Annotated in this window: 106 protein-coding genes, 1 pseudogene and 2 riboswitches (1 of these 109 only partly in view); of the genes and pseudogenes, 42 read left to right on the forward strand and 65 right to left on the reverse strand. The window is 43.2% G+C overall.

All coding sequences use genetic code 11. The annotated features are described in order from the left end of the window. Positions 1-34: 34 nt before the first annotated feature. Positions 35-1,285: an ROK family protein gene (locus K7A41_RS03610; RefSeq protein ID WP_265712646.1), complete on the forward strand. Its 1,251-nt coding sequence runs from the start codon at positions 35-37 to the stop codon at positions 1,283-1,285. On the opposite strand, the gene K7A41_RS03615 is transcribed toward K7A41_RS03610, so the two are convergent. From K7A41_RS03615 to K7A41_RS03650, 8 genes are all read right to left on the reverse strand, one after another. Beyond that, a complete protein-coding gene (locus tag K7A41_RS03615) occupies positions 1,282-1,641 on the reverse strand; it encodes a CoA-binding protein (RefSeq protein ID WP_028070658.1) in 360 nt (119 codons plus the stop codon). The two genes, K7A41_RS03610 and K7A41_RS03615, sit on opposite strands and share 4 nt — an antisense overlap. A gap of 21 nt (positions 1,642-1,662) precedes the next feature. Further along, the gene (locus K7A41_RS03620; RefSeq protein ID WP_028070659.1) at positions 1,663-2,853 is read right to left on the reverse strand and encodes a serine hydrolase domain-containing protein; all 1,191 of its coding nucleotides are present in this window, start codon (positions 2,851-2,853) and stop codon (positions 1,663-1,665) included. 263 nt (positions 2,854-3,116) lie between these two features. Further along, positions 3,117-4,760, reverse strand: coding sequence for a pyruvate dehydrogenase complex dihydrolipoamide acetyltransferase (locus tag K7A41_RS03625; RefSeq protein WP_265712647.1), 1,644 nt, complete (start codon positions 4,758-4,760; stop codon positions 3,117-3,119). A 29-nt stretch (positions 4,761-4,789) separates the two neighbouring features. Next, positions 4,790-5,785, reverse strand: coding sequence for a pyruvate dehydrogenase (acetyl-transferring) E1 component subunit alpha (gene pdhA, locus K7A41_RS03630; RefSeq protein WP_028070661.1), 996 nt, complete (start codon positions 5,783-5,785; stop codon positions 4,790-4,792). 243 nt (positions 5,786-6,028) lie between these two features. Then, positions 6,029-7,411 carry a histidine--tRNA ligase gene (gene hisS, locus K7A41_RS03635; RefSeq protein WP_265712648.1) on the reverse strand — a complete coding sequence of 461 codons (1,383 nt, stop codon included), beginning with the start codon at positions 7,409-7,411 and terminating at the stop codon, positions 6,029-6,031. 24 nt (positions 7,412-7,435) lie between these two features. Continuing rightward, positions 7,436-8,176: a ribonuclease III gene (gene rnc, locus K7A41_RS03640; protein WP_028070663.1), complete on the reverse strand. Its 741-nt coding sequence runs from the start codon at positions 8,174-8,176 to the stop codon at positions 7,436-7,438. A gap of 84 nt (positions 8,177-8,260) precedes the next feature. Beyond that, positions 8,261-9,514 (reverse strand): beta-ketoacyl-ACP synthase II, encoded by a 1,254-nt coding sequence (fabF, locus tag K7A41_RS03645; protein ID WP_265712649.1) that lies wholly within the window; start codon positions 9,512-9,514, stop codon positions 8,261-8,263. 27 nt (positions 9,515-9,541) lie between these two features. Next, positions 9,542-9,778 (reverse strand): acyl carrier protein, encoded by a 237-nt coding sequence (locus tag K7A41_RS03650; RefSeq protein WP_028070665.1) that lies wholly within the window; start codon positions 9,776-9,778, stop codon positions 9,542-9,544. A gap of 288 nt (positions 9,779-10,066) precedes the next feature. Here K7A41_RS03650 and K7A41_RS03655 point away from each other — a divergent pair, with 288 nt between their 5' ends. Continuing rightward, on the forward strand, positions 10,067-10,561 hold the full coding sequence (locus tag K7A41_RS03655) for an IPExxxVDY family protein (RefSeq protein WP_232048638.1): 495 nt from the start codon (positions 10,067-10,069) through the stop codon (positions 10,559-10,561). 135 nt (positions 10,562-10,696) lie between these two features. Further along, positions 10,697-12,124 carry a pyruvate kinase gene (gene pyk / locus K7A41_RS03660; RefSeq protein ID WP_028070667.1) on the forward strand — a complete coding sequence of 476 codons (1,428 nt, stop codon included), beginning with the start codon at positions 10,697-10,699 and terminating at the stop codon, positions 12,122-12,124. Between the two features lie 54 nt (positions 12,125-12,178). Here the strand turns inward: pyk and K7A41_RS03665 are convergent, their stop codons facing one another. Next, a complete protein-coding gene (locus tag K7A41_RS03665) occupies positions 12,179-12,499 on the reverse strand; it encodes a hypothetical protein (protein ID WP_265712650.1) in 321 nt (106 codons plus the stop codon). Positions 12,500-12,649: 150 nt separating this feature from the next. On the opposite strand from K7A41_RS03665, the gene K7A41_RS03670 reads away from it, so the two are divergent. The 3 genes from K7A41_RS03670 (at position 12,650) to metE (ending at position 17,868) form a co-directional block, all read left to right on the forward strand. After that, on the forward strand, positions 12,650-14,482 hold the full coding sequence (locus K7A41_RS03670) for a sensor histidine kinase (RefSeq protein ID WP_265712651.1): 1,833 nt from the start codon (positions 12,650-12,652) through the stop codon (positions 14,480-14,482). 54 nt (positions 14,483-14,536) lie between these two features. Next, positions 14,537-15,226: a response regulator transcription factor gene (locus tag K7A41_RS03675; protein WP_265712653.1), complete on the forward strand. Its 690-nt coding sequence runs from the start codon at positions 14,537-14,539 to the stop codon at positions 15,224-15,226. 151 nt (positions 15,227-15,377) lie between these two features. Next, positions 15,378-15,481, forward strand: a riboswitch (SAM riboswitch). Positions 15,482-15,555: 74 nt separating this feature from the next. Further along, on the forward strand, positions 15,556-17,868 hold the full coding sequence (metE, locus tag K7A41_RS03680; protein ID WP_322784008.1) for a 5-methyltetrahydropteroyltriglutamate--homocysteine S-methyltransferase: 2,313 nt from the start codon (positions 15,556-15,558) through the stop codon (positions 17,866-17,868). A gap of 70 nt (positions 17,869-17,938) precedes the next feature. Here metE and K7A41_RS03685 read toward each other — a convergent pair whose 3' ends face one another. After that, positions 17,939-18,079 carry a hypothetical protein gene (locus tag K7A41_RS03685; RefSeq protein WP_265712654.1) on the reverse strand — a complete coding sequence of 47 codons (141 nt, stop codon included), beginning with the start codon at positions 18,077-18,079 and terminating at the stop codon, positions 17,939-17,941. 372 nt (positions 18,080-18,451) lie between these two features. Here K7A41_RS03685 and K7A41_RS03690 point away from each other — a divergent pair, with 372 nt between their 5' ends. Next, complete coding sequence (locus K7A41_RS03690; protein WP_265712655.1) at positions 18,452-19,045, forward strand: helix-turn-helix domain-containing protein; 594 nt, start codon at positions 18,452-18,454, stop codon at positions 19,043-19,045. Between the two features lie 21 nt (positions 19,046-19,066). Here the strand turns inward: K7A41_RS03690 and K7A41_RS03695 are convergent, their stop codons facing one another. Continuing rightward, positions 19,067-19,423, reverse strand: coding sequence for a hypothetical protein (locus K7A41_RS03695; RefSeq protein WP_037533781.1), 357 nt, complete (start codon positions 19,421-19,423; stop codon positions 19,067-19,069). Between the two features lie 185 nt (positions 19,424-19,608). Between K7A41_RS03695 and K7A41_RS03700 the strand changes: the two genes are divergently transcribed. Next, positions 19,609-20,004 carry a single-stranded DNA-binding protein gene (locus K7A41_RS03700; RefSeq protein WP_028070673.1) on the forward strand — a complete coding sequence of 132 codons (396 nt, stop codon included), beginning with the start codon at positions 19,609-19,611 and terminating at the stop codon, positions 20,002-20,004. Positions 20,005-20,184: 180 nt separating this feature from the next. On the opposite strand, the gene K7A41_RS03705 is transcribed toward K7A41_RS03700, so the two are convergent. Next, positions 20,185-20,844, reverse strand: a complete 660-nt coding sequence (locus K7A41_RS03705; RefSeq protein ID WP_265712656.1) for a helix-turn-helix domain-containing protein — start codon at positions 20,842-20,844, stop codon at positions 20,185-20,187. 91 nt (positions 20,845-20,935) lie between these two features. Between K7A41_RS03705 and K7A41_RS03710 the strand changes: the two genes are divergently transcribed. The 8 genes from K7A41_RS03710 to K7A41_RS03745 all read left to right on the forward strand — a co-directional run bounded on the left by K7A41_RS03710 (position 20,936) and on the right by K7A41_RS03745 (position 32,089). After that, positions 20,936-21,325: a YbjN domain-containing protein gene (locus K7A41_RS03710; protein WP_028070675.1), complete on the forward strand. Its 390-nt coding sequence runs from the start codon at positions 20,936-20,938 to the stop codon at positions 21,323-21,325. Between the two features lie 4 nt (positions 21,326-21,329). Continuing rightward, positions 21,330-22,037 (forward strand): PspA/IM30 family protein, encoded by a 708-nt coding sequence (locus K7A41_RS03715; RefSeq protein ID WP_265712657.1) that lies wholly within the window; start codon positions 21,330-21,332, stop codon positions 22,035-22,037. Then, on the forward strand, positions 22,024-22,218 hold the full coding sequence (locus K7A41_RS03720; protein WP_028070677.1) for a DUF4177 domain-containing protein: 195 nt from the start codon (positions 22,024-22,026) through the stop codon (positions 22,216-22,218). Before K7A41_RS03715 ends, K7A41_RS03720 begins: the two co-directional genes overlap by 14 nt. Positions 22,219-22,230: 12 nt before the next feature. Next, a complete protein-coding gene (locus K7A41_RS03725; protein ID WP_265712658.1) occupies positions 22,231-22,950 on the forward strand; it encodes an OB-fold-containig protein in 720 nt (239 codons plus the stop codon). 55 nt (positions 22,951-23,005) lie between these two features. Continuing rightward, a complete protein-coding gene (locus K7A41_RS03730; protein WP_037533750.1) occupies positions 23,006-25,126 on the forward strand; it encodes a flotillin family protein in 2,121 nt (706 codons plus the stop codon). Positions 25,127-25,200: 74 nt separating this feature from the next. Next, positions 25,201-26,634: a serine hydrolase domain-containing protein gene (locus tag K7A41_RS03735; RefSeq protein WP_265712659.1), complete on the forward strand. Its 1,434-nt coding sequence runs from the start codon at positions 25,201-25,203 to the stop codon at positions 26,632-26,634. Positions 26,635-26,648: 14 nt separating this feature from the next. Further along, positions 26,649-31,493 (forward strand): DNA repair ATPase, encoded by a 4,845-nt coding sequence (locus tag K7A41_RS03740; RefSeq protein WP_265712660.1) that lies wholly within the window; start codon positions 26,649-26,651, stop codon positions 31,491-31,493. A 461-nt stretch (positions 31,494-31,954) separates the two neighbouring features. Beyond that, entirely contained in the window at positions 31,955-32,089 is a 135-nt protein-coding gene (locus tag K7A41_RS03745; protein WP_265712661.1) for a hypothetical protein, read from the forward strand. A gap of 482 nt (positions 32,090-32,571) precedes the next feature. Here K7A41_RS03745 and K7A41_RS03750 read toward each other — a convergent pair whose 3' ends face one another. From K7A41_RS03750 to K7A41_RS03795, 10 genes are all read right to left on the reverse strand, one after another. Then, a complete protein-coding gene (locus tag K7A41_RS03750; protein ID WP_265712662.1) occupies positions 32,572-32,805 on the reverse strand; it encodes a hypothetical protein in 234 nt (77 codons plus the stop codon). A gap of 616 nt (positions 32,806-33,421) precedes the next feature. Then, positions 33,422-35,128, reverse strand: a complete 1,707-nt coding sequence (locus K7A41_RS03755) for a bifunctional alpha/beta hydrolase/class I SAM-dependent methyltransferase (RefSeq protein WP_265712663.1) — start codon at positions 35,126-35,128, stop codon at positions 33,422-33,424. Between the two features lie 98 nt (positions 35,129-35,226). Next, positions 35,227-36,678, reverse strand: coding sequence for a phosphatase PAP2 family protein (locus tag K7A41_RS03760; protein WP_265712664.1), 1,452 nt, complete (start codon positions 36,676-36,678; stop codon positions 35,227-35,229). Next, complete coding sequence (locus K7A41_RS03765; protein ID WP_265712665.1) at positions 36,660-37,415, reverse strand: SDR family NAD(P)-dependent oxidoreductase; 756 nt, start codon at positions 37,413-37,415, stop codon at positions 36,660-36,662. Before K7A41_RS03765 ends, K7A41_RS03760 begins: the two co-directional genes overlap by 19 nt. A gap of 210 nt (positions 37,416-37,625) precedes the next feature. Continuing rightward, positions 37,626-38,657, reverse strand: coding sequence for a patatin-like phospholipase family protein (locus tag K7A41_RS03770; RefSeq protein ID WP_265712666.1), 1,032 nt, complete (start codon positions 38,655-38,657; stop codon positions 37,626-37,628). Between the two features lie 181 nt (positions 38,658-38,838). Next, complete coding sequence (locus K7A41_RS03775; RefSeq protein ID WP_265712667.1) at positions 38,839-39,684, reverse strand: phosphatidate cytidylyltransferase; 846 nt, start codon at positions 39,682-39,684, stop codon at positions 38,839-38,841. Beyond that, positions 39,677-40,282, reverse strand: coding sequence for a CDP-alcohol phosphatidyltransferase family protein (locus K7A41_RS03780; RefSeq protein WP_265712668.1), 606 nt, complete (start codon positions 40,280-40,282; stop codon positions 39,677-39,679). Before K7A41_RS03780 ends, K7A41_RS03775 begins: the two co-directional genes overlap by 8 nt. Before the next feature lie 157 nt (positions 40,283-40,439). Next, a complete protein-coding gene (locus tag K7A41_RS03785) occupies positions 40,440-41,927 on the reverse strand; it encodes a TPM domain-containing protein (RefSeq protein ID WP_265712669.1) in 1,488 nt (495 codons plus the stop codon). Positions 41,928-42,094: 167 nt separating this feature from the next. Then, positions 42,095-43,417, reverse strand: coding sequence for a gluconate:H+ symporter (locus K7A41_RS03790; protein ID WP_265712670.1), 1,323 nt, complete (start codon positions 43,415-43,417; stop codon positions 42,095-42,097). Between the two features lie 15 nt (positions 43,418-43,432). After that, positions 43,433-44,944 (reverse strand): gluconokinase, encoded by a 1,512-nt coding sequence (locus tag K7A41_RS03795; protein ID WP_265712671.1) that lies wholly within the window; start codon positions 44,942-44,944, stop codon positions 43,433-43,435. A gap of 183 nt (positions 44,945-45,127) precedes the next feature. On the opposite strand from K7A41_RS03795, the gene gndA reads away from it, so the two are divergent. After that, entirely contained in the window at positions 45,128-46,543 is a 1,416-nt protein-coding gene (gndA, locus tag K7A41_RS03800; protein WP_265712672.1) for an NADP-dependent phosphogluconate dehydrogenase, read from the forward strand. Positions 46,544-46,822: 279 nt separating this feature from the next. Here the strand turns inward: gndA and K7A41_RS03805 are convergent, their stop codons facing one another. Continuing rightward, positions 46,823-48,454, reverse strand: a complete 1,632-nt coding sequence (locus K7A41_RS03805; RefSeq protein WP_028070694.1) for an ABC-F family ATP-binding cassette domain-containing protein — start codon at positions 48,452-48,454, stop codon at positions 46,823-46,825. Positions 48,455-48,537: 83 nt separating this feature from the next. Here K7A41_RS03805 and trmD point away from each other — a divergent pair, with 83 nt between their 5' ends. From trmD to dusB, 6 genes are all read left to right on the forward strand, one after another. Then, positions 48,538-49,215, forward strand: coding sequence for a tRNA (guanosine(37)-N1)-methyltransferase TrmD (gene trmD, locus K7A41_RS03810; protein ID WP_265712673.1), 678 nt, complete (start codon positions 48,538-48,540; stop codon positions 49,213-49,215). A gap of 255 nt (positions 49,216-49,470) precedes the next feature. Further along, entirely contained in the window at positions 49,471-50,874 is a 1,404-nt protein-coding gene (locus tag K7A41_RS03815) for an anthranilate synthase component I family protein (protein ID WP_265712674.1), read from the forward strand. Further along, the gene (locus K7A41_RS03820) at positions 50,871-51,164 is read left to right on the forward strand and encodes an isochorismate pyruvate-lyase (RefSeq protein ID WP_265712675.1); all 294 of its coding nucleotides are present in this window, start codon (positions 50,871-50,873) and stop codon (positions 51,162-51,164) included. Before K7A41_RS03815 ends, K7A41_RS03820 begins: the two co-directional genes overlap by 4 nt. Next, positions 51,151-51,723, forward strand: coding sequence for an anthranilate synthase component II (locus K7A41_RS03825; protein WP_265712676.1), 573 nt, complete (start codon positions 51,151-51,153; stop codon positions 51,721-51,723). Before K7A41_RS03820 ends, K7A41_RS03825 begins: the two co-directional genes overlap by 14 nt. Positions 51,724-51,767: 44 nt before the next feature. Further along, complete coding sequence (gene trpC / locus K7A41_RS03830; protein WP_265712677.1) at positions 51,768-52,550, forward strand: indole-3-glycerol phosphate synthase TrpC; 783 nt, start codon at positions 51,768-51,770, stop codon at positions 52,548-52,550. Between the two features lie 128 nt (positions 52,551-52,678). Next, positions 52,679-53,674, forward strand: coding sequence for a tRNA dihydrouridine synthase DusB (dusB, locus tag K7A41_RS03835; RefSeq protein WP_265712678.1), 996 nt, complete (start codon positions 52,679-52,681; stop codon positions 53,672-53,674). Between the two features lie 58 nt (positions 53,675-53,732). Here dusB and K7A41_RS03840 read toward each other — a convergent pair whose 3' ends face one another. From K7A41_RS03840 to K7A41_RS03850, 3 genes are all read right to left on the reverse strand, one after another. Further along, the gene (locus K7A41_RS03840; RefSeq protein ID WP_265712679.1) at positions 53,733-55,235 is read right to left on the reverse strand and encodes a lipopolysaccharide biosynthesis protein; all 1,503 of its coding nucleotides are present in this window, start codon (positions 55,233-55,235) and stop codon (positions 53,733-53,735) included. A gap of 4 nt (positions 55,236-55,239) precedes the next feature. Next, positions 55,240-55,521 carry an acylphosphatase gene (locus K7A41_RS03845; protein ID WP_265712680.1) on the reverse strand — a complete coding sequence of 94 codons (282 nt, stop codon included), beginning with the start codon at positions 55,519-55,521 and terminating at the stop codon, positions 55,240-55,242. Positions 55,522-55,653: 132 nt separating this feature from the next. Continuing rightward, a complete protein-coding gene (locus tag K7A41_RS03850) occupies positions 55,654-56,829 on the reverse strand; it encodes an amidohydrolase family protein (protein WP_265712681.1) in 1,176 nt (391 codons plus the stop codon). Positions 56,830-57,071: 242 nt separating this feature from the next. Further along, positions 57,072-57,197: riboswitch (TPP riboswitch) on the forward strand. Positions 57,198-57,251: 54 nt separating this feature from the next. Between K7A41_RS03850 and K7A41_RS03855 the strand changes: the two genes are divergently transcribed. The 5 genes from K7A41_RS03855 (at position 57,252) to K7A41_RS03875 (ending at position 62,864) form a co-directional block, all read left to right on the forward strand. Then, complete coding sequence (locus tag K7A41_RS03855; protein WP_265712682.1) at positions 57,252-59,687, forward strand: TonB-dependent receptor; 2,436 nt, start codon at positions 57,252-57,254, stop codon at positions 59,685-59,687. Between the two features lie 134 nt (positions 59,688-59,821). Then, positions 59,822-60,280, forward strand: a complete 459-nt coding sequence (dtd, locus tag K7A41_RS03860) for a D-aminoacyl-tRNA deacylase (RefSeq protein WP_265712683.1) — start codon at positions 59,822-59,824, stop codon at positions 60,278-60,280. Positions 60,281-60,298: 18 nt separating this feature from the next. Continuing rightward, on the forward strand, positions 60,299-60,625 hold the full coding sequence (locus K7A41_RS03865; RefSeq protein WP_028070706.1) for a nucleotide pyrophosphohydrolase: 327 nt from the start codon (positions 60,299-60,301) through the stop codon (positions 60,623-60,625). After that, positions 60,622-62,325, forward strand: coding sequence for a gamma-glutamyltransferase (gene ggt / locus K7A41_RS03870; RefSeq protein ID WP_265712684.1), 1,704 nt, complete (start codon positions 60,622-60,624; stop codon positions 62,323-62,325). The genes K7A41_RS03865 and ggt overlap by 4 nt, the downstream gene beginning before the upstream one ends. Before the next feature lie 194 nt (positions 62,326-62,519). Next, positions 62,520-62,864, forward strand: coding sequence for a hypothetical protein (locus tag K7A41_RS03875; RefSeq protein ID WP_265712686.1), 345 nt, complete (start codon positions 62,520-62,522; stop codon positions 62,862-62,864). Positions 62,865-62,924: 60 nt separating this feature from the next. On the opposite strand, the gene groL is transcribed toward K7A41_RS03875, so the two are convergent. The 27 genes and pseudogenes from groL to K7A41_RS04010 all read right to left on the reverse strand — a co-directional run bounded on the left by groL (position 62,925) and on the right by K7A41_RS04010 (position 87,017). Next, complete coding sequence (gene groL / locus K7A41_RS03880; RefSeq protein ID WP_028070709.1) at positions 62,925-64,562, reverse strand: chaperonin GroEL; 1,638 nt, start codon at positions 64,560-64,562, stop codon at positions 62,925-62,927. A gap of 100 nt (positions 64,563-64,662) precedes the next feature. After that, positions 64,663-64,938 (reverse strand): co-chaperone GroES, encoded by a 276-nt coding sequence (locus K7A41_RS03885; protein ID WP_028070710.1) that lies wholly within the window; start codon positions 64,936-64,938, stop codon positions 64,663-64,665. Between the two features lie 259 nt (positions 64,939-65,197). Next, on the reverse strand, positions 65,198-65,608 hold the full coding sequence (gene secG, locus K7A41_RS03890) for a preprotein translocase subunit SecG (protein WP_028070711.1): 411 nt from the start codon (positions 65,606-65,608) through the stop codon (positions 65,198-65,200). Between the two features lie 12 nt (positions 65,609-65,620). Further along, positions 65,621-66,763, reverse strand: a complete 1,143-nt coding sequence (locus K7A41_RS03895) for a hypothetical protein (protein WP_265712687.1) — start codon at positions 66,761-66,763, stop codon at positions 65,621-65,623. A 22-nt stretch (positions 66,764-66,785) separates the two neighbouring features. Next, positions 66,786-67,301 carry an LptE family protein gene (locus K7A41_RS03900; protein WP_028070713.1) on the reverse strand — a complete coding sequence of 172 codons (516 nt, stop codon included), beginning with the start codon at positions 67,299-67,301 and terminating at the stop codon, positions 66,786-66,788. Positions 67,302-67,311: 10 nt separating this feature from the next. Beyond that, positions 67,312-68,589, reverse strand: a complete 1,278-nt coding sequence (locus K7A41_RS03905) for a sigma-54 interaction domain-containing protein (protein ID WP_028070714.1) — start codon at positions 68,587-68,589, stop codon at positions 67,312-67,314. Positions 68,590-68,624: 35 nt separating this feature from the next. Then, positions 68,625-70,061 carry a tRNA (N6-isopentenyl adenosine(37)-C2)-methylthiotransferase MiaB gene (gene miaB, locus K7A41_RS03910; protein WP_265712688.1) on the reverse strand — a complete coding sequence of 479 codons (1,437 nt, stop codon included), beginning with the start codon at positions 70,059-70,061 and terminating at the stop codon, positions 68,625-68,627. A 184-nt stretch (positions 70,062-70,245) separates the two neighbouring features. Continuing rightward, positions 70,246-70,935 (reverse strand): OmpA family protein, encoded by a 690-nt coding sequence (locus tag K7A41_RS03915; protein WP_028070716.1) that lies wholly within the window; start codon positions 70,933-70,935, stop codon positions 70,246-70,248. Between the two features lie 200 nt (positions 70,936-71,135). Beyond that, positions 71,136-71,897, reverse strand: coding sequence for a hypothetical protein (locus K7A41_RS03920; RefSeq protein ID WP_265712689.1), 762 nt, complete (start codon positions 71,895-71,897; stop codon positions 71,136-71,138). Positions 71,898-72,064: 167 nt separating this feature from the next. Next, positions 72,065-72,463, reverse strand: a complete 399-nt coding sequence (locus tag K7A41_RS03925; RefSeq protein ID WP_265712690.1) for a hypothetical protein — start codon at positions 72,461-72,463, stop codon at positions 72,065-72,067. Positions 72,464-72,467: 4 nt separating this feature from the next. Next, positions 72,468-73,877, reverse strand: coding sequence for a 23S rRNA (uracil(1939)-C(5))-methyltransferase RlmD (rlmD, locus tag K7A41_RS03930; protein WP_265712691.1), 1,410 nt, complete (start codon positions 73,875-73,877; stop codon positions 72,468-72,470). 107 nt (positions 73,878-73,984) lie between these two features. Continuing rightward, positions 73,985-74,560 carry a TetR/AcrR family transcriptional regulator gene (locus tag K7A41_RS03935; protein WP_028070719.1) on the reverse strand — a complete coding sequence of 192 codons (576 nt, stop codon included), beginning with the start codon at positions 74,558-74,560 and terminating at the stop codon, positions 73,985-73,987. Positions 74,561-74,565: 5 nt separating this feature from the next. Next, the gene (locus tag K7A41_RS03940; RefSeq protein ID WP_265712692.1) at positions 74,566-74,694 is read right to left on the reverse strand and encodes a hypothetical protein; all 129 of its coding nucleotides are present in this window, start codon (positions 74,692-74,694) and stop codon (positions 74,566-74,568) included. Between the two features lie 7 nt (positions 74,695-74,701). Further along, positions 74,702-75,742: a phenylalanine--tRNA ligase subunit alpha gene (gene pheS, locus K7A41_RS03945; protein ID WP_037533789.1), complete on the reverse strand. Its 1,041-nt coding sequence runs from the start codon at positions 75,740-75,742 to the stop codon at positions 74,702-74,704. Between the two features lie 330 nt (positions 75,743-76,072). Beyond that, positions 76,073-76,531, reverse strand: a complete 459-nt coding sequence (locus K7A41_RS03950; protein ID WP_265712693.1) for a single-stranded DNA-binding protein — start codon at positions 76,529-76,531, stop codon at positions 76,073-76,075. 19 nt (positions 76,532-76,550) lie between these two features. Beyond that, on the reverse strand, positions 76,551-77,600 hold the full coding sequence (gene mutY, locus K7A41_RS03955) for an A/G-specific adenine glycosylase (protein ID WP_265712694.1): 1,050 nt from the start codon (positions 77,598-77,600) through the stop codon (positions 76,551-76,553). A 105-nt stretch (positions 77,601-77,705) separates the two neighbouring features. After that, a complete protein-coding gene (locus K7A41_RS03960) occupies positions 77,706-78,185 on the reverse strand; it encodes a hypothetical protein (protein WP_051607049.1) in 480 nt (159 codons plus the stop codon). Continuing rightward, positions 78,178-79,113, reverse strand: a complete 936-nt coding sequence (locus K7A41_RS03965) for an urease accessory protein UreD (protein WP_265712695.1) — start codon at positions 79,111-79,113, stop codon at positions 78,178-78,180. Before K7A41_RS03965 ends, K7A41_RS03960 begins: the two co-directional genes overlap by 8 nt. A 12-nt stretch (positions 79,114-79,125) precedes the next feature. After that, positions 79,126-79,746 (reverse strand): urease accessory protein UreG, encoded by a 621-nt coding sequence (ureG, locus tag K7A41_RS03970; RefSeq protein WP_028070724.1) that lies wholly within the window; start codon positions 79,744-79,746, stop codon positions 79,126-79,128. Positions 79,747-79,762: 16 nt separating this feature from the next. Then, positions 79,763-80,467, reverse strand: a complete 705-nt coding sequence (locus K7A41_RS03975; protein ID WP_232048640.1) for an urease accessory protein UreF — start codon at positions 80,465-80,467, stop codon at positions 79,763-79,765. Next, positions 80,457-81,026, reverse strand: coding sequence for an urease accessory protein UreE (locus K7A41_RS03980; protein WP_265712696.1), 570 nt, complete (start codon positions 81,024-81,026; stop codon positions 80,457-80,459). Before K7A41_RS03980 ends, K7A41_RS03975 begins: the two co-directional genes overlap by 11 nt. Before the next feature lie 10 nt (positions 81,027-81,036). After that, positions 81,037-82,887: an urease subunit alpha gene (gene ureC / locus K7A41_RS03985; protein ID WP_081817916.1), complete on the reverse strand. Its 1,851-nt coding sequence runs from the start codon at positions 82,885-82,887 to the stop codon at positions 81,037-81,039. A gap of 81 nt (positions 82,888-82,968) precedes the next feature. Continuing rightward, positions 82,969-83,265: pseudogene (gene ureB / locus K7A41_RS03990) on the reverse strand (urease subunit beta); the annotation flags it as partial. Positions 83,266-83,280: 15 nt separating this feature from the next. Next, complete coding sequence (ureA, locus tag K7A41_RS03995) at positions 83,281-83,583, reverse strand: urease subunit gamma (RefSeq protein ID WP_028070728.1); 303 nt, start codon at positions 83,581-83,583, stop codon at positions 83,281-83,283. Between the two features lie 36 nt (positions 83,584-83,619). Continuing rightward, positions 83,620-84,810, reverse strand: coding sequence for a porin (locus tag K7A41_RS04000; protein WP_265712697.1), 1,191 nt, complete (start codon positions 84,808-84,810; stop codon positions 83,620-83,622). A 154-nt stretch (positions 84,811-84,964) separates the two neighbouring features. Continuing rightward, positions 84,965-86,347 carry a sensor histidine kinase gene (locus K7A41_RS04005; protein ID WP_265712698.1) on the reverse strand — a complete coding sequence of 461 codons (1,383 nt, stop codon included), beginning with the start codon at positions 86,345-86,347 and terminating at the stop codon, positions 84,965-84,967. Beyond that, positions 86,337-87,017 carry a response regulator transcription factor gene (locus K7A41_RS04010; protein ID WP_265712699.1) on the reverse strand — a complete coding sequence of 227 codons (681 nt, stop codon included), beginning with the start codon at positions 87,015-87,017 and terminating at the stop codon, positions 86,337-86,339. The genes K7A41_RS04005 and K7A41_RS04010 overlap by 11 nt, the downstream gene beginning before the upstream one ends. 291 nt (positions 87,018-87,308) lie before the next feature. On the opposite strand from K7A41_RS04010, the gene K7A41_RS04015 reads away from it, so the two are divergent. From K7A41_RS04015 to K7A41_RS04040, 6 genes are all read left to right on the forward strand, one after another. After that, on the forward strand, positions 87,309-88,706 hold the full coding sequence (locus K7A41_RS04015) for a WG repeat-containing protein (protein ID WP_265712700.1): 1,398 nt from the start codon (positions 87,309-87,311) through the stop codon (positions 88,704-88,706). 85 nt (positions 88,707-88,791) lie between these two features. Next, positions 88,792-89,136 carry a hypothetical protein gene (locus tag K7A41_RS04020; RefSeq protein WP_265712701.1) on the forward strand — a complete coding sequence of 115 codons (345 nt, stop codon included), beginning with the start codon at positions 88,792-88,794 and terminating at the stop codon, positions 89,134-89,136. A gap of 89 nt (positions 89,137-89,225) precedes the next feature. Beyond that, the gene (locus K7A41_RS04025; RefSeq protein WP_028070734.1) at positions 89,226-89,786 is read left to right on the forward strand and encodes a YeeE/YedE family protein; all 561 of its coding nucleotides are present in this window, start codon (positions 89,226-89,228) and stop codon (positions 89,784-89,786) included. A gap of 1 nt (position 89,787) precedes the next feature. Beyond that, complete coding sequence (locus K7A41_RS04030; protein WP_265712702.1) at positions 89,788-90,201, forward strand: DUF6691 family protein; 414 nt, start codon at positions 89,788-89,790, stop codon at positions 90,199-90,201. Positions 90,202-90,248: 47 nt separating this feature from the next. After that, entirely contained in the window at positions 90,249-91,064 is an 816-nt protein-coding gene (locus K7A41_RS04035; RefSeq protein WP_265712703.1) for a sulfite exporter TauE/SafE family protein, read from the forward strand. A 10-nt stretch (positions 91,065-91,074) separates the two neighbouring features. Continuing rightward, positions 91,075-92,472: an MBL fold metallo-hydrolase gene (locus tag K7A41_RS04040; RefSeq protein ID WP_265712704.1), complete on the forward strand. Its 1,398-nt coding sequence runs from the start codon at positions 91,075-91,077 to the stop codon at positions 92,470-92,472. A 72-nt stretch (positions 92,473-92,544) separates the two neighbouring features. Here the strand turns inward: K7A41_RS04040 and K7A41_RS04045 are convergent, their stop codons facing one another. Then, positions 92,545-93,402, reverse strand: a complete 858-nt coding sequence (locus K7A41_RS04045; RefSeq protein ID WP_265712705.1) for a hypothetical protein — start codon at positions 93,400-93,402, stop codon at positions 92,545-92,547. Positions 93,403-93,560: 158 nt separating this feature from the next. On the opposite strand from K7A41_RS04045, the gene K7A41_RS04050 reads away from it, so the two are divergent. After that, complete coding sequence (locus tag K7A41_RS04050; protein ID WP_265712706.1) at positions 93,561-95,438, forward strand: M1 family metallopeptidase; 1,878 nt, start codon at positions 93,561-93,563, stop codon at positions 95,436-95,438. A gap of 107 nt (positions 95,439-95,545) precedes the next feature. On the opposite strand, the gene K7A41_RS04055 is transcribed toward K7A41_RS04050, so the two are convergent. Beyond that, entirely contained in the window at positions 95,546-96,784 is a 1,239-nt protein-coding gene (locus tag K7A41_RS04055) for a glycoside hydrolase family protein (protein ID WP_265712707.1), read from the reverse strand. Between K7A41_RS04055 and hemW the strand changes: the two genes are divergently transcribed. Further along, positions 96,783-97,910: a radical SAM family heme chaperone HemW gene (hemW, locus tag K7A41_RS04060; RefSeq protein ID WP_265712708.1), complete on the forward strand. Its 1,128-nt coding sequence runs from the start codon at positions 96,783-96,785 to the stop codon at positions 97,908-97,910. The two genes, K7A41_RS04055 and hemW, sit on opposite strands and share 2 nt — an antisense overlap. Before the next feature lie 134 nt (positions 97,911-98,044). Next, positions 98,045-99,493 (forward strand): glyceraldehyde-3-phosphate dehydrogenase, encoded by a 1,449-nt coding sequence (locus tag K7A41_RS04065; RefSeq protein ID WP_265712709.1) that lies wholly within the window; start codon positions 98,045-98,047, stop codon positions 99,491-99,493. 89 nt (positions 99,494-99,582) lie between these two features. Here K7A41_RS04065 and K7A41_RS04070 read toward each other — a convergent pair whose 3' ends face one another. Further along, positions 99,583-100,827 (reverse strand): 3-deoxy-D-manno-octulosonic acid transferase, encoded by a 1,245-nt coding sequence (locus K7A41_RS04070; protein ID WP_265712710.1) that lies wholly within the window; start codon positions 100,825-100,827, stop codon positions 99,583-99,585. Between the two features lie 65 nt (positions 100,828-100,892). Between K7A41_RS04070 and K7A41_RS04075 the strand changes: the two genes are divergently transcribed. Further along, entirely contained in the window at positions 100,893-101,885 is a 993-nt protein-coding gene (locus K7A41_RS04075; protein ID WP_265712711.1) for a UDP-glucuronic acid decarboxylase family protein, read from the forward strand. After that, positions 101,885-102,916, forward strand: coding sequence for a UDP-glucose 4-epimerase GalE (gene galE, locus K7A41_RS04080; protein WP_265712712.1), 1,032 nt, complete (start codon positions 101,885-101,887; stop codon positions 102,914-102,916). Before K7A41_RS04075 ends, galE begins: the two co-directional genes overlap by 1 nt. 261 nt (positions 102,917-103,177) lie before the next feature. Here the strand turns inward: galE and K7A41_RS04085 are convergent, their stop codons facing one another. From K7A41_RS04085 to K7A41_RS04120, 8 genes are all read right to left on the reverse strand, one after another. Then, positions 103,178-104,857, reverse strand: coding sequence for a transcriptional regulator (locus tag K7A41_RS04085; protein WP_265712713.1), 1,680 nt, complete (start codon positions 104,855-104,857; stop codon positions 103,178-103,180). A 193-nt stretch (positions 104,858-105,050) separates the two neighbouring features. Continuing rightward, complete coding sequence (locus K7A41_RS04090) at positions 105,051-105,626, reverse strand: 5-formyltetrahydrofolate cyclo-ligase (protein WP_265712714.1); 576 nt, start codon at positions 105,624-105,626, stop codon at positions 105,051-105,053. Between the two features lie 133 nt (positions 105,627-105,759). Beyond that, positions 105,760-106,320, reverse strand: coding sequence for an elongation factor P (efp, locus tag K7A41_RS04095; RefSeq protein WP_265712715.1), 561 nt, complete (start codon positions 106,318-106,320; stop codon positions 105,760-105,762). Between the two features lie 85 nt (positions 106,321-106,405). Then, positions 106,406-107,029 carry an ABC transporter ATP-binding protein gene (locus K7A41_RS04100; protein WP_265712716.1) on the reverse strand — a complete coding sequence of 208 codons (624 nt, stop codon included), beginning with the start codon at positions 107,027-107,029 and terminating at the stop codon, positions 106,406-106,408. Positions 107,030-107,051: 22 nt separating this feature from the next. After that, positions 107,052-107,840: an acyl-ACP--UDP-N-acetylglucosamine O-acyltransferase gene (lpxA, locus tag K7A41_RS04105; protein ID WP_265712717.1), complete on the reverse strand. Its 789-nt coding sequence runs from the start codon at positions 107,838-107,840 to the stop codon at positions 107,052-107,054. 10 nt (positions 107,841-107,850) lie between these two features. After that, positions 107,851-109,251: a bifunctional UDP-3-O-[3-hydroxymyristoyl] N-acetylglucosamine deacetylase/3-hydroxyacyl-ACP dehydratase gene (locus tag K7A41_RS04110; RefSeq protein ID WP_265712718.1), complete on the reverse strand. Its 1,401-nt coding sequence runs from the start codon at positions 109,249-109,251 to the stop codon at positions 107,851-107,853. A gap of 137 nt (positions 109,252-109,388) precedes the next feature. Continuing rightward, on the reverse strand, positions 109,389-110,429 hold the full coding sequence (gene lpxD / locus K7A41_RS04115) for a UDP-3-O-(3-hydroxymyristoyl)glucosamine N-acyltransferase (protein WP_265712719.1): 1,041 nt from the start codon (positions 110,427-110,429) through the stop codon (positions 109,389-109,391). A gap of 33 nt (positions 110,430-110,462) precedes the next feature. Next, positions 110,463-111,713: an HD domain-containing protein gene (locus tag K7A41_RS04120; RefSeq protein ID WP_265712720.1), complete on the reverse strand. Its 1,251-nt coding sequence runs from the start codon at positions 111,711-111,713 to the stop codon at positions 110,463-110,465. 258 nt (positions 111,714-111,971) lie between these two features. Between K7A41_RS04120 and K7A41_RS04125 the strand changes: the two genes are divergently transcribed. Genes K7A41_RS04125 through K7A41_RS04135 form a run of 3 tightly spaced genes read left to right on the forward strand, consistent with a single transcriptional unit; the run spans position 111,972 to position 115,005 of the window. Continuing rightward, complete coding sequence (locus K7A41_RS04125) at positions 111,972-113,525, forward strand: PglZ domain-containing protein (RefSeq protein WP_265712721.1); 1,554 nt, start codon at positions 111,972-111,974, stop codon at positions 113,523-113,525. Positions 113,526-113,537: 12 nt separating this feature from the next. Then, the gene (gene tsaE, locus K7A41_RS04130; protein WP_265712722.1) at positions 113,538-113,948 is read left to right on the forward strand and encodes a tRNA (adenosine(37)-N6)-threonylcarbamoyltransferase complex ATPase subunit type 1 TsaE; all 411 of its coding nucleotides are present in this window, start codon (positions 113,538-113,540) and stop codon (positions 113,946-113,948) included. A gap of 16 nt (positions 113,949-113,964) precedes the next feature. Beyond that, on the forward strand, positions 113,965-115,005 hold the full coding sequence (locus K7A41_RS04135) for an ABC transporter ATP-binding protein (protein ID WP_265712723.1): 1,041 nt from the start codon (positions 113,965-113,967) through the stop codon (positions 115,003-115,005). Positions 115,006-115,036: 31 nt separating this feature from the next. Here K7A41_RS04135 and K7A41_RS04140 read toward each other — a convergent pair whose 3' ends face one another. Further along, positions 115,037-115,343: the final stretch of an alpha/beta hydrolase gene (locus tag K7A41_RS04140; protein WP_265712724.1), read on the reverse strand. The gene runs 542 nt beyond the window's last position; only the last 307 of its 849 coding nucleotides appear in the window; its start codon lies off the right edge, out of view; the stop codon is at positions 115,037-115,039.

The following is a 115,343-nucleotide window of genomic DNA, read 5'->3' on the forward strand; positions in this document are numbered from 1 at the left end:
ACGACCTGGGATTCTAATTCAAAATATATGTTTTATGACAAAAGCCGTAAACCTACTGATTAACAAGAAATTGGAAAGCAAACCCGAGAAGAAGAATTTGCTCAATAAAATTTCTATTATAAAATTAATAGCCGAATTAGGATCTGTATCAGTAAACGACATTGTAAAAAATCTTTTTTTAAGCCTTCCGACAGTCAATAGCCTCATTGCTGAACTATTGGATGATAACATTATCCGCCAATTCGATAAAGGGGAATCCATTGGCGGCCGCAAGCCCAATCTCTACCGCTTGTGCGACGGACTGTTTCAGGTGTTGTGCATTGAGCTACAGCGCTTTTCTATCACCCTGAGTGTCATGGACAACAATCAAAACAGCATTGCCGAAACGGTTGAACTGGACAACGAACTTTCCCGTAATGCCGACAACCTTAATGACATCAGGCAGATTATTGACCAATATATTGTGGACAGATCGATAGATATGGACAACCTGACGGGCATTATTATTAGTATGCCCGGCTTGATCAATGCGGAATTGGGCACCAATGAGACATTTTTACATGACGATAATCAATCCATTACGGCCTATTTTGAAGAAAAGTATAAAAAACCAGTATATATACTAAACGACGTGAAAGGGGCAGCCTATGCTGAACTAAAATTTGGATTAGCGAAGAACACCCGAAATAGCCTGATCATACTGATGGACTGGGGTATTGGTCTGGGGATAGTCTCTAATGGAGAGGTGTACCTGGGCAGAGACGGTTACTCCGGCGAAGTAGGCCACATGCCTTTTATCGATAATGGCGAACTCTGCTATTGTGGAAAAAGAGGGTGTCTTGAAACTGTAGCTTCAGGGATAGCACTGGTCAATAATGCCAAACAGGAAATTCAGCATGGTGAACTCACCAAGTTAAATGAACTTAAAAAAGAAGAGCTGGATCATTTAACACCCTCGCATATCATTGAGGCCGCTCACAAAGGAGATCAATTTGCCATTAACCAAATTTCAAAGTTAGGCACAAATTTGGGAAAAGCATTTGCTTCACTCATTCAGCTACTCAATCCTGAATTGATCGTCCTGGGTGGCAAGATAGCCAAAGCAAATGAATTGATTACCATACCTATACAACAAGCCATCAATTCCTACACCATGGCGATACTAAAAGAGCATTGTGAGATCAAGGTCTCCAGCTTGAATCTAGACAGCAACACCGTCGGATTGACGAACTATTTTATCACAAAATACCTGTCTGACGAACTGCTGCAGAAATCGAAAAATTAAAATTGCCCTGTACTCAATAAAACCAGAGTACAGGCTCTTTCCGTTTTAATACCATTCTCCATCGCCAATTGCTCCAGCTCCGGGTTTTCAGCTCCGGGATTAAAGATAATACGCCTCGGCTTGGTCGCCAAAATATAGTCGTAGTACTCTTCCTGATTTCGCTCGCTTAGATACATGGTCACCGTATCAATGTCCGTATACACTCTATTTTTCTTCTCAATGGGGACACCTGCTGCCTCCCCGCCGCTCAGGCCGATGTTAACGATATCATGTCCATGTCTGCGCAGCATATTCGCAGCTTTATAGGAATACCTAGAAGGGTTTGTACTTGCACCTAAAATCAATGTCTTTTTCATCCGCCTAACTATATGTTTAATTTATTCGTCTATTATGAAATCACCATGGGAGCTATATGCATTCTTCCGTAAAACGGGCATGCCCAATATTTTGTATAGCTCGTCCAATTTCACCAAACTGCCGTTTGTCATATTCGAAAGCAGGACTATAACAATATTTCGTTTCAGATCCCGTACATAAATATGGCGAAAACCGTGCCACCATCCCGTATGATAGACGATATGATCGCTTCCATGTTCAAAAGTACGCCATCCGTATCCGTAGCTAAAAATACCTTTTTTGGCATCTGGGTATCCTCTATATGCCGAGTCCAAAGTCGACTGTTTCAACAAGCGTCCATCCCGGAGCGCCAGGTCAAAACGATAAAGATCACGTACTGAACTATATATCCCCTTATCGCCTAGTGGCCCATCCTGAAAATTCTGTACTACCGACCTTCTCCAGACCTTGTCGTGCCCAATCACATTGGTAGGGATCTTGTCATAAACAGCTTTAGATAATGCAGCGGTGTTTGTCATTCCCGCAACATTGAAGACACTATCCTTCATATAGGTGGCATAATCCTGCTTCATCACTTTTTCAATAATCGCTCCTAACACCATAAAATTGGAATTATTATAGAAAAAACGGCCGCCGGGAGCACCATACCTATTGGGTTTAAATTCGGTGAGCATCTTCATCACATCTTGATTAGTCATGCCTTTCTTTCTATCGGGCCAATGTTTCTCCGAAAAGTATACATAGTTAGGCAGCCCCGAACGATGTGTCAACAACATTTTAACGGTAATGCCCGGATAGGGAAAGTCGGGATAAAAATCATTGATCGTCTGATCGAGACGCAGCTTTCCTGCCTCTACCAATTTCAGAACACCGACGGCGGTAAGCGGTTTGGAGACAGAAGCCAGTTCAAACTTGTCATCGATTTTTAAACTATCTCTCTTTAAATAGTTGGCCCAGCCGAAAGTATTCTGATAGAGAATTTTGCCATCTTTGGCAATAAGCACGTTTCCATTAAATGCAGATCGTGTATGCAGGTTTTTCATGAAAGCGTCGATCCTCTGATCCGCTTCCTGTGGATTGTAAACAAGTCTTGTACTGTCTATCTTTGCTTGCGCTATTGCGGCTTCTTTTTGCTTTTTCTCTTTTGAACTACAGGCGATTGTAGACGCCAACAAAAGAGCTACCATTCCCTTTAAAAAAAATAATTTCACGTAAGTATCTCCCGGATTTTCTATTTTCTGTTATATCTGCGCTCCCTCACTACTGCAGGAATGCTGTGTTTTATATCGACATTTAGTCGACCGCTACTGTCTTTGCTGATCAGAACGATCAGTTTTTTATCCCGATTCTCAACAAAGAATCCAGTCTCAGGATAATAATGCTAAAATGAAGAATTTAGTATAAAAAAACGAATTTTAGGGCAAAAAAAAGCCACTTTATTGCTAAAGTGGCCAATATTTGCTTGCCTGAGGAATTACGCCAATAATCTCACTGGATTTTCCACCAAAGCTTTTAAAGTCTGTAAAAACGCAGCACCTGTTGCACCATCCACTACACGGTGGTCACAACCTAGTGTTACTTTCATCACATTACCAGGTACCACAGCACCATTTTTTACAACAGGAACAGCTTGAATAGCTCCTACTGATAAGATGGCTCCATCCGGAGAGTTGATAATCGACGTAAATTCGTCAATACCAAACATACCTAAATTGGAAACAGTGAATGTAGATCCTTCCCAATCCGAAGGTTGCAATTTCTTCGCTTTCGCTTTCTGTGCGAAATCTTTCACCTCAGCAGAGATGTGAGATAAAGATTTGCCATCAGCAAAGCGAACGACAGGCACCAACAAACCATCTTCAACAGCCATTGCTACACCGATGTTAGTATGTTCGTTAAAGCGGATTTTATCTCCCTGCCAAGATGAGTTAACGGCAGGATGCTTTTTCAGGGCCACCGCCACTGCTTTCACAACGATATCATTAAATGAAACTTTTACCGGCGCTACCTCATTGATCTGAGCACGTGCAGCCATGGCATTGTCCATATCGATGGATACGGTCAGATAGAAATGTGGTGCTGTAAACAATGATTCAGACAAACGGCGTGCGATTGTTTTACGCATTTGGTTTACAGGTTTCTCCGTGTAACGTTCTTCGCCAACATAAGTAGGCAATGTGATCGCTTTGGTCTCACTAGCCGGAGCCTCAGCCGCTTTCGTTTCCGCCGGTTTAGCTGCAGCCGGAACGAAGGATTCGACATCTTTCTTAACGATGCGGCCACCATCTGCCGAGCCTTTGATATCACTCAAGTTGATGCCTTTTTCTTTTGCTATTTTACGCGCCAAAGGTGATGCTTTAACACGGGCGTCGTCATTTTGATCCGAAGAGGTAGATGCCGAAACAGAAGATTCTGCCACTGCTGCCTCTGCCTTCGGAGCTGCTGCTGTTTCTGCTTTTGCAGGAGCAGACTTTTGATTTAACAATGGAGTAATGTCAGTTCCAGCAGGGCCAACAATGGCGATAATGTCATTTACCTTCGCCGCCTGACCCGCTTCAACCCCAATATACAACAAGGTACCGTCTGCATAAGCAGTCACTTCCATTGTCGCTTTATCCGTTTCTACATCAGCAATAGCATCATCCGATTTGATGGTATCGCCAACTTTAAAATTCCATTGTGCGATCACACCTTCTTTCATGGTATCACTCAACAACGGCATTGTAATGACTGTACAGCCCAAGTCTTCCGGACTAACATTACTTGCTGACGCAGCATCTGCCCCCGCGACTTCCGCTGTTTTCTCTTCTGCAGCACTTTCCGGAGCCTTTTCTGCTGCTGCAGGAGCGCTATCATTCAGTAACGACTGGAAATCCTCACCTGGTTCTCCTAAAACAGCGATAACAGCATCAATTGCAACCGCCTCGCCTTCTTTAGGACCTATATATAAAAGAGTACCTTCTTGGTAAGACTCAAAGTCCATGGTGGCTTTATCTGTTTCGATTTCAGCTACCAAGTCACCAGAATTTACTTTATCACCGACTTTTTTGTGCCATTTAGCGATGACCCCTTCGGTCATTGTGTCGCTCATTTTCGGCATTCTTACTACTTCAGCCATTCTTTGTTATATTATCAAGTTAAAGAGTATTAATCTAAAATAAATGGATAGTCTTGTTGCACATATACATCTTTGTACAATTCGTCTGCTTCCGGATAAGGAGATTCTTCTGCAAATTTAACCGACTCCTCAACAACCTTTTTCACACCAGCTTCCACCTCAGCAAACCAAGCTTCATCGGCATAGTTGTTTTCCAAAATAGCATGTTTTGTCGACAATAAAGGATCGCGGTCTTTGTAGGCTTCCAGTTCTTCTTTGGTACGATACTTTGCAGGATCTGACATCGAGTGACCTTTATAACGATAAGTACGGATCTCAAGGAACGTCGGACCTTCTCCCGCACGTGCACGCTGTACGGCCTCATCCATCGCGTTGTGTACAGCAACCACATCCATACCGTCTACCGGAGCAGAAGGCATGTCAAAACCCAATCCCATTTTGTAGATGTCCTGCATGTTGGTCGTACGTTGTACAGAAGTACCCATAGCATAGCCGTTATTTTCACATACAAAAATTACCGGCAGCTTCCACAACATCGCCATATTAAGCGTTTCATTGAAGGCACCCTGACGTACAGCTCCATCTCCCATATAACAGATATTTACGTTATCTGTGCCCAAATATTTCTCGGCAAATGCAATCCCTGCACCCAATGGAATCTGACCACCGACAATACCGTGTCCACCCATGAATTTATGCTCTTTGGAAAAGAAGTGCATAGAACCTCCTTTGCCTTTTGAACAGCCTGTAATCTTTCCGAATAGCTCGGCCATACATGCATTTGCAGAAACGCCTTTTGCCAAAGCATGAGCGTGATCACGATAAGCAGTGATTAAAGAATCTTCAGGCCTGATCACAGACATCGTACCAGCGACCACAGCCTCCTGTCCTATGTACAAGTGACAGAAACCACGAATCTTTTGCTGTCCATAAAGTTGACCTGCTTTTTCTTCAAACTTACGCATAAGTAACATAGACTTATACCACTCCAAATATGTCTCTTTTGTTATAGGTGTTGAACTCATTTCAAAGTTTTGATTTTCTTACTATTCTAGACGACAAATCTAATAATTTTGGACGAATTTCCTTTGCCAAAAATCAATTTTATTTATACTTTAAGACACTTCTAAGACATTTGATTTAAAGTATATAGCAATTTGTAGCAAATAAATGAACGGCACAATCAAACAAATCAAAAACTTATGAAAATAAAAAAGCCAAAGGACATCATAATCATTTGGCTTAAACATTTTTATACAAACACTTTGCTATTGCAATTTTTGAATCAGCTCGCTTTCGGTCACTTGGATCTGCTCCCCACTTTCCATGTCTTTGAGCGACAGTTGCCCTGACTTAACTTCTTCATCTCCCACCAGTAATACATAGGGGATTCCCTTGGCATCCGCATAACCCATCTGCTTTTTCAGTTTTACCGGCGCAGCATAGAGCTCCGCAGCAATACCTTCTTGACGGAGCTTGTTCAGTAACGGCAATGTATGTACTTCCAGCCCTTTATCAAAATTGATAATCAATAGCTTGGTCGAGTCTGCCCGATTTTCTGGAAACAACTGCAGCTCTTCCAGCACATCATAAATACGATCGGCACCGAATGAAATCCCAGCTCCCGTGAGACCTTTCAAACCGAACATCCCCGTGAGATCATCATACCTTCCACCTCCGCCGATACTGCCCATGGCAACCTCGTTGGTCTTGACCTCAAAAATACAGCCGGTATAGTAGTTAAGCCCTCTGGCTAAGGTAATATCCAAATCAATGATACGGCTCAACAGTTCGGCATCTCCGCCCAATTTGGCAACATAGTCAAAGACCTCCTCAATTTCAGCCACCCCTTTTAATCCCGTAGAAGAATCTGCCAGTATTGATCTTAGTGCATCCAGCTTTTCTGTATTTGAACCTTCCAATAAAATGATCGGCTTTAGCACTTCCAGATCAGCTGCTGTAAATCCTCTTTCCAGCAATTCCTTATTCACGCCGTCCAATCCGATCTTATCCAGCTTATCAATCGCAACGGTCATATCTACGATAAGCTCAGGCCTCCCTATAATCTCTGCTATTCCCGACAGGATTTTCCGGTTATTGATTTTGATGTTGAAATCTTTTAATCCAAAGCGTTCGAATGCTTCCCTATAGATTAGGATAAACTCGGCTTCGTTCAATAAGCTTTCCGATCCTACCACATCGACATCACATTGATAAAATTCACGGTACCTTCCACGTTGTGGGCGGTCCGCACGCCATACCGGCTGTACCTGAAAACGCTTAAAGGGTAATGCGATATCATTTTGATGCATCACGACAAAACGCGCGAAGGGCACCGTAAGATCGTACCGCAATGCTTTTTCCGACAGGTGTGAAATGAGTTTATTGGAGTTTTTCTCCTGAAGAAGAGCGTCCGGAGCCTTTGCCAGATAGTCCCCCGAATTCAGAATTTTAAAGATTAGCTTATCCCCCTCATCGCCATATTTACCGGTTAGCGTGGTTAAGTTTTCAAATGAAGGAGTTTGTATTTCGTTGTAGCCATATTTTTTAAACACACGTTTCAGCGTGTCAAAAATATAGTTACGCCTGATCATTTCGGAAGGCGAAAAATCACGGGTTCCTTTCGCCAAAGAAGGTTTTACTGTTGCCATATCCGGCAAAGTTAATAAAAACCTTTATTCCACTTCCAGTATTTTTAGAAATTCGCAAGCTTTTTCAGCCGCGAGTTTTTCCGCAGACTTTTTATTGAAATCACGTCCCAGACCACATACCACACCATCCACCACAGCTTCGACGCTGAACATCTTGGATGATTCTCCCTCCGGATTATCCGTCTGCTGGAATACGATTTCCTTGCCGGTGTGCTGGCACCATTCAATTAAACGACTTTTGAAATTTGTCTCTGTCTGTTCCAGAAGCTGGATATCAACATGGGGTTTGATAATGCGGTTCAGCAAAAAGTTCTTGGTAAACGTATAGCCTTTATCCAGGTATACTGCACCGATAAGGGCTTCGAATGCATCCCCAAGTAACGACCCCTGTTTATTTGGGAAACTGATCATTCGCGCATCGAACTGGATCAGCTCGTTAAATCCCAATTTTCTCGAGAGCTGATTCAGATTGGCCCGGCTGACAATTTTGGAACGCATCTCAGTCAGAAAGCCTTCATCCTTATATGGATATTTTTTAAACAGCAATTCCGCGACAACAGATCCCAGAACGGCGTCACCCAGAAATTCCAGGCGCTCATTGCTATTCTTGGCTCCCTCCTTGATTGTCACAGCGACAGACTTGTGCCTGAACGCCATCTTATACAGATGTACATTCCCAGGAACAAATCCAAGCAGGTTTTTCAGTTTTCTAACGTATTCCCGGTCGGTTGAAATATATAACTTATATATCCTTGAAAAAGGCATCTTATCTAAAAATAAGGCGACAAGTCCTACTCAAAGAACCTGTCGCTAACTCATATGATCAAACCATGTTTGAAGGATCAAACATTAAGCTTTATATTTTTTTACAATGACGGTAGCATTGTGACCACCAAACCCAAATGTGTTGCTCAATGCCGCATTTACGGTACGTTTTTGCGCTTGGTTGAATGTAAAGTTCAATTTATTATCTATTTCCGGATCGTCCGTAAAATGGTTTATTGTCGGTGGCACAATATCATTCTGTACCGCCAAAATAGAGGCGATTGCTTCAATAGCACCCGCAGCTCCCAAAAGGTGTCCGGTCATTGATTTCGTCGAACTGATATTCAATTTGTAAGCATGCTCACCAAACAGATCGACAATAGCTTTAGTTTCGCTAATATCGCCTACTGGCGTAGAAGTACCATGCACATTGATATAGTCAATATCTGAGAAATTCAGACTTGCATCATTGACAGCCATTGTCATGGCCAGTTTGGCACCCAAACCTTCCGGATGCGAAGCTGTAATATGATGTGCATCAGCACTCATGCCGCCCCCGGCGATTTCAGCATAGATCTTCGCTCCTCTGGCCAAGGCGTGTTCTAAACTTTCTAGAATCAAAGCGCCAGAACCTTCTCCCGAAACGAAGCCATCTCTGTCCTTATCAAAAGGGCGAGACGCTGTTTTAGGATCATCATTTCTTGTTGACAAGGCATGCATGGCATTGAAGCCGCCAATACCCGCCTCATTTACCGTTGCTTCCGAACCCCCTGTAACAATTACGTCAGCTTTTCCCAATCGGATATAGTTAAAAGCATCAATCATGGCGTTGGTTGCAGATGCGCAGGCAGACACTGCCGAAAAGTTGGGGCCACGAAGACCATGGCGCATAGAAATATGTCCAGGAGCAATATCAACAAGCATCTTGGGAATAAAAAAAGGATTGAAACGCGGTGTTCCATCCCCTTTGGCAAAGTTGGCAACCTCTTCCGTAAAAGTGGTCAGCCCCCCAATTCCCGAGCCCCAGATTACTCCAATACGATTGGTATCTAATTTTTCAAAATCTAAGCCAGCATCTTTGATTGCCTCATCAGTAGAAGCAATCGCATACTGTACAAAAGGATCGACTTTACGAGCTTCCTTACGATCCATAAAATCATGTGGATCAAACCCCTTTACCTCACACGCAAACTGAGTTTTAAATTTTGACGCATCAAAATGCGTAATAGGAGCAGCTCCGCTTACACCATTTATTAATGCCTCCCAGTAAGCCGGGACAGTATTACCAATTGGTGTAAGGGCGCCTAATCCTGTTACTACTACTCTTTTAAGCTCCATTTATTACGATTAGCCTAATTAAATTAGTTAGTTAACGTTTTTTTCTAAATAAGCGATTGCTTGACCAACAGTACCAATAGTCTCTGCTTGATCATCAGGAATAGCAACGTTGAATTCTTTTTCAAACTCCATGATCAACTCAACAGTGTCAAGTGAATCAGCACCTAAATCATTAGTGAATGAAGCTTCTGGTGTTACTTCGTTTTCGTCAACACCTAATTTTTCAACGATAATTGCTTTTACTCTTGAAGCGATATCTGACATGATTTTATAGTTTAATTGTTTAATAAATCTGTGCAAAGAAAAATAAATTTCATCAAAATTCAAACCTAAATTGATATTTAGATGAAAGTCACCATGTTAGGCAACGGAACTTATTCGCATCTTATACTAGCTAACCCACTCTATATTAACTTAGTTCAAGTATAACAAAAATTATTTTGTATTCCAAACACTCAGCTAATTAACTCAATTTTTACACAAAAAGTATATTCCGGCCTTAAAATAATTAGTACCTTCGTTAGCACAGAAACGAATAAAATTAACAATAAAGTGGTCAATAAGTTAGTAGCACGGTTAGATATGGATATGGACGAAGAACTGGATTTTATCCTGCTTGCCATCACTTGCCCGCTTAAAGATTACCGCCTCTGCCACTTCATAAATAAAGAGACGACCCTCAACTTTTCAAGAGGAAAAGAAAGCAAGTACGATCACGACGGCCGTCCTAAAAATAAATCCGAAGAGGAGCTGGAATACCATATCATCTTTGATGCCAAGAAAAAAATAAGCTACCATTTTACAGCCTTTCATTATCTTAGTCCCGACTCGGATACAGAATATTTTCTGATCAACAACAAAAGCATCGAGGGGACCTTTTTAATTCCTGAAAATCCCAATTTTGATTTCTTCATCATTATCAAGAATTATATCTGCGAAGAGGATGTGGAACATATAATCAAAAGGATCAGCAAATTACCGGAAGTCGTCATTGCAAAAGAAATATCGCCAAAAATATTGAAATCTAAAGAAAATCTCATATTTTAGCCGACCGTAGGTTAGTGTAGCAAATACACCCACCTTAAATCTAAATGAATTCGATTTAGTTTATGACAAGACACAACAATACAGCCTGCTGTTTGTTGTGATAAATGAAGAACATTAAAAAATACAAGATAACAGATGGAAAAAGTTCAAAAAAGGACTAAAATTGTCGCAACATTAGGCCCTGCTTCGGCAGACAAACAAGTTTTGACCAACATGATTGCTAAAGGGGTTGATGTGTGCCGGTTGAATTTCTCTCATGGCAGCCAGGAAGATCACCTTAAGGTAATCGAAACTATAAATGCAATTAACAGCGAAACCGGATTCAATGTGGCCATCTTAGCCGATTTACAAGGTCCCAAGATCAGAATCGGAAAAATGAAAGAAGGAGGCGCAATCCTCGTTAACGGTGCAAAAGTCGAAATTACGACCCATGAACTCATCGGAGACGAAAATAGGATCTACATTACATATGAGAACTTTCCAAACGATGTTGAAGCCAACGAAATCATATTACTTGATGACGGAAAACTTCAACTTCGTGTTTTAGAGACCAACCATAAAGATGCCGTGACCTGCGAAGTTGTGCACGGCGGCGTGTTAACATCCCGTAAAGGCGTAAATCTACCAAATACCAAAGTATCTATCCCCTCATTGACAGAAGAAGATTTAGACAATTTAAATTTTGCTCTGGACCATGGCGCTGACTGGATCGCAATGTCGTTTGTACGTTCGGCCGATGATATCGCCCAATGTAAAAAAATCATCGAAGCGAAAGGAAGCCATGCCCGCGTAATCGCCAAAATCGAAAAACCTGAAGCCATCGAAAATATTGATGCCATTATTGAAGCTACCGACGCGGTGATGGTGGCACGTGGAGATTTAGGGGTTGAACTTCCAATGGAAGAAGTGCCGGGACTGCAAAAAATCATCGTTCAAAAATGTAGAGATCTGTCTAAACCTGTTATCATCGCAACCCAGATGCTTGAAAGCATGATCACAACGCCACGTCCTACACGTGCCGAAGTGAATGATGTGGCCAATTCTGTATTGGACGGAGCAGATGCTGTCATGTTGAGTGGCGAGACTTCCGTTGGCGAATTCCCTGAAATTGTCATCGAAACCATGAGCAAAATCATTATTCACGTGGAACAAACATCTTATCCATATTATAATGAGAAAGTTAGTGAGATCCACGACGGTACCCTGATTCCTGATGCAATTTGCGCTTCATCGGTATACCTGGCACAGAAAACTGACGCTTCTGCAATCGCGGTACTGACTTCTTCTGGTGCGACGGCATTTGAGATCGCCAGCTACAGACCCAATGTGGATATCCTGGTATTCACAGGCACACAGAAATTACTGAAACAACTCAGCTTATTATGGGGTGTCAAGACATTTATCTACGATAAATTCGAAAGCACTGACGGTTCCATCCATGACGTGAATAAGTTTATCGTAAAAAACAACTATGTCAAACCGGGCTCTATTATTATCAATACAGCCTCTACACCACTGATCGAAAAAGGCAAAACAAACACCATCCGTGTTTCCCAGCTGTAATGAAACAGCAATTGAAATAAAAAACGGGGTTCTTGAATTCAAGAACCCCGTTTTTTATTTCTTCGGATAAAGGGAATCTATCTTTAATTTAAAATCCTTGACTTTTACAGAATCTCCCAGCATCCTGTACCGGAGGGTATCTACCCTATTCTTCCTTCTGGGTATCCTGCCCGTTCCCGGCATCGGAGCGAGACTATCCACATTTTTGAACTTTTTTACCGGCATCTTATATTTTGCCGAACTGGTATCCAGGCCGAGAACCGGCATTTTTGACGGTCTATCCTGCAGCAACGGGCGCTGCTCTTTCAATTTCACCTGACCGAAGGCTATTCCGGCTATAAAAGATAATGCCAATGACAATACATAACTTTTCATAACACAACCTATTTTTAATCACTAATTTACAACAATCAGAACCCAAAAATAAACTTATTGCTGTTAAACATTGTTAAAACCGCGTTAAAACAAGTAAGCATCTTTATATTTGTAACAAAGCTCTCATCAGCCGGAAAAAGAAAAATTTAAATGAAAAAAAATAGTATTGTATTGATCATTGGACTGATGTCGCTAGCCCTCGTCGGAGTGCTGGCTATGCAATTCTATTTTCTGCGGGACTCCTACCGTCAAAAGTCCCAGCTTTTTGACGAATCCGTCAATGCGGCCTTAACCGCTGTTGCCGGCAAACTCGAAAGACGGGAAGTCGTGGACTTTGCAAAAGTGCAGCAAGAGCGTAATATCGAAAAATCCAAACGGGAACAGGCGAAACAGCAACTTTTGGCCGAACAGGTAGAAATACAATATAAGATTGAACGTCTGAAAAGCAAGCAACATGCGATATATGCCAAGTATAAAGAACAGGAGGATCAACTACGTGCCTTATATCCCAATGTGATCGAAATCAAAAATTCGTTTTACGAAACCTATATCAAAAGACCCGAATATCAGAAATATATCAAATTCTCGGTCTCTAATGAGCTAACCGATGATAATCTTGTACAAGCTTTTATTGTACTGAATGCTTCAAAGGTTGACAATCCGGTCGAAGGAAAAGATGACAGCACCCGTTTTGTGATTCCATTGATTGATCCAATGGCTAATCTACAGACAAAATTCAGGGTGGCCACATTACCGCCCAAAGAAGATTCGAAACTTTCAAAAACCATCTCTGACCTAGAGAAAAGACTGGATTTTCTGAACAGACAAAACTCTTGGCAGGTTTTCAATGTCTATGACTCCGTGGCCATGCTGGGAGGCAAAAAGGCAGACTATATCGAGGACGTCGCCATCGGAATGGAGCTGGCAAACAGACCACTGAAAGACAGGATCAACATCATTACTGTCCAGGACCTTTTGAAGGATGAATTGGCGCAGCGTGACATCAAAGTCCCCTTTAATATTGAGATTTGGAGCACAACCAATATTTTACTGACCAACATTCTGAACGAAGCTACGTTAAACAACTCGAAGAATACCACCAAATACTCGACCCCTTTATTTAAAGGGGATATCGGTGCAGCACCGGGCAAACTTACAATCTATTTTCCCAACAAAAAGGCCATTATCGCAGACAACATGGGCTATCTGCTGCTGCCAATGCTTGCATTATTGTTCTTGTTAGTCGGCTGTTTTGCCTATACGCTCATTATCATTTTTAGGCAGAAGAAAGTATCCGAAATGAAAACGGACTTCATCAACAACATGACTCACGAGTTTAAAACACCTGTAGCTACGATCATGATTGCAAGTGAATCGCTCAAAGATCCGGATATTAATGCGGATCACAACCGCGTGCAAAAACTGGCCAATATCATTTACGACGAAAACGTACGTCTGGGCAACCATATCGAGCGGGTACTTGATCTGGCGAGGCTGGAAAAGGAGACCCTGAAACTTAACCGCGAAGATGTACATATCAATGATCTTGTCTCCGCGGTCACGGATAGCATGCAATTGCGGATGCAGAATATCGGCGGAAAATTCAGCATCGACCTGGCCGCCACAAAAGATCTCGTCGTAGGGGACGAGCTGCATTTTTCGAATGTATTCTACAACCTTTTGGACAATGCGATTAAATACAGCAAAGGCAACCTGCACGTCCAGATTAATTCCAAAAATACAGGGGACAGCATTGTTGTCACGATCACGGATAACGGGATCGGCATGAGCCGCGACCATCTGCAAAAGATTTTTGACCAGTTTTACCGCATCCCCACAGGGAATGTTCATAACGTTAAAGGTTTTGGTTTGGGACTGAGCTATGTTCAGGATATTTTAAGAAGACTCAACGGCAGGATTACCGTAAAAAGTGAGAAAGACAAAGGCACGACCTTTGAAGTAATTTTGCCCTTAAAAAAATAACACGTTCCTTTTTTGTATATTCAAGGAACATTAGTGAAAATTAATAGATTCATTATGCAAAAGATATTATTAGCAGAAGATGATCCCAATTTGGGGGATCTTTTAAAGGATTATCTCGAATTAAAGGGAAAGTTTGATGTTACGCTCTGCACTGATGGAGATGAAGCTGTTTCCCAGTTCAAAAAGAACGATTATGACTTATGCATTTTTGATGTCATGATGCCCAAAAAGGATGGCTTTACCGTCGGGCGTGAAATCCGTAAAATAAACAGTACCGTACCGATCATCTTCGCCACTGCCAAAGGCATGATGGAAGATAAAACCGAAGCCTTTGAACTGGGCGGCGATGACTATATTACCAAACCATTCCGTGTGGAGGAACTCTTGCTGCGTATTAATGCCCTGCTGAAACGTAGCGTAAGAGACAAAGAAGAAGAGATCGTCGCTGACAAATTTGAAATAGGAGACTACTACTTTGATTATACCAGCCAGCAGATTTCTTACAAAGGTCAGACACAGAAGCTATCTACAAAAGAGGCCGAATTGCTACGCTTGCTTTGCCTGAAGAAGAATGATGTATTGACCCGTGAAGAGGCACTGTTAAAAATATGGCACGACGACAACTATTTTACCGGAAGAAGCATGGATGTATTTCTCAGCAAATTACGCAAATATCTGAAGGAAGATAGTAAAGTAGAAATTGTCAATGTGCATGGAAAGGGCTATAAGCTGCTGGTCAGCTAAAACAAGGGCAGATGGAGACAGTAATAGGTCTCCATCCGCTGTTTTAATGAAAAGAAGAAAATAAAACATTTTTATCTTTAGCAGATTATAAAAAATAAATGCGCTTTTATAAAAAATTTGCATATCAGAAATAAATGTTCTAACTTAGCCTCGCTTATAGAGAAAGGCAGAGGGAATAGACCCGATGAAGCCTTAGCAACCTGTCTCTTGACAAGGTGCTAAATTCTACCCTACTTAACATGGGAATGATAAGCCGAAGTCACCGAATTCTAGTGTGTCCTTCTCTCTAGCAAGAAATATAGTTGAAAAGAAACATTAAAAACATCATTATGTTATTGACTAACAATTTAGGTTACCCGCGTGTGGGCGCATTCCGCGAATTGAAAAAAGCCAATGAAGCCTATTGGGCTAAAAAATCTTCTGTTGAGGAATTATTGGAGGCAGCAAAAAAAATTCGTGAGGGCAATTGGAAAACGCAAAAAGATGCTGGAATAGATTTAATTCCTTCTAACGACTTTTCTTTTTATGATCAGGTCCTGGACTTAAGCCTTACGGTAGGTGCAATTCCAGCCCGATACCACTCACTATTGAGCAAGGTAGATAATAATTACAGCTTAGATTTATATTTTGCTATGGCTCGTGGTTTCCAGCAAGATGGAATCGACGTGACTGCCATGGAAATGACTAAGTGGTTGGATACCAACTACCACTACATGGTGCCTGAATTCACCAAGGACCAACAATTCAAGTTGACTTCTGAAAAATTCCTGAATGAATATAACGAAGCCAGGTCGTTGGGCATCGAAACGAAACCAGTTTTATTGGGCCCGATCACTTACCTATTGATCGGTAAAGAGAAAGAAGCTGGATTCGACCGCATCGACCTATTGGACAGATTAATTCCTGTATACGAACAGATCTTAGCTAAATTGGCTGAGGCCGGTGCGCAATACGTTCAGATTGATGAGCCATTCCTTGCATTGGATTTGGATGCAAAAGTAAAAGCACTGTATCAGCCTACTTTTGAGAAGCTGGCAGCTGCAGCCAAAAACATTAAATTGATCGCGACAACTTATTTCGAAGCCTTAAAAGACAATGAGGATATCGCTGTCAATTTGCCAGTTCATGCCTTGCATTTGGATCTGGTACGCGGCGAAAATCAGCTGGATACCGTATTACCAAAAGTACCTGCCTCTCTAACCCTATCTTTGGGTATTGTAGAAGGGCGTAACATCTGGAAAAACGACTATGAAAAATCGTTGGTTAAAATCAAACAGGCCGTAGATGCTCTGGGCAAAGACCGCATCTGGATCGCGCCATCATCGTCACTACTGCATGTTCCGTTCGACCTGGACAACGAACACAACGAGCAGTCATTACCGGCTGAGGTGAAAAACTGGCTGGCTTTCGCAAAACAAAAATTAGCCGAAGTAAAAGACCTTGCTGTATTGGCAGATGGTGAAGTAGACGCTGCGACCGCAGAACGCTTTGAAGCAAACAAAGCTGCTGCCGAAAGCCGCCGTACTTCCCCATTGATCCATAGACCCGAAGTAAAAGAACGCACCAACAATATCACCGATGACGATGCAAAACGTACATCACCATTCGCTGTACGTAAAGCTGCACAACAGGCTAAATTTAACTTACCTGCATTTCCAACGACGACAATCGGTTCTTTCCCACAGACAAAAGATGTGCGCAAATGGAGAGCAGACTTGAAAAAAGGCGTTATAACGCAAGAAGAATACGATAAAGCAATCGCAGAGGAAACAGAAAATACAATCCGTCTGCAGGAGCAATTGGACATCGATGTATTGGTGCACGGCGAATTCGAACGTAACGACATGGTCGAGTACTTCGGCGAACAGCTGGCTGGATATGCGTTCACGCAAAATGGCTGGGTGCAGTCATACGGCTCGCGTTGTGTAAAACCACCGATTATCTACGGAGATGTGTACCGTCCAAAAGATATGACCGTACGTTGGTCATCCTATGCACAGTCCTTGACAAACCGCCCTGTAAAGGGAATGTTGACCGGTCCTGTAACGATTCTACAATGGTCTTTTGTACGTAACGATCAACCTCGTTCAACGACGACTTACCAAATCGCGCTGGCCATTCTGGACGAAGTACAAGCATTGGAAAAAGCAGGTATCAAGATTATTCAGATTGACGAGCCTGCAATCCGTGAAGGGTTGCCATTGCGCAAAGCTGACCAAAAAGACTACCTCAACTGGGCAGTACGTGCGTTTCGTGTATCTTCATCCAACGTTGCCGATGATACACAGATCCATACACACATGTGCTATTCAGAGTTCAATAATGTGATTGAAGACATCGCTGCTATGGATGCCGACGTCATCACAATTGAAACTTCACGTTCACAGATGAAACTATTGAATGCTTTCGCCGGAGATTTCAAATATCCAAATGATATTGGCCCAGGCGTTTACGACATCCACTCTCCACGTGTACCGAGCAAAGACGAGATGGTAGACCTATTGCGTAAAGCAAAAGCGGTCGTTCCAGCTGAACAACTTTGGGTCAATCCTGACTGTGGACTGAAAACTCGCGCATGGCCAGAAACCAAAGCAGCTTTAGAGTCTATGGTTGAAGCAGCAAAAACTTTAAGAGCCGAATAATTCTTAAACTATATCGTAAGAGCCCAAGGTGAGATCCATCTTGGGCTTTTTATTGCAACCTATTTGACATCTACTTCTGCATACCCTGTTTACCTTTAATGCGTTCTTCTATGGACATCGAACTTGAAGGCAAATTGAGATCGACATTTTCGAGTTTTGCCATCGTTAACGCTTTCAGCACTTCTTTATACTTCTTCAATTTTTCAAACATCAACACTTTCTTGGTCCAGGCCTACGTCAAAGAAGTTCCCGGAAGCTTCAAAGCAAATTTGATCGTTTTCCTTGCGGCCTCCTATCTCCCCTATCAATCAATGTCTGAATGAATTAAGGGTATACTTCCACGGCCTGTACATTATGCCCACTCCAACACTCTTCTTTGAGGACGAAATTGGATTTCAATTAGCGCAAACCTATTGTTCCGATTGTTAAGTTAATACAACAGCTTGTTGAATTGCAAATATTTGATCTTTGCAATTCAACAAAAATACTGATTACTAATCAGTTACAGCAACCTCTTATTATTGGCGTATTATTGTCATATCGTTTTTTTTTAAATTATGAAGCTTTTAACCATTTTCGCCATATGGAAAGTCAAACAATAAATCAGCTCATCAAACAATCAAGAAAGAACAAAGGACTGACACAACAAGAACTTGCAGATCAAGCGGGTTTATCATTAAGAACTGTACAGCGAATCGAAAAAGGAACAGAAGAGATCAGCGGTTTCAGTTTAAGACAAGTCAGTCAGGTATTAGATATTCCTTTAGAACAACTCATTATGCCAAATGTAAATCAAATCAGTATCGACAAAAACCAAAGAGGGAGTATAAAAGCGCTTTATTTAGCTTCTCTAACTTTTTTAATCAACCCATTGCTAGGATTACTCGTCCCAGCAATTCTTGGTTATACCAAACAAAATAAAGACGCACTATATAGTAAGCATCTACGCAAAATAATTACTATACATGCTTCGGGTCTTTTACTTCTTGGAAGTTTCCTGGGTTATATCCTCATTTCAGATTTTCTTGGAATTAAGTTACCCGCTTCTATCACTTATATCTTCGACAGCTGGATTTTTCTCTTAATACCAGTTCTATACTATGCAGTTATCCTCGTATTTACCATCATAAGTTATTTCCGAGTCAAATCGACTGTCCCTAAAACAATTCCGGAGTAGCCATTTTCAAAAAATGGCAGCTTACATCGGCTTTTTCCGGACGAGCAGAATCCAGTTGTTTTCCAATATCAGATAGCCCATTTCATATATAAAATTGTATACCTGTCCTTTGGAATTGACATAGGTATGGGTATGAAACTTAAAATCAAACCCCTTGCGTTTTAACTTTTCCTGCTGAACCTTTACCATCCCCTCCCCGTTCAGCGTCTCCAAAAGAATTCGGCGGTTTTTACGCAGTATATTATTGACATTACGGACTAGGTTAGTCTGGTCACTATTCAGCTTATTGTTATACGCGTTGCGGCAGGAATCATCGCAAAAGCGTTTATCGGATCTCCCTCGTACAGTTTGCCCGCATTCCAAACAAGTTCTTTCCATCGGATTCATTATAAAAATAAACGACAACAAACGGTTACAATCGACTACAGTCGAATACAAATGGTAAATAGACGGCTATTGTTTCATTCGCTTTTCATCTTTGTTCAGGGTCTTTTCACATGTAGAGAAGACAATGACTTTTAACTAAAATTAAGAATTATCGCAAACATTTAAAAATCAAAGCTATGAGTACATTAAGAAACAAAGTACAGTTAATTGGTCATTTAGGAAATGATCCTGTCATCAAAACCACGACTACGGGGACAAGTTATTCGATTCTGCGTCTTGCCACCAACGACCTTTTCAAGAACAAAGCCGGTGAGTGGGTGGAAGAAGTACAGTGGCACACACTCGTCGTCTGGGGCAACCAGAATAATACCATCGAAAAAAAATGTAGCCGTGGGACTAAATTAATGGTCGAAGGCAAACTTACCTATCGGCAATATGAGAACGCTGACGGCCTTAAACAATATGTAACAGAAATAAAGGTAGACAGTTTCCTGATCTTGTCCGAGCGAAATTCTCCAAAAGACGATCTGCCTGCGCCAGAAGAACAAGAAGAGGATCCATTACCCTTCTAGCTTACGTGTTCAAACAAGAAGCAGGAATGTATCTTATTCCTGCTTCTTCGTCATCGCAGTGATTTTAGCCCAATTGGCCACCATCCGGTTTCTCTTGCCAGTACGTCGCCCCCAGATTTAAGCAGACCTGCATCACCAATGAATACGGCACAAGAAGGACGCTCCCATATAGCGTGCTGATTAGACACGTTCAAATTTTCCGTATAGCTTCCAGAAGTAAGCCTTCTCTGCCAACACAAAGTCTACTTTTTTCCAGGCATTCAATACCAAACTGATCTCCTTCTCTTCAAGAAGGTACTTCCCTATAAAAAATTCACTAGACGAAAAATAAAGACCGAAACCGTCATGAAGCGTATGCAGAAGTTCAATATCAACTTCCTCAAAAAACAAAACAGATTGTGCATTCGCTTTAAAATCACCCGGAGCAGGAATGGTATCGACAAACTCCACGGCCATGAAGCGACTTCTGCTTTGTAATGGAAATTCAATGACCGGTAGTTCACTCAGCCTGGTGAGGTAACTGTATACATCCAGTAGATTTTCCCGTTGCAACAACGGAACGTGCACCAGCCGCTTTGTACTTGCCATAGAAATTTCCGGCTGAAAATAATCGTTAAAATTCAGAATCTCGTTGACCGATAAATTTTTCTCAATGAGATGCTGCACAGGAATGCCAAAATAATTTGCAATCTTCAAAACAATTTCAATCTTCGGTTCAGCACGCATCTCTTCGTAAGATGAAATATTCCCCCTAGTAAGGTTAAAAATATCCCCAAAGGCCTGCTGACTCAATCCCTTCACTTTTCTCAGCTTCTTAATATTGTTCCCGACGTTACTCATTTTAAAAAAAAATTAATTTTTTCTTGCAAAATATTTTTGCAATTCACTATCTTTATGCAAAGAATATGTGCAATATATAAAAAACTTGATTATGTACTTCTCAAAAATTGAAAATTATATCGCCAATATAGGTTATCACATTACCCATAAGGACGAAAAAGAAGGTGTATTTGTTATCGAAAATGAAGATGACGGCATCCGCAATCTTATTGTCGGGATTGCACAACCCATCATCATATTTGAGCAGTATCTTTTTACCATAACCAACGAAAATATTGACATGTTCAAATCCCTGCTGATTAAGAATAGAGATATTATCCACGGCGGATTTGCGTTAACAGAGGATGGCCGGAAAGTGATATTCCGGTACACTTTACAAATACACAATCTAGATCAGAATGAATTCGATGCGGCCATTAATTCGCTAAGTCTTTTGATCAGCGAATATTACAATCAATTAATAAGTTTTTCAAAATTATAGAATAATGAATATTTTTAAGAGAATTTTCAGAATCGGTCAGGCCGAAATCCACGCTGTAGTGGACAAAATGGAAGACCCCATCAAGATGACGGAACAGGGTATCCGTGAAATGAAAGAAGACCTGGAACAATCACTGGAGGCTTATGCAAAAGTAAAAGCCTTGGCGATACGTACCCAGAACAATGGTGAAAAGAAAAAAGAAGAAGCGAATGCGTTCGAAGATAAAGCCATATTGTTGTTGAAGAAAGCCCAGAATGGAGAGCTTACAGCCGATAAAGCAGAAGGCTTAGCAAAGGAGGCTCTATTACTGAAAAAACAATTATTGATCGAAGCAGCTGAATTGGAAAAACAGGCAGCCATACACCAGAGCTCTGCAGAAGAACTGCACAAAAATGTAGATATCCTCAAATTCAACATCACCAAGTGGGAAAATGAGTTATCGACGTTAAAGGCTAGAGTGAAAGTTTCCAACGCGGCCAAAATGGTCAATCGTCAACTGGCCAATATCGATTCTAATAGCACCATCTCTATGCTCGAACGCATGAAAGAGAAGGTGGAAGAAGACGAAGCACTGGCCAAAGCCTACGGAGAGATCGCGGCAGGCAACAAAAGCAAAATCGATGAAATTAATGAGACTATCGGCGGCTCGGATACCGTCAATAATGAGCTTGAAGAGTTAAAGAAAAAATTAGATAACGATGAAAAAATTTGAATATAAAACTGTCAAGATAGAGCCAACAGGTTTTTGGGGAACCAAGCTGGAGCCAGAAATGATAGATAAGATCTTGAATGACCTGGGCAACCAAGGCTGGGAATTAATTGCCATGCAAGACCTCGAGGTCAATGGCAACTCATGGTCCTTCCACTACACATTCAAAAGAGAGAAAATCTAATAAAATAATACTATGGCAGAACTAATCAATATCTTATTCAACCCATTGTCAAATGGAATTATGACTGTCCTTACCGGGCTGTCCGTAGTGTATTGGTTATTTATGTTCTTAATGGGCGATGGTGTGCATCTATTTGACGCGGATGCGGATATAGATGTACACCCTACTCCGGATGTTGCGGACGTTGACGGTTCCCATGAGGCGGACGGACCGGATCAGGCTCATCAGCAGCACGGTCATGCTGACAGCCACAGCGAGCCCGGCTTTTTCGCCAAAGCAATGGATTACATCAATGTAGGAAAAGTACCCATCATGCTGATCGTCACCCTCTTTAAGTTTGTAGGATGGGTGATCACAATCTTGTCATCATTATTTATCGATGTCGCCTCCTGGGGCATAAAGTCCGTTCTGATCCTGATACCTGTATTTATCATCACTTTTATCCTGATGCATTTTCTTACCAAACCGCTAGCAAGAATGTTTAAAAATATCGGGTACAATGGCGAAGAAAGCCATGACTTTCTCGGCCGCATGGGTAAAATGCGTGCCAGTATTGAAGGTAAAAAAATTGGCTCAGCCGAATTTATCATCCAGCAAGATCCGATCCGCCTGAATGTCGTCAGTCACAATGGAGATAAAATCAGCTATGGAGACGATGTCATCATCGTTGATGAATCCAAAGACAAGAAGTATTATTATGTTACCAAAGAAATCACTATAGAAAATATTTGATGCTTGTGCATTTGTTCCTTCGCAATAATCTTAAATCTAAATAAATACTAATCATATGCTATATCAACCTCTTTTATTTTTGAGCGGCCTGAACGGAATAATCCTTCTGATCGTCGGGCTTGCTGTCTTTTTGATTTTTGCATTCTTCGTCGTACTGAGTGCATTTTATAAAAAAATACCGCAGGGCAAGGCAATCGTACGGACCGGGGTCGGCGGCACTAAAGTCGCCTTCAACAAAGGAATGTATGTGGTGCCTGTCTTCCACAAGATGGAAATCATGGATATCTCGATCAAAAAAATCGAGATCGCCCGTATGCAGGGTGAAGGCTTGATCTGCAAAGACAATATCCGTGCGGATATTAAGGTAGCTTTCTTTGTCCGAGTCAATAAGAACGTGGATGATGTGGTCAATGTCGCGCAAAATCTCGGATGTGACCGCGCCAGCGAGCCCGAAACCCTAAAGAATATTTTTGAATCCAAATTTTCTGAAGCACTGAAAACCGTCGGTAAAAAGTTTGATTTTATCGAACTATATGAAGCCCGTCGAGAGTTCCGCGACGAAATCCTGGACATCATCGGCACTGACCTCAATGGTTATATATTGGACGACTGTGCCATTGATTACCTCGAACAGACAGATATTGAACACCTCAACCCAAACAATATTTTGGATAGTGAAGGTATCAAAAAAATCACCGAACTGACAGCAAAGCAAAATATCAATGCCAATTTTATCCGCCGTGATGAGGAAAAACTGATCAAGAAACAGAATGTTGAAGCCCGCGAAGCTATTTTGGAACTGGACCGCCAGCTTGCTGAGAAAGAGGAAAAGCAAAAGCGAGAAATTGACAACATTCGAGCACGCGAAGAAGCGGAAATCGCCAAGGTCCGCGAAGAAGAACGCTTAAAATATGAAAGTGTGCGTATCGCGACAGAAGAACAGCTCGCCGTGCAGGAAGAAAACAAATTGCGACAGATCATTATTGCTGAGAAAAATAAACAGCGAACCGCCGCTGTCGAAACAGAACGCGTGGAAAAAGACCGTGCTTTGGAACAGACAGAACGGGAACGGATTGTTACCTTGGCACAGATCGACAAAGAGCGTTCGATTGAAACGGAGAAAAAAAGTATCCAGAACGTGATCAAAGAACGTGTGCAACTGGAGAAAGGTGTTATCGAAGAACAACAAGGTGTCAGAGATATTGAGGTGTTCCGCGAGGTAGAACGTAAGAAACAAGCCGGCGTGATTGCAGCATCGCAAGAAGCCGAAGAAAAATTAATCTCTACTGTAAAAGCAGCCGAAGCCGCGAAGATTGCTGCTGAACAAGAAGCTGAGAAGAAAGTAATTGACGCTGAAGCTGCGCGTAAAATTGCCGAAAAGCGGGCTCAGGAACTATTGATTGATGCCGAGGCGAAAAAAGAAGCTTCACTCAAAGAAGCCGAAAGCCGAAAAATTATAGCCGAAGCTCAAGCGAAAGAAGAAGCAGCCTTAGGTCTATCAGAAGCCGAAGTAATGGTTGCAAAAGCGGAAGCCGAAGAGAAACAAGGCACCGTCGAAGCGGCTATCATCGAGAAAAAAGCGGAAGCTATGCGCAAAGAAGGCTTAGCTCAGGCAGAAGTTGTCCGTGAAAAGGCACTAGCAGAAGCAAAAGGAATAGAAGAAAAAGCCGAAGCCATGAAAAAACTCGATGGTGTGGGTAAAGATCACGAAGAGTTCAAACTGCAATTACAGAAAGAACGCGATATCGATCTTGCACAGATCAATATCCAGAAAGATATTGCCGCCGCACAGGCTGGCGTGCTGTCGGAAGCGCTCAAATCCGCCAAAATCGACATCGTCGGTGGCGAAACCCTGTTCTTCGAGAATATCGTCCGTCAAGTGTCCAACGCTAAGGGCTTCGATCAGCTGATCGACAACTCCAGACATGCGAGCGATATCAAGGCCGCACTGCTGGGGCCGGATGGAAAGGGCGACCTTGCCGACAAAGTCCGGGGGCTCGCTGATAAATATGGTATCTCTTCCAATGATATCAAAAACCTGACCGTCTCTGCTGCGCTGATTAAACTACAGCAGGCAGCTTCTGCGGCTGACAACAGCGAAGACACTGGATTTATCAATTCGCTATTCGGACTAGCGAAAAATCTGGGAATATCGAACAAAAAAATAGGTTCATAACCACCATGCATCAGTCATCCTGAGCCGGCGTATTCTTCAGAGCTCAGGATGACTTACAAAAATTCAGTTCCACCATGATTCGAATTTCGATTCTTTATGTCCTGCTAGTTATGCAGGTTTGCGTTACTCACGCACAGACTGTGCAGCAGCGGTTAGATTCATTGTTTCAGTCGCTCGACAAGGATGGCGAATTAAGCGGCGCATTTCTCGTAGTAGACAGCGGTAAAATTGTGTACGAACATTATACTGGCTTCGAAAACCCAGCAAAAACGGAAAAGATAACTAGCCATAGCCGCTTTGAACTGGCTTCGGTAAGCAAACAGTTTACAGCCATGGCCATTATGCAGCTGGAAGAGCTGGGCAAACTTTCGTATGAAGATGATATCACCCGGTACTTCCCGCAATTGAAATTTAAAAATGTACGGATTAAAAACCTATTGCGCCATACTGCTGGAATACCCGAGTTTCTGGGCTGGGATCCAAAGTGGATCGATACAAAGAAAATAAATACAAACCAGGATATTCTTAAGGTCATTGAGGCCAAAATTGACAGCACCGCGTTTAAACCGGGCGATCAATATGCTTATTCAAACACAAATTATGTCCTCCTGTCTCTGATCGTCGAAAAAGTCTCGGGACAGCCCTTTGCAGACTATATGCACCAGCATATATTTAAACCGGCAGGAATGAAAAGCACGTCCGTATTCTCTGCACGTTCGCACAAAGCAGACCTGAAAAACTATGCAAAAGGAATGGCCTACGACGCTAAAACTAAAAGTTTTAAATTGGTTGACAACATGGCCGGCTTCGGATATGTCAGCTATTTTGACGGTATCACTGGACCGTATGGTATTAGCAGTACCGCACAGGACCTGTTTAAATGGAATCAGGCCATTCAAAACAATGTGCTTTTAAAGCGCGATAACTTTCTGAAAGCCATTTCTATCGATACACTCAACAGCGGAAAGCCGATTAAAATGGGAGGTTTATACTACGGGTTTGGCTGGCTATTTACCGACAGTACCGACAACGCAAATAAGATGCACTTCCACACCGGCGGATACCCCGGCTACAAAAGCATTCTCGTTCGGGATTTTAAAAACCAACGTTATTTTATCGCGCTGCTGAATAAATGGAACACCATTGATGTCTATCCGCTCACGACAGGGGTCAATGCCTGCTTCCAGCACAAAAACGTGCCAAAAATAGAACGCGAACCGCTCAATGGGGCAACCACCCTGATGGACTTTCAAATAAAGCAGCTCCTGGGGACTTACGAATTTGCGCAGCAGCCCCAACTGAAATTTAAAATCACAGCCGATGAGCAAGGTAATCTATTTGCGCAGTTATCTGGCCAATCTGCCATTCAGGTGTATCCTAAAAATGACCTGGAACTATTTTATACCGTCGTGCAGGCCGAACTTAAATTCAGCAAGGACAATGACCAAGTTACAGCTCTGACGCTGTACCAAAATGGACAGGAGCTAAAATTCAACAAAGTTAAATAAGTCAGAACCAACTTATGCCAGAAGAAAACGTAATACAGCAGGCCGATTCCCTTGATCAGGGAGCATATGAGATTATCCGAAAGCGCCTACTTACACAGAAAGAGGAGCTATCGGCGCGGCTCCTGCAACTGAATGAGGCCCGTAAAGAAGTCTTTAATTCCACAAGCTTTATCCTCAAAGCAAACCAGCGCATCAGCACGGAAAACAACTGTGTCGCACGCGGTATTTTAGCACTGGACAAACTATGCATATTTGGTTATAACGTTCACTTCGGTTTACGCACCGAAATTAAGCTAGAAGACGTCTTCAGCATTTATAGCTTTGAGAATAATCAGTTTGTGCCGCAACCGCTTGATCTCATCAACGACGCAAGTTTCATCGCAGACTATCAAAATCTTTATAAATATTACCGGGACTCTATTTTTTCCAGGTTTCGCCGAACGGAAAACTATTTGTACATGATCTTCCAGACCAGCAAAAATGCGGCTGATCTCAAGGCATTCAAATGGCTGATCAAGGATGGGAAACTACAATATCAGGACGATCGCAGCATACACGAGGTCAAGTTGCCCAATCAGTTTGAGTTTGACTGGACAAAAACGACACTCGAAGATCGCCGGCTTGGCAAATATCCCCATATCTCGATCATGGACAAAATCTTTATCGAAGCCATCAACGGGGATATCACTTTTAAGATCGAAAACAATACCGATACCGGCAAGGGGATCTATTCAGAGAAAGTTGTCAACGCCGATCAACAATTGGACGATGCCGATTATTATTACGCCGATCTTGGCAATCTCATCGCAGTGCGTATCAAACCTTACCAGGAAGATTTCAGAGCATTTGTTTATAACCAGCGGACCAAGGAGGTCGTTAACCTTAAGTCACTGAATGAGTCAGCGATATTGCTGCCCGATAATCAGGGAATTATTTTTTCCAATGGCTATTATCTGCAAAACGGCACGCACAAAGTATTTGATGTCCAGTTTGAGCACGTCACATTCCTCAGACGGATCGCCTCGCCCAACGGTGAAGACTTTCTTTACATCTTTTGCCAGGAGGATACCAACACGTATATTCTGTTATCTTACAACATCATCCAGCAGGCGGTGGAAACGCCTATTATCTGTAATGGCTTTACCTTATTCAAAGATGGAAGTCTGATCTACTTCCGTACCGAAGCTGAAGCAACAAGGCATCATCAAGTTCAGATCTGGGAAACGCCATACATGGCCATGCTGAAAGAAAATGAACAAAAGAAAGACGATCCTGTCTACAGGGTAGGCAACAAACAGATCGTGCAAGCCATGGCCGAAGCCCAGGAAGTTATCCAGCTCATCAACAAGGAGGATAGCTACGAAGGGCTCTATGAAGATATTCTCAAGAAATCCACTGTTCTCCTTGATTCCTACTTCTGGATCAAAGAGGATGCTCTTTCAAACCTTGGGCAGCCACTGGAACAAATCAAAGAAGTCGCCAATACAGCCATTGATGAGTTTGTCAAAGTGCAGGCACAGCGCAAGCATGCAGAGGAGTTGAACTCAAGTGCCGAGAAGAAAATGGAAGAGCTGACTTTTTCAATCAACAGTACTGTTGTGGAAAAACTTGATCAGCTGGTGCATCAGCTGGCAGACTCCCGCCGCCTTCAGGGCGAAATCATAGACCTCAAGAATGTTAAGTACATCAATGTCGAACGCATAGATAATTTATTGGACAAGTTGCACGGCATTACCTCTGCACTGGCCGACAAAACGATTGCCTTTCTCCTCCGCGATGAGGCCCTGCGTCCTTATGAACAGAAGGTGGAAGAGCAAAAAGAGCATGTGGAAGCGATCACAAAAGTGTTTGATGCCAAAACCATTGAGGAAGCCAATGCAGCGATATCCAGTGAACTTGAGCTCTTAATCGATATCCTCAACAGTCTGAAAATCGATGATTCTACACAGACCACCAAAATCATCGAAAAAATATCCATGATTTTCTCGTCGTTGAATGAAGTACGTGCGCAGCTAACACGTAAACTCAATTCCTTAAGAAGTACAGAAGCCGTAGCTGAGTTTTCTGCACAGCTGACTTTATTGGAACAGTCTGTCACCAATTTTCTTGAGCTGTCGACCAGTACCGAAAAAGTGGACGAATACTATACCAAAGTAATTGTGCAGCTCGAAGAACTTGAAAGTAGATTTTCAGAATTTGATGATTTTGCACTAAAAATTGCCGACAAGCGTGATGAAGTCATTAAAGCATTCAATTCACGCAGGGAACAGATTGTCGAACAGATCAACAAACGGACTTCAGCTCTTGAACAAATCGGGCTCCGTGTACTGAAAAACATTGAAAATAAATCCAGAACTTTCGCTACCCGGGAGGAGATCCTCAGCTTTTATGCTTCAGATCTGATGATAGACAAAGTCCGGCAGCTCGTACAGGAACTCAAAGACTTACAAGATGTGTCGAAAGCCGAAAATCTGGAAAATCAGCTTAAAAAATCCCAGGAGGATGCGCTCCGCATACTACGCGACAAGAACGATTTGTTTGTTGACGGCAAAAATATCATTGCCTTGGGCAAGCATAAATTTTCGGTCAATAACCAGTCACTCAGCTTAACCCTGCTCCGCAAAAACGATGAGTTATACTTTCATCTGACCGGAACTAGTTTCTATCAAAAAGTCAACAATTCAGAGATCAACAATTTCAAAGATATCTGGGACCAGGAATTGCTGTCTGAAAGCAAAGGGGTCTATCGGGCAGAATATCTCGCTTATAAAACATTCTTGGCGTCAAAGGGAAAGCTGGACTTTGATGCGGCGCTATTCATCAATCAAACGGTCGAACAGCATTATTCAGAAGGTTATGTAAAAGGAGTGCATAATGCAGATGCTCTCTTAATTTATGACACCATCAAACAGTTGGATATTAAACTTGACCTGCTGCGGTACGATCCGCATCTCCGCAGTATGGCCCAGCTTTTTTGGCATAATTTACCGGAAGAACAGCGCTTTAAACAAAAGGCACTGATCCATTCAACATATACCATCCTAAAAACGTTTCCGAATTCAAACAGGTATGAATCTGTCATTGAGGGGCTCGTCAAACTGATCAACGACTGGGACACACATTTAGATCTGTCGGATATCAACATACAGGACTTGGCCACCTATATCTTCCAGACGTTGACGAACTACAATAAGTTTGTCATCAGTGAACAGTCCGATGAGCTGACAAAAGCATTTATCCGCCTGCTTGAGAGCAGAAAAAGCTATAAACTGTTCGAGGCCGACATTCAAAATGAGCAGTTCAGTCTTACAGACCGTTTTTATCTCGCCTTAAATTGGTTGAATTCGTTCATTGATGAGCATGAAGAATACATGTCTTCGCGCAGGTACATTGAAGAAGCAGCAATAACTTTACTCTATCCTAAGGAAGATACGCAGCTCATTATTGCCAAAGACTACGCGCACATCACGGGATTAAAGGGCAATCACCCGGTCTTGCACAATGGCGAGCAGGCGATTCAATATCATGAGTTTCTTAACCGGCTTACTCACTTTGCCAATTTTAATGTATCCCGATTTATGGCTTTTGCCGCGCTGAAGGAACAGCTTGTACGGACTTATACAAAGGAACTGAAAATCGGAGAATTTGAGCCTAAGGTGCTCACATCTTTTGTTCGCAACAAACTTATCAACGAAGTTTACTTTCCACTGATCGGAAACAACCTTGCCAAACAACTAGGCGCTGCCGGTGACAACAAACGTACCGCCCGCATGGGCATGCTGTTGCTGATTTCCCCTCCCGGCTATGGGAAGACGACTTTGATGGAATATCTTGCTAAAACCATGGGCCTACATTTTGTCAAGATCAATGGTCCGACCATCGGCCATTCCATCACCTCAATAGATCCCGTTGAAGCGAAAACCTCGGGAGAGCGCGAAGAACTGAAGAAGATCAACCTCGCTTTTGAAATGGCAGACAACGTCATGCTTTATCTCGACGATATACAGCACTTAAATCCAGAGTTTCTGCAAAAATTTATATCACTTGCTGATGGACAGCGTAAAATTGATGGTATTTTCCAAGGTGAAAGCAAAACGTATGACCTCCGCGGCAAGCGTTTTTGCATTGTGATGGCCGGAAACCCTTACACCGAGAGCGGCTCCAAATTTCAGATACCAGACATGCTAGCCAACCGTGCCGATGTCTATAATTTGGGCGACGTTATCGGAGACACCGAAGCACTTTTCAACCTCAGCCTAATTGAAAATGCCGCCATTGAAAACAGCTATCTGGAGAAGATCGCTAGTAAATCGTTCAATGATTTCTATGCTTTAATTAACTATGCTCAATCGGTCATGGAGCAGTTACCCGATTTAGAAGGCAATTACCTGAAGCAGGATATAGATGATTTTGTGGCCGTAGTCAAACATGTCTTGAAAATAAGAAATGTTGTCATCAAGGTCAATCAAAATTATATCCAGAGCGCGGCTATGCAGGACAATTACCGTACCGAACCGCCGTTCAAACTGCAGGGTTCGTACCGCAATATGAGTAAGCTGGTGGCACAGGTAGTACCGATGATGAATGACCGGGAAATAGATCAGCTTCTGCTCGCCCACTATGAAAGCGAGTCGCAGACACTGACAGCGGATACTGAAAGTAATCTCCTAAAGTTAAAGGAATTAGCTGGGCTGCTAAACCCTGTTGAACTGGAACGTTGGGAAACCATCAAAGAAATCTTCCGCAAGAACAATAAACACGGTGGACTGGCCAAAGACGATAAAGTATTCGGTCAGCTACTGGACTTCAATGAAAATCTGGAAGGTATTATTCAGGCAATTCGGGAGTATAAGAATTAAGATTTTCTACTGCTATCCCAGTTGACTTTTCTGTTCTGTTCAGCTGGGATAGCAGTGTGATCGATACGATTACTATCAAAATTCTTTAACATTAGCTATATTTAGCCTGATTAATGACTGTTTTTGATAGTATCAAATGATAGCATCATCATTCTTTTTCTTCAACTTTCTCTGTTTTCTCAGGTGGGTAGCAAATACCGTCAGGCTTCGTTCGACGTTTGCATAGATCCAATAAAACTACCCTTAAGTTTAGATTCAAAGCTTTCTTTGATTGCTCCTTCGCAGATATGATACATAATCTTAAAAATTTATATTGGTTTATAATTTATCACTCGTTCGAAACATCACTAAGTTGACTTGTGCAACGAAGCACGAGGCTCACTATTATTTTATATTTCAAAACAAAAGTAAGGATAATCTATACAATTATAAAATTTTTAAATAAATTATTCTATAATTGTATGATAAACAGAAAAGAAGGGACCAATAATTTTGGCAGCTTTGTTAAAGTCAATATCATCATTATGGGGGCTTTAACGACAAAGACTGAATATCAGGCACGACCCGAAACGGTCAAAGCAATTTTTAAAACTTAAAAGGAGCCTTTCGAATCTAAGGGATTCGTATTCCAAAGCATATCGAAAAATGTATAGAAGAAAGTATGGATCAATTCAGTGCAGGAAATTCCAGTTCTTTGGAATTCTTTAAGGAAAAACAATTCCGCCGGAAATAAAAGTTGAATTAGGGTTATAAAAAAAGTGATATAAGTTGGGTGAAGCGTATTGGGTATAACCGCTATATCTTTCTTCGTATCAAGCTTTGTCTATTTGAAAAGAACGAAATAATTTCTACGTTATTATTTCGCACACGATAATACATCGTATTAAATTTCAGAATAACTGCTGTATAGATATTTTGACTCTCAGACTTAAGGAAAATATAAGGATTTTGAGAAATCAACACTGTGATCTTTTCAATCTTTTGAGCTCATTTTTTGATCTCTTTTTCGCTAAAGTTCTCTTCAAGATATTCTATTGTTTTCTCTAGCTCGTTTAACGCATTTGGAGTGCATAGAATATTATAACCACTTTTCATAGATCTTTCGAGCTGAAGAGTGGTTTTTTAGATTTTTATTATCTGCCTCGTGAACGCCCTTTTCAATTGAAATCTTCTCAGCCTCAGAAGCCGAATCCCACCAGTCTTTTACCTCCTCTTCTCTAAACTTTAGCAGTTTTTCGATAATAGAACTATCTTCCAACGTCGCTAACCATTGAATTAATTCTAATTTCTTATTTAACGTCTGTGCATTCATAACTTTTAACACTTACTATTCAAATTTAGCAATTTTCTTCCAGTTTATACTCAATGTTTTACAAACTTCATTCTCAAAAGTTTCAACAGTAATTTTAAGAAGCCCATTGCATACAATCCTATATCACAGTCCCAAACGGTGATCAGGCCTCTCAGTACTACCGTTATATCATCATATCTGCAATAATGACAATTCGCTCCACAGATAGTTCACCAGTTTATCATTATTCCACAGTGTTTGCAATAACAACGATTCGTTAAGCAAAAAGTCCTTTTGCTATATCGTTATGTCGCTGAGCATGGAATAAAGACAACTTGTTAAATCAAAAAATCTTTTCGTTATACCACTACGTTTCTGTGCGCAGAATAAAGTCTATTTGCTAAGCAAAAAAGTTTTTTTGTCAAACGGATTGGATCTGCATTTCTGAGCAATGGAAGCAGAAAATGGGGTATTCAAGTAAAACAGGGGACCAAATTGCGCCAAATCCATAACCTGAAAGCTATATATTTGGCATAATTTGCCCCCCTATCCAGCACATCCTTATACTCTTGTTACCAAGCACATGCAAACAACTTGCTTGGCTACAATTCTGTATACAGATTGTTCGGAAATACGATTATCCGGTCTTCACAGCTCCCGAAGAAACGGTAAATATCCCATAATCGTCAATAAGCATCCGCTCCTTGACGACTCCGTTGTAAGCCATAATCCGATCCAATTCTTTCTGCGAACGTCGGCGCATGACCCAATCTTTCTTCTGATGACTGTTCAGCACATAGGCAATCATTTTCAATTGTGGATGCCATGGCTGTCCGGTATAGACCAGATGGCTATTTTCCTCACAAATGGAAGTCGCCCCATGTACCGCCCTACTCGCCATTTCATTGTTACCAAATAATTCAAAAATACCCGAGATCACCACAATATTAGGTTCAAATTCCAGTTTGCTGTAAGTCTCCGGATCAAAACAGTCGTAATTAGTGAAACGTATTCCCTGAAGATCTTTCTTCTTGATGATTTTCTCACCCACTGCAATATTGGGCAACATAAACTCGTTGATCACGATCTCCACTTCCGGATATTTTTCTTTGATGTCAAATAAATAATTTCCAGTGCCGCCAGCGATATCCAAGATTTTCACAGGCCGGCCTGTTGCCTTGACCTGCGCAATATTCTCCTCCAATAGACGTAACAGATGCTGTTTACGTATACGGATTCCTTTCCAGCCGATCGCTTCCAAGTACCCCTTATCAATGATTTTGCCTAACCCCAATCTGCCCTTCGGCTCATTGCGATAAACGTAATCCAATGAAATTCCTGAATCAAAACCAAACTGAAGCCCCAGGTTCATACCATGACTCAATGATCCGATCTTGCCTAAAGTCCATTTCTGAAAAGCATAGTTTAATTTCTCAGCCGCAGGCATAACCTTATGGTACAATTTTTCATATTCTTTTACGGAAAATTCGTCGGGCTCCAGTCCCTGTTCGGGCCTTTGCCTTGCGTAAGCTTTCGTTATAAAATCCTTTAAATAGCTGTATACTTTCTGCCTGTTGGATTCAAACAGGATACCATGATAAAAATTGCGCAGGGTAATAAATGTCTTCAGCTTAGAAGCGATGGATACGAAGAATTGCTTTTGCACCGAGTTTTTAACCACATAGTCCTTTTCGGCGGATAGCACAATCACGGGGATATCGATTGCGGCCGCATCATCAACAATACGCTCTCCGGCTTTCAATAGGTCGACCAATAAAGCGCCATTAATGGATTTTGAGATTAGGGGATCAGCATCATAAGCCTGTTGTTGCTCGACATCATGGGTCAGGACCTTCGCCTTGACATAGCTTTGGATAACAAGATCCTTTTTCAGCTTGGTTCCAAGCGCAATCATCTGGTTGGCCAGTGGTACATACAGTTTAATCTCAAAGGCAGGGGCCAATAAGGCCATACCTGCGATAGGAGGTGCAAAATCATGCACCCAAGCACTCACAATGACCCCAGCAATACTATTGGCGATGACAAAAACATCCTTTGTCTCAACTGCATATTCGGTGCGGATATAGGACACAAAACAGTCCAGATCGCGCACATTATCCATGAATTTCGGTGATACGGGCACCTTGGTATGACCATGTCCTCGCAGATCAAATGCAAAGATGGAATAATCGGCAAACTGTGGATCGGTAGCCATCTCCTGCAGCCGTTCTGAATGTTCATGCCCACGGTGCAATACAACTAAAGCCTTTTGTCCCTTTTGATAATTCCAAACACGATATAGCAGTTCCGCTTGATCGAAACTCTTAAAATAACTTGATTTCATCTTTTTATAATTTATTCCATCTATACAATGGCGTATGTAATTTCCGTATCTATTGAGCTGTGGCTCTTAAAAACAAAGACCAAGCCACTCTTTTTTGATCAGGATCGGCCAGCGACTATAACTTTCATCAACTGGATCGCATACCCCCGCAATACCACATACCTATTGATCGACTTCACCTGATCAATAGCTTTATTTAAATCTAAAGATAATAATTCCCGCGTCATCAGAATAGCAAATATCATACTTCTACTATAGCCCATTGTACAATGAATGACCATATTTTCATGCTCATCCAAGTTCCGGTAAGCAGATAGCATGGCGCCTAAGATCACGTGGGCATCATGCACATTGATCTCCGCAATATCCAGCAAAGGAAAAGAATAATACTTTTCCATGGCCCCTAAGAGTTTTATGTCCTCCAGCTCAGCTGCGAGGTCAAAAACAACCAGATTGCGATCCAGTCCCAAGGCTACGAGTTCCGAAGCGTTCAACCTTGGCCCCACGTAACAGCGGGGCAGTAACTCCATTAGCGGCGGATTATTTTTCTTTCTAAAAAAACGCCAAATCAGCCAGTACGCTAATTGATAAGGAGCGTAAAATACTTTCTTTACCATTGGTATTCGGCCCCGATGATCCTTCAAAAATCCTGTATTACCGCGCAAGTAATTGTAACCAACGGCGAAGCAGAGTAAGGCTATCCAGACAAACAGAATCAATAACAATAAACGTCCTTCACATAGTAAGACAAGCAACATGAATATCCACCCTGCGAGGTAATAGCTATTTGCTAGCTGTTGATTTCTCGTCAGCGCAATACGTCTTTCAAACCACTCGCCGTCACTATTTAAGTTCACACCTTCACTATTACCTTCACCACATGTCCTCTCATAACCTGAACGCCCTCCTTGTCCGGATTCCTGCCGCAGATTATGTTCCTGTTCAATGGCATTCGGAAAGAGGATAAAACTGAACTGAACCAGTATACAAGCTGTCAATAGGTCGATTACTTGGTGCTGATATACGGTCAATGTTCCTAATCCCATCATCAGGAGCCAGGTGCCCAAAATTATTTTCTTCCATCCGTTGAACTTCCAGCGCAGTACAGACCAAAAAAGACAGGCATAAGCGACATGCAGGGAGGGTGCCTGATTAAAAGGCGAATCATATTTCTCCAAGAAGAAAAAGAACATGGTAAATAAAGGATTTTCGACCTGTGGTCGGTCAAAAGAAAACCGCAGCGGAAAAAGGAGAAAACATATTGCAGCAATCAGGGTGACAAATGTAAATCGCTTTGCATAGCACAGAAGTTCCTTCTTCTGCCCACAGTAAAAAGGCACAAGGAAAAAAAACAGTCCACTGCTCATATAGGGCAGGATCATCCATGGAATGAACGGAATATGCTGCTCAAAATCGAATACAAAGGAGGGTACCGCAGCTAAGCTGCCGGCATAGACTGCTGTCAAGGGATAGGTAAGCTGAAAAAGTAACAGACAATAGATGGCAACAAAAAGCTGGCTATTTACCTTTTTTAATCGTTTTTCATCCATTTGGCTTTCCTAAACATGATTTTACTTAATAATACATGCGGGAGCAAACCCAAAAATCCCATCAGCCATTTCATACGCTTCGGAAAAATCACGATTTCTTCCTTTCGCTGTATGGCTTTTAAGATGCGTTGCGCAGCATCTTCCACACTGATCAGAAAGGGCTTTTTGGAGAGATCCTGCTGATTAAGTTCACGGAGCTTGGTGGTATCCACATACCCGGGTGCGATGACTGTCACGGCAATTCCATACGGGAGCAATGCCCGCCGATAAGCATCAGCCACTTGGATTGCTGCCCGCTTTGTTTTGCTGTACAAACTTGAATTCGGAAAGTCTAAAGTTCCCGAGACGGATGCTATGGTTACTATCTGCCCCTTTGATTGTCCAAGCATGACTTCGCTGGCAACTTCAAAACAATTGATAGTTCCCTGTATATTGACGCAGAGCATTGTACCTGCCTCCTCATAACTGATGCGTTGTGCTACATCATCGGCGTAGCTTCCTGTACAATTGATAAAAAGATCCAATGTCCAATGATGACAGAAGGAATGAACGGCAGCAGCCAAAGCATCCCGATCACATACATCCACTTCAAACTTGACGAGCGCATCGCATGCTAGCTGATCAGATAGCTTTGACATGTCCCGACCACATACCGCAACTTCAGCTCCCTGTTGCAGGTAGCTTTGTGCTAGTGCCAAACCTATTCCACTTGTTCCGCCTGCGATAAATACCTTCATGTTTAAAAAATAGTGCTAATATTACCCACTGTTCGGGCTATTTTGTCAAACAAATAAGCTTTCGATTTCTTTCGATTAAATTCTCCAACAGTCCCGTATTGAACAATTAACATTTCCAAAGTCTCCTGAACTTTATAATTTATGTACATCTCGTATGATCTCTATTTGGACAGTGTCTTCTTCATTCCACTTATTCCAATCCCTCATGTTTTAGCCCATACGCAACTCCATCGTCTTCCGGTATCCATAGTTCCATTGCGCTTCCATCGCAGCCGCAAATTCATCCAGACTGGTCGGAAGGGACAATGTTATTTCAAATCTACGCCAATCGATGCCTTTTTTGCAATAGCTTCCTGCCAACTGCTCCGTAGCATCCCTTGTATCGATCCATCGGATTTCCCGAAATTGCTGATCAATATCCCGCAGGCGTTGATTCCCACTAAAGCCCAATACCGCCCCGACCAATCCTTCTTCCTGCAATTTATATGGCTGCTTCCGTTCACAGATCACTTCCGCCGCCAAAGACTGTGCTAGCTCCACAGGAACCAAATCAATGGCTCCGCCGGCATAATATTCCCCATCCCGCTGTACCGGCTCAATATAAAACATATCGGACATCGAAATACGAACTGCCTCCAACAAGGTTACCGCCGAATTTATCGCTATTGTTGGCGCAACGGCACTTTTATCATAGTTTTCACCTCTAATTTGGATATGATCCAGACTTACTCTTGATAGAGCAGTTGTATGCCCCATCAGGATTTTCTGATAGAGCTTACGTTCGCCACGTCTATCCCCAACTTCCGAGCGATCAAAAAGCATTTTCGAACCAATAATAATCGACGGTATTTCCTCCGAAAATGGACGGTTCAAAGTCGGTAATAATGGCGAAAGATCATGTTCCATGTTGACAAGATAACGGTCAAAGACATCTTCCAGATAAGGAGCAAATCGCTTATCCCACTGCTTTTGTAGCACATACCAACCCAATTTGCCCAGATGACGTTGTTCCGTAAGCGTATGCCCACAGAAGAAGCGATAAAACTCTTCGGACTGGAGATAAGATTTCCGCTCGGCATCCGTTTCAAAAGCCTGGATAATCGCAGCAGCCAACGATCCGCCACAGCTAGCAATCAGTAGATCTGGTTTTAATCCCAATTCGTCCAACGCGGCATACATGCCCAAGTACAAGCCAAAACGAGTACCACCACCTGAAAATAAAACTGCCCGTTGATAATTCATTTACGATATATTAGATGCGCATTTATGCATTTACAAAGTCAAGACCTAATTCAAATTTTTAATGTTTGATAAGTTGATCTCATTTTTATCTATGCGTAAACAAGCTATAGGATTACTGATTGCGGAATACATAGTTCTAAATTTCACGATTTCGATGATCATCATCCACTTTATAAAACCATTACAAATTCGTCATTTCTATCAAACAAATCAAACCATAGAAAACAGGCGCATTAAAAAGCAGGCTATCTATCCGATCCAATAAGCCACCATGCCCGGGGATTAACGTCCCCGTATCCTTGACTCCTGTCCTTCGTTTCAAAAAGGAGAAAAGCACATCACCGCAAAATCCTAAAACACCGAAGAGCAGACCTAGCAACGAAAAGCAGATAAAATCTCCAAATGGTAATAACAGATAGCCCAAGATATTACTTAAAATTATTGTGAGTCCGATACCGCCGATACATCCGGCAACAGTTTTATTTGGGCTGATGCGCGGAACGATCTTTCGTTTACCAAAAAATTTACCCATGAGGTATTGGAATACATCGTTCAGTTCCGTTAAAACGATGATATAGGCCACAAGCCGCAACCCTATCCACTCATTCTGATGAATTTCTACTGCCCGGATAAAAACCAGCTGGCTGAATGCAAGTAGGCAGGCAGCCGCTCCAAAGGTCATTGCAATAGCAGCTCCCATCGCTGTTTTCTGTGCCAAACGGAAAAACAGACCGATGCCTAGGCACAATAGTGTCGCCCAGAATAGGTAGCCGGTGTATGAACAGTAGTTTAAAAGGATCAGCTGCAATAGGCCTGTTACAATAGCAAAGACCAACGCAAAACTAAAATTGGGCACAAACATCTTCATAAATTCGCGCATGCCCTGGAAACTAAGCCAGGAAACAAACAACCATGATGTCATCTGCGGAACGAAAGCAATCGCCAGTACAAGCACAATATAGCCCCAGCTTCTGACCCGGACAGGTACGTCAGCAAACTTATCCTTCGGATTAGATATTTCACTCATGTACCACCAATGCCTTTCTCAATCGCGTTATGGAACTCAAGACCAATAACAAACATAGCACGGCGAAAATATAGACCGAAATAGTCGTTATCGAAATATGCAACAAACTTAAAATTCCATATACCCCCAGCAGCAGCGCACGGTCGCTTTTACCCATGGGTCCATCATAACGACGATCATTGGCTACAACCTTTCCGATCAGTCCGCAGAATTCGTTGATGACACTTAAAACAATAAAACCAACCACCAGATATAAGCTCTCAGGATGAAATTTCAGCAAGGGAAAGAAGATGACGACATCAGAAACAACATCACCCACTTCATTCAGCACTTCCCCCATCTTGCTCGTCTGCTGGAAAAGACGCGCCATCATACCGTCCAATGCATTTAAGGCCATACGCAGCAAAAGACCTAGTGGCAAAGACAGATAGAAAACCGGAAACCGATCAGCGTTACAGAACAACAGTGCAATGATCAGAGACAAAAGCACCGAAGTAATCGCAATTTGATTGGCCGTCACCTTCTTTCGATGTAAGAAGGTCAAAATAGGCATCAGCAGCTGCTGAAACTTCGGTTTTAATTTATACACAGAAATCATACAGACCTTATATAGCTTATTTTTTTATTTTTTTTTAAAAAATATTTTGGATAGTGTATAAAATACACTATATTTGTGTCATCATAATTTAGGTTTATAATTGGTTATTTAAGGTTTTCATTCTCCCCGTTTGAAAACCTTTTTTTATACCTATTAATTACCACCGTCCGCCAGCACCGCCGCCACCGGATGAGCCGCCACCGAAACTTCCGCCTCCGCCACCAGAACTTCTGCTACTAGATCCGCTTCCGCCGCCACTGCTGGATGAAGACCGTACCTTGACCGGTATCGTATACTCTCCATGAGAGACCCGATGGCCACAATGTTTACACTTATCAAAACGTTCGGCCAACCCTTGCGAACTATATGTTGCCGCCCGGATGGTTCGCGACAGCCCTGTTTCCAAAGTGCGATAATGGCACTCGGGACAATCCACATATCCTGCCTTTTCATCCCAAGGGATCAATTTGATTTCCTTTGTGGTCTTATCCACCCAGATTTCATACGCCCGGCTGCCAAGTTTTTCCTCCAGAAGCTGCCCCTTATCAAGATAGGCGCTTTGCCGGAATGCAGCATCATCTCGATTCACACGCAGCCAGCTGCCTGAATGATCCGGGGGCGCCAGACGAAGCGTATTTCGTCGGATGCGCTTATTGATCCCGAAAAAATCAAAAAGGGCCAGTGGGCTCAGCAACAGAGGCAGCAAGCCCCATGCGCGGAACTTACGCAGCGCATGCTGGATATTCTCCTCATCCCGATATGAGTTCACAATCTGGGCTTGGCTGGCATTATACTTCATAGCTAGCGTGACACTGCCAAAAACAAACATAAAATACGGCAGATTCTTCCATTGGTAGACTTCCTCAAAGTTATTCAAGGCAAAAGCACAGACAAATACACTGACAAACATCAGCATACCCATGCAGCCACAGCCACTCACCAAGGGTGGGAAATAGTTGCTTTTCCTGCTGAGTTTTCCTTTTACGGCCTTGGTCAGCCTATCCAGCCAGATATAGCAGAGAGCAAATAGGGCCAGAACCAGCAGCGTGTTACGCAAAATCGGATTTCCTAAGCTCCAGATCGGTATTGCTTCCGGCATCAAACGCTCCAGTTCGGCTCTGCTGTCAGGGGACAGCAAAATAGTTTTAATAAATTGGGAAGCCTCCAGAACCCCCTGATCGTAATCTCCGTTCCGGAAATGAGGAACCAGATATTTCTCACCGATCCGCTTCAGATAAGCATCGGGCAACGTACTCTCCATGCCATATCCCGTTATAAAGCGGTATTCCCTGCGATCTTTGGCAATAAACAACAATAGACCATTATTGCTTTCCTTCTTACCTATGCCCCAGATATTAAATAGCTTCAACGCAAAATCAAAATCGCTGTCACCCACATAGTCATTGACCAATACGATGGCATATTCACTTTTTGTCGCGGCCTCAATCTGTGTGGATAAACCATCCAGTTCAGCTACTGTTCCCGATGACAGAATCCCATCAGGGTTAGAGACAAAATAGTCTTGTCCTTTCTGCTTTGGACTAGGTATATTATCAACTGTATATTGGCCAAAAACAGCCTCCCCGCCCAGGCAGCAACTCAGGCAAAATAAGATATATAGATAAAGCTGTTGTGATCTATGCATATTTGTCAGAATAACCAAACAACAAAAATTTGGTTCATTGTCACGATATTAAGAAAAAAAAATCAAACAACGGTTTTCAACAAAAAAATGCCCATAATCAACCGATTATGGATCTGTACAATTCAATATTCGTTTGATGAAAAACGTGGAAACTTTCTCATTCGCTGTCAATGGCCAAGCCAGTGTAAAATCAAGACACCGATCAATCCAATAACAGAAACGAGCGTTTCCATCACCGTCCATGAGCGAAATGTGTCCTTCACGCTCACTCCAAAGTAAGATTTAAACATCCAAAACCCCGGATCGTTGACGTGTGAAAACATGAGACTGCCCGCTCCGGTCGCTAGTACCATTAATTCAGGAGTAACATTTCCTGCTTGCACAATGGGAAGCATAATGCCCGCTGCCGTGAGTCCGGCAACACTTGCCGAACCGATAACTAGGCGAATGATACCGGCTATTAACCATGCGAGCACAAGAGGCGACAAGCTCAAGTCTGCGGTTAGGTCAGCGATGTAGTTCGCAACACCACTATCTACCAAAATTTGCTTGAAGGCGCCTGATGCTGCAATGATAAAAAGAATCATCATGATCCCACGGATTGCTTCTTCCACACTTTCTGACTGCTCCCGCAAACTTTTACCTTGGCGGATACCCATCGTGTACATCGCCACTAGCGATGCAATCATTAAAGCCACCACCGGGTCACCCAAGAAACGTAGTGCCGCCAGCCAAGGGGAATCTTTTGGGAATATTAGATGTGCAAATGAACCAACAGCAATTAAAATTATTGGAAACAGCCCTGTAAATATACTAATTGCAAATCCAGGAAGCTCTTTCTTATCTGCCTGATTGGGTTCAGGAAAAAACTCGGCAGGTGGGTTGGTCGGAATATGCTTAAGCATCCTACCAAAGAGTGGTCCACCGATAATTATGGCAGGAATTGCCACCACAATGCCATAAGCCATCGTCAAGCCTATATCCGCATTGTAAGTAACCGCTATAGCCGTAGCTCCCGGATGTGGTGGCAAATAACCGTGCGTTACGGACAGCGCTGCCAGCAGTGGAATAGCTACATAAAGCAAGGGCATTTTATTGGAAGCACATACCATGAAAACAAATGGTACCAAGACGATGAAACCGACATTGTAAAATAAAGGAATTCCTACTAAAAAGCCCGTAAGAACCATTGCCCAAGGTAAGTTCTTTCTGCCAAATACAGCCGTTAGTTTCGTTGTAATCTTTTCTGCAGCACCACCCTCCGCCATCAATTTACCCAGTAAAGACCCGAAAGCCAACAAAAGTGCCAGCTGGCCCATGGTACTACTCACTCCGGTTTCAATAGATTTAAGGATATCGACGGCATTCATATTCATGGCAAAACCGACCGCAACAGAGGTTATCAGTAATGAAAAGATCGTGTTTAACCTGACGACAGTGACTAAAAGAAGTAGTAAAGCTACTCCCAAAACAACAATGATTAGAGGCATAATAATTACATCTAGTTAAAACTCACCTTCCAATAGATGGTACAGGTGTTCAAATTTCTGAAAGTTCTTCATATATACGGCGTGATTCTCCACACTTGGTTTGAAATAGTGCTCAGTATCGTGTGTTCCCGCCGCTTGCTTGTTTTTTACGGTAGGCTCACCCGCCTGTATACCCAATGCTTCCAAGCCTATCAATGCTGCTCCCCATGCAGAGCTTTCTACCGTATTTTTGATGAATACAGGTTTATTGAAAATATCTGCAAGCATTTGCACCATCAGCGATGAACGTGCTAAACCGCCGCTTGCATAGATCGTATGAATCGGGCCGGTGTTCTCCTCCAATGCGATTCCTACACTGTAAATCGCAAACAACATCCCTTCCATCATAGCCCGTGCAAAGTGCGCCCTGCCATGGTGCAGCTGTATTCCAAAATAAACGCCTTTTGCATTGGAATTCCAATGTGGTGCCCGTTCACCGGTTAAATAGGGCAAGAATATCAAGCCCTCTGCTCCGGGAACGACGGAGTCGACCAAAGCATCTAACGCCGCGGAAGGATTTCCATCCGCTTCCATTTGGATAAATTCATGCAAAAAGTTATCTCGAAACCAGTTGCGTAATACACCGCCATTGTTAACCGCGCCACCAATTATATATTCATCCGGTCTCAGTAGGTAGGTAAATAGTCTTTGTTTTTTTTCTTGATTTGCCTGCGGACTCGCTACGCGAATAGCTCCACTGGTGCCGACAGTTACCGAAGCCACCCCGGGACGTATAGCCCCTACCCCGAGATTGGCCAAACAACCATCGCTACCACCTATAACGAAAGGGGTATCTTGAGGGATGTGCATCAAGTCCGCAATTTCTCGGTTAGGCATGTTTAAAATATAATTGACCGGAACTGGCGATGCGAGTTTCTCTTCCGATACGCCCGTCAATCTTAACGCCCGATCAGACCATGTTAGGTGATGTATGTCGAAAAGCCCTGTTGCAGATGCAATGGAATGATCGACCACATAAATGCCGAAGAGCCTGTAAAAAAGAAACTCTTTAATACCGATAAACTTGTGCGACTGCGCAAATAATTTTTGATCGTTAGACTTTATCCACATTAATTTGCAGAGCAAGGACATGGGATGTATTGGTGTCCCCGTCTGCTGATAAAGCAGCCTGCCCGCCTCACTTGCCTCCAAGGCAACTGCAATATCCTCGCTTCTGCGATCTGCCCATATCATGCAATTGCTAAGTGGCTTGCCCGCCGCGTCAACAGCGATGAGTCCGTGCATAGCACTGCTTACCGAAATGCATACGGGTTTTGGTATCTCGGCACTCGATTGCTTTAAGCTAATCATGACATACCTAATAGACTCAATACATGCAGCATAAACAATCTCCGGATCTTGCTCGTACCAGCCTTCCGACGGGTTTAATATGGGATAAGTTATACTATGCAGCGACAAGATGTTACCTTCGTAGTCAAATGCAACAGCTTTCGCAGATGATGTCCCAATGTCTAATCCAATGATCATAAATAAAATTGATGTTTAGGAGAGTTGAATATACGGATTATCTGTTGTTTTACCACAAAATTCTCAATACCAGCGAAGTAATTGGAACAAAAAAAAAAGCGCCTCATACCGATCTGCTGACAAATGTCTTTCATAGTATCAACAAAAATGGTAAATTTCAACTTTAAAGAACGGTATCAAACGATGAGTATAGATAAAATGAATAATTACGATTTTGGAATTGTTGGACTCGGCGTAATGGGACGTAATTTATTGCTGAACATCGCCGACAATGGTTTCGCGGTAGCTGGATTAGATCTTGATCCACAGAAAGCTGAGTCATTGGAAGCTGAAGCAAGTGAAGGACATCGCGTCAAAGTGACGACCCAAGTAAAAGAGTTTATAGGGGCTTTGCAACAGCCCAGAGCAATTATGCTGTTGGTGCCGGCCGGAAAGCCGGTTGATATGGCAATTGCCAGCCTTGTTCCGCTTTTGGACAAAGGAGATATAATCATCGACGGCGGAAACAGCTACTTCGCGGATACGGACAGAAGATTTAATGAGCTTTCCGGGATGGGTATACATTTCTTCGGAATGGGTATATCTGGAGGAGAGAGTGGCGCTCGTCGCGGGCCGAGTTTGATGCCCGGTGGCGACAAAAAGGCATACGAAAGGCTAAGGCCAATATTTGAGGCGGTTTCGGCCAAGGTAAACGGCGAGCCCTGTGTGGAATTTCTAGGCAACGGGTCGGCCGGAAATTATGTAAAGATGGTGCATAACGGTATCGAATATGGGATCATGCAGTTGATTGCAGAGACCTATGACCTGATGAAAAGATTATATGGTTTTGACACCCAAACCATACAGCAGACCTTCGAAAAATGGAACGAGGGCGAACTAAACTCGTTCTTGCTTGAGATTACCGCCCAGATTCTGAAGAAAAAAGAAGGTGACCAATATTTGGTGGACCTGATTTCAGATTGGGCAAGATCAAAAGGAACGGGTAAATGGACTTCGCAAAATGCGATGGACCTACAGGTGCCAGTGCCGGTGATTGATGCAGCGGTCAATATGCGCGATATGTCCAAATATAAACCCGAGCGTTTGGAGGCAGCAAAATTACTTCATTGGGATGGACAAGCTGTTGACCTTCCCGCAACAACGCTCATCGATCGCTTAAAACAGGCATTGTACTTTGTGATCATCACGACCTATGCGCAAGGTTTGGCACAGCTTACTGTTGCATCGGAAAGCTACGGCTATGAGCTGGATTTACGGGTGGTAACCAAAGTTTGGCGCGGCGGCTGTATTATTCGCGCGGCTTTGCTCGAGGATTTTAGAAAAGCCTATGCGGCTAATCCGGACTTGCGCAATATCCTACTCGATAACACCATTGCACAAAAGTTGCTGAGTACGCAGGCCAGCCTTCGCGAGGTATTGAAAGATGCTATCGCAAACGGCATACCCGTATCTGGATACGTAAACGCACTTTCTTATTTTGATGCCTACCGATCCGAAAAACTACCTACAAATATTATACAAGCACAACGTGACTATTTTGGCGCACATACCTATGAGCGTATTGATCAGGAAGGTATCTTTCACACCCTTTGGGATTAAGGAAAAAAAGCTTGAATATTCGGTTTACTCTTGGCTTAAACGCAAAAAAGCGGCTTTTTTATAGTAAGCCGCTTTTTATAACTGAGCCTCTCATCGAGATGAGCCAATGACCTATTTGTTACAAGTTCGTTGCTCTACCGGCTGAGCCCAGGAAGCTTCGTTTACAGATAAAGTTTCTGATATCCATACTGTAAATAGCGGGATTAGAACAAAAACTTGTAGCGTATGATTATAGGAGATAGACTAACAGCATACGTTTACACTCCGTTGATTTAGATGCTATCGCTCAATATCCTTCAAACTGCTCATCTTCTTATACTCAAGAAACCCTTTGATATCCTCAAAGTGTTCACGCACACGTTTATTTCCAAATTCAAATACCTTTTGTGCCAGACCATCCAAGAAGTCGCGGTCGTGCGAAACAAGAATCAAGGTGCCATCAAAATCTTTCAATGCATCCTTGATAATATCTTTGGTCCGCATATCCAGATGGTTGGTAGGCTCATCCAGAATCAGTACATTCACAGGCTCCAACAGCAGTTTGATCATCGCCAGGCGCGTCCGTTCACCACCCGACAGTACCTTCACCTTTTTGGTGGTGTCATCACCGCTAAACATGAAGGCCCCTAAGAGATCTTTCATTTTGACACGCACATCGCCAACAGCAATCTGATCAATCGTATCAAAAACCGTCAGCTCGCCATCCAGCAATGCCGCCTGATTTTGGGCAAAGTAACCGATCTTCGCATTGTGGCCGATCTTCAATGTACCTTCAAAGTCAATTTCACCCATTATTGCTTTGATCATCGTTGATTTACCTTCACCATTCTTTCCGACAAACGCCACCTTTTCACCACGTTCAATAACCATATTGGCCTTTTCGAACACCACATGGTCGCCATAGGATTTGGTCAGGTCCTCCACAATGACCGGATATTGGCCAGATCGCGGAGATGGCGGAAATTTCAGACGCAAGGCCGAGGTATCCACTTCATCCACCTCAATGATCTCCAGTTTCTCCAGCATTTTGACCCGAGACTGTACCTGCAAAGTTTTGGAGTATGTCCCCCTAAAACGGTCGATAAACTCCTGATTATCCGCAATAAAGCGCTGCTGCTCCTCATATGCTTTCAACTGGTGCTGACGACGTTCCTGACGCAATTCCAGATAATGGCTATACTTGGCCCGATAATCGTAGATCCGGCCCATCGTCACCTCAATCGTACGGTTTGTAATATTGTCCACAAAAGCCCTGTCGTGTGAAATGACAATCACCGCTTTCGCCGAATTTAGCAAAAAGTCCTCCAGCCATTGAATACTCTCAATATCCATGTGGTTGGTCGGCTCATCCAGCAAAATCAGATCAGGTTTTTTCAACAAAATTTTAGCCAGTTCGATACGCATACGCCAGCCACCAGAAAACTCTGAGGTCTGCCGGGTAAAATCCGAACGCTCAAAACCAAGCCCCTTCAACACCTTTTCCACCTCCGCATCGTAATTCACCTCCTCGATCGAATAAAACTTCTCACTCAGCTCCGACACACGTTCGATCAACAACATATAATCATCCGATTCATAGTCCGTACGGATAGTCAGCTGCTCATTCAGACGCTCCAGCTCATCACGCATACGATACACCTGCTCAAAAGCCTTAGAAGCCTCCTCAAAGACCGTTACATGATCCTCGGTCAGCAGGTGCTGCGGCAGGTATGCGATGACCGCATCCTTCGGGCCCGCGACATGCCCTGTAGAAGCCTTACCCACGCCCGCGATAATTTTCAACAGGGTAGATTTACCAGCACCGTTCTTACCCATCAAAGCGATCTTATCATTCTCATTGATGGAAAACGATACATCCGAAAAAAGAGTCGTTCCCCCGAACGAAACAGAAATATTATTTACGTCAATCACTATATATTCACTTAATTTGGCACAAAGATAAGCGAATCAATCTTATAAATAGACAATGGAGCATTTTTGTGTATCTTTGCCCCATGCGATTTGATATCATTACAGTCTTACCAGACCTTTTAGAAAGCCCATTTGCACACTCCATATTGCAGCGGGCAAAAAACAAAGGCCTCGCCAAAATACACGTACACAATTTAAGAGATTACTCCACCAATAAACACAAGAGTGTGGACGACTATCCCTATGGCGGCGGTTCAGGTATGGTGCTCCAGATCGAACCATTCGCCCGATGCATAGAACAGCTTCAGGCCGAACGGGCATACGACGAAATTATCTATATGACACCCGATGGCGAAACATTTAATCAAGATATCGCCAACGGATTGTCGACCAAAGGAAATATCATGATCCTCTGCGGACATTATAAAGGAATAGACCAGCGCATTCGGGATATCTACGTGACAAAAGAAATTTCCATAGGCGACTATGTGCTCTCAGGAGGAGAGCTTCCGGCAGCCATTGTTACAGACGCCATTATCCGCCTGATTCCCGGTGTGCTGTCCGACGAAACCTCCGCGCTTTCCGACTCCTTTCAGGATGGTCTGCTCGACGCACCGATCTATACCCGCCCTGCAGACTGGAAAGGGCACAAAGTACCAGACATTTTGCTCAGCGGACATGAAGCGAAAATCGCTACGTGGAAACACGAGCAGCAGCTGAAAAGAACCCAGGAAAGACGCCCCGATTTATTAAATGATTAAAAAACAAACGGAATTTTTGATTTTTTATCAGAAAAAGTTTGCTTATTTATTTTTTTTTATAAATTTGTGTAATAATGACACGAAGATATACAAATACAAATTGGTGGTGGCCTGAAGCAATAAGCATCGGGAACTAATTGGTATTGTCATAATATTTCATAATCAACCAAAACCATTTATGGAAATTCCAAACCCGATGCTAAAAAGTATCGGGTTTTTTTATGTACAAAATTGTAAAAAAGAAGAAATTATAAAATGAAGTTCAGATTCAAAACAGAAAGCAGGAAACTGCTGGCCGACACGACCACACCGGTGAGTATTTATCTCCGGCTACGGGATATCTTTCCCAACTCACTACTACTGGAAAGTTCCGACTACCACAGTCGTGACAACAACATCAGTTACATCTGCTGCCAGCCCATTGCCGGCATACAGCTGGACGAAAGAGAACTAACCTTGACTTTCCCCGGAAAAGAAAGAATTGTCAAGGATGCACAGCACATCGATCTACGTCAAGAAGTTTCGGACTTCAGAAATTCGTTTGAAGATGCTACCATTGCCGAGCTCAACCTGATCTCCAATGGTCTATTCGGTTACTTTACTTTCGATTGCATCGAACATTTCGAAGATATCAAGCTGACCACAGCGCCCGATCCTGCACGCAAGATACCATTTATGCAATACCATGTCTACAAGTATGTTATTGCAATAGACCACTTCCGAAATCAGCTCTATATCTTCGAACATCTACTGGAAGATGAGGCATCGGAACTGGAAAGAGTGCAATTCCTTATTCAGAACAAAAACTTCCCCGAATATACGTTCAAGCTGGCAGGAGAGGAAAGTTCCAACCGTAGTGACGAAGAGCACCGCCAGCTTGTCAAAAAGATGAAAGAACATATCCAGCGTGGCGATGTTTTTCAGATCGTTCCTTCACGCGGTTTCCGGACTCCTTTCTCAGGCGATGAATTTAACGTCTACCGGGCACTACGTTCCATTAACCCCTCTCCTTATTTATTCTACTTTGATTACGGTGATTTTAAATTATTCGGTTCGTCTCCAGAAGCACAATTGCGTATCCATGGCAGTCAGGCGACTATTTTTCCGATCGCGGGAACGTTTAAGAGGACAGGCAATATGGACGAAGATCAAAAAATCGCTTCTAGGCTTAAGCAAGATCCAAAAGAAACCTCAGAACACGTGATGCTGGTCGACCTGGCACGCAATGACCTGAGCAGACATTGTACACAGGTTAAAGTAGAATCCTATATGGAACCCCAATATTATTCGCATATTATCCACTTGGTGTCTAAAGTGACCGGAACCTTAAAGGATAATATCAATCCATTCGATATCGTTGGAGACACCTACCCGGCTGGAACACTCTCTGGAGCTCCAAAGCACATGGCATTGACACTCATTGACCGCTACGAAGGTTTGCAGCGCTCTTTTTACTCTGGAGCGATTGGCTTTATGGGTTTCAATGGTGATTTCAATCATGCCATCATGATTCGCTCATTCCTCAGTAAACAAAACACTTTACACTATCAAGCTGGTGGTGGAATTGTATTGGATTCAGACCCCGAAATGGAACTCCAGGAGGTAAATAATAAAATCGCCGCATTGCGGAAAGCCCTACAATTAGCAGAAACATTATGATCAGACCATTAGAATACTGTGTCAACAGCCAGCACATCAAAAGCTCTATTGACACCATCGACAGTCGCATCGCCGAGTTGCTCGCCTTGCGCCAGATGTACCTAAATAAGGGCCGCACCTTCACTGGCAAGGAATGCATAGAAGAGGATGGCATTCGGAATATCAGCAATAATTACGCGGTTCTGGCTAGAAAATTTGACCTGCCAACCGAATTTATTCAAGTTATATTTGATAAAATAGACAATTACTTTAATCAGGATTATACAACAAAAGGCTATGAGCAACAATAAGATCGTCGTCATCGACAATTACGATTCCTTCACCTACAATCTGGTTCATCTGCTTCAGGAGCTTGGGCAGGATTATGTGGTGCTGCGCAATGACAAATTTAAGCTGGAGGACCTGGAGCCGTTCGACAAGATCCTCCTTTCCCCCGGTCCGGGTATTCCTGAAGAAGCCGGCTTGCTGCTGGATGTAATCCGTACCTACGCCCCACGTAAAAGTATATTGGGGATTTGCTTAGGTCAACAGGCCATCGCTGAAGTATTTGGAGGTACGCTGTTCAATATGGAAAAACCACTGCACGGCGTAGCCACAAACATTCACGTTACCGACGAATCCGAGAAACTGTTTCGCGACTTCCCAAAGGATTCTAAAATAGGTCGCTACCACTCCTGGGCGGTGAGCAAAGACACCCTGCCGCCCACCCTCAAAGTGACGGCGATAGACGAAAATGGTATCATTATGGCCTTGACCCATACAGAATACGATGTCAGAGGCATGCAGTTCCATCCGGAATCAGTATTAACAACAAATGGGAAAAAATTAATTGAAAACTGGTTATCTTAGCTTATCCAGCAATGAATATCCATACTCAATATTCAACACTAAAAATGACTATACTCGATAAAATCATAGAACGGAAAAAAATAGAGGTCGAAAAAGCGAAAGCTTCGGTACCCTTGGAGGAATTAGTAAACTATCCCTACTTCAATGTGGCCTGTCTGTCGCTGCGGGAATCCATCTTGGATCCTGATAAAACAGGGATCATCGCCGAATACAAAAGAGCCTCGCCGTCAAAAGGTGATATCAACAGCAGTTCAAGGGTAGAAGATGTTGTAAAGGCGTACGAAGAAGCGGGAGCTTCAGCAGTCTCTGTCCTGACCGATAGTGAGTTTTTTAAAGGTACGTTAGAGGATCTATCCAAAGCACGTCAAGCGATCAGCATTCCTATCCTTCGTAAAGAATTTATTGTGGATAAATATCAGATTGCAGAAGCTAAAGCTTACGGGGCTGATGTTATTCTTCTTATAGCGGCATGCCTCAAAAAAGAGGAGGTTCAGGAGTTCGCGTCCTACGCCCATCAGATCGGATTGAATGTTTTGCTCGAAGTACATAATGAGCAGGAATTGCTCGACAACCTTTTCGATGATATCGATGCCATCGGTGTAAATAACCGAAACTTGAAAGACTTCTCGGTAGACATTCAACATTCTTATGACCTGTTGGACAAAATACCTTCAGAATATATTAAGGTATCGGAAAGTGGCATATCCAACCCCCAAACCATCCGGGAGTTAAAAAAAGCAGGATTCCAAGCCTTTCTGATCGGCGAAAACTTTATGAAAACAGACGATCCCGGGCAGGCAATCAAAGATTTTGTGAAAGAAATATAGAGAGAGACAGGCAGGCTGCCGATGTACGGCTTGATCCGGAGGGATCAGGAATGGGCTGTAAACCCATGACCGTTAGCTAACTTTATACTAATGCCAAATTTTGTACCTTTGTAAAAAAAAAATTGAAGATGTCGGTCAAGATTGGTGAAAATATTGATTTGGGAGAATTTCCTTTGTTACTCGCGCCGATGGAAGATGTTAGCGATCCTCCATTTCGGTATGTTTGTAAACAGAATGGTGTTGATTTAATGTATACTGAATTTATCTCCTCCGAGGGGTTAATTCGTGATGCAGCCAAATCAATCCAAAAACTCGATATTTTTGAGTATGAAAGGCCTATCGGCATTCAGATATTCGGTGGCGATATTGAGCATATGCGGCAATCTGCGGAGATCTGTACCAAAGCAAATCCCGACCTGATCGATATCAATTACGGCTGTCCTGTCAAAAAGGTGGTCTGTAAAGGAGCTGGATCCTCGCTATTGCAGGATATAGATAAAATGGTGGCAATGACCAAGGCAGTGGTAGAAGCAACACATTTACCGGTCACCGTTAAGACACGCCTGGGCTGGGACGATAACACCAAGAACGTGTATGAGGTCGCAGAGCGGTTACAAGATGTGGGTATCAAAGCACTGGCAATACATGGACGTACACGCGCCCAGTTATATAAAGGACAGGCAGACTGGTCCATGATCCGGGATGTAAAACGCAACCCGCGCATCAAGATCCCGATATTCGGCAACGGAGACGTCGATTCAGTAGAAAAAGCTGCCGCATGGAGACAAGAATATGAAGTCGATGGAATCATGATCGGGCGTGCAGCCATAGGGTATCCCTGGATTTTCCGTGAAATCAAGCATTTCTTCAACACCGGTGAGCGCCTCGAAGGCCCGACCATTGCCGAGCGTGTGGATGTATGCAAAACCCACCTCATCAAATCGATCGAATGGAAAGGGGATAAACTCGGGATTTTCGAGATGCGCAGACACTACGCAAATTATTTCAAAGGCATTCCAAACTTTAAAGAATCTCGCATGAAACTTGTGAGCTTACAGACAAAAGAAGAAATTCTGGAAGTGCTCGAGGAGATTGAACACACATTCCAGACAGAATTAATATAATGTTTTTATTGAATACAAAGGCGATAAAACTGCTTATCGCCTTCGTTATTTTAGCAGGTTACTTCCGCCGGATCAGGCGCACCAGTCCATCCTTTTCAAGCATATAGACCGCAAATAACAGGAGAAGGAGCATAAAGTTCCCGATCCAGATATTACTTTCAAAAATTTGGAAGCTAAGCCAAGAGATCAAAAGCCCCGTCGCCAAATAGAGAACAATCTTCAACAATTTATAAGGGATAGGATAATATTTTTGACCCCAGTAAAGTGAAAACCCTATCATAACTAGATACACCATCGTGGTAGACAGCACTGCCCCGACATAAGAATAGATGGGAATAAGCCAGATATTAAGAAGGATAGTAATGACAGCACCTATCCCTGAGATATAAATCGCATAACGCGTGTGGTCAGTCAGCTTATACCAAATGGAAAGATTCATATATATACCCAACAAGACATAGTTAAACAAAAGAATAGGGACTATTTTTAGTCCCGTCCAATAAGCGGCGATCTCCTTTTCATTGCCTCGGATAAAATATTTTAACCAGTCCAGATTGACTGTCAGGCCCACCATTGCGACAACCATCAGGATAACGAAGTACTCCATGATCACTGCATAAGTTTTGGAAGCGTTCTGATTTTTAGAATAGGAAAAGAAGAATGGTTCTGCTCCCAATCTAAAGGCTGTAACAAATAAACTGAGAAATACCGCCAACTTCGCAACAGCTCCATATACACCCAAATCTTCTTTCCCCACTTCGCCGGGCATTAGTTTGGGAAAGAACATTTTATCCAGATTCTCATTTATAATAAATGAAATGTTAGCGACCAATATAGGAAGGCTATATCTCAGCATTTCATGCATTAATTTTCGATCAAATCTAAACCGAAAAGCTAATAATTCGGGCAATAACAAAAGTAAAGTGACCAAGCTCGCCAGTAAATTAGAGATGAAAACATAACCGATCCAGCCTTCTTTAAACCATGCGCCTGCAAAATTTTCCCAAAAACTGTAAGTATGCACCCAGCTGGGAAGAAAAACGATGAAAAACAGATTTGAAACTACCGTAATACCGATATTGATGAATTTAAGAGCGCTGTACTTATAAGGCCTGCCCTCAGCACGCAATTTGGTAAACGGCACAACTGCAAGCGCATCTGCTACAAGGATAAATGCAAAGTATTTAATATACTGCTCGTATACAGCGACATCTCCCCCGTCAGCAAACCATGCCGCGATGGGGCTTGTGAAAACAAACACGGATAGTAGCAATAGCCCTGAGGTGATCAAGGTAACAAACAAACTGTTATTGTAGACCTTATCCCTATCTTCGGATTCAACTTTCTGGAGATACCTGAAATAGGTCGTCTCCATACCAAATGCCAGAACAGCATTTAACATCGACATCCAGGCATAGAAGTTCGAATAAATCCCATAGACTGCTGCATCCTTAAATTTACGAAGGTAGAGCGGAGTCATTAGGAATCCGATCATCCTCGAAACAATAGTAGTCACACCATAGACGACCGTATCACTAAGAAATTTTTTGACTGTAGACACTGGCTTAGGATTGCGCTTTTTTAATCACTTCAAAATTCGAGAATCCCTTCAGTTCGCCCTCATGCACTTCGATGGCCTCGACCACTGATTTCTCTGGACCTTCCTGGCAGAAATCCAACAACGAATCAAGAGCGAAATCGTCGCCTTCCGCCTCGATATAAACAGAACCATCCTTCTGGTTCATAACGAATCCCTTTACGCCGACCTGATCCGCAACCGCTTTGGTGGTCAATCGAAAAAAGACTCCTTGTACTTTGCCTCTTACTGAAATGTTCAAATGTTTCATCTGTCATATTTTTTCTCCATCAGTCAGATGGATATTTCAGGACCAGGTACTTCATTAGAAGATTTTAATGAAGTGCCAGCTCCCGGACCGTTCATAAGAGCAAAAGTACAGAAGTTTTTGTGGAATCAAATACTAGGCTAAGCGTTTGACTTTAACTTTATCCGTCAACCGCATATGTTCCATCCCTTCAAGCAAAACAATACCCGGCTTCTTGCCAATTTCCAGTGAGCCGTACTGATCCTGGATATTCAATGCGATGGCGCCATTGATCGTAGCCCATTGAATGGTTTGCAAAAAATCGAGCTCCTCAAAATGTTCATGCAGTACCTTTAATTCATCGAGTATCGATAGCTTATCGTTTGAAGCCAAGCTATCTGTCCCGATAGCCAGCAGCTGCCCTGCGTTCACAAAATTCGGGACTTTAGGCAATGCGCCTTCGATATACAGGTTCGCTTTCGGACACAAACACCAAACGATATCCCTGTCCATCCGTTCCACAAAATCCAGATCCTTCAAAGATGTATAGGTATTATGGACCAGTATTATCTTATTGGGATAAGGCAAATAAGGTAAATATGATTGAATGGAATTCCTTGCCTGAGCTTTGATCGAATCTGCATCCTTTCCTATACTTTCATAGAATTTTAAAAACTCGCCAATTTTGTAACGGAAAAGCTTATTTTCTTCGTCACTTTCTTGGTTATGTATACTGATAATATTTGTTTCCGTAACAGCCTTCTTAAATTTCTTGAACAGGACTTTAGAGCAGGAATAAGGAGCATGCGGTGTAATAGATACGTGATTACCTGAAAATTCATGTGTCAACGATTTAGCTTCCTTGATCTTAAAATCAGCTTCTTCCGGCTCGATTCCCATCACCTCTATAAAAGTATGATACAATATCTCCGACTCCTGCTTGACTTTAGAAGAATTATCTGTATTTGCATGATCGCCTACTGCCACAATCCCGTTCTGATACATTTCCTTATCAGCTTTGCCCATCGCCTCATCGATTTTTTTCATCGAAGCGCCCCGAGTCGTCATTACCTGGCTTAAAAAATTCGGCAGCCCCGTACCTCTGGGTACCGCACCTTTCATATGGGACAATTCGATATGACAATGAGCATTGATAAATCCCGGAATAATCACCCCGTTATATCTCTCGACCTTAGCTTTATCGATCGGTGCAAACGAAGTGGAGTCATAAATACCTTGGATTACTCCTTCCTCATCCACCGCAACAATGCCATCCTTTATGGGCATTGACGTGATCGGCAGAATATAATTAGCACTTAAATATTTTAACATTTTACTTCCTCGCTCTCATTTTAATTGGTAACCATAATCTTCAAAAAATTTTTCACTCGTTTGAATACACTACCGGTAGAAAAATCTATGCCAAGGTACCTAAAAAGAATTATAAATACCAAAAACCAACATATACGTAAAATTTTAAACAACAAGGAAAATACAAGGAAAATTCACTTTACCGCATTCTTGTCATAAATCACATCTAAATAGGTCATTCCGATTTTAATTTATATATTCGCAGCGTCGAATAGGGGTGCCTTGTTTTGTCAGGAACACAAATACAGGCTGAGATTATACCCGACAGATTAAGTTCTGTGCACCTGATCCAGGTAATGCTGGCGGAGGGAGAGGTTAGTTAAATGGAGCGATCGTAGTAACCCCTTGTTACGATTTGTTTAACTTAAACAAAATACATCAACATGATCAAAATTTTGATTTGTAGCGCTTTAGCTACTGTTTTTGGCCAATATGCTGTTGCTCAGCACAATCTGACCATTAAAGTTGTAGACAAAAACAACCAAAAACCATTACACAAGGCGTCTATAGTTATAGACGGACAGACAGCTTTGACTGGCAATTCGGATCAGCAGGGCCTTGTCAAATGGTATAATATCAAGAATGGCGAGTATGCGGTCCGCGTGTCTTTTGTTGGATACGAAACCTTGCAGAAGAGACTAACAATTGACCGTGATCTGGAAATGACCATTCAGCTCAATCCTAGTGCAATCCGTACCGAAGAAGTGCTTGTGGTTTCTACCCGCGCCAGAAAAAATGCCCCCACAACCTTCAAAAACATCTCAAAAGAAGACATCTCCCGCAACAATTTTGGGCAGGATATTCCATATCTCCTAAATCAGACACCCTCGGTTCAGGTCAACTCTGATGCTGGCGCGGGAATAGGTTATACGAGCATGACCATCCGCGGATCGGATAACCAACGGATCAACGTCACCTTAAATGGCATCCCTCTCAACGATGCCGAAAGCATGGGATCCTTCTTTGTCAATCTTCCTGATTTCGCCTCTTCAACAGAGAGCATTCAAGTGCAGCGGGGCATCGGGACCTCGACAAACGGTGCAGGCTCATTTGGAGCATCTTTAAATATTCAGTCGAATACACTGGTCGAGCAACCTTACGCTGAATTGAACAACTCGTTCGGTTCCTACAACAGCTGGAAGAACACGGTCAGGCTGGGAACAGGATTGATCAACGACAAATTTGCCTTCAACGCCAGACTTTCCAGGATTAGCAGCGACGGATATATCGAACGGGGCACTTCTGATCTACAATCCTTTTATCTCGACGGCGGCTACTATGGCAAAAAGCATACCTTAAAAGGCATCGTATTCTGGGGAAAAGAAAAAACCTACCAAGCCTGGAACGGCGTCCCTGAGCCTTTAATTACCGGAGACAGATCCCGGATGGACGATTATGCAGCCAATGGACTGGGGGTATCGGGAGCTGAAAAAGACCGGTTTATGAATGCCGGAAGGAACTATAACGTCTACACCTATAAAAACCAGACGGACAATTATACTCAAAAGCATCACCAGCTCCATTATAGCAATATATTGAATGATAAGTTCACATTGAATGCAGCTCTGCATTATACTCGGGGTTATGGCTATTATGAAGAATTCAGAGAAGATGAAAAATTTAGCAAATATGGGCTGCCTAATGTAATTTTGGGAACCGATACAATAAAATCTACAAATCTTGTCAGAAGAAGATGGCTCGACAACTACTTCTATGGTGCTACCTACGCATTGAATTACAAACCTAATGATCACCTGGAAATTATCTGGGGTGGTGCCTACAATCAATATAAAGGCAAGCATTATGGCGAAGTAATCTGGGCGCAATACGCTTCGACAGGTTTTCTGGACGATAAATATTATTTCGGAAAATCGCAAAAAAATGACTTTAGCAACTTCCTGAAGCTGGATTATAAATTCGGTAAATGGATTTTGATGGCCGACCTCCAATACCGCAATGTCAATTACAAGATGTATGGAGATGATGACAAAGTGAAAAACTATGATTACCATCCAAAATTTAATTTCCTGAATCCGAAAGTTGGTGCAACATTTCTTTTAAATGAGTATTCCAATCTATATGCTTCTTATGCTTTTGCACAGAAGGAACCGGTACGCAAGGACTTTATAGAGAAAAACAGTAAGCTGGCCGATCCAACACCCGAAAAAATGCAGGATATCGAACTGGGCTACCGGTTTAACAATACAGTATTCAATATTGGGCTCAACGGATATGGCATGTTCTATAAAGATCAGCTGATACCCACTGGAGAAATCAGTGACACCGGCGCACCGATCCGCCAGAATGTTAAGGATAGCTATAGAATAGGCCTCGAATTCGACGGAGCCTGGAACATCAGTCAACAGCTAAACTGGAAAGCTACTGCCTCCATCAGCCAAAACAAGATAAACGATTTTGAAGAAGTCATTGGTGATGTTAAGATCTTTTATCCGAAAACGAATATTGCTCTTTCTCCAAATACCATACTGTCGAGCAATTTTTCCTACAGCCCGATTGAACGGCTGAGCTTTTCCTTGTTATCCAAATATGTGAGTCGCCAATACCTTGATAATTCATCGGCAAAAGAAAGAAGCATCTCCTCCTACTTTGTGAACAACCTGTTTACAAGTTACAGCCTGACTGCCTTTGGCATCCGGGATATCAGCCTCAGTCTCCAGGTCAACAATATATTCAACGAGAAATACGAGACCAGCGGATATACGTTTGGTTGGATGGAGGGCGATACCAGAAAATACTATAATTTCTATTTTCCTCAGGCTCCCACCAATTTTATGCTTGGTTTAAATATTAAGTTTTAAAAGGTCCTGTCCGTCACAACAGAGCCTCCTTTTCCTGCACAGAAAAGGAGGCTCTTTCGTTGGGGGCTACATAAATTTAAGATGCTATGGCTTTGACCATTTGATTTTTTAACTTTGGCCCTATACTTTTTATTATGCGCGCAGTCATACAACGAGTAAAACATGCTTCCTGCACTGTCGATAGCCAAATGACGGGACAGATCCAGCAGGGCTTGCTGATTTTATTGGGAATAGAAGAAGCCGACACGATGGAAGACCTGAAATGGTTAGGACAAAAATTTGTTAACCTACGTATCTTTGAAGACGAACATGGACTGATGAACAAATCCATTCAGGATATCGGTGGGAATATTTTGCTGATATCCCAGTTCACCCTGTTTGCCCAGACAAAAAAAGGCAATAGACCTTCTTTTATACGGGCGGCTAAACCGGATATGGCCAAACCGCTTTACGAAGAAATGGCTAAACTGCTATCGCAGTTGATTAATCAACAAGTACAGCTGGGAGTTTTCGGTGCTGACATGAAAATCAATTTACTCAACGATGGCCCAGTCACCATAATTATGGATACAAAGGATAAAGACAATTTTTAAACCGATTAAATACACAACATGACAATCAAAGAAGCTCAGGATCTAATCGATAAATGGATCAATAGCACCGGTGTTCGGTATTTCAACGAATTAACCAATACCGCCATACTCATGGAGGAGGTCGGCGAGGTCGCAAGGATCATGGCACGGCAATATGGGGAGCAGTCATTCAAAAAATCCGACAAAGATATTGACCTGGCCGATGAGATGGCCGATGTACTCTTTGTCCTCATGTGTCTGGCAAACCAAACTGGTATTGACCTCACCGAGGCACTGGAGAACAACCTGCAAAAGAAATCTATCCGGGATGCCGACCGTCACCGGAACAATGAGAAATTAAAATGAAAAGACTATTTATTTTTTCGATGATAACAGCCTTGCTGTTTACCTCCTGTTCCAGTACTCGTCTGCAGCCTGACATACGTAAAGATAAAGCGCTCACTTTCAGCAGGGCTGCCGTAGTCACTGCCCATCCCTTGGCTTCTGAAATAGGTGTTATGGTTCTGAAAAAAGGAGGAAATGCCGTAGACGCCGCTGTTGCCGTCCAGTTTGCCCTTGCAGTAGTTTATCCAAACGCCGGAAATATCGGCGGCGGTGGATTCATGCTTTACCGCGATCACCAAGGCAGATATGATGCACTGGACTTTCGTGAAACCGCACCCAGCCGAGCTCATAAGGATATGTATCTGGATCCACAAGGCGCCGTCATTCCGGAACTTAGCCTGTATAGCCGGCTAGCATCGGGTGTACCGGGATCAGTTGCCGGGATGTGGGAGGCGCATCAAAAATATGGTAAACTCGCGTGGAAAGACCTTATTCTACCTGCTGTGACGCTTGCAAAGAAAGGCTTTAAGATCAGCAAAAGACAAGCTGACGAATTTGAAGCTCATAAAGATCGCTTTGTCAAGCTCAATCCCACAGGTCCTGCAATAATTAAAAATGGGGTCTGGAAAGCGGGTGATCTATTTGTTCAGGAGCAACTGGCCAGTACATTGGAAAGAATCGCCAATCAGGGTCGGGATGGCTTCTATAAGGGCAAAACCGCAGACCTGCTGGTAGCTGAAATGAAAAAAGGGAATGGCTTGATTAACCATCAGGATCTAGCGGAGTATAAAGCCATCTGGCGTGATCCGATTGCATCGACTTACCGTGGCCATAAAGTGGTTTCAATGCCACCACCATCCAGCGGCGGAACTTCTCTATTGGCCTTATTAAAGTCAGTTGAACAATTTCCATTGCGTAGCTGGGGCTTTCAGACCGATTCCACGGTACGGGTGATGGTAGAAGCCGAACGACGGGTCTATGCCAATCGGGCAAAATATCTAGGGGATCCCGATTTTATCAATGTCCCCATACAGCAACTAATAGATTCCGCTGCAAATGCTGCCAAACTTTCTCCGTTTAACTTCCATAACGCGACACCCAGCAAAGATGTCAGTGCCGATGCCATCCCTGGCTATGAAAGCGAACAGACCACGCATTTCAACATCGTGGATCAAGAAGGAAATGCAGTCTCCATAACAACGACACTCAACGATTCCTATGGATCCGGAGTCATCGTTGACGGAGCTGGATTCCTGCTGAATAATGAAATGGACGATTTTTCCATTAAAACCGGTGTACCCAATATGTATGGGTTAACGGGAGAAAAGGCGAATGAAATACAGCCGGGAAAAAGGATGCTGAGCTCCATGACGCCAACTATTCTCGAAAAGGATGGCAAACTATTTATGGTCGTCGGCACCCCCGGAGGTTCCACAATTATTACATCTGTTTTCCAGACCATTTTAAATGTCATAGATTTTGGCCAAAATGCACAATCGGCTGTAAGTGCACCGCGATTTCATCATCAATGGCTGCCAGACCGTATCGATGTAGAAAACGATGCCATCCATTCAGCAGTCCGTGAAAAGTTGACAGAAGATGGTTATGCCATCCATCCCAGAGGCGCAGTAGGCCGCGTTGAAAACATCCTTATTCTCCCGAATGGCAAACTGCAAACGGGCGCAGATCCGAGGGGTGATGACACGGCAAAGGGATACTGACAATTTGCCAAAAGTCAATTTTTTAAATAAAAAACTAAAACAGATGAGCGTTATACATTAAAAAAAGTCAATATCTCCAGTAATATAACACAAAACGCAATCCTCCGATAAAAACACTCAATAATAGTTGATATTACATCCAATTAATATCAACTATTTAAGATATATTCGCCAAAGAAATAGGCCAAAACTTTATGTTAAAAAACAACTACTCCATTACATTTATCGTATTTGCCTTTATTGCGCTACTCGGAAGCTGCGAGTTAATGAGGCCAATGGATTTCACCAACATCAAGGTAGGTATGAACCAACAGCAAGTTATCCAAAAAATAGGAAAGCCAAACCTCGTCGTAGCCTCAAAAAAATATGACGATGGGGTTTTGGAAATTTATGAATACATCATCGGAGGAGACTCCACACATGTGAGAAGAAATTGGTTGCATTTTTTTAATAATGAATTGCAAGAATGGGGACCTAAAGAAAACTACTCTCCGAATGATTACGATGAATATCATAGACGCTACCGGCGTAACCGGTAAAAAAAAAGAAGGCCCATCTGGTATTCAGATGGGCCTCTTTTATCATATAGCAGGATGATCTTACATCATACCACCCATACCGCCACCCATTGGAGGAGCACCAGCACCTACAGGGTTTTCTTCTGCTTCGTCAGCAAGGACACACTCTGTTGTCAACAACATGGAAGCAACAGAAGCAGCGTTTTCCAATGCTACGCGAGACACCTTAGTTGGATCGATGACACCGGCAGAAATTAAGTTTTCATAACGGTCAGCACGCGCGTTGTAACCAAAGTCAGCAGTTCCTTCTTTTACTTTCTGAACGATAACGGCACCTTCGATACCTGCGTTGTTACAGATCTGACGCAATGGCTCTTCAATAGCACGTTTGATGATATCGATACCGATTTGCTCATCTTCATTTTCACCTTTAAGATCAGCTAAAGCATCGGTAGCACGGATGAAAGCAACACCACCACCAGCAACGATACCTTCTTCCACAGCTGCGCGAGTAGCATGCAAAGCATCATCTACGCGGTCTTTTTTCTCTTTCATCTCAACTTCAGTAGTTGCACCTACATATAATACGGCTACACCACCTGACAATTTTGCCAAACGCTCCTGTAATTTCTCGCGATCGTAATCAGATGTAGTCGTTTCGATTTGAGAACGGATCTGAGCAACGCGTGCTTTGATGTCTTCTACATTACCAGAACCGTTGATAATTGTAGTATTGTCTTTGTCCACTTGCACTTTTTCTGCTTGACCCAAGTAAGACAATTCTGCATTTTCTAGTTTGAAACCTCTTTCTTCCGAGATTACTGTACCACCGGTTAAGATAGCGATATCTTCCAACATGGCTTTACGACGGTCACCGAAACCTGGCGCTTTTACAGCAGCAACTTTCAATGATCCACGGATTTTGTTCACAACCAATGTAGCAAGAGCTTCACCGTCTAAATCTTCAGCGATGATCAACAATGGCTTACCTGTTTGAACTTGTTTTTCCAAAATCGGCAACAACTCTTTCATGTTGCTGATTTTCTTGTCGTAGATCAAAATGTAAGGGTTATCCAATTCCGCTTCCATTTTATCTGAATTTGTAACGAAATATGGCGACAAATATCCGCGGTCAAACTGCATACCTTCCACAGTTTTCACTTCTGTCTCAGTACCTTTTGCTTCCTCAACCGTGATAACTCCGTCATTACCCACTTTTTGCATAGCTTCTGCAATTAACGAACCGATTACTTCGTCGTTGTTTGCGGAGATGGTAGCCACTTGTTTGATCTTGTTGTTATCCTGACCAACTTCTTGTGACTGTGATTTAAGGTTAGCCACCACAGTAGCCACAGCTTTGTCGATACCACGTTTTAGATCCATTGGATTTGCTCCTGCAGCCACAGATTTGATACCTGGTGCAACAATAGCTTGTGCCAATACAGTAGCGGTTGTTGTACCATCACCAGCCTGATCTGCTGTTTTGGAAGCTACTTCTTTGACCATTTGAGCACCCATATTCTCCAAAGCGTCTTTTAATTCGATTTCTTTCGCAACCGAAACACCATCTTTAGTAATCACTGGAGCACCAAATTTTTTCTCGATGATTACGTTACGTCCTTTAGGACCCAATGTTACTTTAACCGCATTTGCTAAAGTGTCTACACCTTTCTTTAGGGCCTCACGAGCCTCAACATTATATTTTACTTGTTTTGCCATTTTTATTTGATGTTTAGTATTATGAGTATTCACTACTCGATCATACAATAACCTTTTGATTGATTTGAACTACAACGAGTTCATGATTTTTAAAGTTTAATTAGATAACTGCGTAAATATCGGACTCACGCATAATTAAGTACTCTTTTCCTTCGTAAGTGATTTCAGTACCGGCATATTTACCATACAATACTTTGTCACCAACTTTTACAGTTAACGGCTCGTCAACTTTACCTGTACCTACAGCAACAACTGTACCTTGAGATGGTTTTTCTTTTGCTGTATCGGGGATATACAACCCTGAAGCTGTTTTTTCTTCTGCTGGAGCAGCCTCTACTACTACTCTGTCTCCGATAGGTTTGATACTTAATGCCATAATTAATTTACTTTTTATCTGTTATTGAATTTATTTTTATGTTATAATCGTTATAGACACATCATCTTCTATGCCAATTGTCAATAAGACCTGGCATAAGACATTTTTTCATCGAAAACTGGGTACTATCAGCCGCAAATAGTCATTGGGCTGTCAGCCTGTCACTGTCTGCTGACAGTCTTTCAAATCAACAACCAGGACATCAATACAAAAAAAAGCCCTGTCTTATGGACAGGGCTCGTAATCTTTGTGTCATTAACTATTTCTTAGCCTCTGCTGGCTTCGTCTCTGAAGTAGAAGCCGGCGCCTTTTCTGTTGGCGCTGGAGTAGCTTTGTCTTGCCCGGCTGGCGCACCTGCAGGTTTCTGTGCCGGAGTTCCAAGATTCAATGGACCTTGCTGCACAGGCGCCTCGATCTGACCACCTAATCCACCTTTCGACGTGCTCGGGGATGTACCAAGGATATTTACACCTAGGCTGAATACCATAATGGCAATGACCATGATCCATGTACCTTTCTCCAAAAAGTCACCTGTACGTTTTACCCCCATCAGGTTAGTACCTCCGGCAAAGCCTGACGATAACCCCCCTCCTTTTGGATTTTGGATTAAAACTAAAAACGCTAAAATAATACTAGCTAATATGATAAGACCGATTAATAATCCTTGCATCTCTTTATGTAATTAATTTAATTTCTTTTCTAATTCTGTTATGCGTGCCGCAAAATAAGCATTTTTTTCTGGATATTTCAAAACTAATTTTTTGTAAACCTCTATCGCTTTAGGATATAAACCTTGTTCAGTATAGATTTTGGCCAGAGTCTCCGTCACCAGAGAATATTGGTCTTCCGAACTTTTCCGCGCCTTGTTTTCCAAATCCAGCTTTTCAGCCTGCAACGGCTGGATCATAGGCTCCTCACGAATAAATTTTTCAATCACTTCATCCGTTTTGCGCGGTATCTGAAAGGCGATCGTTGTTTTCACGGCATCACTCAGTTTGGCTTCTGGTGACTGCAGATGGAAAATATTTTCCCGGATCTGCTGATCGAGGAGTTGGCTGTCTAATTTCTCATGAATCTTTGCAATATCATCATGGGAAGGCGTCATTCGTCTTAGAGGTGATTTGACATAGGGCTGGTAAGTCTCTGCGTATTCCAGTCTCGTCTTATGTAACCACCACAGAAAGCTATACGGCATTGTATCATCATCGTATACAGATACGCGTTCTTGGCCCGTGGCTGTTGCAGAAGGGATTACAGCTGCATCCCCAGATTCCACAGTGGAAACTTCGGATTGGTTTTCTGCTTCTTTATGCGGCTCTTCTGCCTCGCTATGCTGTTGCTCCGTATTTCTGTACTGTTCTTCCGAACGGAAATAATCTTGGGCCACGCCCGCCTGGATCAGACGATCCAATTCATCAATATCCCCTTTTGCCGGGATTGTCTCAGCCCCTGTAGCAGCCTCAACGGCAGACGCGGCATCGAGTATCTCCACCACCTCAACCTCGGCCTCTTCACCTAGGATCTGCATCCGCTCTTCAGCAATACGATCCTCATCTTCCAACACATTATCCATAGACGCCGATGCAGTCTGCGTAGCCGGCTTTCTATGCATAAATTCATACAGCCAATTGGGTGAAGAAGCATATAGTAGAGTAGATGACAGATTCTGAACAGCTTTGTGCTCTTCAAAAATTTTACGCTCGTAGACAAACCGTAAGCCTTGGACATAAGGATATTTCTCGATCAAAGCCAATATCACATCTTCTTCAACCGCCCCAGGCTGATTGATCACCTGAGAAAAAAGCTCATGATTGGATAATGCCATATACATTCAGTTTAGAACAGGATTACCAATTGGCAAATGCCTTGTTATAAATATCCTCAGTCAACATCTGGATTACTTCTTTACCCAAAGTCTCTTCCTGTGCACTCTGTAAGTTACCGGCAAACTCTTTAAACCGCGTAAAAGGCTGCTCGAAATCATCTTTAGGATTGATCTTATTGTGATAAGAAACTTTTACGGTAATGGTCAATCTATTCATGGCTGCACGGTCGGTACCGGCCTCCACAGCAGCAGGACTGATCGTATAATCAGTAATAAAACCTTCAAAGGTAGCGTCGCCATCCTGATTCACCTGGCTCAACCGGGACTGGTTCCGGATACGTTCTTTTAAAGCTTCTGTAAAATTCTGACTTAAGGTCGGATACACCAGCGGAGCGATATTCTCAAAATATTGGATGTTCACCGTCTTCATTCCTTCCGGAATAGAGCCTCCGGTAAAGCTGTACTTCACACCGCAGCTGTTGATGACGAATAGGAAGACCACCGTCAATAGGGTATATAATATTCTTTTTGACACCATGTGTAAAACCTTAGTCTAAATTTAAGTCTTTAATTTTTCTATATAAAGTACGTTCAGAAATACCCAATTCCTGAGCTGCCGCCTTACGTTTGCCCCGATGCTTTTTCAAGGCCTTCTTAATAAGGTCCGACTCCTTGTCGATCAATGACAAAGATTCTTCTACCTCTTGAGCATCCTGGAGATAATCGTCCTGTGCCACAGATCCCTTGATCACATTCGCAGGGTTGTTATTGGGTGAATGTATGGTCAATGTAGGTGCAAGTCCGTAATTCTCGGGATCAGATTTCAATTGCGGTTCGATCTCTTGGTACAACTGATTGATATAAGGAGAATTTTGGTCGAAAGTCGTGGCGTCCACTCCTTTTTGGATAAGCTCCACAACAAGCTTCTTCAGATCCACCATGTCCTTCTTCATATCAAATAAGACCTTATAGAGCAAATCTCTTTCTGAGAAGTCCTCTTTCGCGCCTTTATTCGAAGGCACCAAAGTCGGCAGGCTAGTACGCGATTCGTTGGGAAGGTAATTCTGCAAGGTATGCGCGTCGATTACACGCTCCTTTTCCAAAACAGCGATCTGCTCGGCAACATTTTTTAACTGACGCACATTCCCCGGCCAGCTGTAGTTACGCAACATATTTTGGGCATCTTCCGTTAGCTGCACTCCCGGAGACCGATACTTTTCCGAAAAGTCCACGATAAATTTTCGGAAAAGTAGATTGATATCTTCCGGACGTTCTCTCAACGACGGGACACGCAAAGGCACAGTATTCAAACGATAATACAGATCTTCCCGAAATTTGCCTTTCTGTACTGCCTCAAACATATTGACATTGGTCGCTGCCACAACCCGCACATTGGTCTTCTGTACCTTGGATGAGCCCACACGGATATATTCACCGGATTCCAGGACACGCAACAAACGCGCCTGAGTACCCAAAGGCAATTCACCTACCTCATCCAGAAAGATTGTACCCCCGTCGACAACTTCAAAATATCCTTTACGGGCTTCGTGGGCTCCAGTAAAGGAACCTTTCTCATGACCAAACAATTCAGAATCTATTGTCCCCTCTGGTATGGCCCCACAGTTTACCGCAATAAACGGACCGTGCTTACGGGAACTCAATTGATGGATAATATGTGAAAAAACTTCCTTACCACTACCGCTTTCACCTTGTATTAATACAGAAATATCAGTTGGAGCCACCTGACGGGCAATGTCAATCGCACGATTTAATAACGGTGAGTTACCGATGATTCCAAACCTATTTTTTATATCTTGATTATCCATAAATTTCCAGCTGGAAATAAATTTATATTAGTTTATTAATCGACAATTTTACCCAATAACGTCGCCGAAGTACAAGACTCGATCAAAACATTGACATAGTCTCCTTGTTTGTAACGTGGATCGATTGGGAACACAACAAGCGCATTTTGATCATTACGTCCGCAGAAATCAAATTCTGATCTTTTCGAGAACCCTTCTATCAACACTTTACACACTTTCCCGACGAACTGCTGATAACGGTACAGGCTATGGTCGCGTTGCTTGTTGATCACTTCGGTAAGGCGACGTTTTTTTACATCTTCTGGAATATCATCCTCATAACGCTTTGCCGCCAACGTACCCGGACGTTCCGAGTAAGCAAACATATAGGCAAAATCATATTTTACATAATCCATCATGGACAATGTCTCCTGATGCTCGGCTTCTGTTTCAGTACAGAAACCTGTAATCACATCGGTGGAGATTGCACAATCCGGGATAATACGACGAATGGCATCAACACGTTCCATATACCATTCGCGATCATAGGTACGGTTCATCAACTCCAATATTCTGGAGTTTCCGGACTGTACGGGCAAGTGGATGTAATTACATATATTTTCGTGTGCAGCAATCGCATGCAACACTTCGTCGGTAATATCTTTGGGATGCGAAGTGGAGAAACGTACCCTTAAAAGTGGACTTACAGCGGCAACCATAGTTAACAGCTTCGCAAAATTCACGGTCTCCCCCACAGCTTCGCCCTCTGCAACTGGGGCTGTATATTTATAGGAATCCACATTTTGCCCCAACAAAGTCACTTCTTTATATCCGGCATTGAATAAATCCTGCGCTTCCTTCACAATAGAATGTGGATCACGGCTCCGCTCACGCCCTCTGGTAAATGGAACTACACAGAACGAACACATGTTGTCACAACCGCGCATAATCGAAATAAATGCCGTGACGCCATTCGAATTTAAGCGTACCGGATTGATATCGGCATATGTCTCCTCTCTTGACAAGAGCACATTCACAGCCTTGGTACCGTCATCAACCTTGTCAATTAAGTTTGGCAGATCCCTGTAGGCATCCGGGCCAACGACCACATCAACGAGCTTTTCTTCTTCAAGAAACTTGGATTTTAAACGCTCAGCCATACAGCCCAATACCCCCACGATCATTCCTGGGTTTTTGGTCTTCGCCGCTTCAAATTCCTTTAGCCGGTTACGGACACGCTGTTCTGCGTTTTCACGGATTGAACAAGTATTGATAAAAACAACGTCAGCTTCCTGATAGTTTTTGGTCGTCTCAAACCCTTTGTCCAACAAAATAGAAGCAACAATCTCACTATCCGAAAAGTTCATCTGGCAGCCGTAACTTTCAATATACAGCTTCCGTCCGTTACTGATCTTCGGATCCTGCTCCAGCAACAATGCCTCTCCTTGACGCGACTCGTCGTGTTCCTTAGTTGTATGTGTTAAATCTAACATAGCTCAATTTTCAAAGACTACAAAGTTAGAAATTAATATTCATAAAATGACAGTTTGTCAGCCATAATATGGTTTATACTTTGTCAAATTTCACAAAAAAGGCGCTGAACTTTTTCAACGCCTTCTATGTTTTAGTCACCAACTTCGCCAGGATTAGCCTAACAGAGCCTCGCTAATTGATTATCTATTGACCAGCCTGTTGTTTGGCTTCTTGTTTCATTTGATCACCTGCTACGATCACGATCTCCACACGACGGTTTTGTGCGCGTCCTGCTTCGGTATCATTGCTCGCGATGGGCTCAGCAAAGTTTCTTCCTTCGGTACGGATTCTTGAAGAGGCCAATCCTTTGGATACTGCAAAAGCACGCACAGAATTGGCACGATCCAACGATACCTTTTCATTTGCGGCCAAAGTACCTACATTGTCTGTATGACCAATGACAAGAATTTCTGTACCAGGCTCTTTGTTTAAAGTAGTCACCAGCTTCGCAATGTTATCCTTTGCAGAAGGTTTTAGGTCAGATTTATTGAAATCGAACAGAATACCAGAGTCAAATTTAACCACGATACCTTCAGCAGATTGAGTAACTTCAGCTCCCTCTACGGTTTTGGTAATTTCAGCGGCCTGCTTATCCATCTTCTTACCGATCAGCACCCCGGCAGCACCACCGATTGCAGCTCCCGCCAAAGTTCCGATGGCTGTATTACCAGCTTTACCGCCAATTAAAGCGCCCAAGGCACCGCCGGCAACACCACCGATTACGCCACCTTTGGTTGCATTATTCGTATTTTGGATCGTCGAACAACTTCCAAATAACATAGCTGAGGTCGCAACAGTCAAACCAAATACAGCCAATTTTCTATTCATTTTCATATCTATCTAAGACTTTTAATATTCAAACTAAATTCTGTTAATGACAAAATCAAACAAAGTGCCAAAAGCATCCTTTTTCAACTTTTTTGTGACGACATACCGAAAATCATGCCTCCAATTCGATAAATGACGACAACAAGCTACAAATAGGCCGCCCCGTTTATAGGTATAGAGACTAACAGCAGCAAACGAAAAATGTTTTATTTCTCCTGTGTCTTTACTTCAATATCGGGCAACAAAGAGCCCTTTGGACGTCCTTTGGCATTAAAGTCTTCCAGGGACTGTTTTACATAATGCATCAGGTCATATTGTCCCCAGTGTTCCGCAAGGTCAAAGGATGGACGGTACCGTACCATAAAAGCGTCCAGATCAGCACTATCTAACTTGGTTAAATTACGGACAGCCTCCCGCGAAAATATACGGTCCACCTGTAGTTCCTCCTTTTCCCTGTCCATGAAACGCCCAAAACGTTTGGCATTTTTTGCTTCCCTGCCGAAAAGATTATAAAGGGCAGTCGCCGGACTTCCGAGATAAGTACCGAATTTATTTTTCCCGCCGTTGTAAACACCTTTTTTCGAGTAGTTGCTCATTGCCTCGTTCAACTCCGCTTCCTTAGACTTGCGCTCCACGATCACCGTCTCCAGTTTTATCCCTTCCTGCATTTCAATATAAAATTCCTTTAAGTCCGTCAGAACGGTCTTCACTGGCGAAAATCCGACTTTAGTAAAAGAAAGAGAATCCCCTACCGATGCATCAATCGTAAAAACACCAAAGGAATTGGTCAACGCTGAACGGTGGGTACGTAAATTGAGCACCACAACATCACCGATCCGGTTTGCTGTACCTTTCTGCATGACCATACCCGAAACCTTTTGTATATGCTGCGCCGTGACAGCCCCAGCCGTCAACAAAAGCAACAATAAGATGCTCAGAACCCCTATATGTATGTGTATTCTTTTCATTGGATATCGTTATCAGTCTACGCCTTTATCAGCATTTCAAATTGTAGCGGGTGCGCATTTCCACGATCCCCCGGATATCTGCTTTAGACACAATACATCCAGCCTACTTTTTAAAAGTAATAATAGTTTGACAATTGTATTGTTAAAAAAGTTTAAATATTACGTCCCTATTTATAAGGATAGAAGACGAAATTAGCCCCCTCAGCAACAACCACAAACAAGCACATATATTCTTTAGCCGGTTTATAATTCTGCATAAAGACAGCTTTGCGATCCTCCTGAATAATCCCGATCTCAACAAATTCCTCCAAGGTAGATGCATTGATGGTCCAGTTGGTTTCCAGCTCTGTCCGGTCCAAGATCACCTCTCCCACAGAAACCTCATGTTGATGGGCCACGAAAATTGGATACGCAGAATACTCACCTTCTATAATTTCTAAGGCTACCTCGCGCAGGGACTCGTTATAAAAATCGAGGTCTGCCTGTAAACTTTTTAGCGGACTCTGACCGGCGGACGCCGCTGTGTCGTCTTTCGATGCTCCTAAAAAAAAATCCTCTACTTCCATGACATTATTTCTTTAATTCCAATAGAACGACATTTTCCACATGCTGCGTATGAGGAAACATGTCAACAGGCTTAATCCGCTTCACCGTATACTTTTCCGCCAACAAAGTCAGATCCCTGGCCTGGGTTGCAGCGTTGCAACTGACGTAAACAATACGTGGAGATTCCATCTCCAGCAGACGCTCCACAACATCGGCATGCATCCCCGCTCTCGGCGGGTCAGTGATCACGACATCAGGTTTGCCATGTTCTGCAATAAAAGCAGGCGTCAGCACCTCCTTCATATCCCCTGCATAGAATTTCGTATTGTGAATATTGTTGATGGAAGAATTTACTTTTGCATCTTCAATTGCACTCGGTACATATTCAACCCCGATGACTTCCTTAGCATTCTTCGCCACGAAATTGGCAATAGTACCTGCTCCGGTATATAGGTCATACACCCGTTCATCGCCCTTTAGATCAGCAAACTCGCGTGTGATCTTGTAGAGTTCATACGCTTGTGCCGAATTGGTCTGATAAAATGATTTGGGACCCACCCTGTACTTGAGGCCTTCCATCTCCTCATAAATAAAATCGCGGCCCGCATAAACATGGATGTCCTGATCAAAAATGGTATCGTTTCGCTTCTGATTAATAATGTAGAGAAGCGAGGCCAGTTGCGGAAACTGCTGGTTGATAAATTCCATAAGCATTTCCACCTGTGCCGGTTCGGGGTAGGCAAAGACAACGATAACCATCATTTCGCCTGTGGACGAAATGCGGATGATCAGATTACGCAGCACACCCGTATGCTCGCGCAGATCATAGAACGTGATGCCGCGACTGATCGCAAAATCGCGAATGGCGTTGCGCACCTTATTGGAAGGATCTTCCTGAAGAAAACAATGGTCAATGTCCAGAATTTTGTCAAACCGTCCCGGTACGTGGAAGCCCAGGGCGTTCATCTGCAGCTGGGTAGCATCCTCATCAACAGAGGTCAGCCATTTCTTATTGGAAAATGTATATTCTAATTTATTACGATAGTATTCGGTCTGCGCAGAACCTAGGATAGGCTCCATGGAAGAGGTATCCACCTTCCCAATACGTGATAGTGCATTGTCGACAGACTGCTGTTTAAATTTCAGCTGGGAATCATAGCTCATATGCTGCCATTTGCAGCCGCCACAAACACCAAAATGTTCACAAAATGGCGCAACCCGATAAGAAGAAGCTTCTTTCAGGTGGGTTACCCTGGCCTCCGCAAAGTTTTTCTTCTTGCGCATCAGCTCCACATCAACCACATCACCTGGAACAGCCTTTTCAACAAACAACACCAAATCATCTGTTTTCCCAACACCTCTGCCCTCCTCGGCAATATCAATGATGGCAATATCTTTTAAAAACTTTTTTTCTTGCGGAATTCTTCTACTCATAGTTCGCAAAAATACAATTTTTATCAGGATTTTTCAGTGGAATAAATTGCGCCTTAGGGGCAATGGTGCAATTCTTTACAACAATGAGGCGCAAGCGAACGGAAACCTTACAACACCGTTGCCTGAACCAGATAAGGCAAGATTTCTTTTTGGAAGGAAATAAAGTTTTTACGAACGTCGGCATCCGACACCGCAGTAAAAGCAAATGAGAACACAATACTTTTGCTCGATTTAATTAGAAAAGTCAGCTTGTCCTCACTGATTGCTTCACTAATTTTCTCGTTTTGAATAAAGGTACTGAGCAGCAGAAACTCCAGATCCTCAGAAAGCATTTTCAGGTATTCCTGCGCATTCGCGGATTCGCGGATAAATTCCCAGCCGATCAGCTCGTTACATGCTGTGTAGGTCAGTCGGCTCACACGAAGTATCGTATAAGCCAAAAAAGAAGCCATATCGTCATCGTATTTTGTCGTCCTTAAGATATCTTGCAGGCTCGCCCGAAGATAATCCATCAGTATGGCATGTAAAATCATTTCCTTACTATCAAAATACTTGTAAACCGTTGCCTTGGCTATCTTAGCCTTTTTTGCAAGTGCATTGACGCTGGTCTTATGATAACCATTCTGACGAAAAAGTTCCCGTGCTGTTCTTTTTATGGATTCAATAATATAATCTGGTTCCATACTCTTCAGATAATACAAGGACGCATGACGCTTACTTGTCCGGGACTACAGCACATCACATTATTCTGGTTTTCCACGCAGGCCAGCGTTAGCGTGGAGGCAGGCAACAATGTGATGGCTTCTACAGTTCCCATTTTTATTTTATATTAATTCCGTTTCAAACTGAGACAGGAAACGGACATCATTTTCAGAAAAAAGGCGTAAATCTTTAATGACATACTTGAGGTTGGTGATACGCTCGATACCCATACCAAATGCAAAGCCCGAATATTTCTTGCTGTCTATTCCGCAATTCTCCAATACATTCGGATCCACCATACCACAACCCAGGATTTCTACCCAGCCAGAATATTTACAAAGATTACATCCTGCACCTTTACAGATGGTACAAGAAATATCCATTTCAGCAGAGGGCTCTGTAAACGGAAAGTACGATGGGCGAAAACGGACCTTAGTTCCCTCACCATACATTTCCTGAACAAAATGATACAAGGTTTGTTTCAGGTCGGCAAATGATACATTCTCGTCCACATATAAGCCCTCTACCTGATGAAAGAAACAATGCGCCCGTGCTGAAATCGCTTCATTCCTATAGACACGTCCCGGCATAATGGCACGAAAAGGTGGCTTACCTGCTTCCATTAAACGTACCTGAACCGATGACGTATGCGTCCTTAAAGTGATATCGTTACCCTCCTGCTTTTTGATAAAAAACGTGTCTTGCATGTCACGCGCCGGATGTTCCGGCGGGAAATTCAACGCTGAAAAATTATGCCAGTCGTCTTCAATTTCCGGACCTTCGGAAACGACGAAACCTAATTTTTTAAAGATCTCAACAATTTCCTTGCGCACCAGCGAGATAGGATGTCTTGACCCCAGCTGGAACCCATTGCCCGGCAAAGTCAAATCACCCTCCTTTTGCTGCGCCTGTTGCTTTTCGGAAGAGCCGAATTTTTCCTGTGCCTCTTTAAAGGTAGCTTCTGCCAGCTGCTTAAATTCATTAAGCACTTTTCCCAAAGTACGTTTCTCTTCAGGCGTAACTGTTTTGAATTCATCAAAAAGATTTTTCACTATCCCTTTGGAAACCAAAAATTTCAATCTGAAATTTTCTACATCGGCTGAAGATGATGGGGCAAATGCCCTAATTTCTTCAGTATACTGCGTAATTTTATCTTGCAACATAATTAGCGCAAACATAGCCAAAATTTCGGCTAAAAAGAAATTTTGACATTCGCGGTCCGCACGTGGAAAACAGGTAAACAATTAAACTAAAGCTGTTTTCGGACCCGATTAAGCCCGATGTTTACGAATGGTAGAAAAATGACATATAACCGATGAATAGCAGCAATAGCGACAAAGACCTGCCGAATGCACTTTGATCAATACGCTGGATGAAGCGCTCTCGAGCACTGAATAAGTCGAAGCCCTGCGTTTTCAAAAAAAAGAGCCAATTCGCTCGGCTCTTTTTCTTGGTATGGTAGAAAACATTTCGGTGTATAACCCGGACCGCAATTAAAATGGAAGCGGGTTATCCTCCTCGTCGTTTTCAGTAAAATCAACTTCAATTTCCTTATCTTCAACCTTCTGAGCTTGGGTATTTCCTGTATTAGCTGCGCCCGCCCCACTCGCTGGCTCAAAATCTGATTTACGGCCCAAAAGTGTGAACGTTTCGGCAACCACTTCAGTAGCATAGCGCCTGATACCTTCCTTATCTTCATAGGTACGTGTGCGTAAACGGCCTTCGATATAGACCAGCTTACCCTTCATTAAATATTTTACAGCCACATCCGCCAGGCCCCGCCACATCACAATATTGTGCCATTCGGTCTGTTCGACTCGCTTACCGTCTTTATTATACGTTTCTGAAGTTGCCAATGGAAAACTGGCAACCGAGACATTGCCTTCTAAATAACGAATTTCCGGATCTTTTCCGAGATGCCCGACTAAAATAACTTTGTTAACTCCTGACATAATTTAAAAGCATAAATGGTTAAAAATTGGATCTTTCCAAAAAAGTAAAGATCAACTTGTGTTTAGCTAATTTATCTAAATCTTTTAAAAATACATAATCCCAGCTGGATTTTTTTTGCTTGAGATCACCATCTAAGCGCACCTGAAAGAAGGTGGCGTATATATTCTGATGACTCAGCACATGTCTGGTCTGCTTTTGTAAGACCTTAAGAGTAACCTTCTGACCGAAATACTGAACAAATTCTGTATTTTCAAGAACGTCCGGAATATCAAGCGTACGTTCAGACTCTATCAACGGAAATTCGTAAAGATGTTGCCACACATCGCCTGCTCCGCGCCTGGACATCAATATACGTTCCCCATCGCTAACAATAAAATAATTGAAATACCTGTCTTTACTTGCTTTAGATTTCAACTTAACAGGCAGTCGGGCCACATCTCCCTGATGCAGGGCATGACAAGATGTGCTCAGCGAGCATTCACTGCAGAGCGGTTGCTTCGGCTTGCAATGGATTGCGCCGAAGTCCATAATTGCCTGATTATACTCTGCTGGGTGCTCACGGTCCAGATTCTCCCGGGCAATGGCGGTAAAAATCTTTTTTCCCTCAGTCGAATTAATGGGAGTATCAATTCCATAATATCGGGCAAGAACACGAAACACATTGCCGTCCAGTACGGCCTGTGCTTCATTGCTGGAAAACGACGAAATAGCAGCAGCTGTATATTCGCCAATTCCTGGCAGCTTCAGTAGAGTACTGTATTCCACAGGAAAAACACCACCATATTCGTCGCGGACAATCCGCGCAGCTTTATGCATATTTCTACCTCTCGAGTAATAACCCAGTCCTTGCCAAAGCTGCAAAATCTCATCTTCTTCAGCATTGGCAAAGTCCACGACAGTGTTAAACCGCTCCACAAACCGTAGATAATAAGGCATCCCTTGTTCAACACGGGTCTGTTGCAGGATAATCTCCGAAAGCCAGATTTTATATGGGTCTGTTGTCTCGCGCCACGGCAGATCGCGCTTATGCTGCCGATACCAGTCTTGCAATGCTGCACTAAATATCATAAGTGCAAAAATGCACAATTTTTCTGATTTTCAAGGTTGGCCCAGGCAAAGGAGAGCAGCTGGATAACAACAACGGCAATAGCACGAGATGGCGGAGTAATAGACTTATTTGCGTAGGCAAGTAATATAGGTAATCTGCTCATCAGGTTCCAGAACAGCATTCTCCAGCGCGATACAGCCGTTATATTTTTCTTTCAGCGCCTGATATAGCCGGCCATCATAGGAAACGGCAAACCTGCCGTCTGCTTTGAGATAAACCGGCAAATGCCGGTTTCCCACATCAAAACAAAACTCACCCACCACAGAAAGGTTGTCACTGTCAAGCAAGACGCACAGGCAAGGCAGAATATTTACCTGAATGAATACGTCGTCTCTATAGTAGATACACTGCCCAGAGCGCAGGGCTGTACTATCATCCCGCTGTATTTTGACAAGATTGCCTTTTCTGGTTTTACGCTGGATAACACGTTTATTTACTTCGAAATAAGACAAGTCCAGAATATCCGACTCGCGGCTGAATTTGACATGTTCCAAATCAGGAATGTAATCAATAAGGATTTCTTCCGGTATTTGAGATTTATGCATACTTCAATTTTTCTTCTTTTATTTTGCCAGCCCCCGGCCGCGGTGGTGTTTTTTTCCTTTTCTCTTTCACCGCATCCGCTTCGGCTACAATGGGCAAAGGCGCCGGATTCCCTTCTTCAGCCACAGCGTCCTTTGACTCTGACCGCTTGTGCATCGTAAAATCCCAGCAGAGCTGCCCCAGCATATGTAGAAAATCGTATAGCAGTTCGCCGTCTGAGCCCAACGCCCGCAGAATGATCACCTCCGGTGAAGCCAGTGTAAATCCATATGAGATATCATTGTACTCTACCGTTAAGATTTCGTCAAGCTCAGCTTTAAGCTCCTGAGCGAAGACAGCAGAAAACAAAAATGTTGCCTGATGGGTATAACCCTCAAAAAACAGCATTTTTTGGATCGGCTGTTCCTTTGGGATCAGCAGCTGATTATCGATAAAAGCCAGCTTACCTGCGCGGAAGATCTTCGTCTGCGTATGTAGCCTTTCAAATTCAAAAGCTTCTTTCATATGGATACGTCCCACACTGATAATATCTCCCCACATCAGTACCGCATCTCCGGCCAGGTGAATCTGGTTGGTAGCCTTGAAAATAGAATCCTTAAACGGTGTCACCGGATGGGGGATATAGTGAAAAATGCCGCCCTCGGCAACATGAACATCGGTATGTTGACTGGCTCCCGTTTTCATGGGATGCAACTTATTGAAAGACTGTGTAAATAGCTTTAAATGGGCTTCCCTCCTGACATGGACATCAATATGCAGATGGTCGGTATCCATGATGCCCGGTGAGGCACTCATAATGATCATTTCCAGATGATCCGTCAGATTCGGCGCGCCATAATGTGTCAATTTGTAAGGAGCATTATGGTAGCTCTCTTTCAATCTGCTTCTGCCTTCTTCCTTGGCTACATGTAATGTAATCTTGCTATCCATGTGTTGTTCCTTTTAACCGACTTGTTCTAATAAGGCATATTTTCTGATCCATTTCTTCACGTCTTCCAGGCCTTCCAACGTCATCAGGTTTGTAAAAATGAAGGGACGGTCGCCACGCATTTTTAAAGTGTCCTGGCGCATGACTTCCAGATCGGCATGTACATACGGTGCCAGGTCAATTTTGTTGATCAGCAGCAGGTCCGAACGTGTGATGCCGGGCCCGCCCTTACGGGGCATCTTTTCTCCCTCGGCCACATCGAGTACGAAAATGGTCAGGTCAGCGAGATCAGGACTGAATGTCGCAGTCAGATTGTCCCCACCACTTTCCACAAAGATAAGCTCAACATCCTCAAAACGGCTCGCCAGCTCCTCCACGGCCTCAATATTCATGGAAGCATCTTCACGGATCGCCGTATGTGGGCATCCACCCGTCTCCACACCGATAATACGTTCCGCTGGCAAGGCTGAATTTTTCTGCAGATACATGGCATCTTCACGGGTATAAATATCATTTGTAACAACACAAATACTATAGTTTGCCGACATCGAACGTGTCAGCCTTTCAATTAAAGCCGTCTTACCAGAGCCCACCGGTCCGGCAACACCAATTTTTACATATTTTCTTTTCGACATCTTATCTTTTACTTGTTTATGAAATATAAATTCGTGTATATAACTTCTCGTGCTGCATACATCGGATATCTTGTGCGATACAACAATTTCCAATCAGATCGTCAGCCAATGCAGGTTGAGCGGCAACCAGTCTGCTAATCAGCGGCTGGAGCTTAAATAGGATCTGTTGCGCATCCATCTGGCTGATGGGGACTAATTTTGCGCAGTTGGTCATAATACCGTTGAGTGAATTGTAATAAAAAGCGCTCAGTGCATCGGCATAATGAATCCCCTGTGCCTGAGCAAACATTGCAAACGCAATAGCATAATGCCCATGCACTTCCTGAGCATTGATGGCTTTCAGGTAGGCCGAACAACGTTTGACGGGCTGCAGTTTTTCAGTGAGTTTCAGAAACCGTATGCCCAGTTTTTTGCTGGCGTCCCGGATCTCGTAGGCGGCTTTAAAAGCGGTAACCAGCGCATCCAGTTCCGCGACTTTCTTTTTGGTCGCCTTTGTTTCGCACAGTTGCCAGGCTTTATGAAAGAAAGCTGCATCGTTGTAGAAAAAGCTGTGCTCCAGCAAAGTTTGCGCATACACTTTCGCAGACTTCGAATCATGCACGATTCCTTTGGTAATGTAAGTTTCCAACCCATATGAATGGGTAAACCCTCCGATCGGAAAAACAGAATCATTGATCTGCATCAATGTCAACAATGGATTCATACGTAAATTATTTTTCATCTATGGGCATATAGAATGCCCGGGTTGTTTCATCAGCACCAGAATACCCAGCATCAACATTTCTACGGATTTCCTTCGCTAATGTGATTTTATTTTGCACCACGGCATATTGATGTATCCGCAGGGTATGTGTCCGTTCGATTACTCGTAATTCGCGGACGGGAGTAAAACCGGCTCTATGCAGCTGCTCCCACAATGGATTTTCATATGCAGCGATGATCTCGTGTGCTGCGTTAATGAAAATAGGGATATGCTTATTCCCTATTTCCAGACATATTCGTGCCATGTCCAATCTATTTTTTGGCCGCACGACCAGACAAGGACAGGGCAATATTCGGACAACGATACGGAACTGCGCCGTTTCAAACAGAATGTCGCCATCAAATAAGGGCTGCTCACCCAAATTTCTGAATCCGATCTCGCGGCCCTGGACCGTAAATCCGCGGATGACACGCTTCTCTGTATCAAACCATTCGAGCTCCAAAAAGTCCAGCTCAAGGCTGTCATTTTTTTGCTTTTCGTTCCGAATATTGCCTTTAATGTCGCTTGCTAAAATCATAGGATATCAATTAGAACAGGAAGTAGCGTTGTGCCATCGGAAGCTCCTTTAAAGGCTCACAGGTAGCCAAAACACCATCTACCGTTACTTCATACGTTTCTGGATTCACCACGATGTCCGGTGTGGCGTGATTATGCACCATATCCTTTTTCATCACCGTACGGCATCCTTCGACGGGAAGACACTTGCGGGATAAATTCAATTTTTCGATATTGCCATTTTCGAGCGATACTTTTGAAACGAAGTTGAAACACAGTTTCGAAACGGCCTTACCATAATTTCCAAACATTGGCCGATAGATAATTGGCTGCGGTGTAGGAATAGACGCATTGGCATCGCCCATCTTCGCACCCAAAATCATTCCCGCCTTGATCACCAATTCGGGCTTCACACCAAACAGTTCGGGTTTCCATAAGATCAGATCCGCATATTTACCTTTTTCTATGGATCCGATATACTTATCGATACCATGTGCTTTCGCTGGATTGATCGTAAATTTGGACACATAGCGTTTGACACGGAAGTTGTCATTATCTTTCCCTTTATCCTCAGCCAATGGTCCGCGCTGTACTTTCATCTTATGCGCTGTCTGGAAAGTCCGTGAAATCACTTCTCCGACACGGCCCATTGCCTGGCTATCCGAGCTCATGATGGAGAATACCCCCATATCCTGAAGAATATCCTCAGCAGCGATGGTCTGCGGGCGAATCCGAGAATCCGCAAATGCCACGTCTTCCTTCACATTCTTATCCAGGTGATGGCACACCATCAACATATCCAGATGTTCTTCTGCTGTATTCACCGTAAATGGTTTTGTCGGGTTGGTAGACGCCGGCAGGATATTCGGGTACATTGCAATTTTGATGATATCAGGCGCGTGACCTCCCCCAGCTCCTTCAGTATGGAAGGTATGGATAACACGTCCGTCAATTGCTGCAACAGTATCTTCCAGGAAACCCGCTTCGTTGAGCGTATCGGTGTGTATAGCCACCTGTACATCGTATTTATCAGCAACCTTCAATGCGGCATCAATAGTCGCGGGTGTTGCGCCCCAGTCCTCGTGGATTTTGACACCCAGTGCACCGGCTTCAATTTGTTCTTCGATCGGTTTGGTTGTTGAAACATTCCCTTTTCCGAAGAATCCCACGTTGATCGGCAAGTTCTCAAAGGCTTCAAACATGCGTTCGATATACCATTTTCCCGAGGTGACCGTGGTGGCAAGCGTGCCGTCTGCCGGGCCTGCTCCGCCGCCGATGAATGTTGTTACCCCCGAATAAAGTGCGGTTTCAATCTGTTGTGGCGATATAAAATGGATGTGGGTATCAATACCTCCGGCCGTAAGGATATAGCCGGCCCCGCCATGCACTTCGGTCGAAGCGCCGATGACCATGCCTTTGGTAACCCCATCCTGTACATCGGGATTACCTGCTTTGCCGATACCGACAATTTTACCGTCTTTGATCCCGATATCACCTTTTACAATCCCCCAGTGATCAATGATAATCACATTGGTGATACAAAAGTCCAATACGTCCTCGTCCCGCAATGCACGTGCCGACTGCCCCATACCGTCGCGGATCGTTTTTCCACCACCGAATTTATTCTCTTCACCGTAAACGTTGAAATCTTTTTCAATTTCAATAAAGAGCTCCGTATCCGCCAGACGTACTTTATCGCCCGTAGTCGGACCAAAAAGTGCCGCATATTTGTCTCTGGGGATATAAAGTTCCCCATCAATATATTTTACAGATGATTTGTCTAAACCTAGTTTATCTAAACCAAGTGCATGTAGACCAACCGTAGAACCCAATGTCGTGAGTCCCACCACCTTGATCCATTCGCGTCTATTCCATCCTCCCATTCTATTTTATTTAGATTGTCTGAATTTTAATTTTTTCATTTTCTCCACCGCCTTGGATTTGACGTTCTGGTCGGTGTATTTACCGTTTGTCAGTCCGTTAAAGCCGTGAATTTCTTTATTTCCTCCAAACTCGACCAGCACAACAGATTTCTGCTCTCCGGGTTCGAAACGTACCGCTGTACTGGCGGGTATATTCAAGCGCATGCCAAACGCTTTTTCACGGTCAAAAGAAAGCAGTTTGTTCGCTTCAAAAAAATGATAATGCGAGCCGACCTGAATGGGTCTGTCGCCCTCATTTTTGACAACAAGGCTTGTGGTCCTATGACCCACATTAGCTTTGATCTCTTCTTTTTTTAAAATGTATTCTCCTGGAATCATATCAATTGGATTTTATTAACGAATTGGATCATGGACAGTCACCAGCTTGGTACCGTCGGGAAAGGTAACCTCAATCTGTACATCATGGATCATCTCAGGCACCCCCTCCATGACCTGGCTTCTCTTCAGCAAAGTGGTACCATAAGCCATCAGGTCGGCAACAGACCTACCGTCTCTCGCTTCCTCCATAATCTGTGCACTGATATAGGCAATACATTCGGGGTAGTTCAATTTCACCCCACGCTTGAGCCGCTTTGCCGCCAATTCACCTGCTAGGTGCAGTAGCAGCTTTTCTGTTTCTCTTGGTGTTAAACGCATAAAAAATAAATTTTTGTTATTTTGTTAAAGGAATCATTACAACACTGGTATGGTAAAGTATGCGCCAAAGGCAATACGGTTGTACTGGCTCTCGTCCATATTCATATATCCCTTGTAATTTACCGTGTTACCTACGTAACCAAGGTAAAATCGTAAATCCTGATTGTGAAAAGGCTTGTGCTGCAGCGCGGCAAAATAGGTCCAGTTCTGACGGAAGTTTTTACCGAGCTGATCGTCATCCCTGGCGCCAGCGGTTTCGTAACCGGCCTTGAGCGCCAGTTCCCATTTTTTGCTTAAAAACTGATCATACCGCAGAATGGCTGAAGCATAGTTGACATCTTTTGCCAGTACACGGGCCGTACCGGTGCGTCCGTAAAAGTCGTTGATTGCCGATGACGCGATCAACGCATGGTCAACCCCTAAATATGAATACTGCAAGTCCAGATATAGCATCTGCTTGGCGGTCTTCAACTTATTCGCCAGGGAAACGGAATGATTGGTATGTCCTTTAGCAAACTGAGATATATTATAAGACCACTTTGTATGGATCTTTTTGTCCATAAAAGCGCCTACCCAGGTCAAATATGCGCCCATCGGCACATCAGAGCGCTCCAGCTCACCCACCCCGAAACCATTTTTGGTATGCACATCCATGAAACTGTCATTGGTGGTATTATAGACTTGGGCATGCACGGAATGGTTAGCATCAATCTCATAGGATAAGGTTCCTCCAACGACAAACAGATTCAAGATCCGGTCCACATAATCGGTAAATTTATACTCATAGATCGGATTATTTTCAAATTCGTAACTACCGACAATCGCGCTTTGCTTACCTGCTGTAACAGACCATTTACGATCCTTACCAAATTTGTACTTGATGTACGCCATATCCAATGCACGGGATGCATTATCCTGACTTGTGGGACCAAATGACCTATTCAGCCGAAAACGAACTTTATAGGAAAGCTGCTCGTTATAGTCACCACTCATCAAAATACGCGCATCGTCCAGATTCGCTTTTGCTTGAGAAGAACCGTCGGCATTATCGACCTGCAATCCGGCACGAAGCAAAACATCCAATTGGAAGAGCTTCGCCCTTGCAGGTTCTTTTAATAGCAAGCTGGACCGTCCTGCCGTAAGAGAGTCTGCTGCCGTCTGCTCCTGTCCATGCAAGCTGGCCACGCTCAAGCCCGATATTGCAATAAGTGTAAGTGTTTTTTTCATCCGTATAACTTGCTTTATTGGTAATGAAACTATCAGATTTATTTATTCTCGATGGATTGAATAAATTTTGATGGTTTCATATGATATACCTTGTCTCTGGCACAAGTATATCCCAGCAATTTAAAAATGAAATAAGGATGAGATTAAAATGAAATTAGAACGCTGCTTTCGGAAGGGTGACCAGCACCTGAGTACCCTGTCCTTCAGCGGAATAAAGCATTAGTTCCGCACCATGCAGATCAAAAATATTCTTCGCGAGCACGAGCCCCAGCCCATTTCCATAGATATCTCCGACATTGGAAGCACGGTAGAAAGAAGTGAAAATATGGGGCTGGTCTTTTTGGGGAATACCGATTCCTTTGTCAAACACCTTGACAGTGATATTGTGATCATCGCAGCTGATCGACACTTGAACCTGCTTATTGTTACCATATTTATAGGCATTGGAAATAATATTGCTGAAAGCGATGTAAAGCAGATCAGGATTCGCATAGACCGTGAGTTCATCGCTGTCTTCGGGGATTTCGGTAAAGTCAAAAGAGAGGCGGAAATCCTTGTTTATGCTTCGTTCTGCCTTGTATATTTCGTACAACAGTTCATCAATCCGGATAATGACCTTGTTATCCACTTCTCCTTTAAAACCCATACGTGAAAGCTGCAGGAGATTATTGATGATAAGCTCCATTTTATCGGCGTATCTGGCAATGGTTTCCAGCGAAAAACGGGCTTCATGCTCTTTCGGAATCAGATGCAGTGCCAGCTCAGCCTCACCGCCAATAATCGTCAAGGGCGTTTTAAGCGAATGCGAGGCATTACCGATAAAGCTCTGCTGCGATTGCACAGAAATATCCAGACGGTTGAGCATCGAATTTAAGTTGGCAATCAGGACCCCTAGTTCATCCCTGTCGTTGCTGAACTTACTGAACAGTCGATAATCGAGATTGGCAATATCCACTTTCCCGAGATCCCGGTTGATATCCTTAATCGGTTTCAATAGGCGGTCGGCAAAATAGAAAGACATAATGATAATCAATACGATCGCCAAAAAACCGCCTGTGATGAGTGTGCGGTCCAGCTGCCGCTGTTCCTCGTGGCCGTATTCGTCTACACCTTCAGATACCACGATCAGGTTATCGTGATGCAGACTATCTTTAAAAAACACCGCGACAAATGCAGTTTTGTCATCCATATATCGCCCTTTACCGGTGCGGATAACATCCCTGTAAAAATCCATGGGCATGGGCAGATTAGGCTTAAACCGAATACTATCACTGCCCTTTACCACCCGTATCAGATGATCAGTGCCTTCCGAAAGCTGTTTAAGGTATTTACGCTTGACCTGAATGTAGAGCTCTTTGTTCTCCTCCTTCTGATGGACAATATGATCCCCAACGATGACCGCATTCTCCTCCAGACGGTGAAAGAACTTCGTCTGCAGACTATCGTAGGTAAAGTAAGAAACATACAGCGCAAAGACAACAAGCAAAAGCGTGCTGATAATAGAAAATAACAGTACGATCTTGGTCCTAATTTTCATGACGGATCACATAGCCCATACCAATAACCGTATGGATCAGTTTACGTGCAAATTGTTTATCGATTTTTTTGCGGAGATAATTCACATAGACATCAACTACATTCGTACTGAGATCTACATCCATCCCCCATACTTCTTCTAAAATATCGATCCTTGTCAGCACCTTATTGCGGTTGAGCATCAAAAACTCCAGTAAGCGGAACTCGGTCGCGGTAAGTATTATGAGTACACCCGCCCGTTGCACCGACTTACTGTCCCGGTCAAGCTGTAGGTCATCGAAGGTCAGGATATTCTTCTGTTCAACGATGACTTTGGACTTTCTATTGTAACGGTTGATCCGTGCTTTCAGCTCCTCCAGACGAAAGGGCTTGGTCAGATAATCATCCGCATCCCGGTCAAACGCTTCAACAATATCTTCAGTCTGATTTAGCGCGGTAAGAATGATTATGGGAACCTCATTATTGGACATCCGGATGTTTCTGCAGACATCCATACCATTCATACCCGGCAACATGACATCCAGCAATATCAGATCATAGTGATTTAAACCAGCCATTTTAAGACCAGTATAACCATCCATTGCAATGCTGATGTGATGGCCCTCCTCTTTTAGCCCTCTCTCGATCAAGGAAATGACCGATGGTTCGTCCTCTATAAGCAATAGTTCCACAGATATTGTTTTAAAAAGTAAATTAAAGGGATGTAAAATACAAAAATAGCATTATACGGCGTACCTAAGACGCTGTATGTCACGAAATTTGTAACTTTCTTGACGTTTTTATGATACTTTTCCACTATTGACGCGAAGATTACATAGTGTCGTCGCCAAATAATCGATTATTCCACAAATGCGATTTATCTACAATAGTATCAAAATTTTCGCATGATTTTTAACCAAATACAAAAGATTATTTCTCAAAGATGCCGATTTTCGATATTTTCGCTGTTTAATTAATTAGACATGAAACATCTTTTTCTTTGCATAAGCATTTTCACCCTGATTTGTGTCTCTAAGGGGACTGCACAACAGAAGGTTTTTAAAATAGCATATCAGTTTGCCGATCCCGAAACGGGGACCGACACTTCTGCGTCGGAGTTTATCAAAATTCTGGCGGACCAGGGGGAAAGCTTGATGCGTGCGTATATTTCCAAAGATCAAATACGTGTCGAGACCTTGCTGTTCGGAAAATCCGTGCAGATAAGCGACCTTGCCCAGCAGACCTCCTATCAGCTGGATGAAATCAGCAAAACATACACGACAACGGAAATTGCTTCGGGCAAACTTATCGAAACTTCGGCGGAGGGCGACTATGCATACTCCAGCGACCTGCAGATTAGGCTTATCCCCAATGAGAAAAAGATAATTGCCGGCATAGCCTGTAAAAAAGCAATATTCAATCTGGAAGGCACCAACGATCCGCAAACAGAGATCACCGTTTGGTACGCTGAAAATTTGCCAAAATTATATTGGGGCACCTATGATTACCTCGAAAAGGTGCCGGGTGCAGCTCTATATGTCGGAGCAGCAGGACTGGGCATTCAGGCCACCAAAGTGGAGGAAATTCCTTTTGACAAAACTTTATTTGAAATACCAGAGGGTTACGAAGAAGGTGAACGTGACGATGCCACCGCGGATTCTGCATTAAACGACAATTTATCCTGGTACCAGGACCCCGCTACTGAATATTTTGGTGTACAGGACAGTTTAGGGAATAAACTGACCCCAGCTAAATATTCGTCCATCTACGCTTATGTAGGCAAGTTCGCCATCGTATCTGATGCGGCACAAATGTTTGGCTTGATCGACCTCCAGGGTAAAGAGGTTATTCCTTGTCAGTATGAATCCTTGAGCCTCGATATCGAAGGAGCTCCTCTCGTATTTATGAAGGACCAAAAATATGGCCTGCTGGATAGCACCGGGAAACAGTTGCTGGCGGCAAAATATGATTTTATCAGCATTCCGAACTTAAACTATGCGCTCTATAATGAAGGCGAACAGACAGGTGTACTCGACTTTAAGGGCAATGTACTGATCCCTGCCAAGTACGAGATCGTTGCCGAATACCATGACAATCTGGCCCTGATTCTTGAAAATCAAACCTATCAGCTGGTGGACAAATCTGGCCAGGCGCTGCTTCCCTCCAGTCAGGAGTTTCTGTCTTTTGCTGGCGAAAGATTACTGCTTGCCTTTAAAGGTGATAAATACGGTTACATAGACTACAGTGGAAAAGTCATTATTCCTTTCCAATTTCAGAATGCCCAAGCTTTTGAAAACGGATTGGCCCTGGTGAGTGAAGACCTCGAAAATTTTTACTATATTGATGCTAGAGGTAAGTTTATCAAGAAGTATGAAGAGTAATTCTCCAGCATTCCATCTTTCCACATTGCATCGTGGCAAATACATGTTTATCCTGTTAACCTCGATTGTAATTATTGGAATAGGTATGTCAAAAGTTCCAATACAGGAAATATATAAGATTATCATTGCACTTCTTCTGGTTCCTCTAGCTATGTTCCTTGCCGTAAAATCGGCTGCTCTTCCGTCGACATGGCAACTGGAGGCAGATAGATTGACCGTCAGCAACAGTAAGAAAACGCTGGTGATCCCGCTCAGTGACATCTCACATATCCGGAACCTCAAACGTTCGGGCGGAAATCTCATCATCATCAGCAAAAACAAAGGTGCTGCTTTCCGTACATGGCGCAACAAACTCTTTCAAAAAGAAGATGATCTCCCGCTGCTGGTCGAAGCTTTCAGGGAGGCAAACATCGAATATTATGCGATGTAACGACAGACATTTCATACCACGGTAACATTTGTTACAGGCTTTTGACTGAGCAGTGCTTACCTTTGTAAGGTAACTCAAAACGACGTGTCATGTTATTAGAATACATCAGACAGCCCTGGCCCTGGTACATCTCAGGCCCTCTAATTGCAGTAGTTATGTACCTGCTGTTAAAACAAGGAAAAGATTTTGGCATGTCCAGCAATCTGCGGACCATGTGTACAATATTCGGAGCTGGTAAGACCACCTCCTTTTTCCGGTTTGACTGGAAAACACAGGCTTGGAATCTTCTGGTAGCCTGCGGCACGGTCATGGGTGGTTTCCTTGCCCACTACTTTCTCAGTGATGGCAGAGCCGCACAGATCAATCCCCAGAGTATTGCCGACCTCAGGCAGCTGGGCATCATTGATCAGCTGCAGGGTTATCTGCCCGAATCGCTTTTCATTTTCGATGGCTCCCTGTTTCAGCTGCTGATCTTAAGTATCGGCGGGCTTTTGATTGGCTTCGGAACAAGATATGCAGGTGGCTGTTCGTCCGGTCATGCTATTTCAGGCTTAAGCAATTTTCAGATCCCTTCCCTCATTGCTGTGATCGGTTTTTTCATCGGTGGTATCGTAATGGTACATTTTTTATTTCCCTTAATCTTTACATAAAATGAAAGCAATCAAGTTTATATCTATCGGCATATTGCTCGGAATCGTCCTCTACAAATCGGAGGCTGCTTCTTGGTACAGGATCTACGAAATGTTCCAGTTTCGCTCCTTCCATATGTATGGAATGATCGGATCAGCGCTAGGTACCGCCATCATCATCGTACAGATCATCAAACGCAAGCAGCTTAAAGACAGCAACGGCATGCCAATTCAGTTTCACGACAAAGACAAGAGCATCACACGCTATTTAGTAGGCGGCACCATCTTTGGACTCGGCTGGGCCTTGACTGGAGCCTGCCCCGGCCCGCTATTTACACTGATGGGCGCTGGCTATTGGACAATGGGCATCACACTGCTGTTTGCTGTTCTCGGGACATGGCTTTACGGACTGCTCCGTCATAAGCTACCGCATTAAATTAAACCCAGACAAAGATTTATACCTCGGCTTTATATAACGGAAAAATGGAATTAATCCTTGTAATCGGATTTCTATTGGCGATTTTGGTAGGCTTATCGATGGGCCTTATGGGCAGCGGTGGCAGTATTCTGACTCTTCCTATCTTTGTGTATATATTTCGCATCGAGCCACAATATGCACTGGATTATTCCCTATTCTCCATAGGCGCGCTTACCATAATAGGCTCAATAACTCCCTTGATAAAAAAGGAGATAGATCTGCACATCACCACTGTTTTTCTTGTCCCCTCGATCCTGTCCGTCTATCTGACAAAGCGATACCTTTTACCAGCCATTCCCCAACAGGTCGATTTTGACAATACCTTCATTTCCCGAAACCATATTATTATGCTGTTATTTGCGTTTGTGATTCTGTTATCTGCGGTAGCAATGATCAGCAGAAAAAGACAGACTGCAGCCAGCACAGCCCACATGAATATCGTTCAGGTCTCCAAAGCCATCGCATCAGGACTGCTCGTTGGCCTGATCACGGGTTTGGTAGGCGCAGGTGGTGGTTTTATCATCGTACCATCTTTGGTATTGCTGTTAGGAATCCCGCTCAAGCAGGCTATTTCCACATCCTTATTGATCATCGGGCTCAATGCTTCTTTCGGACTAATGGCAAATTATCACTTCTGGGCCCATATGAACTGGCCAATATTGGTTATCTTTACCCTAATCACGTTAATAGGACTGCAGCTCGGCAACAAGTGGAAAGGCAGGCTGGACACCATGCGGTTACAGGGCATGTTTGCGTATTTCCTGATCAGTATCGCCGTACTGATTCTTGTTTCTGAAAGCATCCAATTCGTCAATCAATAAAACACATATTATGTATTTTCAACACATTTTTGAATCATCCTTAGCCCATTCGAGTTATTTAATCGGCTGTCAGGCCCTCGGTGTGGCCATGGTCATTGATCCCAAAAGAGATGTGGATACCTATCTCGATATTGCTGAGAAAAATAACCTAAAGATCACGCATATTGCCGAAACTCATATTCATGCCGATTATCTTTCAGGAACGTTGGAACTGGCAGCGCTGACCGGTGCACAGTGCTATCTTTCCGACGAAGGCGGTGAAGACTGGCAGTACGAATTTCCGCATATAGGATTAAAAGATGGAGACCAGATACCCCTTGGAAACCTTGTCTTTCATGTCATCCATACCCCCGGACATACCCCTGAGAGCATTAGCTTGCTGCTGGTCGACGCACCTGCCACAAAAGAACCTGTCATGCTATTTACCGGGGATTTTGTTTTTGTTGGGGACATCGGCAGGCCAGACCTGCTGGAGAATGCTGCTGGACTGATCGGAACCAAAGAAGCTGGTGCCCGGCAGATGTTCAGGTCCTTACAGCATTTCTTGACCTTACCGGACTATATCCAGGTCTGGCCCGCACATGGCGCTGGCTCCGCTTGCGGTAAAGCGCTGGGCGCAGTACCCAGTTCTACAGTCGGCTATGAACGTATACGAAACTGGGCGCTTCAATATGGTGCAAATGAAACAGAATTTATCGCAGAACTTCTGGACGGGCAGCCCGAACCTCCCCGCTATTTTGCCATGATGAAAAAACTCAATAAGATACCACGCCAGCTGCAAATGGCTGTACCTCATTATACAAAACTCTCGGTGGAAGAGTTTAGCCAGCTTTATCAGGCAGGGACGGCGGTCATCGATACCAGACCTAAATCTGAATTCGCCAAAGGGTATCTCAGCAACAGCATCAATATCCAGAACAATAAATCCTTCACGACCTGGGCCGGTTGGGTCATCGAATATAATGAACCTTTTGCCCTTATTCTCGAACAGGATCAGCTGGATGATATAGCACGCAAGCTCATGCGCATCGGGCTCGACAATGTAGCGGGATACATCACCCCCGATATGTTGGCCGGATCGAAGCTGCCGCTCGAACAACAACAGATCATCGGATTTGAACAGATGGCAGAAGCGCTTAAAAAACCTAACACCCAGATTTTGGATGTCAGAAATGCAGCCGAATTTGCAGAGGGTCATTTACCCTATGCCACCCATGTATTTGTCGGAACGATTAGCAGCCAGCTCGACAAAATCGATCAGCGTAAAGAGCTCTATCTGCACTGCCAGTCTGGTGACCGCGCCACGATCGCGGCTTCCATCCTGGCTAAACACGGCATAAAAAACATTAAAATATATAGCCCTTCAATCAATGACTGGAAGGCAAAGGGTGGTCAACTGGTCACATAGTCAGAGACAAAGTGCTTCAGCGCTTGTTCGCCGAAGCACTTTACAGGATAAGGTTTTACAACGCCAGCCATATTACAGGCTATTTCTACGAACACGCAAAAATTCGATTACCTCATCTTTCTTTTCCTCCAGTTTCCCCTTCTTGTCAACCAATTGATGGTTGTAAACGGTCAGATACTGATAGTCATCCGTATCCGATTCATAAACTTCGGCCGTAGCATAGGAATAATGTTCCTCTTCCTCCGATAGATGATCATAAACATAGGCAAAATCATGATTGGCCAATGTATTCACAACAGCGTCTTTATCTTCAACATACTTTAATCTACCGGGCAGCACGCGCTTGTTCATCCAGACCTCATCTTTTTCCGAGAAAGGATAGATCGTAATGCCACGAAAAGTCAGGATAATAGGTGTCAGGATAATGATCGCCATTTCGATAGCCCACACTGCCCATAGCGCTGCCCCCGAAACCGTACTTTTTTTCAGCGTGAAAGTTCCCACTTCATTAAGCCCCTGCATGGCTTCCCAAATAAACGACGGATGCATAAAAAATGCTTTAAAACCTTCCAGACTAAAAGAAGACTTCACCCATGTATCCCCACCCATGGTGCCCTCGGCATTGTACATCAGTGAAATGAACAATGCCCACTGCGCATAGAGTCCGATTAGCGCGACTAGTAGTGTAATGACCATAGCAACACCCTTATTCCTTAGCTTCCATTGTTTGAAACAGAAATTAAGAACAAAAAATAGGCCTGCTCCAAAACCAATGGTGATGAATACATTGAAGTAAACAATCGGGATAAACCATTGCAGCGCAATGTAGATAACCGCCAGCACGATGGCGCCTGCAATACCGACAAGCAGTGAGCCAATAAGTGCACCTACAGGCACTTTGCCGGAAGGTTTATAATACAGATTCTCCATAAATTTAGTATAGATATTTTTAACTTATCAGATAAATTCCCTAACTAAAATCAAGCCAATCTACTGAATTCTCTCTCCTTTCGTCAAGATTTAATGACAATGAATAGGATCAAAGCGATTAATGAGCATTTCTTAAGACTATTTTGTAAGTTTGAAACATGAAAATCAAAATAATATCCTTTCTTGCAGTGCTATGTGCAATACATATGTTGGGTCAGGAAGCGAAAGCCCAAAGAAAAGGATTCTGGCAGCAGAAAGTTGACTATACCATGGATGTCAACGTGGATGAGAAGGCTTATCAGTATGAGGGAAAAATGACACTGAAATACAGCAACAACGCGGGTCAATCCCTCTCCAAGGTCTATTTCCATTTGTACTTCAATGCTTTTCAGCCAGGATCGATGATGGATTATCGTCTAAAAAATATCAGTGATCCGGACAAGCGGATGGTATCCAATATGGGGACAAAGGAAAAACCCCTCTACCAAAGCCGCATAGAAAAATTACAACCCAATCAGATCGGCTATCAAAAAGTCAAAAGCCTGACCATGAATGGTGCCCCTACCCAGTTTAAGACTGATGGCACCATTTTAGAAGTAATCCTTCCAAGGGCAATCAAAGATGGAGAAACCGTAAGCTTTGCGATGGAGTGGACGGCACAAGTTCCCGAACAGATCCGAAGATCGGGCCGCAATTCAGCAGAAGGCGTAGCTCTTTCAATGGCACAATGGTACCCCAAAATGGCTCAATTCGATGAATTCGGCTGGCATCTCGACGAGTACGTAGGCCGCGAATTTATTGCACCTTTCGGCAATTTTGATGTTACTATTCACCTTAACCAAAACTATGTTGTCGGCGCATCGGGCGTTCTTCAGAATCCCAATGAAGTAAAGGGCTACCAGCCAAAAGCCAAAATAAAAACAAGTGATGGCAAAGCTACATGGCGCTATAAAGCACAAAATATACACGATTTTGTCTGGGCTGCCGACCCCAAATTTGTCGTCGACTCAGCAGCAAGCAAAAATGGAATAAAGGTTTATACCGTTTATCTGCCTACGGACAAACAAGTCGTATCAAACTGGAAAACAGCATTGGGTCTCTCGACGGAATTTTTTGATTTTTGCAGTGCGAAATTTGGAACTTATCCTTGGCCAACCTACACGATCATTCAGGGAGGTGACGGGGGCATGGAATATGGCACTGCGACATTAATTACCGGCGGACGCAACCTCAAAAGCCTCGTGGGCGTCATATTCCATGAGTCGGCCCATTCCTGGTATCAGCAGTTGTTCGGCATCAACGAAACCGTCGACGAATGGTTTGATGAAGGATTTACCTCATACGTAGAAGAATTAGCCATGCAACACTTATTTGATAAAAGGGGAGCCATCGCGTCGAACCCCATGATCAATGCGTACCGTGCATACTATAAGCTGGCCCTTTCAGGCAAGGAAGAACCGATGAGCCTTCTGGCTGATTACTACAACACAAACTATGCATATAGCAATGAAGCGTACAACAAAGGTGCTGTGCTCGCGGAACAGCTAGGATATATTATCGGTCAGGAAAATCTGGAGAAGACCTTCCTCAGATTCTATGACATCTGGAAATTTAAACATCCTACGCCCAACGATTTTAAACGCGTTGCTGAAGAAGTTTCGGGCATAAATCTGAAATGGTATTTCAACCTCTTTATCAATACCACCCGCCAAATCGACTACGCTGTGGGCAACGTAAGCGATACTGAAATCCAATTGGTCAATAAATCCAATTTTGCGATGCCACTCGATGTGTTGGTTGAGTACCGGGACGGCAGCAAAGAATTGTTCTATATCCCCTTGCGTGAACTGCGTGGCGAGAAACCGGCTGAACAATCTGGAATCTATAAAGGCATCAAACGGACGGTTCTCGAAGATTGGTTCTGGACAAAACCTGATTATAAATTTTCGGTCGCCAAAGCACCTAAAAACGTAACCATAGATCCTTCACTCCGGCTTGCAGATGTTGAATCGTCAGACAACAGCCTGACACGCTAGAGTATACTTCATACGGACAAACAAGACAGACAAAACAGGGATGCCCCAACAATGGGCATCCCTGTTTTGTTCATTCCGGCAGCAGGTACTGTTAACACTAGAATGCTTTAGCTGGTTTTCAGCGGAATAACCATATTCCATGTCCGCTCAAATTGATAGGGAGCAGTGCCGTCTCCTGTTGCTGCAAATAAATGAGTCGGCTTTCCGCCATCAAACAACAGGAATGGACGCTCAAAATTCGCCTGATGTGTAACGCTGCCGTCATTCCACCGGATCACCTTGGAGTAGGCCTTGACAGCAGCTGACAGTTGCCAACCTATCCCATCTTTGGAATAGGCGTGAATACCTCCGCCTTCTTCGCCACATATTTTTCCATAACGGTCTTTCATAATCAATTCAAAGTGCCTCCCATTGTGCCATACAAAAGGATCTTCCACATCATTTTCATGGTTTTGATCTGTATGAAAAGAAAAAATGGGCTTGTCTGCCAAACGGATATAGGGACCTTGAAACGAATCGGCCTGTGCTGCGCCCAACAATAGCGGGGGATTATAATTTACAGGTGAAGATTTATACACTAAATATACTTTACCATCGGGCAACACGACGGGAGAAGGATTGGAAGTAATGGAAGCGTCCCACTCGCCCTGCCGGGGGTTCAAAATTGGTTGATCCATGCGTTTCCAAGGACCTGAGATGGACTTCGCGTAGGCCATTCCGATCCGTTTATGCATCCAGGCTTTTTGCGCCAGCCCCGATTCCCACACGTTTTCAGAATACGCGGGATCCGGATCTTCATAGGTGTTGCCAAAATAATACAGAACATAATAATCACCGATTTTGACAATCCGCGGATTATGCGTCGTGCAGCCATCGAAATACTGTTTACCGCGGGCGGGCAGTACCACCTCGACAAATTCATAAGGACCCTCGGGCTGGTCAGCTATTGCACGCACCACTTCCGAATTGGTCACCCAATTGCCAAATCCGTATTTCTTGCTCCAGCGGGAGGCAAACATATGGTACTTCCCATCTTCGCCCTTAATCACCGAAGGGTCCCAGATCCAATAGTTTTCCATCGCAAACCCGCCGCCCTTGGGGGCAGGAAGCAGTTTATCAATAAATGCTTCTTCAGCATGATCCGTTAAGGCAAAGCTGTATTTTGATAGCGCCAGCATCGTTCCAGCACCGACCATATTCTTGAGGAAGACACGTCTCGAACTCCGGTTCATTTTTTTGATCTTTGGTTTACACGAGGTTATTTTATACACAAAGATATCATAAGCGTTGGTACGCTCAAATAAACATTTGTGAAAAAAAGGCAATTTATCTAAGTTTGTCTTCATGATCTACATCCATATTCCGTTCTGTAAACAGGCATGTCATTATTGTGATTTTCATTTTAGCACTTCGTTACAGTATAAATCCGAAATGATCGATGCCTTCATTCGGGAGATTGAACTCCGGCATTCTTATCTGGAAGACCGGAAATTGGAATCGATCTATTTTGGTGGTGGTACGCCTTCTTTATTAGAAGCTGATGAAATATCACGGATAATTGACACCATAGCGCGACATTTCGAAATCAGTTCGGACGCCGAGATCACCCTGGAGACCAATCCAGATGATCTGAGTGCCGCAAAGGTCAAGGCATTCAAGTCCACCCCGATCAATAGATTCAGTATTGGAATACAGTCTTTTTTCGAAGAAGACCTACGATGGATGAACCGTGCGCACAACAGTCAGGAGGCCTCCGCTGCGGTCATGCGTGTTCAGGATGCTGGTTTTGAAAATATCACCTGCGACCTGATCTATGGTTATCCACTGCTGACAGATGAAAAATGGCGGTACAACATGCAGCAGCTGATAGACTTGGCCGTGCCCCACATTTCTTCCTATTCCATGACCGTAGAAGCCAAAACAGCGCTCGACCATTTTATCAAAAAAGGACTAAGCCCTGCTATTGATGCAGATCAGGCCGCAGATCAAATGAACCTGCTGATCGCAACCCTACAGCGTGCGGGTTACGAACAATACGAAATTTCGAATTTTGCAAAAGATGGCTGTTATGCACGCCACAATACAAATTATTGGAAGGGAAAGCACTACCTGGGAATTGGCCCCTCTGCCCATTCTTTTAATGGCAGTTCCAGAGCTTGGAATATAGCCAACAATGCACAATACATCTCCTCCATTCAGGCTAGGCAACTTCCGCTCGAAGTAGAGCATCTTTCCACTACAGATCAGATCAATGAATGTATCATGACATCACTCAGAACTATGTGGGGACTCGACTTAGCGCAGTTGGAGCAGAATTTTGATTCCTCCATAAAGGCGAAAATCTTGGACGAAGCGGCGCCTTTTTTGGAAGAGCAACAATTGGTTATCGAGGACAATAGATTACGGCTCTCCGATTCGGGCAAGCTGATCGCAGACCGTATCATGTCCGAGCTCTTTATAATTAATGATTAATAAAAAAAGAACGCTAAATTTATAAAAATATCAATATAAAACGTTTTAACATTCAAAAAATTACGAAAATAAAAATAAAATCCTTTTTTAAATCCGTTTACCCTATGTTTGTGACATAATCTATTATAAATATTATGTTACATCGTACATCTTTTGATTTAGAGATCAAAAGTTATAAGGAACAGCAAAATGCCGCTGTAAACCTAATTCAGATCATTAGCCATCTTTGGTACAACCGTTCCATCGAACTCGTTCTTTTCCGCGAACAGCTTATCGATGAAACAGTCGATTCAATTATTAGTCTGTTGCGCAAAAACACGACGCTGACCAATAGCGGGCCGACGATATTTGATCTACTGAGGGTCGCCAACATCCTTGAAAAGGCCGACCTTCCTCCCGCCAGGATTGATATAGGCAAGCTAGCCGCAAAAGCCCAAGCCTATATGAACAGTAATGATGGATTATCTGCGTTTATACTCAACGAGTTGGAAGGGATTGAGGCTTATCAGGAACTAAAACCGCGCGATGTTGTCCTGTACGGATTCGGACGTATAGGACGTCTCCTGGCACGTGAACTTATCAATAAATCGGGTGCGGGACAACAGCTTCGTTTGCGGGCGATCGTTACCCGCGATGCTAACGATCCAAAATCGCTTCAAAAAAGGGCCGCCCTATTGAAAAGTGATTCGATCCACGGAGAATTTAAAGCCGACATCTATCCGGATCCTGAAAAAAACGCATTGATTATTAACGGCACCACAGTACGGTTTATTTCTGCCAGACAACCAGAAGATATTGACTATACCCTCTATGATATACATAATGCCCTGATAATTGACAACACCGGAGTTTTTCGAGACGAAGAAGCGCTTGCACGCCATTTAAAATCCAAAGGGGCTGCAGAAGTATTACTGACCGCTCCGGGTAAGGGAGTGCCCAATATTGTCTATGGCGTCAACGAAACCTCCGTCAACCTTTCACTTTACGACTTGTATTCAGCTGCATCCTGTACAACCAATGCCATTGCTCCTGTTCTATCGGTACTGGTACAGGCAATAGGTATAGAAAAAGGACATATAGAAACGATCCATTCCTATACCAATGATCAGAATCTGGTCGATAATATGCATAAGAAATCCAGAAGGGGCCGCGCGGCAGCATTGAATATGGTCATTACGGAAACGGGCGCTGGCAATGCTGTTGCCAAGGTACTACCGGTATTAAATGGTCGCTTAACCTCTAACGCCATCCGGGTACCGGTACCCAATGGTTCTCTGGCGATATTAAATTTGGAGCTTTCTGTCCCAACATCCCTTGAGGAGATAACCAGGCTTCTACGGAACAGTTCTTTGAGCTATCGGCTTGCCGAGCAGATCAAGTTTTCGGACAACGATGAGCTCGTCTCCTCGGATATTATAGGAACCACAGCAGCAGCAATCGTCGACGGGCCTTCGACCATCGTTTCCGCAGACGGCAAAAACGTCATACTGTATGTTTGGTACGATAATGAGTACGGCTATTCACATCAGGTCATGCGTCTGGCCCGTCATATTGCCGGAGTAAGACGTTACACGTACTACTAAAATCCAATTTTCAATAGATAGAAGGCCGGCCGGAGCGGTACTGTATGGGCAGGTAGTTTTCTGAGCCGCAGTACGGGCAATGGCCGCCTTTACCTCTGACCAATGGCGTTCTTTAGATATTTCATAATAATAGGTGTCGCGCCAGCTTTTTGTTGCACATACTGCCGTGCAGATGCTGCGGCATCGTTCAGCCTGGAAGGATCTTGCAACGAAGCAAACGCTTTCTTCAACCCCTCAGCTCCCGTAAACGAAAACCCACCGCCAAGCTCGATCAGATCTTTTGCCTCCTGAAACTTTTTATAGTTGGGACCAAATAGTACCGGTATTCCGTACGTCGCAGCTTCCAATGTGTTGTGTATACCTGCTCCGAATCCCCCACCTATATAGGCAATCTGCCCATAACCATACAGGGAAGACAGCAGGCCGATATTATCGATGACCAAAACCTTCGCCCCCCGCAATGTATCTTTGCTATATGTATCTATTTTTGAAAACCGCAACGCTTCCGGCCATAGCGTCATGATGCTCGAGACATGTGCTTCGTCAACCTCATGAGGTGCTAAAATCAGCTTATATCCAGTAAACTGTCCCAACAGCTCCTTCAACACTTTTTCGTCCTCCGGCCAGGTACTTCCGGCTACCAATGTACGTGATGTCTCCACAAAATCGCTGATCAAAGGAACTGCTTTCCGGTGCTTTGGGAGATCAATGACACGGTCAAAACGAGTATCTCCGGCCAGCCCGGCATTACGGATACCATACTCTTTCAGCAACCGGACACTCTCTTCATTCTGTACAAAAAAATACGTCACATAACTTAAAATCTTCCTGAAAAACGCGCCATAATCCTGAAAAAATATTTGCTCCGGTCTAAAAATAGCCGCAATCAGGAATAGAGGTATCCCGCGTCGGTGCAATCCTTCAAAATAATAATACCAATATTCGTATTTCGTAAAAACGGCAAAAGTGGGATTGACAAGCTCCAAAAATAGCGTGGCATTGCCAGCGTTATCATAAGGCAGATAGAAAACATAATCCGCCAGATTGGTATTTTTCCGGATTTCGTAGCCCGAAGGAGAGTAAAATGTTACAATGATTTTATGGTCACCATAATTATTTTTTACACACTCCAGCACGGGCCTTCCCTGTTCAAATTCTCCCAGGGAAGCAAAGTGAAACCAGATATGTTTTTGCGTTGGGTCAACCGTTTGTTTCATCCGAAAATACCAGTCTCTGCGACCCTCAACCATGAGGCGGGCTTTGGCATGAAAAGGAGCCAAAATACGCAATAAGAGTCCATATAGAGAGATTCCAATCGAATAAAGCAAACGCATGTTTTTAAAATAATGTTTATCTTAGTCAAAGATATTAAACCCATTTCATTAAAAGGAAGCATTGAGTGGAAAATAAACATCGTAAACGGATTTTGATCACGGGAGCAGCCGGCTTCCTCGGCTCCCACCTTTGCGACCGTTTTATTGCTGAGGACTATGAGGTGATTGGCATGGATAACCTGATCACAGGTGACCTTCAGAATATCGCGCATTTATTCAAACTCGAAAATTTTGACTTTTATCATCACGACGTGTCCAAATTTGTGCACATCCCAGGGCCGCTGGATTATATCCTGCATTTCGCATCCCCCGCAAGTCCGGTAGACTACCTCAAGATCCCGATTCAAACCCTCAAAGTAGGTTCGTTGGGTACTCACAACCTCCTTGGCCTGGCCAGGGCAAAGCAAGCTCGCATATTGGTAGCCTCTACCTCGGAAGTCTATGGGGATCCCTTGATTTCTCCACAATCGGAAGACTATTGGGGAAATGTAAATCCCGTGGGCCCCAGAGGCGTATACGATGAGGCAAAACGATTTCAGGAAGCTATTACCATGGCTTATCACAATGCACACGGACTTGACACGCGGATTGTAAGAATATTCAATACTTTTGGTCCGAGAATGCGCCTCAACGATGGCCGTGCTGTTCCTACTTTCATCGCGCAGGCCATCCGTGGTCAAGACATTAGCATATTTGGCGATGGGCTTCAGACGCGGTCATTCTGTTATATCGACGATCAGGTGGAAGGGATTTACCGTGTACTGCATTCCCATTGCGTAAACCCCATCAATATTGGCAATCCGGACGAAATATCACTCGTGCAGCTTGCAAAGGAAATTCTGGAATTGACAGGCAGTCGAAGTAAAATCAGCTACCAGCCATTGCCCGTTGATGATCCAAAACAACGAAAGCCAGACATCAGCCTGGCGAAGGCTAAATTGAACTGGCAGCCGCAGGTAGATCGAAAATCAGGCCTACAAAAAACTATTGATTTTTACCGCAAATTGCCTTTGGATATCTTATCAGATAAAGACTTTACTTACTATAATCAACAATAATGAACAAAAAAATATTAGTCACAGGAGGAACAGGCTATATTGGTTCGCACACCGTTGTCGAACTGCACCAGGCGGGATATATTCCGGTAATCATCGATGATCTTTCGAATTCAAACATTAAAATCTTGGATCAGATCGAAAAGATCATCGGGATAAAACCCGAATTTCACCAGTTCGATCTTTGTGATACCGCCAAGGTCAATGAATTTGTCAAAAATAATAGCGACATCTCGGGAATTATCCACTTTGCCGCTTCTAAGGCTGTTGGAGAATCTGTACAGAATCCCTTAAAGTACTATCACAACAATTTCTTCTCCTTAATCAATCTTTTGGAGGCATACCGCAGCAGACCGATCAACTTTGTATTCTCTTCAAGCTGCACGGTGTATGGAGAACCGGATCGTCTTCCCGTGGACGAAACTGCTCCCGTCAAAAAGGCTGCATCGCCTTATGGTAATACAAAGCAAATTGCAGAAGAGATACTGGAAGAAACAGCGGCAGCATACCATAATTATAATATTATCGCGTTGCGCTATTTTAATCCTGTAGGTGCCCACGAGTCCGCACTGATCGGTGAACTGCCAAACGGCGTGCCGCAGAATTTACTGCCGTTTATCACGCAGACGGCCATCGGAAAAAGAGAAAAACTGACCGTATTCGGAGCCGATTACGACACGCCGGATGGCTCATGCGTCCGCGACTATATCCACGTCGTCGATCTTGCAAAAGCTCATGTCGCCGCGATCAAGTTATTGGAACAGGGCAATCCAAACGGCAAATACGATGTGTTCAACGTGGGTACAGGCAATGGATACTCTGTACTGGAAGCGATCAAGGCCTTCGAAAAAGCATCAGGCCAGAAGCTGAATTATGAAATCGGCCCGCGACGTGATGGCGACATCATCAAAGTGTATGGCGACGTAACGAAATCAGCTCAGCAGCTGCATTGGAAGGCTGCACTAGGCATTGATGAAATGATGGCCTCAGCCTGGGCCTGGGAAAAGTACCTAAAGGAAAATCCGCTGGATTAAACAATCCGATACATTTCTAACGGCCAGAAGAGCGTACACTATTTCAGGTGAATGGTGCACGCTCTTTTATATATACGACTATCAGCCCATATAAACCGTTATCAGTTTATCACGGACTCCTGACAGTTGATGACAAACACAAAGTAGTCTACCTTCAGCTGGAACAAGTGTACATACTTGATTTCTGTATTGTAACTGAAGATAGTGTACCCGAATTGAAATTTCCGAGAGATGTAAACACGATGGAGAAAAACAGTTGTCTTAAACAAGCTCTTTATCCGAAATGTACTCCATTAATAATCCTGCCTGCTCTCCGAGTTTCTTTTTTAAGCGTTGCATCGATTTCTTAATCGCATCTGGGGTGACGCCAAGGACATTGGCCACCTCTCTGTTATTTAGCCCCAATTTCATTAGCACAATCACCCGAAGATTGGATTCGGTAATATCAGGAAACTTACCCTGAATATCCTGTAGCAAATGCGGGAACTCTCTTGTCAGCAATAGCTTAAATTGTTGCCACTTCTCTTCTGTGATGAGATGGGAGTGCAAGAGTGATTTCAGCTCATCCCGATCTTTGGCACTGCTCTCCCCGATTTCCTCCAGCATGGAGGACAACAGATTGATCTGTTCGTTGTTCCGCTTTAGATAAACCATATATTCCTCTACCTGACTTTTAGAACTGACCAGTTCTTTATCCAGCTTGGCTTTCGTATACTTTAAATGAAGCAGCTGATATTCATACTCACGCAAGCGCTTTTTGGAGCGGTAACGGAAAGCTTGATAAATAAAAAAGAACAGGGCTAATACAAAAAGACTTAACATAACCCACACTCTTTTCTCCGCTTGTTTTTTCTTGACCAGAGCCTGAGCCAATGAAAGCTTATAGGCGTATTTCTGTTTATCAGCCATGAATTTCAACTGGGACAATACCGGGTCTCCATCCAAAAATCGCAGGGAATCCTGAAGGCGATCGATCCTGCGCCGCGCTTGGAGCTCCTTTCGTGCATCGCCGTTCTGTAACGCCAGACGTAGTTTATACCCCTCCAGCTCGAGGATCGTCTTTTTATCATCCGACCCCGTCAAGAGGTCTTCCGCTTCATCAAGCATATGAGGTATTCCCTTATTATCCCCCATCGAAATGTATAGACGGATACGGGCCATCAGAGCGTAAACGCTGTTCTTATTGTTGCCCAAAGCCCTGGAGATCGCCAGATCCTGCTCTAACAACGCCAACGCCCTCCGGTAATCTTTTCTACCTTCAAAGACCTTGGCCTGATTGCCCAAAATCTTGGCATATCGAAGGGAATCTCTCACGGAAAGCGCCAAATCCCGGGCAAGTTCAAAATGCTTCATTGCCTGTGCGGTATCTCCCCCGCTTTTTAGCGTCAAAAGACCTAAATTGTCCAAAATGGCAGCCTTCAGCCGCGGCGGTACTCCTGCTTGCTGTGCGCCAAGCTTCAAGTATTTGATTCCGGTTGCATAATCTCCCAAGGTCCCAAAGAAATATCCTAACTTCTTATACGTTTGTGTCAGATCCAGCACCAGATCTTTGGGTATATCCTCTAATGCCTTTTCACTTTCCAACATAAAAGGAAGGGCTTCAGAAGCTTTTAAGCATCTGTACAGATAAAAACCATACATCACTTTTACCCAAGCTTTCACATTTTGATAGCTGTAATCCTTCTCGAGATTAAGTGCTTTTAGATAATATTTATCACTGAAATTATTCCTGGTATCTTCTATTTCAAACGACTGGTCAGCCAACAGGCAGTAATAAATGGCCAGCATGGCCTTGTCATTTTTCCGTATGGCCTGATCAAAATAGGGCGTAAGATAACTCGTCAAAGCCGAACTGGAAACTTGATACTGCTGCGCCTCCTGAATAATGCGTTCATAAAAATTGCGTTCTTCTACCGAGCTATTGGTACCTATTAGATCCATTCCAGAGACAGTAATCCCAGAATTTAGAACGATAAAAAATAGAATAAACAAAAATCTCGGCATACCGATACAGCAATTGAATTTACGCTAAAAATAGAAAATAAATTTTATTCTACCATGTGCCTCGCGCGGCTCAGCATCAGGGAGAAGCCTGCAAGCGGGAAAGATAGCAAATACGGTGCAAAAGTTCGGACTAATCAAAGTGATAAATGCGCTCCGGTGTAATGGCTTTTGTCAGCCTTACATCGTGTTCGTTTTCATCAGCAATGTTTTCAACCGGATCAAAAAAAGATAGTCCAACGCGTTGAACATCTGGTCTGCACAATGCGAAAAAACGGTCGTAAAATCCTTTCCCATATCCTACTCGATGTCCGTTTGAATCAAATGCGAGCAGAGGAACCAAAATAAAATCAATCTCCGAAGGGGCCACCTCAAGGCCCGCCACGGGCTCGGGAATCCCCCACCTATTGATTTCAAAAACGGTATGCTGATCAAGGATATAATGCTGCATGGAACAATCCTCAAAATTGGACCGCGACACGACCAACATTATCTGGGGAAAAGCTTCTCTGAGGTACTCGATCATCGGATAGGTATTGGGTTCATGATATTTTGTGATCGGCAAAAACACGTGCAAGTATCGGATCAACGATAGATCTATTCCACGAAACTGCATCTGTAATTTTTGGTTCAGCATGTGTTCCTCTTCCTCCGAAAGCTGACACCGTTTTGTTTTAAACTCCTGTCTAAGGTCTTTTTTTGATTTCATAATTGGTATTATCTGTTCTGCATCAGATCGATACTGCTGCAAAGAAATTTTTAAGCCTGCCATGTTAAAAAAAACGGCCTTGTAGCGAGCGCTATCAAGACCGAATAATCAACCTAAACCTAAAATCTTTATATTATTTTACGCGCTCGATGTAATTACCAGTTTGCGTATCTACTCTTACCTTCTCTCCCTGATTAATAAATAAAGGGACCATAATCTCCACACCCGTTTCTACTGTAGCTTTCTTCAAAGCATTTGTAGATGTATCTCCCTTCACCGCAGGCTCAGTATAGGTAATCTCCAATTCAACACTTTTAGGTGCTTCTGCCATAATCGGCTCGTCACTTTCAAAAGCGACGATCACAGTCATACCTTCTTTTAAGAAACGTGCCGAATCGCCGAACAAAAATTTTGGAATATTGAATTGCTCGTAGCTATTGTTATCCATGACAACAAAAAAATCTCCGTCTTCATACAAATACTGGTAATCATTCGTCTCCACTCGAGCGATCTCTACACTTTCATCCACACGAAAACGATATTCAACTAATTTTCCAGTCTTCACATTACGCATTCTCGCTTGATAAAACGCGCGTAGATTTCCTGGTGTACGATGTATATATTCCTCTACGGAGACCAGCTCTCCATTAAATCTTAAAATATTTCCTGCTTTTACCTCTGATGCCTTAGCCATTTTTCTGAATTGAACTTTAAACGGTTATCTCATTATTGAGTCGTCAAAAATACAAAAACTAATTGTGTTATTAAAATTTCATTCGTTACTTTTTGAAGTCCCTAATTGAAATACTTTCGTCACAAAATCTGTATTCTTTCTCTTGGTTTGAACAAATGATAAACAATCTGGATTCATGCTTTGTCAACTCAATTAGGCTAAGGTACCATTCTTCTCCTGCACGATCCAAATTGCTGGTTGGCTCATCCAGCAATACCAGATCCGAAGCCGAACAACAGGCTAATACCAGCTTTACCCGCTGACGCATGCCCGATGAAAAAAACTTGATCTCTTTATCCAAAGCATTTTCCAGTCCTAGCAGTTCCACCACGCGGTTCTTGTCAAAGCCCGTCAGATAACCCTTAAATTTAAAGTGGAAATCAAGCAGTTCGCGTAAGCTAAGCTCTTCTATCAGTTCCATATAAGGTGCTGCTATGGAAAGCAGCTGATAAATCTCATCAGCGCCAATCCCCTGTCCTTTATAAGTATAAATTATTTCGCCCGCCGACGGCGTTAAACTTCCCGATAGCACTTTTAGTAGCGTTGATTTACCCGAACCGTTGTGTCCAAGGATAGCATAACTTTTACCAGACTCAAAACGATAATTGATATGCCGGAAAATCCATTCATTATTATACCTTCGGCCGATATCTTTCAGTGTTATTTCCAAAGTGAATGAATCAGTAATGCAATTACATTGCCCGGTTGTTGAATCCTTTCATGATACCGCGTCCCGAATTCCGGATGAAATCCAGAATCTCGTCACGGATTTCCGTGGCCTGATACTCCGCTTCAATAATCTCCATCGCCTTTGCCAGGTTACGGTTCTGAACAAAAAGAATGCGATAAATATTTTGAATTTCGGCAATCTGTTCCTCCGAAAAACCTCTCCGTCTAAGTCCTACAGAATTAATCCCCGCATAAGAAATAGGTTCACGGGCTGCCTTCACAAAGGGTGGGATATCTTTACGTACCAAGGATCCGCCTGTTACAAATGCATGGGAACCAATTTTCACGAACTGATGTACGGCCACCATTCCAGCCAAAACCACATAATCACCAACAGTAATATGCCCCGCAAGCGTACTGTTGTTGGAAAAAACACAGTTATCACCTACTTCACAATCGTGTGCAACATGGCTATATGCTTGAATTAAGCAGTTTTTCCCAATGACCGTTTTGTATTTATCTTTTGTTCCTCTATTAATAGTTACACATTCACGAATGGTTGTATTGTCACCAATTTCTGCTGTCGTCACTTCCCCATCAAACTTTAAATCTTGAGGTTCTCCCGAAATTACAGCACCGGGATATATTTTACAATTTTTTCCAATTCGAGCTCCGTCCATAATGGTCACATTGGAGCCAATCCAGGTACCCTCGCCAATGACAACGTCCTTGTAAATGGTAACAAAGGGCTCTATGACCACATTTTTAGCAATTTTTGCTTCAGGATGAATATAAGCTAATGGCTGTATCATCTATACTTATTTAGTTGTTATTTACTCTTACGATTTGAGCCATAAGCTCAGCCTCGCAGACAATTTTCTCTCCCACCATGGCGACGCCCTTCATCTTTGCTATGCCTCTCCGGATAGGCTCCATCAGGTCACATCTAAAGATCACCGAATCTCCAGGGGTCACTTGGGCCTTAAATCGCGCGTTCTCGATTTTAAGAAATAGGGTCAGCCAGTTTTCAGGATCCGGAACAGTCTTTAAGACTAGGATACCGCCTGTCTGTGCCATCGCTTCAACCTGCAATACGCCAGGAAACAAGGGCGCCCCAGGGAAATGCCCCATAAACAGATCCTCATTCATTGTGACATTCTTTAAGCCTACTACATGAGTCTCCGTTAGTTCCAAAATCTTATCTACCATAAGCATGGGCTGGCGGTGTGGTAAAATTTTCATAATTTCCACGGTATCGTACAACGCCGGCATATTGGGGTCATAAACCTTGATTTTCTTACGTGTTTTGTCCTTTTTAATCTGCTCCTTAATTTTCTTTGCAAAGGCAACATTTGCAGCGTGGCCAGGGCGGGCAGCCATGATGTGCCCTTTCAGCGGTCTTCCAACCAATGCTAAGTCTCCGACCATATCCAACAGTTTGTGCCGGGCCGGTTCATTCTGGTGACGTAGTTGATTATTGTTTAATATTCCCTCTTTTGCGACAGCAACGGTCTCTTTATGGAAAAGATGAGCAAGCTTCTGAAGTTCTTCGGGTGAGGTTTCTTTATCGACAATAACAATAGCATTGCTTAGGTCGCCCCCTTTAATCAGCCCATGGTCAACTAACATTTCCAGCTCGTGCAGAAAACAGAAAGTGCGCGAAGAAGCAATCTCCGATTTAAAATCTTCAATAGAAGTGATAGCTGCATGCTGGCTGCCTAAAACTGGCGAATTAAAATCGATCATACAAGTCAACCGGTAACCATCCATCGGCATGGCGAGTATTTCGACTTTACGATCAGGTTCGGCATAATGAATATTATTGGAAATCTCATAATAATCTCTATCTGCCTCCTGCTCTTCAAATCCAGCCTCTTCCAGCAATTTAACAAAAATTGCCGCGCTGCCATCTAATATTGGAATCTCAGGGCCATCAATATCAATCAGCACATTGTCAATCTGTAGACCAATTAAGGAAGCCATTAGATGTTCTATTGTGCTAACACTTGCTCCGTTTTGAGAAATAGTGGTTCCCCTGGAAGTATCGGTGACGTTATCTGCATCAACCAATATTTCGGGCTGTCCTTCTAAATCCACCCTCCGGAACTTAAACCAGTGATTTTCCGGAGCTGGCTTAATGGTCATCGATACAACTTTTCCTGTATGAAGACCTACCCCCGAAATTTCAACCTCGTTTTTGATGGTTCTCTGTTTTACATTCATTTCTATTAACATATTTTTAAATCAAAACTTCTTTTGACAAACCATCATGAGTTAACAATATCTTATCGAATAGCAGCAAGCAGGCTAGCTCATGATAGCATAACAATTAAAGAGCAGTTTATTTCAATGAAAAAAGATTATTTTAATTTTGTTTCTATTATTTTCTCCAGTTCCTGAATTCGCTTTTCCAACTCTGGAAGACGTGCAAATATCACATTGGAACGCAATTGGGGCTGGTATGGCATGACAGGTGTCCCACCCCACTTTTTCCCTTCTTCTTTAATAGACCTATTCACACCTGATTGTGCCTGTATCTGGGAGTCCTTGGCAACGGTAATATGCCCAACGACCCCCACCTGTCCACCCAAGACCACATGTTCTCCAATTTTCGAACTACCGGAAATTCCAGTCTGTGCAGCAATAACCGTGTTTTTTCCAATATCCACATTATGGGCTATCTGAATCAGATTATCCAATTTAACGCCCTCGCGGACGATAGTCGCTCCCATGGTGGCCCGGTCGATGACCGTATTCGCTCCGATCTCTACATTATCCTCCACCTGGACATAACCGATTTGCGGTACTTTTTTGTACGTACCATCTTCTTGAGGAGCAAAACCAAAACCATCCGACCCAATCACAACGCCGGAATGAATGACAACATTCTTACCAACCTTACAATCATGATATATTTTTACGCCAGGATAAAGCGTGGTATTATCGTCGATCGAGACTTTATCTCCAATGAAAACCTGAGGATAAATCTTAACATTATCACCGATATTGGCGTCTTTACCGATATACGCAAATGCACCGATATAGCCGCCCTTGCCTATCTTGGCTTCCGGATGAATGTAGCACGGCTCCTCGCGTCCGCTTTTGTCCAGACGGAATTCATTATACATATTCAATATTGTCGAGAAAGCTGCGTAGGCGTTCTTCACCCGAATGATCGTCAGTGTAGGTTTGGTTTGCTGAGCCAATTGCAAATCTTCATTCACAATGACAATAGAAGCATCCGTGGTATATATATAATGCTCATATTTTGGATTTGACAAAAAGGAAAGATCACCTTTTTTACCTTCCTCAATTTTGGCGAGGTTACCCACTGTGGCTTCAGGATTCCCCTCGATCCTTCCTTCTAATAATGTTCCTATTTGTTGAGCAGTAAATTGCATGGTACAAATCTATGTTTTTTTATTAAAAAATAACTACCCAACAGAAGGAATTGCAATATATCCCACCTCCTTTGGATAACATAACGCGTATTTAGAGACGTTTTGTGACAACGCTTCTAAATTTCCAAGATCCGATGCCTCCGTAATGTCAACAAGCTCGCCAGACTTCAATAGGATCCTAATCGGATCCTTTGATGGGTTATACGCCCGATTATGAATTTCTTGTGTAAATACATAATAATGGATATCCTCTTCGTCGATGCCCAACGTTTGTATTACTTGCATTTTCACTAGCTCTATATCCTCTGCCGAAAAAGGTCTATTGCTCATAATTGACCGGTACAAATCTCGCTTCATGATACGCTGGCACATGCGACTTAATATTTTGTCCTCATGTTTTTCCCAAGTTTTTATCGCCGACATAATGTCCGTATCATCTAAACGAGTAAACCAATCCAAATGCAACGGATTATCCAAAAAATTTGTTCGGTCTATCTGTTGGCTCAAAAACCAGTGAAAGGCAGGCGTCGAGTAAAGCGCTCCCCCCGAAGCAGTGAGATCCTTCGCACGTTGCAATATTTTTATCAATAGTTGCTCGGCGCCAATAACGGTCTTATGTAAATAAACCTGCCAGTACATCAACCTGCGGGCAATGAGAAATTTCTCCACAGAATAGAGGCCTTTATATTCAACGACAATTTCGTCGTTGACCACATGTAGCATCTTTATAATGCGGTCAAAGGAAATTACTCCCTCGGACACACCTGTAAAAAAGCTATCCCGATTTAAATAGTCCATGCGGTCGACATCAAGCTGGCTGGACACCAACTGATGCAAAAATTTCCTGTGGTACTTATTATTAAAGATATTGATTGCTAGGCTCAACCTGCCGCCCAGATCCTGATTGATACGATCCATCAACAGCGAGGAAAGCAGTTCATGAGAAACACCTGTAATGAGACTATGCTCAAGTGAATGCGAAAAAGGACCATGGCCGATATCATGCAGCAGAATTGCCGCTAACACCGCTTCGCCTTCTTGCTCCGAGATGATGGTCCCCTTGCTACGCAAGGTTTCTAACGCCATAGACATCAAATGCATGGCCCCTATCGCATGCTGAAACCTTGTATGCAAAGCACCTGGGTAAACAAGATGGGTCATGCTCACCTGTTTGATGTAGCGCAGCCGCTGAAAATAAGGGTGCTGTATCAGATCAAAGACCAAACCCGTAGGAATTGCGACAAACCCATATACAGGATCGTTGATGATTTTGTTTTTATTCAATGTGGCAATAAATTAAGGTATTTCCAACGTATCAGCAACAACCGACATTAATACAAACTCGTGGTTATCACCGTTATAAACTTAAAACAAAGATAATCAGTTCATCGTTAAGAAATGTTAAAAATAAATCTAAAGCACGATATTTGCTTATGTTAGCAACATATTGAAATCCATTCATCAAAGAGGCCATACACATTTGTTACATCTGAATGTGGTCACGCGACCGGCCTCTGATATATATAGACATATAATAACAAGATGCAAAAAACACATATTCTCTGGGCCGATGATGAAATTGATTTTCTAAAACCACATATATTGTTTTTAGAAAGTAAGGGGTATAAAGTTGACACGGTCAACAATGGAAATGATGCTGTTGAAGCCTTTAAAAATGGTTTTTTTCACTTAGTATTTCTGGACGAAAACATGCCCGGGCTGACAGGGCTCGAAACGCTCGCAATTCTCAAATCCGTCAATCCAACTGTTCCTATCGTGCTCGTGACAAAGAATGAAGAAGAACATGTCATGGAAGACGCCATCGGTTCCAAAATAGACGATTATCTTATAAAACCTGTAAATCCCAAACAGATTTTAATGACGATAAAAAAACTTACTGAAAACAAACGTATTGTCAACGAAAAGACATCGATGGCTTATCAGCAAGATTTTCGTAATCTCGGCATGATCCTAAATGACAATCTGGACTTTAAACAGTGGTCAGAAGTGTATAAAAAGTTAGTATATTGGGAACTATCGCTCGAGAAACTCGAAGATAGCAATATGCACGAAATATTGACCATGCAAAAGTCGGAAGCCAATATGCAGTTTTCCAAATTTATCGAAAACAATTATATCAATTGGATCAACCGTCCTGAAATTGCCCCGATATTATCCCACCAGCTATTTAAAAAAAAGGTATTTCCAGTACTTGATGAGGAAAAGTCCACATTTTTCATTTTGATTGACAACTTACGGTACGATCAATGGAAAATCATCAATGAAGTCATCACCGACTATTTTAGACTGGAAGAAGAAACCAACTATTTCAGTATCCTTCCCACAGCGACGCAGTACGCCAGAAACGCTATTTTCAGCGGATTGACACCACTCGAAATGGAAAAACGCTTCCCAAAAATGTGGCAGAACGATGAAGACGAAGGCGGCAAAAATCTATACGAAGATAAATTTTTGGAGGATCAGATAAAAAGACTTTACCGTAAGCCTATCAAACACTCCTATACAAAAGTCCTGACGCTGGAACAAGGCAAGGACGTCTTAGACAACTTAGGCAACCTGCTGCACAATCAGCTCAATGTACTGGTTTACAACTTTGTCGACATGCTGTCCCATGCGCGGACGGATAGTTCAATGATCCGCGAGCTGGCAAATGACGAAGCCGCTTACCGATCTCTTACCCTATCCTGGTTTGAACATTCTCCGTTGCTCGAAGCCCTAAAATGGTTATCACAAAAAAAAGTTCGTGTTATTGTAACTACTGACCACGGCACAATCCGTGTAAGAAAGCCGAGCAAAATAGTAGGCGATCGGAACACGAATACAAATCTGAGATACAAACAAGGGAAAAATCTGAATTATATCGAAAAAGATGTCTTTACAATCAAAAATCCGCATGAGGCACAGCTGCCTAAACTTCATGTCAGTTCTACCTATGTTTTTGCCAAAGAAGATTTCTATTTCGTCTATCCGAATAATTACAACCAGTTTGTCAATTATTTCAATGGAACGTTTCAGCATGGTGGCATATCTTTAGAAGAAATGATCATCCCCTTTGCGACATACTTACCTAAATAGTAATTTTGCAAGATGGAAATTATCGCAAACTCGACAGCAGACCTTGCTGTTGCAGCAAAATCGCTTTTAAATAGCTTTCCCACGACTCGTATCTTTTTATTTTACGGGCCGATGGGAGCAGGAAAAACAACCTTTGTTAAGTCCTTGTGCGAACAGCTGGGCGTAAAGGACAGTACCTCCAGCCCGACATTTTCCATTGTGAATGAATATGCGTCCGACGCTGGCCCCATCTATCATTTTGATTTTTACAGGATCAAGGACGAGCAGGAAGCGTTTGACTTTGGCTATGAGGAGTATTTTTATTCAGGAGCTTATTGCTTCATTGAATGGCCTGAGAAAATCCCCAATTTACTTCCGGAAGACGCAAAAGAAATACATATTAGCATTCTCGACACCAACACACGAAACATCTCCATCTCTTAATCCTATCACTCCCACTATGGCTCATTCATCCTCTTGTCAGTATATCCCTTCAGACACCCATGTACCGGGACTGGCTGCAATCCACGCGCAGCAGTTAAGCTTTTCGTTCCACGAAAATAACGAACAGCTGGCCGTGGAAGACGCTTCCTTTGCGATTGAAGAAGGAAAGATAACAGCTATAATTGGGGAATCGGGCAGCGGAAAAAGCACATTGCTCCGATTGATATATGGCCTATTGGAGCCCTCAAACGGAACTGTCCGCTATAAAGGCTGGCAGGTCCCGACCCGCAAAGACAAATTAATCCCCGGCCACGATGCCATGAAGCTCGTCTCACAGGGCTTTGACGACCTTAATACCTATGCGAACGTATGGGACAATGTGGCCTCACAATTACCAAATACTGACATTAGGCGCAAACAGAACAAGACTGCCGAAATATTGAGCCAGCTACGCATAGACCATTTGGCTAAAAAAAGGGTAGCTGATATCAGCGGTGGTGAAAAACAGCGCGTCGCCATTTGCAGGGCACTGATCAATGAACCGGAGGTGCTGCTAATGGACGAGCCTTTCAATCAGGTCGACGCCTCATTCCGCGACACCCTACAGCAGGATATCAAAACCATTGTCAGAGAGACAGGGCTTACCGTCATTTTAGTATCACATGACCCTACCGAAGTACTTGCATTGGCAGACGATCTTATTGTCATGAAGTCGGGAAAAATCCTGGATCAGAATGACCCCCATCGTCTATATAGCCGGCCTTCCCACCCTTACACGGCACAGCTATTGGCAAAAAGCAACATCTTATCCGCCGAAAAAGCTGCACACCTGGGCATAGCAGGAGAAAAAACCATCGCTATACATCAGGAATGGATCTCCATCAGCCCTGCAGAAAAATCACCCTTCTTTGTCAAAGAGGTTAAATTCCGGGGCTTCTATTACGAGATCGTTGTGACCAACAACATGCTTGACCTGCATTGCATCAGCACCTCACAGTTTATTCCTGAGAAAAAACAAGCTGTAGATCTGACGATTTCAGACTGGATTGCTTTCTAACATCTACAAAGCCATTACCCAACCGTTTTATTTACAATTGGGAAAGCCAGGATAGAAAGGCATCAAACCACATTTTATCCGAAGTCTTGTTGATCAGGCCGAATCCATGTCCGCCCTGTTTAAACGTATAGAGTTTGTTGGCCACGTGAGCCTTGTCAAGGGCCGCCATCATCCGATAACTATTTTCAATCGGAACGGCAGTATCATCTTTAGCGTGCACAAAGAAGACCGGGCATACATCGGGGGATACCTGCAGATCGGAAGAAAAAAGCTTGATCATATCCTCCGACGGATTTTCGCCAATCAGATTGATGCGTGATCCCTTGTGCGTAACTTCA

Origin of the sequence: Sphingobacterium sp. InxBP1 (assembly GCF_026191775.1) — a bacterium.
In the GTDB taxonomy this organism is placed as follows: Bacteria; Bacteroidota; Bacteroidia; order Sphingobacteriales; family Sphingobacteriaceae; genus Sphingobacterium; species Sphingobacterium thalpophilum.

What these genes read in the sequence shown, in the direction of transcription:
- K7A41_RS03760 (WP_265712664.1), bottom strand. Translation starts at nt 36,678, where the DNA reads ATGGATGAAAAACGATTAAAAAAGGTAAATAGCCAGCTTTTTGTTGCC.
- galE (WP_265712712.1), top strand. Translation starts at nt 101,885, where the DNA reads ATGAACAAAAAAATATTAGTCACAGGAGGAACAGGCTATATTGGTTCG.
- K7A41_RS03950 (WP_265712693.1), bottom strand. Translation starts at nt 76,531, where the DNA reads ATGTCAGGAGTTAACAAAGTTATTTTAGTCGGGCATCTCGGAAAAGAT.
- K7A41_RS03735 (WP_265712659.1), top strand. Translation starts at nt 25,201, where the DNA reads ATGATTCGAATTTCGATTCTTTATGTCCTGCTAGTTATGCAGGTTTGC.
- K7A41_RS03965 (WP_265712695.1), bottom strand. Translation starts at nt 79,113, where the DNA reads ATGGATAGCAAGATTACATTACATGTAGCCAAGGAAGAAGGCAGAAGC.
- K7A41_RS04050 (WP_265712706.1), top strand. Translation starts at nt 93,561, where the DNA reads ATGAAAATCAAAATAATATCCTTTCTTGCAGTGCTATGTGCAATACAT.
- K7A41_RS03925 (WP_265712690.1), bottom strand. Translation starts at nt 72,463, where the DNA reads ATGGAAGTAGAGGATTTTTTTTTAGGAGCATCGAAAGACGACACAGCG.
- K7A41_RS04015 (WP_265712700.1), top strand. Translation starts at nt 87,309, where the DNA reads ATGAAACATCTTTTTCTTTGCATAAGCATTTTCACCCTGATTTGTGTC.
- K7A41_RS04040 (WP_265712704.1), top strand. Translation starts at nt 91,075, where the DNA reads ATGTATTTTCAACACATTTTTGAATCATCCTTAGCCCATTCGAGTTAT.
- K7A41_RS03775 (WP_265712667.1), bottom strand. Translation starts at nt 39,684, where the DNA reads ATGAGTGAAATATCTAATCCGAAGGATAAGTTTGCTGACGTACCTGTC.
- K7A41_RS03850 (WP_265712681.1), bottom strand. Translation starts at nt 56,829, where the DNA reads ATGTTAAAATATTTAAGTGCTAATTATATTCTGCCGATCACGTCAATG.
- pheS (WP_037533789.1), bottom strand. Translation starts at nt 75,742, where the DNA reads ATGTTGCAAGATAAAATTACGCAGTATACTGAAGAAATTAGGGCATTT.
- K7A41_RS03960 (WP_051607049.1), bottom strand. Translation starts at nt 78,185, where the DNA reads ATGCATAAATCTCAAATACCGGAAGAAATCCTTATTGATTACATTCCT.
- K7A41_RS03625 (WP_265712647.1), bottom strand. Translation starts at nt 4,760, where the DNA reads ATGGCTGAAGTAGTAAGAATGCCGAAAATGAGCGACACAATGACCGAA.
- metE (WP_322784008.1), top strand. Translation starts at nt 15,556, where the DNA reads ATGTTATTGACTAACAATTTAGGTTACCCGCGTGTGGGCGCATTCCGC.
- trmD (WP_265712673.1), top strand. Translation starts at nt 48,538, where the DNA reads ATGCGATTTGATATCATTACAGTCTTACCAGACCTTTTAGAAAGCCCA.
- ureG (WP_028070724.1), bottom strand. Translation starts at nt 79,746, where the DNA reads ATGTCGAAAAGAAAATATGTAAAAATTGGTGTTGCCGGACCGGTGGGC.
- K7A41_RS03715 (WP_265712657.1), top strand. Translation starts at nt 21,330, where the DNA reads ATGAATATTTTTAAGAGAATTTTCAGAATCGGTCAGGCCGAAATCCAC.
- lpxD (WP_265712719.1), bottom strand. Translation starts at nt 110,429, where the DNA reads ATGCAATTTACTGCTCAACAAATAGGAACATTATTAGAAGGAAGGATC.
- K7A41_RS03980 (WP_265712696.1), bottom strand. Translation starts at nt 81,026, where the DNA reads ATGATTTTAGCAAGCGACATTAAAGGCAATATTCGGAACGAAAAGCAA.
- K7A41_RS04085 (WP_265712713.1), bottom strand. Translation starts at nt 104,857, where the DNA reads ATGGATCTAATAGGTACCAATAGCTCGGTAGAAGAACGCAATTTTTAT.
- K7A41_RS03865 (WP_028070706.1), top strand. Translation starts at nt 60,299, where the DNA reads ATGACAATCAAAGAAGCTCAGGATCTAATCGATAAATGGATCAATAGC.
- ureA (WP_028070728.1), bottom strand. Translation starts at nt 83,583, where the DNA reads ATGCGTTTAACACCAAGAGAAACAGAAAAGCTGCTACTGCACCTAGCA.
- K7A41_RS04090 (WP_265712714.1), bottom strand. Translation starts at nt 105,626, where the DNA reads ATGAAATCAAAAAAAGACCTTAGACAGGAGTTTAAAACAAAACGGTGT.
- K7A41_RS03855 (WP_265712682.1), top strand. Translation starts at nt 57,252, where the DNA reads ATGATCAAAATTTTGATTTGTAGCGCTTTAGCTACTGTTTTTGGCCAA.
- K7A41_RS03915 (WP_028070716.1), bottom strand. Translation starts at nt 70,935, where the DNA reads ATGAAAATGAATAGAAAATTGGCTGTATTTGGTTTGACTGTTGCGACC.
- K7A41_RS03845 (WP_265712680.1), bottom strand. Translation starts at nt 55,521, where the DNA reads ATGAAACATTTGAACATTTCAGTAAGAGGCAAAGTACAAGGAGTCTTT.
- K7A41_RS03875 (WP_265712686.1), top strand. Translation starts at nt 62,520, where the DNA reads ATGTTAAAAAACAACTACTCCATTACATTTATCGTATTTGCCTTTATT.
- K7A41_RS04125 (WP_265712721.1), top strand. Translation starts at nt 111,972, where the DNA reads ATGCAAAAAACACATATTCTCTGGGCCGATGATGAAATTGATTTTCTA.
- tsaE (WP_265712722.1), top strand. Translation starts at nt 113,538, where the DNA reads ATGGAAATTATCGCAAACTCGACAGCAGACCTTGCTGTTGCAGCAAAA.
- K7A41_RS03885 (WP_028070710.1), bottom strand. Translation starts at nt 64,938, where the DNA reads ATGGCATTAAGTATCAAACCTATCGGAGACAGAGTAGTAGTAGAGGCT.
- K7A41_RS04025 (WP_028070734.1), top strand. Translation starts at nt 89,226, where the DNA reads ATGTTATTAGAATACATCAGACAGCCCTGGCCCTGGTACATCTCAGGC.
- K7A41_RS03750 (WP_265712662.1), bottom strand. Translation starts at nt 32,805, where the DNA reads ATGAATGCACAGACGTTAAATAAGAAATTAGAATTAATTCAATGGTTA.
- K7A41_RS03765 (WP_265712665.1), bottom strand. Translation starts at nt 37,415, where the DNA reads ATGAAGGTATTTATCGCAGGCGGAACAAGTGGAATAGGTTTGGCACTA.
- K7A41_RS03790 (WP_265712670.1), bottom strand. Translation starts at nt 43,417, where the DNA reads ATGCCTCTAATCATTGTTGTTTTGGGAGTAGCTTTACTACTTCTTTTA.
- K7A41_RS03780 (WP_265712668.1), bottom strand. Translation starts at nt 40,282, where the DNA reads ATGATTTCTGTGTATAAATTAAAACCGAAGTTTCAGCAGCTGCTGATG.
- K7A41_RS03745 (WP_265712661.1), top strand. Translation starts at nt 31,955, where the DNA reads ATGATAAACAGAAAAGAAGGGACCAATAATTTTGGCAGCTTTGTTAAA.
- trpC (WP_265712677.1), top strand. Translation starts at nt 51,768, where the DNA reads ATGACTATACTCGATAAAATCATAGAACGGAAAAAAATAGAGGTCGAA.
- K7A41_RS03740 (WP_265712660.1), top strand. Translation starts at nt 26,649, where the DNA reads ATGCCAGAAGAAAACGTAATACAGCAGGCCGATTCCCTTGATCAGGGA.
- rlmD (WP_265712691.1), bottom strand. Translation starts at nt 73,877, where the DNA reads ATGAGTAGAAGAATTCCGCAAGAAAAAAAGTTTTTAAAAGATATTGCC.
- K7A41_RS03615 (WP_028070658.1), bottom strand. Translation starts at nt 1,641, where the DNA reads ATGAAAAAGACATTGATTTTAGGTGCAAGTACAAACCCTTCTAGGTAT.
- fabF (WP_265712649.1), bottom strand. Translation starts at nt 9,514, where the DNA reads ATGGAGCTTAAAAGAGTAGTAGTAACAGGATTAGGCGCCCTTACACCA.
- K7A41_RS03665 (WP_265712650.1), bottom strand. Translation starts at nt 12,499, where the DNA reads ATGAAAAGTTATGTATTGTCATTGGCATTATCTTTTATAGCCGGAATA.
- ggt (WP_265712684.1), top strand. Translation starts at nt 60,622, where the DNA reads ATGAAAAGACTATTTATTTTTTCGATGATAACAGCCTTGCTGTTTACC.
- K7A41_RS03935 (WP_028070719.1), bottom strand. Translation starts at nt 74,560, where the DNA reads ATGGAACCAGATTATATTATTGAATCCATAAAAAGAACAGCACGGGAA.
- efp (WP_265712715.1), bottom strand. Translation starts at nt 106,320, where the DNA reads ATGGCTAAGGCATCAGAGGTAAAAGCAGGAAATATTTTAAGATTTAAT.
- K7A41_RS03650 (WP_028070665.1), bottom strand. Translation starts at nt 9,778, where the DNA reads ATGTCAGATATCGCTTCAAGAGTAAAAGCAATTATCGTTGAAAAATTA.
- ureC (WP_081817916.1), bottom strand. Translation starts at nt 82,887, where the DNA reads ATGGGAGGATGGAATAGACGCGAATGGATCAAGGTGGTGGGACTCACG.
- K7A41_RS04000 (WP_265712697.1), bottom strand. Translation starts at nt 84,810, where the DNA reads ATGAAAAAAACACTTACACTTATTGCAATATCGGGCTTGAGCGTGGCC.
- K7A41_RS03730 (WP_037533750.1), top strand. Translation starts at nt 23,006, where the DNA reads ATGCTATATCAACCTCTTTTATTTTTGAGCGGCCTGAACGGAATAATC.
- K7A41_RS03770 (WP_265712666.1), bottom strand. Translation starts at nt 38,657, where the DNA reads ATGAATTATCAACGGGCAGTTTTATTTTCAGGTGGTGGTACTCGTTTT.
- hisS (WP_265712648.1), bottom strand. Translation starts at nt 7,411, where the DNA reads ATGGCAACAGTAAAACCTTCTTTGGCGAAAGGAACCCGTGATTTTTCG.
- pyk (WP_028070667.1), top strand. Translation starts at nt 10,697, where the DNA reads ATGGAAAAAGTTCAAAAAAGGACTAAAATTGTCGCAACATTAGGCCCT.
- K7A41_RS03685 (WP_265712654.1), bottom strand. Translation starts at nt 18,079, where the DNA reads ATGTTTGAAAAATTGAAGAAGTATAAAGAAGTGCTGAAAGCGTTAACG.
- K7A41_RS03610 (WP_265712646.1), top strand. Translation starts at nt 35, where the DNA reads ATGACAAAAGCCGTAAACCTACTGATTAACAAGAAATTGGAAAGCAAA.
- K7A41_RS04135 (WP_265712723.1), top strand. Translation starts at nt 113,965, where the DNA reads ATGGCTCATTCATCCTCTTGTCAGTATATCCCTTCAGACACCCATGTA.
- K7A41_RS03700 (WP_028070673.1), top strand. Translation starts at nt 19,609, where the DNA reads ATGAGTACATTAAGAAACAAAGTACAGTTAATTGGTCATTTAGGAAAT.
- K7A41_RS03755 (WP_265712663.1), bottom strand. Translation starts at nt 35,128, where the DNA reads ATGAAATCAAGTTATTTTAAGAGTTTCGATCAAGCGGAACTGCTATAT.
- K7A41_RS03720 (WP_028070677.1), top strand. Translation starts at nt 22,024, where the DNA reads ATGAAAAAATTTGAATATAAAACTGTCAAGATAGAGCCAACAGGTTTT.
- K7A41_RS03725 (WP_265712658.1), top strand. Translation starts at nt 22,231, where the DNA reads ATGGCAGAACTAATCAATATCTTATTCAACCCATTGTCAAATGGAATT.
- K7A41_RS04070 (WP_265712710.1), bottom strand. Translation starts at nt 100,827, where the DNA reads ATGCGTTTGCTTTATTCGATTGGAATCTCTCTATATGGACTCTTATTG.
- K7A41_RS03905 (WP_028070714.1), bottom strand. Translation starts at nt 68,589, where the DNA reads ATGGATAATCAAGATATAAAAAATAGGTTTGGAATCATCGGTAACTCA.
- K7A41_RS04110 (WP_265712718.1), bottom strand. Translation starts at nt 109,251, where the DNA reads ATGAATGTAAAACAGAGAACCATCAAAAACGAGGTTGAAATTTCGGGG.
- K7A41_RS03675 (WP_265712653.1), top strand. Translation starts at nt 14,537, where the DNA reads ATGCAAAAGATATTATTAGCAGAAGATGATCCCAATTTGGGGGATCTT.
- miaB (WP_265712688.1), bottom strand. Translation starts at nt 70,061, where the DNA reads ATGTTAGATTTAACACATACAACTAAGGAACACGACGAGTCGCGTCAA.
- groL (WP_028070709.1), bottom strand. Translation starts at nt 64,562, where the DNA reads ATGGCAAAACAAGTAAAATATAATGTTGAGGCTCGTGAGGCCCTAAAG.
- mutY (WP_265712694.1), bottom strand. Translation starts at nt 77,600, where the DNA reads ATGATATTTAGTGCAGCATTGCAAGACTGGTATCGGCAGCATAAGCGC.
- K7A41_RS04020 (WP_265712701.1), top strand. Translation starts at nt 88,792, where the DNA reads ATGTCAAAAGTTCCAATACAGGAAATATATAAGATTATCATTGCACTT.
- K7A41_RS04065 (WP_265712709.1), top strand. Translation starts at nt 98,045, where the DNA reads ATGTTACATCGTACATCTTTTGATTTAGAGATCAAAAGTTATAAGGAA.
- K7A41_RS03785 (WP_265712669.1), bottom strand. Translation starts at nt 41,927, where the DNA reads ATGCATAGATCACAACAGCTTTATCTATATATCTTATTTTGCCTGAGT.
- K7A41_RS04055 (WP_265712707.1), bottom strand. Translation starts at nt 96,784, where the DNA reads ATGAAGACAAACTTAGATAAATTGCCTTTTTTTCACAAATGTTTATTT.
- gndA (WP_265712672.1), top strand. Translation starts at nt 45,128, where the DNA reads ATGAGTATAGATAAAATGAATAATTACGATTTTGGAATTGTTGGACTC.
- K7A41_RS04045 (WP_265712705.1), bottom strand. Translation starts at nt 93,402, where the DNA reads ATGGAGAATCTGTATTATAAACCTTCCGGCAAAGTGCCTGTAGGTGCA.
- K7A41_RS03815 (WP_265712674.1), top strand. Translation starts at nt 49,471, where the DNA reads ATGAAGTTCAGATTCAAAACAGAAAGCAGGAAACTGCTGGCCGACACG.
- K7A41_RS04035 (WP_265712703.1), top strand. Translation starts at nt 90,249, where the DNA reads ATGGAATTAATCCTTGTAATCGGATTTCTATTGGCGATTTTGGTAGGC.
- K7A41_RS03900 (WP_028070713.1), bottom strand. Translation starts at nt 67,301, where the DNA reads ATGGTGTCAAAAAGAATATTATATACCCTATTGACGGTGGTCTTCCTA.
- K7A41_RS03940 (WP_265712692.1), bottom strand. Translation starts at nt 74,694, where the DNA reads ATGGGAACTGTAGAAGCCATCACATTGTTGCCTGCCTCCACGCTAACG.
- dtd (WP_265712683.1), top strand. Translation starts at nt 59,822, where the DNA reads ATGCGCGCAGTCATACAACGAGTAAAACATGCTTCCTGCACTGTCGAT.
- K7A41_RS03820 (WP_265712675.1), top strand. Translation starts at nt 50,871, where the DNA reads ATGATCAGACCATTAGAATACTGTGTCAACAGCCAGCACATCAAAAGC.
- K7A41_RS03690 (WP_265712655.1), top strand. Translation starts at nt 18,452, where the DNA reads ATGGAAAGTCAAACAATAAATCAGCTCATCAAACAATCAAGAAAGAAC.
- K7A41_RS03710 (WP_028070675.1), top strand. Translation starts at nt 20,936, where the DNA reads ATGTACTTCTCAAAAATTGAAAATTATATCGCCAATATAGGTTATCAC.
- secG (WP_028070711.1), bottom strand. Translation starts at nt 65,608, where the DNA reads ATGCAAGGATTATTAATCGGTCTTATCATATTAGCTAGTATTATTTTA.
- K7A41_RS03895 (WP_265712687.1), bottom strand. Translation starts at nt 66,763, where the DNA reads ATGGCATTATCCAATCATGAGCTTTTTTCTCAGGTGATCAATCAGCCT.
- lpxA (WP_265712717.1), bottom strand. Translation starts at nt 107,840, where the DNA reads ATGATACAGCCATTAGCTTATATTCATCCTGAAGCAAAAATTGCTAAA.
- dusB (WP_265712678.1), top strand. Translation starts at nt 52,679, where the DNA reads ATGTCGGTCAAGATTGGTGAAAATATTGATTTGGGAGAATTTCCTTTG.
- K7A41_RS03670 (WP_265712651.1), top strand. Translation starts at nt 12,650, where the DNA reads ATGAAAAAAAATAGTATTGTATTGATCATTGGACTGATGTCGCTAGCC.
- K7A41_RS04030 (WP_265712702.1), top strand. Translation starts at nt 89,788, where the DNA reads ATGAAAGCAATCAAGTTTATATCTATCGGCATATTGCTCGGAATCGTC.
- K7A41_RS03975 (WP_232048640.1), bottom strand. Translation starts at nt 80,467, where the DNA reads ATGAAAAATAATTTACGTATGAATCCATTGTTGACATTGATGCAGATC.
- K7A41_RS03695 (WP_037533781.1), bottom strand. Translation starts at nt 19,423, where the DNA reads ATGGAAAGAACTTGTTTGGAATGCGGGCAAACTGTACGAGGGAGATCC.
- K7A41_RS03920 (WP_265712689.1), bottom strand. Translation starts at nt 71,897, where the DNA reads ATGAAAAGAATACACATACATATAGGGGTTCTGAGCATCTTATTGTTG.
- K7A41_RS03795 (WP_265712671.1), bottom strand. Translation starts at nt 44,944, where the DNA reads ATGATCATTGGATTAGACATTGGGACATCATCTGCGAAAGCTGTTGCA.
- rnc (WP_028070663.1), bottom strand. Translation starts at nt 8,176, where the DNA reads ATGCCTTTTTCAAGGATATATAAGTTATATATTTCAACCGACCGGGAA.
- K7A41_RS03825 (WP_265712676.1), top strand. Translation starts at nt 51,151, where the DNA reads ATGAGCAACAATAAGATCGTCGTCATCGACAATTACGATTCCTTCACC.
- K7A41_RS04005 (WP_265712698.1), bottom strand. Translation starts at nt 86,347, where the DNA reads ATGAAAATTAGGACCAAGATCGTACTGTTATTTTCTATTATCAGCACG.
- pdhA (WP_028070661.1), bottom strand. Translation starts at nt 5,785, where the DNA reads ATGAGTTCAACACCTATAACAAAAGAGACATATTTGGAGTGGTATAAG.
- K7A41_RS03705 (WP_265712656.1), bottom strand. Translation starts at nt 20,844, where the DNA reads ATGAGTAACGTCGGGAACAATATTAAGAAGCTGAGAAAAGTGAAGGGA.
- hemW (WP_265712708.1), top strand. Translation starts at nt 96,783, where the DNA reads ATGATCTACATCCATATTCCGTTCTGTAAACAGGCATGTCATTATTGT.